The following is a 97,974-nucleotide window of genomic DNA, read 5'->3' on the forward strand; positions in this document are numbered from 1 at the left end:
GAATCTCGAATCTCGAATCTACTTATAGATGCACAGCATGTTTAGGTAGCTATCGGTTAAGCTTGAAAGCTCTTCAGGCGTTTCCACACGTTTCGCTTGAATGAACAGCGAGTAGCAGATGCCGTGGAATAGGTTCGCAAGATGTTTAGGGTCGTGATCGTCGCAAACTTCGCCGCGTTCAATCGCTTTGCTAAACATGTTTTGTACTAACATTTGGTTAGTGCGGTTAGTTGTTACGAATAGCGGCCATACTTCATCACGAGTCGAAGCGCTCCATTCGAACCACACGTTTAACCAATGGCTATCTTGAGCCACTAACGTCACCATTTCAGTCGCAATATTATGTAGGTTTTGTTTTGCGTGAATATCCAGATCGATATTGTCTGAAAGGAAGTTAGAGAATTGGCGTACAACGTGATTTAGTACTTCATCAACCAGATCTTCACGGGTTGGGAAGTAGTTAAATACCGTTGCGACAGACACCTGAGCGATGTCTGCAATATCAGCGTGTCCACCACGACCGATGCCGCGGCGAGAGAATACCTCAAGAGCGATTTCCATCAATTGAAGTTTTCTTTTTAAAGGTGAAAGCCTAGTTCTAGGTCTCTTAGATATTGAGTCCATTTTATTTTCCTTGCCAACGAAATTTTTATATTAATGATTTTATTATTATTTAAGCCAAGATGAGTGTAATGGTGCATATGCGAATGGTCAATCCTTTCAGCTTGTTTTATAGACAGTTACATCAAACTTGATACATAAAGCGTGATCAGCATTGATGTGAAAGGAGACGAGTATTGGATAAGGCACCAGCGCACATTTCGTGGAGAATCTGACAGTAAATTCGAACCATAAGGTGGTGTGGGTATTTGAGCAGTGCTAGACTTACGCACAAAATTGAGCGACACAACTGACGAAACTGTCAACATTCGTCGCAATCACCAAATAGAATGAGAGCAGTATGAAGCATACAGTTGAAGTCATGATCTCTGAGCAAGAAGTTCAGGATCGAGTGAACGAACTAGGCAAACAGATCACGGAACACTACAACGGTAGTGAAGATCTAGTTTTAGTTGGCTTATTGCGTGGATCTTTTGTCTTTATGGCAGATCTTGCTCGTGCTATCGATTTAACTCACCAAGTTGATTTCATGACCGCGTCTAGCTACGGCAACGGCATGGAAAGCTCACGTGATGTTCGTATTTTGAAAGATCTTGATGATGATATCCAAGGTAAAGACGTTCTACTTGTAGAGGATATTATCGATACAGGTAACACGCTGACTAAAGTAAAAGAGATTCTGAGCCTACGTGGTCCTAAGTCTATCGAAATTTGTACGCTATTAGACAAGCCTTCTCGCCGTGAAGTGACTGTCGATACAAAATGGATTGGTTTTGAGATCCCAGACGAGTTTGTTGTTGGTGTTGGTATCGACTACGCACAAAAATATCGTCACCTACCGTACATCGGTAAGGTAGTACCTCAAGAGTAATCATTACGCTTGTGGTTTAGAAGTCATTAAAAAGCCCGCTTGATGCGGGCTTTTTGTATATATGACGGAATGGGTTAGCTTTGTTGACTAAGAAGAGGCGTCGTTAAGATCTTGTTTAATGCATCTAAGTGACTGTTCTCTAAAGTATCGTTACTTGAGCAACGTACGCCAAGGTCCTGTAGCTTGCCATCGCCAATACCATAAACCACACCATGGATTTCAACGTCTTGGCCACGCTCCCACGCATTTTGCATAATGGTTGAGTTACCTAGGTTATAAACCTGTTCTGCGACGTTAATTTCGCATAACTTGTCACCCCATTGCTCACGAGGAAGCCCCTCGATTTGCTTGCGGTATTTTAGGTAATTGTCACGGATGTGCAGTAACCAGTTGTTGATAAGACCAAGTTTAGGGTTATCAATCGCCGCGTTAACACCGCCACAACCGTAGTGACCACAGACAATAATGTGTTTCACTTTAAGCACATCTACTGCGTACTGAACAACAGATAGACAGTTTAGGTCTGTATGAACCACTTGGTTGGCCACGTTTCGGTGAACAAACAGTTCTCCAGAATATAAGCCAGTCAGGCGCTCGGCTGGAACTCGGCTATCTGAACAACCTATCCATAGAAAACCAGGGCTTTGACCCTCTTCAAGCGTTGTAAAATACTCAGGTCTTTCAGAGCGAATTTCTTCAGACCATTTGGAATTGTTCTCAAAAAGCTGTTTTATTTCTGGCATTTTGCGTCTTACATCCCTTAATTAAGAATCTCAACTATACACAATGTTACAAATTCAATCTCGTAAAAACTGCGTCAAAATGTACTCATCTGACGTGTTCTAGTACGGAAAATCATAAACTTAGCCCACTATCAATAATCCGGTTATCAGACATGAATAATGTGATTGAATTAACACTTTCTGAACACTTGATACATTTGCTAAAGTGATAAGGTTTGTCATTTCATCATCAGGAAGGTGTGTTTTGTTTGGAAGTCGTTTTACGGATATCAATCTCAAAGGGGATATGTTTGGCGGTGTAACTACAGCCATCATCTCGTTACCTTTAGCATTGGCATTTGGTGTTGCTTCTGGCGCGGGAGCTGAAGCTGGCTTGTGGGGCGCCATTATGGTTGGCCTATTTGCAGCATTGTTTGGCGGTTCGAGTAGTTTGATTTCTGAACCTACCGGCCCGATGACGGTGATCATGACTGCCGTAATGACGAGTATGGTTGCTAAATATCCTGAAACGGGTATGGCAATGACCTTTACTGTCGTGATGATGGCCGGTGCATTCCAGATATTACTTGGTACGTTAAAGCTAGGAAAATACGTCACTTTGATGCCATATAGCGTGATCTCCGGATTCATGTCGGGCATTGGCGTTATTCTGATTATCTTGCAGCTGTCTCCATTGTTAGGGCATGCCGCTCCATCCGGTGGTGTAATGGGCACGCTCTCTGCTTTACCTGATACGCTAGCAAACTTAAAAGTGAGTGAGCTATTTCTAGGTGCTCTGACACTCGGTATTCTTTTTGGCTTCCCCGCTAAGTATCGTAAGTATGTGCCTGCTCAACTGGTCGCGTTAGTGGCTGTAACGCTCTTGTCCGTCATTATTTTTGATACCGACTCTATTCGCCGTATTGGTGAAATCCCAGCTGGTTTACCTTCCCTCGTTATCCCTACGATCAGCGCTGAACAGTTTACTACTATGGTTATCGATGCCTTGGTGCTTGGTACATTAGGTTGTATTGATACGCTTTTGACCGCGGTTATCGGAGATTCATTGACTCGTAAAGAGCATGACTCAGACAAAGAGCTTCGTGGCCAAGGCATTGCCAATATGATCTCTGGCCTGTTTGGTGCACTACCTGGCGCGGGTGCTACTATGGGGACTGTAACCAATATTCAGGTGGGAGCGCGTTCTCCGCTTTCAGGTGTTATTCGAGCTTTAGTACTTGCGCTCGTGGTATTGGTTGCAGGTGGTTTAACAGAACCGATTCCTATGGCAGTGCTGGCTGGTATCGCGATGTATGTTGGTTTCAATATCCTAGATTGGAGCTTTATCCAGCGCGCACACAAGGTTAGCTATGCCGGCATGGGCGTGATGTACGGCGTGATGCTATTGACTGTGTTTGTTGACTTGATTATTGCCGTTGGACTGGGTGTGTTTATCTCGAATATTCTGATTATTGAAAGATTAAGCCGAGAGCAAGCCAGACAAGTTAAGGCGATCAGTGATGGTGATGATGAAGACGATATCCCATTGACTGATAGCGAACGTCAGTTACTCGATAGTGCCAATGGTAAGGTGCTATTCTTCTACCTATCAGGGCCGATGATATTCAGCGTTTCAAAGGCGATTTCACGTCAGCACTCAAGTATCTCTGACTATGAAGCGATGATTCTAGACCTGACAGATGTACCTATGATTGATGTCACTGTTGGCCTAGCGCTAGAGAATGCGATTAAAGATGCATTGGATGCGCAGTGTGAGGTGTATCTGCTGTGTCCTAATGAGAATACTCGTCAACAACTAGAGAAGTTCCACGTGATTGACCTAGTACCTGAATCCAACACTTATCGATTCAGATATGAAGCCCTGACGGCAGCAACAAGCTATGTCGACAGAGATGAGCATCAATTTGAGTCAGTTTAATTTTTCAGTAATAAGCTGATATTAATGACCTGATATGAATAATCTAATATGAATAAGCTATAGACGCTCACTTCAAGACTGATCATTAATGCCGTTAAGTGAATCACTTAGCGGCATTTTTATATTTATTGAACGTTGATTTAGTCTTCACCTAGCCAAGACGCTTATTTGTTTTCGAAAGAAACTCTCACACGATATTTGTATTAATCGTCAATCAACGATAAACTTGTTTGCAAAATGGCCGAGTTAACAAGTTTGGGTTAGTTTTCTGCTAGCTCGTTTTAAGCATTACTCTCTTCCTCAAGCTCGGTCGTCTACATCTTATCTATAGCAAATGGCAGTCTATCTCTATGTATGCATTAGAAATTGAGCAATTAAGAAAAACTTATGCTGGGGGCTTCGAGGCTCTTAAGGGCGTTAGTTTACAAGTAGAAAAAGGCGACTTTTACGCACTACTTGGTCCCAATGGTGCGGGTAAATCAACCACCATTGGTGTTATCTCTTCACTGGTAAATAAAACGTCAGGCAAGGTTAAAGTGTTCGGCTACGACATTGATACCGATCTGGAATTGGCGAAGCAGAACTTAGGCCTTGTGCCTCAAGAGTTTAACTTTAACCCGTTTGAAACCGTTGAACAGATCGTGCTGCAACAAGCGGGTTATTACGGCGTGCCAAAAGCATTAGCGAAAGAGCGAGCGAAAAAGTACCTATCTCAACTCGATCTGTGGGAAAAGCGTGGCGAACGCGCGCGTAACTTGTCTGGTGGTATGAAGCGTCGTTTGATGATCGCGCGTGCATTGATGCATGAACCTCATTTGTTGATCCTTGATGAACCGACAGCAGGCGTTGATATTGAACTACGTCGTTCAATGTGGGAATTCCTAAAAGAGATCAATGAGAAGCAGGGCATTACCATTATCTTGACCACGCACTACCTAGAAGAAGCAGAAATGCTGTGTCGCAACATTGGTATCATCAATCGCGGTGAGCTGATTGAGAACACAACAATGAAAGCGCTGTTGGGCAAATTGAGTGCTGAGACCTTTATTCTGGATCTGGAAGAGGGCACGACTGAACCTAAGCTTGAAGGCGTGAATAGCCAAGTGATGGTCAATGGCTCGCTAGAAATCGAAATCGACAAGAACCTAGGTTTGAATACCATCTTTGCTCAATTGAGCGAGCAACAGGTTAAAGTCCTCTCTATGCGTAACAAAGCAAACCGTCTAGAAGAGCTATTTGTGAGTATCGTCCGTGAGGGGAGTAAATAATATGTACAGCCTATATTGGACCGCTTTCTGCAGTTTGTTGACCAAAGAGATCAATCGCTTTACTCGTATCTGGGTGCAGACTCTGGTGCCGCCAGCGATTACCATGACGCTTTACTTCATCATCTTCGGTAACCTGATTGGTGCGCGTATTGGTGAAATGAACGGCTTTAGCTACATGGAATACATTGTTCCCGGTCTGATCATGATGTCGGTGATCACCAACTCATATTCCAACGTTGCTTCATCGTTCTTTAGTGCCAAGTTCCAGAAGAACATTGAAGAGCTGCTTGTAGCGCCTGTTCCTAACTACGTGATTATCGCCGGCTTCGTAATGGGTGGTGTGGTTCGTGGCTTGTTAGTGGGTACCATAGTAACCTTCGTGTCGTTGTTCTTTGTCGACTTACAAGTTGACCATTGGGGCGTGATCATTGCGACGGTATTTTTAACGTCGGTAGTATTCGCTTTGGGTGGCTTGATTAACGCGGTATTCGCACGCACGTTTGATGATATCTCTATTATCCCAACCTTTATCTTAACGCCGCTGACGTACCTTGGTGGTGTGTTCTACTCGATCAGTCTATTGCCTGAATTCTGGCAAGGTGTATCGAAGTTGAACCCTATCGTGTACATGGTTAACGCGTTCAGATATGGCTTCTTGGGTGTGTCTGATGTGGGGATCGTGACGTCGTTTGGCGTACTAGGTGTGTTTATCGTGCTGTTGTATGGCATTGCACACTACCTAGTGACAAAGGGTATTGGCTTACGTAGCTAACCTTTGGTTCATCTAAGTAACAGGTAAAGAAAAAGGTCGATATAACATCGACCTTTTTTTGTTTTGCGTTAAGAGCAGAAGCCGACTATTCAGTCGTTTCTTCTTTCACTTCTTCTTTGGTTTCCGTTACCAAATCGAGAACTTGGTTATCGATAAGACGCGTCTTACCTAGGAAAGCCGACATTAGAATCACTGCTTGAGTTGATTCTGAAGTGATCGCTTGCAGAGTTTTAGCATCACAAATGAAGATTTCGTCAGGTTGAAGATCTGCAGCGCGTAGCTGGTCAGTAGCATCTTCAATCACTGATGCGTAATCATCGCGACCACCACGAATAGCGCTGCTGATCCAGCGCATAGTACGCGCTAAAACGGGCGCTCGTTGGCGCTCGTCAATCGTTAGGTTGCTATTGCGAGAGCTCATTGCCAAACCATCCATTTCACGAACGGTCGCAACGCCGACAACTTCAATGTCTAATGCTAAATCAGTGGTCATCTGGCGAATAACAGCAAGTTGCTGAAAGTCTTTCTCGCCGAAGCATGCAAAGTCTGGCTGAACGATATTAAACAGTTTAGTGACAATGGTTGATACACCACGGAAGTGACCTGGACGAGAGGCACCTTCAAGCATGTGAGATATGCCAGGGACCTCAACAAACGTCTGCTTGTCTAATCCATCTGGGTACATCACCTCTGGCGTTGGTGTAAATACTAGCTCAACCCCTTCACCTGTTAGTTTGCTTAAATCTGCTTCTAACGTTCGAGGGTAGTTGTTTAGGTCGTCTGCACGGTCAAACTGCATTGGGTTTACAAAGATGCTTACCACAACGATGTCGGCCAGTTCACGAGCTTTCTTTACCAGAGTCAGGTGGCCTTCATGCAGGTTTCCCATTGTCGGTACAAAAGCAACCGTACGTCCATCACGCTTAAACTGTTTAATCTGCTCACGAAGAGCCGCTATTTCAGCAAAAGTTTGCATACTTACTCCTAAGCGATTGTATGAGCTTCATCAGGGAAGCGCGCGCTCTCTACTTCTTCTTTGTATAGAGCTACTGCCTTACGCATATCACCTGTTTCTGCTAGGAAGTTCTTAGAGAACTTCGGCATGTAGTTCGCAGAAATACCGAACATGTCATGCATAACCAAGATCTGACCATCGGTAACATTACCTGCGCCGATACCGATAACCGGTACGTCACAAGCTTCTGTAATTCGTTTTGCCAATGAAGCTGGCACACATTCAAGTAGAACGATTTGAGCGCCTGCGTTTTGCAGTGCTAACGCGTCAGCAACCATTTTGTCGGCTTGCTCGTCGTCACGACCTTGAATCTTGTAACCACCAAAGATGTTCACAGATTGAGGCGTTAAGCCTAAGTGCGCACATACTGGTACTGCGCGTTCTGTTAGCATTTTCACAGTATCAACCAACCAGCTTCCGCCTTCGATTTTTACCATGTTCGCGCCAGCACGCATCAAGGTAGCTGCGCTCTCACAAGCTTGTTCTGGCGTTGCGTAGCTCATGAAAGGCATGTCAGCCATAAGAAGACAGTTCGGGCTACCAGCACGCACTGAGCGAGTATGGTAAGCAATGTCTTCAACAGTTACTGGTAATGTATCGTTATGGCCTTGTAAAACCATACCCAGTGAATCACCGACAAGCAGAACTGGCATTTCTTGGCTTTCGAATAATTGAGCAAAGCTCGCATCATAAGCTGTCGAAGTCGCGAATTTACGGCCTTCACGTTTGCATTTGATCAGGTCGTTAATGGTTACTTTTTTCATTGGTTTTCCTTAATGCGCTTGGCTATTGTTGCCAAACATTGAGCCCGTTCTTATCTACTATTTTCAGTAGTTCTGTCAGCTCAGTCCCATCAGGGAGTTGTAAACTTGGTGCGATTTCAGCAAGCGGGTAGAGTACAAACTCTCGTTCTTTCATTCCATAATGAGGAACGATTAAGCGCTCTGAATCGATCACCTCATTGCCGTATAGCACAATGTCGAGATCCAAGGTTCTTGGTCCCCAACGTTCGTCTTTACGGACACGCCCTTGCTCTAGTTCGATCTTTTGAGTGCAATCAAGCAGTTCAATTGGCGTTAATTCGGTTTGGATAGCGACTACCGCGTTGATGTAGTCTGGTTGATTTTGCGGTCCCATTGGAGTGCTACTATATAGCTGAGAGGTCGCAATAAACGTTGTTCGCGGTAGGCTTTTTAGCGTTTCGATAGCCAAATTTGCTTGGCTAACTGGGTCGGCAAGGTTGCTGCCGACCGCAATGTAAGCAGTTATCATTCTGATTGCTTACTCTTTTTGTTTCGGTAAGTCTTACGGCGACGATGGCCTGACTTTGATGGTGCTGCAACGTCGTTAGCCATTGCTTGACGCATGTTACGACCTGCAGTCTGATAACGCTCCCACCATTTTGCTAACTCTTTGGTTTCGCCACCTTCAATCTCACCACGCATTTCTAGGAAATCGTAGCCTGCACGGAATTTGTTTAATTCCATTAGACGAACAGCGCGTTTACCGTTGCGACGAGGCAGTCGAAGTTGCAGTTGCCAAACTTCGCGAATGGTTGCTGTGTGACGACGAGGAATCGCAATAGACTTTACTTGCTGATCTAGAATGATGTTACTCGCTTCCATGATCGCATCGTAGTGTGCCATACCCTGTTCAGCGACAAGTTTGTCTGCCAGCTTGTTCATTGGGTACCAAAGCATAGCTGCGAACATGAATGCTGGGTTTACTCGCTTACCATCTTCGATGCGAAGGTCGGTTGAATCGAGAACCAAATCAAGCATCTGCTCTGTGTGTGAGTCGTAATCTTCGGTGAAGTGCTCCGCTACCGCTGGGAACATCTGTTGGAATAGATTGTACTCGCGCATCAAGTGGTAGGTTTCTAAACCGTGACCTGATTGCAGTAATTTCAGAGACTCTTCGTAAAGGCGCGCTGCTGGGATATCTCTTAGAAGGTGAGCTAACTCTTCAATCGGGTCAGCCGTGTCTTCTTCGATGTCGAAATCCAGTTTAGCGGCGAAGCGCATTGCACGTAGCATACGTACTGGGTCTTCGCGGTAACGCGTTTCTGGATCGCCAATCAGGCGGATCAGTTTATCTTCTAAATCTTCTACACCACCCGCGTAATCGTGGATGCTGTAGTCTGCAATGTTGTAGTACATCGCGTTGATTGTGAAATCACGACGCTCTGCATCTTCATCAACACTGCCGTACACGTTATCGCGAAGTAGCATGCCTTCTTTCGATTGTGCAGAAACGTTCTTCGATGGTTCTTGGTGGTGACCACGGAAAGTTGCCACTTCAATGATGTCGCGACCAAACATGATATGTGCCAAGCGGAAACGGCGACCGATAAGACGACAGTTTCTGAAGAGGTGTTTGATTTGCTCTGGCGTTGCGTTGGTCGCAATATCAAAATCTTTTGGCTGAGAGCCTAATAAGATATCGCGCACACCACCACCGACTAGAAATGCGTCAAAACCCGCACCATTCAGGCGATATAGCACTTTTAGTGCGTTGTCGCTGATCTGCTTGCGTGAAATATTGTGCTCTTGACGAGTATAAATATTCAGAGCTAATTCGTGGAATCCGCGTTGTTCGCTTGGGGTATTGTCGTTTGTATTCATTAGTTTAGAACAAAGTAGGTATCGCCAACTTTGTTTTTCTCTTAGTCCAAAGTGGTAGTGCAGAGTTTAATTGCGGCTAATAATAGCTTAGCGCGAGCCATTTGAGAACATCGTCTGCTTAACCACAGTGGTTGGTTATGGCATTTTTATGTGTCGTTTTTGCTATTTGCAGTGAGTTTCGAGCTAATTACAGTGCTCTTTTTGTAAACTATCAGGTAACTGACTGACGTTCCATTGTTGGCAGCCCCACAATAAAATCTCATCCATTGAAGCCTCATAAAGGGCCGTCGGGATATCAAAACCTAAGAATCGCATCGCGTTGAGTAACGTTGGTTTTGGGTTGTCTAGATCTATCGCGGTGGCATGGTTCTGTTTTGACAGTTTATTCCCCAAGCCATCGGTTGCCAATGGTAAGTGCAAGTAGCTCACTGTTTTTTGCTTGAGCGTCTTATACAAACTGATTTGTCGACCGGTGGGTTCTATCAGATCTGCGCCTCTTACGACTTCTGTTACTCCTTGTTCGATGTCATCAAGGACAACGGCCAAGTTATAGGCAAACAATCCATCTCTGCGTTTAATAATAAAATCTTCTACAGCTAGTGCTTTAGGGATTTGAATGGTGCCGTGGCGAACATCATCAAAGGACTCTACTGGAAAGTCCATGCACAAGCGCACCGCCTGTTCACCTAAATCGATTAGGCCTACATCTCGACAGTGACCATTGTAAAAGCCGCCCAAAGCCTTTATCTGCTTGCGGGTGCATTGGCAGTAGTAGGCTTGATTGTCAGCAACCCATTGATCGATTTGAGCTTGATACAAGTCATGACGTTGGCTTTGATAGACGACTTCACCATCCCAAAATAGATGGTAAGCCTCAAGCGTCTTAAGAATGAGGTCTGCAGCGCCGGCCATTTCTCTTGGTGGGTCGAGGTCTTCCATACGAACTAACCATTTTCCTTGGTTAGATTTCGCTTGAAAGTAGCTACCAAGAGCAGCAACAAGTGAGCCAAAATGAAGAGGACCTGACGGTGATGGTGCAAAGCGCCCGATATAATTCATGAGTGAACAACCTAATCTAAATGGTACCGCAGTAGCCGATTCTTAAGACGTTTGACAAGAGCTTTAATGCCTAGAACTAAGCTTCAATCTATAGAACAAGGTTTGATGTATAGAACTAAGGCTTAAAGCTGCTATTTACTATCAAGCGTGTGAAATACTTCGCTTGGATAACAAACAAAAAAGGGAGCCAAGGCTCCCTTTCTTTACATCTGCAAGAATTAACCTTGCATCTGTTTTTCTTTGATCTCTGCAAGTGTTTTACAGTCAATACAAAGATCAGCAGTTGGACGAGCTTCAAGGCGACGAATGCCAATCTCGATACCGCAAGAATCACAGAAGCCGAAATCGTCTTCTTCGATCTTGTCTAATGTCTTCTCAATTTTTTTGATAAGACGACGTTCACGGTCACGGTTACGTAACTCTAAGCTGAATTCTTCTTCTTGAGAAGCACGGTCAACTGGGTCTGGGAAATTCGCTGCTTCGTCCTGCATGTGGTGCACAGTACGATCAACTTCTTCCCTGAGCTGGTTGCGCCAAGCTGCTAAAATTTTTGTAAAATGTTCCGTTTGCTCAAGTGACATGTACTCTTCACCTGGCTTCTCTTGGTACGGTTCAACACCTGCGATGGCTAGGATGCCTAGCGCTTTTTTCTTAGATTCTGGCATACAGCATCTCCTATTTACACCTAGTCAACTGCAAAGCAGCTAATTTTAAGGCGGGTATCTATAGCAGAAAGAACGAATGGTGGCAAATACTCTTATTCAAACTTGCAATCAATGTGATTAGTTCAGCATCTTTGCTTCGCTATTGATAAATTCAACAGCTTGTTTTAGTTGTATTTGAGTACTGCTGAGCTCTGCTTTATAGCAAAGCACTTCAACTCCAGCGTCTTGTGCTTGTTTTAGTAATAACGAATATTTGGCGTCTATATGGTGTGCCGCAGACACTTTTTCAATACCTGAATGTAAAACAGTGAATAAAAGTACGGCTCTATTTCCAGATTCGACCATTTCTGTGAGTTCACGCAGATGTTTTTGGCCTCTGGTTGTGACCGCATCAGGGAAAAAACCTTGCCCTTTAGTTGACGTTTCTTGCTCGTCGAGCAAAGTGACGCTTTTCACTTCGATATAGCAAGGCGGCTTTTCGTTATCTTCAAGCAGAATATCAATGCGACTATTCTCACTGCCATATTTCACTTCGGTTCGTAACGCGTTATAACCTAAGAGTTCAACTATAGTCCCATTTTCAATTGCTTCCACTGCTAGCTGGTTTGCCCGCGCAGTATTTACACAAATACGATGACCTTTGTCTGTTTCTGAGATCTCCCAGCTGTTTGGGTACTTTCTCTTTGCATTATCGGAGGTTGAGTACCACACCGTATTGCCAGGAGTCGCACATCCTGTCATCGCTCCAGTGTTAGCGCAGTGGATAGTGCGCTCGCTACCGTCTGGAAGTTGGATGTCAGTGAGAAAGCGTTTATAGCGTTTAATAAGAGTCGCTGGCTCTAATGGAGGATTGAAGTGCATATTACTTATTTAGACAGGTAGGTTTTTATGTACAATGTTGCCAACATTACACCACAAGGTTCTCCCATTGCCACAACTGCCCATAGAAGCTGTGATGCCAGATCTGCTCGCTGGCGTAGAAACACACACTCAACTTATTCTAAAGGCCGATCCCGGTGCGGGTAAGTCAACATTCTTCCCTTTACAGTTAGTTAAGACCAACGCCGTTCAAGGCAAAATCATCATGCTTGAACCGAGGCGTTTGGCTGCAAGGAATATTGCTACTTACTTAGCGAGCCAATTGGGAGAAAAGGTGGGAGAGAGCATTGGCTTTAGAGTTCGTGGTGAATCTAAAAGCAGCAGTGCGACTCGCTTAGAGATTGTTACTGAAGGGATCATGACAAGAATGATCCAAACCGACCCTGAATTAACTGGGGTTGATATGGTGATCTTTGATGAATTTCACGAGCGCAGTATTCACGCCGATACCGCATTGGCGTTTAGCTTAGAGATCCAAGAGGCGTTGCGTGACGATCTGAAAGTGGTAGTGATGTCGGCAACTTTAGATCAACAAGCTCTGCAAACTTTGCTGCCGAATGCCAAATACGTTGAATCACAAGGTCGCACCTTTCCGGTCGATTTCCGTTATCAGCCTCTTAGTGCAAATGAATATCTAGCCCCTAAAATGGCTAACGTGATTCTCTCTCTGATGGAGAAAGAGTCAGGCTCACTTCTGGCCTTTTTGCCGGGCGTTTCTGCGATTAAGCAGGTGGAATCTCAACTAGAACAATTCGCCAATGATATCGATGTGTGTCCTCTGTATGGGCAACTCAGCTTTTCTCAACAGCAGAAAGCGATCGCGCCATCAGAGAAAGGGCGTCGAAAGGTGGTGTTAGCGACCAATATTGCTGAGACTTCTTTGACGATTGAAGGTATTCGATTGGTGGTTGATTCCGGGCTTGAACGTGTGGCGAAGTTCGATCTGAAAACCGGTATTACTAAGCTTGAGCAAGTGAAAATCTCGCAATCTTCAGCTGAACAACGAGCGGGCCGTGCGGGACGAATTGAAGAGGGCTTGTGCGTTCGTTTGTACAGCGAAACGCAGCTGATGCAGCAACCAGCTATACCAGAACCTGAAATTCTTCATTCTGATTTGTCTTCGCTGGTGTCTGAATTGACGCAATGGGGCGCTGCGAGTGCTGATGAACTGCAATGGTTAGACGTTCCACCCAAAGCTTCTATCGGGCAAGCCAAGCAACTCTTACAGACTCTTGAATTGTTAGACGATAATGGTCAATTTACGGCATTAGGAAAACAGGTCCAACGTTTAGGTCTAGAGCCTCGTATTGCCAGCATGTTGGTTAAAGCGCAGCAAGGTAGTCCTGCTCTGTTGAATGTCGCGATTGTTGCTGCTGCTTTGCTGGAAGAGCCGGAGCGCAATGTGACGGATATTCAACACTCTTTGCATCGACTTAAGCAAAGAAAACATTCCAAAAATAGCGTTGTGATGCAGCGAGCGAAAAGTCTCGCGAGCAAACTCAATCATCACTTAGATTTGTCACAAGCTGACGAATCATTGCTACCATTAGTGCTTTGTTTTGCCTTCCCAGACCGGATTGCACAAGTGAGAAGCGCGACCAGCAGTGCTTTCCTTTTGGCGAATGGCCACGGTGCTGAGGTTCGTGATGATGATCCACTGGCGAACAATAACTATATCGTAGTGATTGATTTGATGCGCAGCACAGGGCGAGCCAGTCAGATTTTCTTAGCCACCGCGGTTGATATCGCACAGTTAGAAGCTGAATTTCCAAAACTGTTTGTGCGTTCCGATTACGCCGATTGGGATGAGAAACGTGGCCGTTTAGTTGCTGAGCAGCGTGTATCTCTGGGCAAGTTGATTATCAGCACCAAAGCTTTACCTGATCCCGATGCGAATCAGGCGAGCCAAGCGCTGCTCAATTATGTCGCTCGATGCGGGCTGGATCGCTTAAATTGGACAGCTTCGGCTAAGCAGTTGGTTGAGCGTGTGCGCTGTGCAGCACTTTGGATGCCTGAGCATGATTGGCCAGCGATGGACGATGCGAGTTTGATTGAACACCTTGATGAGTGGCTATCTCCCTATCTGAATGGCATTAAGTCGGCAAAAGGGCTGGCTAGTGTTTCGATTGAGCAAGCATTGTCGGCTTATCTTGGCTGGCCTTTGAATCAAGAAATCGACCAATGGCTGCCAACACACTATCTGATGCCAACAGGCAGCAAGAAGGCCATTCGTTATCAATATCAATCTGAACCAGTGATCTCAGTGCGAATGCAGGAAGTCTTTGGCGAACAAGACTCGCCATTGATCGCGCAAGGGCGTAAAAAAGTAGTGCTTGAGCTACTTTCTCCAGCACAGCGACCACTGCAAATTACTCAAGATTTAGCCGGCTTTTGGGCTGGTGCGTACAAAGAAGTACAAAAAGAGATGAAGGGCCGTTACCCAAAACATCCTTGGCCGGATGACCCTGCTAACCATGTAGCAACCACTAAAACCAAACGACAGTTGAATCGATGATGACCAAAATGTTAACGCCAAAAAAGGCACCACCTAAAAAAGCGCCAGCAAAGAAGTCACCAGCGACCAAAGCCAAGCCAAGAAAACCAAGAGCGGCTGCGAAAAAGACCAAACCTAAGGCTAAGAAATCTGGCAAAAGAGGTTGGTTGAAGATCCTATGGGGCATTTCTTGGAAAGCGGGCTTAGCGCTTGCGGCATTGCTGTTGTTCGTCGGTATTTATCTTGATTCTGTGGTCAAACAGCGCTTTGAAGGTCAGCTGTTTGATTTGCCAACCGTGGTTTATGCGCGAGTGCTAGACCTGTCTCCGGGAACTCCGGTGAGTTTGGTTCAGGTTAAGAATGAGCTCGATGTACTTAATTACCGTAAGGTGAACGCGCCTCGTCACCCAGGCGAATACTCTTCTTCTTCGACCAAGATTGAAATGATTCGTCGTCCGTTCGAGTTTGTTGATGGACCGGAAGCGGATCGTCATGTGATGCTGCACTTCAATGGTAACGAATTAACTCGCATTCAGTCGCTGGAGAAGAAAGGCGACATGGGCTACCTGCGTGTTGAACCGAAAATGCTTGGCATGCTTGAGAAAAGTAACGATGAGCAGCGCCTGTTCTTAAAACGCAATCAGTTCCCAGAAGTGATGGTTGATGCCTTACTGGCAACCGAAGACCGAAACTTCTATCAACACGATGGTGTGTCGCCACTGGCCATCGCTCGTGCAATGGTCGTTAACGTCAAAGCTGGGCGAACGGTACAAGGTGGTAGTACGCTGACACAACAGTTGGCAAAAAACCTGTTCCTGTCCAGTGAACGTACATTGTGGCGTAAGGTTCGTGAAGCCTACATTGCACTTATCTTAGACCATCGTTACAGCAAAGACCGTATCCTAGAGGCTTACTTAAATGAGGTTTATCTTGGACAGAATGGTGGGCAAGCGATTCATGGCTTCGGTTTAGCGTCTCGTTTGTATTTTGGTCAACCTATTCAAGAGCTGCGCATCGATCAGCTAGCACTGCTGGTGGGTATGGTGAAAGGACCGTCGTATTACAATCCGGTTCGCTATCCTGAGCGTGCTAAGACTCGACGCGATCTGGTTCTTCGCTTATTGATGCAACAAGACATCTTAACTCCGCGACAATACGAAGAGGCGGCGAGTCGTGATTTGGATATTCAAGACAACCCACGCATTGCTAGCCGTCAGCCCGCTTATTTCCAACAAGTAAACATTGAGCTTAAGAAGTATGTCGGCGATCGATTTGAGACGAAAAAAGGGATTCGAGTCTTTACCTCTCTGGATCCGGTATCTCAAGACAAGTTAGAGAAGTCGATTGCTCGTAAGGTGCCTGATTTATCGAAAACCGCAGGTAATAAGCTGGAAGCAGCAGCTATTGCCGTGGATAGAAATACCGGTGAAATCCGGGCGATGGTCGGTGGTAAGCGTACTGGCTACGATGGCTTTAACCGTGCCTTGAACGCGAGTCGCCCAATTGGTTCTTTGGTCAAGCCTGCAATTTACTTAACCGCACTAGAGCAGCCTCAGAAGTACACGTTGGCGACAACATTGAAAGACACGCCACTGAGCTTGAAAGGCAGTAAAGGTAGCGTGTGGAGCCCGAGAAACTTCGATCGTAAGTTCCGTGGCGATGTGCCTTTGTATGTGGCGCTTTCTAAGTCTTACAACGTACCTACTGTTCGTTTAGGCATGCAATTAGGCATTGATAGTGTCTCGGATACGATTGGAAAACTGGGGGTCGATAAAAATGAGATTCGCCCAGTGCCGTCGATGTTTTTGGGTTCGTTCTCACTGACTCCGTTCCAAGTTGCGCAGATGTATCAAACCATTACCAATTCTGGGCGTATAGCACCTTTGTCTGCGCTTCGCTCAGTTGTTGATAACGATGGCGAGGTTCTGTATCAGTCGATCCCTCGTGTATCACAAAGCGTTGACCAGCAAGCCGCTTGGCTTACAACCTATGCAATGAAACGTGGCGTGTCGGAAGGCACGGGCCGTTTCCTACAAGGTCAGTTTGCATGGGCAGGGTTAGCTGGTAAAACTGGCACTAGTAATGACAGCCGAGACAGTTGGTTCGTGGGCGTAGATGGCCGTGAAGTGACGACCATCTGGCTAGGACGTGATGATAATAAGCCGACTAAGCTTACTGGTTCGAGTGGTGCGTTACGTGTTTATGCCGATTATCTCAAACAGAGAACACCCGAGCAGTTATTACTGCCTTGGCCGACAGGAATTGTCACCGCTAACTTTACTCGAACTTCTGAAGGGGCTTTAGAGTTTGATTGTGATGGTGCAGTTAAACTGCCACTTTGGGATGAGGGTGGAAACATTAAAAAGGGCTGTGAAAGTCAACCAAAACAGTGGCTAAAGAAGCTTTTTCAGTGGTAAAGTCGTAACAAGAAAGAATGACAAGGACAGTTAACATAATGATTTATCGTTGGTTAGTGAGTGGCTTAGGTGTTGTCGGTACTGTGATCAGTTTTCAGCTGTTTGCATCCACCGCGACACAGATTGATCAATCTCAGCAGGCTGAACAAGCTCATAAAAGGCCAACCGTTGCTGTCGTTCTTGCTGGTGGTGGGGCAAAAGGTGCAGCTCACATTGGTGTGCTTAAAGCTCTAGAAGAGATGCAAATCCCGGTTGATTACATTACCGGTACCAGTATGGGCTCATACGTTGGTGGTCTTTATGCGACAGGGATGAGCGCAGACGAGATCGAGAGCTTTATTTATACGGTTGATTGGAATCGCGGTTATCGTGATCGCGTTAACCGTAGTGATCGCCGCGTACGTGACAAAGAATATGAAGACCGCTACCAACTGAACACCGATCTCGGCTTAGGTTGGGGCGAAATCAAAGCAAGGAAAGGGGTGGTGCAAGGCCAGAATATGTTGCGTATTCTGCGTGAGACCACGGGTAATCTATCCTCATTCGATTCTTTCGACCATCTTGCTATCCCATACCGTTCAGTCGCAACTGACATTATCGAACTTGAAGAGGTGGTCATCGATCATGGCCACCTTGTTGATGCCATGATGGCGAGTATGTCAGTTCCCGGCGCGCTTCCCCCTTATGACCTCGATGGTCGAATGCTGGTTGATGGTGGTGTCACCAATAACATGCCCGTCGACGTAGCCAGAGCGATGGGTGCAGACATCGTCATTGCGGTGGATATCAGTACCAACTACAAAGGCAAAGATGATTTCACGAATTTTCTAGCCGCAGCTGACCAACTCTCTAATTATCTTGTTCAACGCAGCACCCAAGAGCAAGCTGAAACTTTAACAGACGATGATGTCTTCCTGCGCCCAGATGTTGGGGAAATGGAGACGACAGAATTTGATAAAATGCCATCGGCTTTCCTCGCGGGCTATGAAGCTGCTAAGCAGCATACTGATGAACTTTCTAAGCTATCGCTCTCAAATGCCGATTATCAGCATTATATCGAGGACAAACAAAAAGCGCGCAGACAGCTAAAACACGGCGATAAGACCGTCGTTGACCGAGTTGTTATCAATAACAATACCCACTATTCCGATAAGCTGATCGAAAACCGTTTAAACCTTGATTCAGGTGAGATTCTGAAGACCAGTGAAATTGAATCTAAAGTACAAGACCTCTATGCGCTAGATAGATTCGAGTTGGTGACTTATGAATTTGACACGGTAGATGGCGAGGAGCAACTGCTGGTCGATGTGAACGAAAAATCTTGGGGGCCAAACTACCTCAACTTTCGATTCTTTCTTGAAGATGATTTCTCTACTACAAGCCAATACTCGCTCGGTGTCTCAGCCAACTTTACTGATATTAATAAGCATGGTGCAGAGCTAAGAACCAATATCGAGATGGGAACGGACAAGCGAATTGAAGCGGAACTTTACTCGCCATTCTTTTCGAGTCAAAAGCTGTTTACTTCGGCATCGGTTGTTTACAGCAAAGAGAACAGAAACCTACCCGCAGATATTGATGATATTGAAGAACCGACACTGGACGTAACGAAAGATTATCTCCCTATGACGTATAGTGAATATGTCGGTGAATTGGCATTAGGCTATCAACCAACCTTGTGGCAGGAGCTGACATTTGGTGTTCGTTATACAGATGGGGATGTTGAGGTTTCTTCGTTACCTTCATTGGGCAGTGGTGGCTACAAGCGTATTGGTGGCTTCATGGGTTACCGACTGGATACTTTGGATAATTTCAGCTTACCGACCAAGGGTTACTTTGTCGATTTAGAGTACCTCGTTTCTCATGATGATTTTGATAATGACAGCTCTCTTGGTGAATCGGATTTAACGTCTGAGAGTGATACGGTTTATGAGTTTTCGGCCAATTTCATGGCAGCAAAGAGTATTGAGAAGCATACTTTAGTCGCAAAGCTGGATTACGGTATTGTAGAGAGCAAAAATTCGATTTTCCCTATTGATCCCAAAGAGCTTGGTGGCTTCTTAAACCTGTCAGGTATTCCAAGGAATAGTATGATTGGTCAGAACTTGGCTTACACCAGCCTTATTTATCGTTATAAGTGGTTTGAAAATGACTTCGGCCTTTTTAAATCACCATTCTACGTGGGCGCATCCATTGAGCATGGTGGTGTTTGGTCGAACAATGATTTGAGTATTGATGAAGCGCCAATGTACACCGCGGGTTCTGTTTTCGCGGGTGTTGATTCTCCAATCGGGCCGATCATTTTAGCTTATGGCCGAACTGAAGATAATTTCGATTCGGTGTATCTGATTGTAGGTACGTCCTACAAATAATCATGCGCAGAGTCGCCATTTAAGTGCGTAATTAGGCAAAAATAGTGGGACTTTCGTCTTAACTTGCTATGTTGGTCAAAATGATAAGATTTTAATTTAACGTTAAATTTGCTATTCTACCGCCCACAGTTTGGCCTCTATGACGCCGCTCATCAATACAAATTGAATGACAAAAATGGCAATGGAGAGCCAAGTTTCCAAGGATGTTCACTTCTTTATTTTACTAACAATTATGAAGGGAAGAAGTGAACCGCAATGAGAGGAAAAAAGTCGTGCTTGAAGCCTACCGTAAACACGTCGAAGAACGTGCTGCCGAAGGAGTTGTTCCAAAACCACTAGATGCTGAGCAGGTAGCTGGCCTAGTTGAACTTCTGAAGAATCCACCTCAAGGTGAAGAAGAAATCATTCTTGACCTACTAGAAAATCGCATTCCACCGGGTGTAGATGAAGCTGCTTACGTAAAAGCTGGCTTCCTTACGGCTATCACTAAAGGTGAAGTAGCTTCGCCACTAGTAAGCAAAGCAAAAGCTGCAGAACTGCTTGGTACCATGCAAGGCGGTTACAACATCGAATCTCTAGTATCTCTACTAGACGATGCTGAGCTTGCTCCAATCGCTGTTAAAGCGCTATCTCATACTCTACTGATGTTCGATGCGTTCTATGACGTAGAAGAGAAAGCGAAAGCTGGCAATGCTGCTGCACAACAAGTACTTCAATCTTGGGCTGATGCTGAATGGTTTACAGCGAAAGATAAAGTAGCAGAAAAAATCACAGTAAAAGTATTTAAAGTCACTGGTGAAACGAACACCGATGACCTATCTCCAGCGCCTGATGCATGGTCACGTCCTGACATCCCAGTACACGCGAAAGCGATGCTGAAGATGGAACGTGATGGCATTACTCCTGATGAACAGGGTAGCGTTGGTCCAATCAAACAAATTGAAGAAATGCAAAAAGATGGCATTCCACTGGCTTACGTTGGTGATGTTGTTGGTACAGGTTCTTCACGTAAATCGGCAACAAACTCAGTACTTTGGTTCATGGGTGAAGATATCCCATTCGTACCAAACAAGCGTACTGGCGGTGTTTGTCTTGGTGGTAAAATTGCACCAATCTTCTACAACACAATGGAAGATTCAGGCGCACTACCCATTGAACTGAACGTACAAGACATGAACATGGGCGATATCATTGATATCTACCCGTACGAAGGTGTTGTTCACAAGAACGGTTCTGTGATTTCAAACTTTGAGCTAAGCAAAGTACTTCTTGATGAAGTGCGTGCTGGTGGCCGTATTCCACTGATCATCGGTCGTGGTCTAACGGGTCGTGCTCGTGACGCTCTAGGTCTAGCTGAAACGGATCTGTTTGCTAAACCAATCGATCCATCTGCATCTGATAAAGGCTACACGCTAGCTCAGAAGATGGTTGGTAAAGCATGTGGCGTTGAAGGTGTTCGTGCTGGTCAGTACTGTGAACCTAAAATGACGACAGTCGGTTCTCAAGATACGACCGGTCCTATGACTCGTGATGAGCTTAAAGATCTGGCGTGTCTTGGTTTCTCTGCAGACCTTGTAATGCAGTCTTTCTGTCACACATCGGCATACCCTAAACCAGTCGATGTAAACACTCACCATACGCTACCTGATTTCATCATGAATCGTGCGGGTGTTTCACTTCGTCCGGGTGATGGCGTTATCCACTCATGGCTAAACCGTATGCTTCTTCCTGATACTGTAGGTACAGGTGGTGACTCGCATACTCGTTTCCCTCTAGGTATTTCATTCCCTGCGGGTTCTGGCTTGGTAGCATTTGCTGCAGCAACAGGCGTTATGCCTCTTGATATGCCTGAATCTATCTTGGTTCGCTTTAAAGGTGAAATGCAACCGGGTATCACGCTACGTGACCTAGTACATGCCATTCCTCTTTACGGCATCAAGCAAGGCCTACTAACGGTAGAGAAAGCCGGTAAGATCAACGAATTCTCTGGTCGTGTACTAGAAATTGAAGGTGTTGAGCACTTATCTGTTGAGCAAGCATTTGAGCTTTCTGATGCATCTGCTGAGCGTTCTGCTGCAGGTTGTACCGTTAAGCTTTCTGAAGAGTCTATCTCTGAGTACTTGAACTCGAACATCGTGATGCTGAAGTGGATGATCGCTGAAGGTTACGGTGATGTTCGTACGATTGAGCGTCGTATTACAGCAATGGAAGAGTGGCTAGAGAACCCTGAGTTGCTATCTGCTGATTCAGATGCGGAATACGCGCACGTTATCGAGATTGACCTTGCTGACATCGATCAACCAATCCTATGTGCACCAAACGATCCAGATGATGCTCGTCTTCTTTCGGACGTTCAAGGTACTGAGATTCAAGAAGTGTTCATCGGTTCTTGTATGACGAACATCGGTCACTTCCGTGCTGCAGGTAAGATGCTAGAAGAGTTTAACGGCTCGCTAAATACTCGCCTATGGGTGGCTCCGCCAACGAAGATGGATAAAGACCAACTGACAGAAGAAGGCTACTACGGCATCTTCGGTCGTGCTGGGGTACGTATCGAAACTCCTGGCTGTTCACTATGTATGGGTAACCAAGCTCGTGTTGCTGATGCTTCGACGGTTATGTCGACGTCAACGCGTAATTTCCCGAACCGCTTAGGTAATGGCGCGAACGTTTATCTGGCTTCTGCTGAGCTTTCTGCTGTTGGCGCGATTCTAGGTCGCATCCCAACGAAAGAAGAGTACTTAGAGTACGCTGAGAAGATTAATGCAACCGCTGCTGATACATACCGTTACCTGAACTTCCATAAAATGGGTCAGTACACGGAAAAAGCAGACACGGTTATCTTCCAAGAGCCTGCGTAACGTCTGATTTTGTTGTAAATATAATTAAGGCCGCTGTGAATAGCGGCCTTAATTGCTTTTAGCATACAGCGAAAATTGCTTTTAGCTTACAGAGAGCTCGATTAGTGCTTAATCGTATACATTGCTGCAACATTGCGAGCAGTAAGTTCAATATTTTCAGCCGCTTCAGCCAAAGCTGTCGGCAAGTCTACTGAACGGTTCACTACCGCAAATACCGCGTCGATACCATGCTCATGAACCACACCACAATCACTGGCTAGACAGCCGGCAATACCGATGACAGGCAGTTTATGTTTTTTGGCTGTGCGAGCGACACCAATCGGTGTTTTGCCATGAATGGTTTGGCTATCAATGCGCCCCTCTCCTGTAATCACAAGATCAGCATCTGAGACTATTTCATCTAAATTGACGGCGTCCATTACGATGTTAATACCAGGGCGAAGCTCCGCATTTAACAGGCCAACAAGTGCCGCGCCTAGACCGCCTGCCGCGCCAGCACCAGGGAGATCAATGACATCGACGCCTAACTGGTTTTTCATGATACTGGCATAATGAGCAAGGTTAGCATCTAACAGCTCAACCATTTCTGGTGTTGCGCCTTTTTGCGGACCGAATACCTGTGATGCCCCTTTTGGTCCGCATAATGGATTATCGACATCACAAGCGACCTCTAAGCGTACGTTTTGTAGGCGTGGGTCGAGGTTGGTGAGATCAATGGTTGTCAGTTTTGACAGTTCACCACCACCAAACACCAGCTCGTGACCCTCTGCATCTAGCATACGAATGCCTAGCGCTTGAGCCATTCCTAAGCCACCATCATTGGTCGCACTACCACCAATGCCAATAATAATATGCTCAACACCTTTATCTAATACGGCTTTGATCAACTCACCCGTACCATAGGTAGTGGTTTTTAGTGGATTACGTTGTTCTGGAGAGACTAAATCTAGGCCGGAAGCGGCCGCCATTTCAATAATGGCAGTTTTACCGTCACCGAACATACCGTAGAAGCCTTCGACAATTTCACCTAATGGACCAATCACTGGATGTTGGATGATAGAGCCATTGGTCGCATCCACCAGAGATTGTACTGTGCCTTCACCACCATCAGCCATTGGTAATTTTACGTATTCGGCGTTTGGTATTAGCTGTTTAAAGCCATCTTCAATCGCTTGAGCAACGCCCATTGCTGATAGGCTTTCTTTATATGAGTCAGGAGCAATTACAATTTTCATTTTGATACCTTTAAACTTAAACAAACAGACCAAATACACCGAAGATCATTACTGAGACGAAGGCGATAACAAGACCGACCGCTGACTCATAAGGGATGAGTTTTAGACGTTCATGAATACTCATATGTACCGCACCACCCGTGGCATGGAAGAAGCTACCATGTGGCATATGGTCAAGTACTGTCGCACCAGAGTGGATCATTGCTGCGCCTGCGAGAGCTGGAACACCTAGCTCAAGAATGGTGCTGGCAAATACATTCGATGCCACTACTGTTCCGGCAGTTGTCGATGCGGTTGATAGTGCCATCAGTGCGCCAGAAAACGGAGCAAGTAAGTAAGAAGGCAGCCCAGACATCGTCAGCACTTCAATCAGATCAGCTTTTAGTCCTGAGTTAGCAATGATGCCTGCAATGGTTCCTGTGCCCAGTAGCATTACAGCAACCGGTGCCATACGTGACAAGCCTGAAACCGCAAAGCTATTGGCTTGTTTGAAGCGACCCATAGCCAGTGCACCCAGCAATCCACCCAAGGGTAATGCAATTAGAGGATCAACATTGATATCAGCGAGTGGTCGCAGCGCGAGTAGGGCAATAGCCACTAACGGTGCAACGATTGAAGAAGAAAAGCTTGGCAGTGAACTTTGATCCGCTTTGACCACTTCACTTTCCGCTACTTTTGAACCTTTATTGACGAGGCGCTTTGCCAAGAAGTAGGCGAAAAGCAGCCCAAATAGACCCGGAATCACGCCTGCAGCCATCACAGAGGTTAACGGAACATTGAACGCATCAGCCGCCGCAATGGCATTTGGGTTAGGCGACATGACATTACCTGCTTTACCGCCGCCCACCATCGCCAAAAGGATCGCGGTTTTAGAAAGGTCTGCGCGGCGAGCAATAGCCAGTGCAATAGGAGAAACCGTGATAACGGCCACATCAACGAAAACGCCAACAGCGGTTAAAATCATGGTCGCAATGGCAAGAGCAAGTAAGGCGCGAGTTTCGCCTACTTTTTTGATGATGGATTCTGCAATCGAGGTAGCCGCCCCTGATTCAATTAGTACGCCGGCCAACACACCAGCGGCGAGAATTCGCATCACTGAAGTGACGATCCCTTGGGCACCACCTATCATTAACTCAACGGTTTCGGTGAGAGAAACGCCGCCAACCACGCCGCCAACCAAAGCACCGATGATCATGCCGTAGGTGGGTGGCACTTTTTTAAGAATGAGCGCGATAGCAACAATCAATGCTGAAAGTGCGCCAAGAGTTGAAACTTCAATCATGTTCTATTTCCCAGATAACGATGTGTCATTTTCGGCAAATATAAAGATATAGGGTTGGTAAGTCTTTGTCATTCTCTACAAATAAGTGCTCAAATCGGTCCTTTTAAATTGTGCAGTTGCACATTTTTTAGCTCGACCAGTGGAATAGATTTATTGCAATGTAGAGTTGAAATAGATCGTCTATATTGTTGATATTTAATGATGTTATTTGGTTTATCTTGTCTGTTCGATAGCGTAGCGTATTGCGATGGATATGTAGTTCGTTACAGGTGAGAGCTGAATCACAGTTCTGTTTTAAATATGTCTTCAAAGTTTTGATCAGTATCCCTTTACTGTCCTGTTGTTGAAGATGTAGGTAAGACTGCTCCAGTTGCTCACGAATCCATGGATCTTGTAACAGGCTACTCATAATGGCCGGCAGTCGATAGTCTTGATAGAAAAACATGTCTCCGGGGCGGTTACCGACACTGCGCATAGTGAGCTCAGCGGTATCATATGAGCGTGCTAAACCAGAAAGTCCGGTAAAGTAATCCCCAAGCGCAATCTTGATTTGAAACTTAGCTTCTTTCTTTATTCTTTTGAGTAGCAATTTCACGCGCTTGGCTTCTGCATCCTTGGACCAGCTGTTCCCTATCAGGGTTATAGGCTTGAGTACCACCACTTCGTTTTGTGAAACAGACAAGATACCGACTAAATTATCGCGCTCGGGATATTCAAGTAAATGTACTAATTGCTGTAAGTTTTCCAATGAAGGCGCAGTGTCTCCTATCGGTAACACCTTGACGATGGCGGCAATCCGCGGTTGTGCAAGGTCGAGATCCAGACGCTGTGCGATGGATTGCAGTTGCATGTCATTAAGCGTGCTACCTCGGATTAATTGCAATACCAATTCTTCACGATGCCTCTTATTCCATTCTACTTGAGACATAAGTACAGCTTGTTCAACAATAAGCTCAGCGGTCATCTTCACCAGCTCACCAAAATGATGAACTTGCTGCAGTGTCCCAGAAACCCCAATCGCCCCAATGACATTATCCTGAAATAGAATCGGTAAATTAACTCCAGGCTTAACCCCTTTTAGGTGTTCGGCAGTGGCTTCGTCAATATTAACGACTCGTGATTCGGTGATGGCAAGTACCGCTCCTTCATGTTTTTGGTATAAGCGAGTAGGATCACTGGATCCAATAATGCGACCTTTATTATCCATCACATTAATCGAGTGTGGGATGATCTTCATGGTTCGTTCGACAATTTGTTTGGCAATCATTTCGTTCAACTGCATAGAGCCCTCCTCTTCATTGACTGTGTAGGTTGGATCGTAACGATAAATTCGTCAATACGCTCGTTTCTGACAAGACAATGGTATACTCAGAAATAGTATCGCTTGAGTATTAATGCAGTATAGGTTGAGTTATGGAGTTTGAATTTACTAGAAACACTCTAATGGGTGAATACTATGTGAAATGCAGCATGGGCCATGAGATTGTTGGCCGTTGGCTTCAAGAAGAGATCGGTAAAGATAAGCAAAAATTAGATCATGTGATGGCGTTGATTGAGCAATCTCGACAGGACTTGAGCAATGAAGTGACGTTGCTTGGCAAAGAGATTAGCCTTGCGATTAATGAAGACGAAGTAACGATTCAAGAAAACGTGTTAGCGCATGAGCAAGAGATGGAAGAGGGCAGTGAGTTCGACTTCTATAACTGTGAAAGCCAAGCAAGCTGTGGAATCGACGATTTCGAACTGCTCATCGAACGCTGGATGGATTTTTTAGGTTACTAGTTCTAAGACCTATTTGTTAGTCATTCAGAGCTTTGAAGGCTCCGTTGCCCAAAACTGGAGCAATAAGAGCATCGCGCATTAAGATAGTGAAAAGGCTGCACCATGTTGGTGCGGCCTTTTTCGTTATTACGACCTTATTATCTTCATCTTATTTAAAATCAAGCACTTAACTTTTTGGCACGCTACTTGGATTGTAATAAGAGAATTAACGGATTAAGTAAGAATTTAAGGAACGAATATGAAATTAATAAATGCCATTGTTAAGCCATTCAAATTAGACGATGTACGCGAAGCGCTCTCTGATGTGGGTATTGAAGGTATGACTGTTTCTGAAGTGAAAGGCTTTGGTCGTCAGAAGGGACATACTGAATTGTATCGTGGTGCAGAGTACCAAGTGGATTTCCTACCAAAGGTGAAGCTAGAGATTGCTACCCAAGCTGAGAATGTTGACCGAGTTGTTGAAGCGATTAGCCAAGCGGCACACACCGGAAAAATCGGCGACGGCAAAATTTTTGTGTATGACCTAAGCCAAGCCGTACGAATTCGTACTGGTGAAATGGATGCTGAAGCACTTTAAAGAATTACAAGGACTGGAGACTTTAATATGGAACTTACAACAACAGTAACGGAACTACGTTACGCACTAGACACTTTTTTCTTCCTCATTTCAGGTGCGTTGGTAATGTGGATGGCAGCAGGCTTCGCGATGTTAGAAGCTGGCCTAGTTCGTTCAAAGAACACCACAGAAATTTTAACTAAGAACATCTGTTTGTACGCAATTGCTTGTACTGCTTTCTTAGTGGTTGGTTACAACATCATGTATGTCGACAACGGTGAAGGCGGTTGGTTGCCATCATTTGGTACTCTAATTGGTACACAAGGTGAAGGCGCAGACCACTCTCTAGAATCAGACTTCTTCTTCCAGGTAGTATTCGTTGCAACAGCAATGTCTGTAGTATCTGGTGCGGTTGCTGAGCGTATGAAGCTTTGGTCATTCCTAATCTTCTCTGTAGTACTAACAGCGTTCATTTACCCTGTTGAAGGTTATTGGACTTGGGGCGGTGGTTTCCTATCAGAAGCGGGTTTCAGTGACTTCGCAGGTTCAGGTATCGTACACATGGCTGGTGCAGCAGCAGCGTTAGCTGGTGTTCTACTACTCGGTGCTCGTAAAGGTAAATACGGTAAGAACGGTGAAATCTACCCGATTCCTGGTTCAAACATGCCACTTGCAACGCTAGGTACATTTATCCTTTGGTTCGGTTGGTTCGGTTTCAACGGCGGTTCTCAACTGATGGTTTCGGATTTTGAGAACGCAACAGCAGTAGGTCAAATCTTCCTTAACACCAACGCAGCAGCAGCAGCAGGCGCAATTGCAGCACTACTAGTATGTAAAACAACTTGGGGTAAAGCAGACCTAACAATGATTCTTAACGGCGCGTTAGCTGGCCTAGTAGCAATCACTGCAGACCCTCTATCACCATCACCTCTATTTGCTGTAGCGATTGGTTCGGTATCTGGTGCATTGGTTGTATTCAGCATCATCGCTCTAGACAAAGCTAAGATTGATGATCCAGTAGGTGCTATCTCTGTACACGGTGTATGTGGTTTCTTCGGTCTAATGGCTGTGCCACTAAGCAACGCTGATGCAACGTTTGGTGCTCAGCTAATGGGTGCAGCAGTCATCTTTGCATGGGTATTCGGTGCTAGCCTAGCAGTATGGGCGGTGCTTAAAGCAACAATCGGTATCCGAGTAACGGAAGATGAAGAACTTGAAGGTATGGACATGCACGATTGTGGTGTCGGCGCTTACCCTGAGTTTGTATCAGTAAAATAATCAACAGTCGTCGCCTAATCTGAATGGGTTAGGTTGGACAAAGAAAGCCCCGCAACTCTTGTTGCGGGGCTTTGTTGTATTTACGGTTGCACAATATATAAACACGAACGTTGAAGTTAGGCTCATTGTTTAAGAGGAACGACAAGACACAAAGTTGAAATGGTTTGTTACAAAAGTGAGAGTTTGAATGGTCTGAGTAGACGGATTTTTTGTTGGTCGTCATTGTAATTATGTTAATGATGAATATAATAACGCAACTGATAGACATTATCATTTCGATATAAAGGATTTTACAATGAAGAAACTGCTAACACTTTCAGCTCTAGCGTGTGGTGTAATTGCCCCGACAGCAATGGCTGCGGAAGAAGTAAACGTATACTCTTACCGTCAACCTTTCCTAGTTGAACCAATGTTCAAGGAATTCACAAAAGAGACTGGCATTAAAGTAAACGTTAAGTTTGCTAAAAAAGGTTTAGCAGAAAAGTTAGCTCAAGAAGGCGAATACAGCCCTGCAGACGTAGTGTTAACTGTAGACATCAGTCGTCTATCTGAGCTAACTAAACAAGGTTTAGTTCAGTCTGTTGAAAGCGAAGTTCTTGAAAAGAATATTCCTGCTCAATACCAAGATACAAACAATGAGTGGTTCGCTCTAACAACACGTACACGTAGCGTTTACTCTTCTCGTGACCGTGTTGGTCGTCTAGGTGAGGAGTTTACTTACGAAGATCTAACTAAGCCTGAATTTAAAGGTAAGATCTGTACGCGTAGCGGTAAGCACCCATACAATGTTTCTCTAGTATCTTCGATGATCGCTCACAAAGGTGAAGCTGAAACGAAAGAGTGGCTAGAAGGCGTAAAAGCTAACCTAGCACGCAAGCCTCAAGGTAACGATCGTGCACAAGTTAAAGCGATTAAAGAAGGCCTATGTGATGTTGCTCTTGGTAACAGCTACTACCTAGGCAAGATGGTTAACGATAAAGAGCAAAAAGCTTGGGCTGACGCTGTTTACATTAACTTCCCTAACCAAGAGACAACGGGTACTCACGTGAATATCTCTGGTATGGCAATGGCTAAATACTCTCCAAACGAAGAGAATGCCGTTAAGCTAATGGAATTCCTATCGGGTAACACAGCACAAAGCATGTATGCAGAAGTGAACTACGAATACCCAGTGAAAGCTGATGTTAAACCTTCTGAGCTTGTTGCTTCATGGGGTGAATTCAAAGCAGATACAATTTCTCTAGACCAAATTGCTGACCACCACGCAGCAGCAATTAAACTATTAGACGAAGTTAAGTTCGATCTTTAATTTATTACTGTAGGCTTCGGCCCAAGTAAAATGACAACCTCAAGTCGCCATTTTCGGTCACTTGGGGTTGTTTGTTTTGGAAAATCACTTTTTGATACAAAGCTCGCCGTCGATCCCTTGAGTTATTAGCATCTCACCTTGAAGTCATTACAGTATATGGGTATAAATAACCCCACCATTAAAAGGACATGAGATGTATTTGCAAATGCATTTGTGTTTCATTAAGCCTCTTTGTAGTTAGGCGATGAAAGAAAAGAATTATTTATGGAACACCAGTAGCGGCATTATTGCTGTATTACTGGTTTTACCGATCTTAGCGATTTTTACGACGGCTGTTGGAGAAACAGATGAGCTATTTTCTCATCTGATGTCCACAGTAATGCCCACCTATGCTTACAATACGGTGGTTTTAGTCATGGGAACCTTATTCCTGTCTTTGGTTTTTGGTATTCCGTCTGCTTGGATTATGGCAATGTGCCGTGTTCCGGGAGAGCGGGTTTTGCAATGGGCGCTAGTACTGCCATTAGCAATGCCAGGCTATATTGTTGGGTATATATTCACCGATTGGTTCGACTTTGCTGGGCCTGTTCAAGTTCTACTGCGAGATCTTACTGAGTGGGGACCCGGTGAGTATTGGTTCCCGGATATTAGAACCTTATCTGGTGCTATTATTGTTCTGTCTCTCGTTCTCTATCCTTATGTTTACTTGCTGTGCCGCGCCGCATTTATGGAGCAAAACGTCTCCTTACTGCAATCCGCTCGGTTGCTAAAATGCTCACCTTGGGAAAGCTTTCGTCGTATCTCGTTGCCACTTGTTCGCCCATCAATGGCGGTAGGTCTATCGCTTGTTGCGATGGAAACTATCGGTGATTTTGGTACCGTGAGTTACTTTGCAGTCAACACTTTAACGACAGCGGTTTACGATACCTGGTTAGGTTATTCAAGTTTAACGGCTGCTGCGAAAATATCGGCAATTATGCTAGTTATCGTGATCTTGCTGTTGAGTTCAGAGCGCTACAGTCGTCGTAAACAGAAACTGTTCCAGAATCAATTCAGCAGTCGTGAAGACTTTCGTTACGACCTATCCGGTTGGAAGAAGTGGTTGGCACTGTTTTGGTGCTGGGGATTAGTGTGCGTTGCATTCTTATTCCCTCTGGGTCAGTTGATGATCTATGCCTACAAATACTTTGCACAAAGTTGGACGCCTGAATTCAGAGAGTATGCTGTTAACAGTCTTTATGTGTCAGTAATCGCGGCGATTATTGGCGTTATCATTGCGATGATTGTGAACTTTAATCAACGTGTCAGCCCGAGTAAGAAAAATCAGGCTTACATGCGTATTGCTTCGATGGGCTATGCTGTTCCAGGCACTGTGTTGGCGATTGGTGTGATGGTGCCTGTGTTGTTCATGGATCACTTAGTCAATGATATTGCCAAAGTGATGGAGTGGGGACGTCCGGGGCTGATTTTCTCTGGTTCCATGTTTGCGCTTATCTTTGCAATGGTGGTGCGTTTTTCTGCAGTGGCGATTGGCAGTATTGAAAGTAGCTTGAGTAAAGTATCTCCTTCATTGGATATGGCTTCTAAAACCATGGGCTGCAATACCAACCAGATGTTGCGTCGTGTTCATTTACCTTTGATTAAACGTGGCGCATTGATCGCTGGCTTACTGGTGTTTATCGAATCAATGAAAGAGTTGAATGCGGCATTGCTGCTGCGTCCTTTCAACTTCGAGACATTGGCGACTTATGTTTATAACTATGCCTCAGATGAGCACCTAGAATTGGCGGCGATGCCTGCTGTATTATTGGTGTTGGTGGGTTTAATTCCTCTGATCATCGTAAACCGTTCCTTGGAGCAGAAAAACTAATGAGTTGTGCATTATCAATTAAAGATCTGACTTGTAAGTATGAGTCGCAAACCATTTTGGAAGCGCTCTCGTTAGAAGTTGAGCATGGTGAAATTGTTTGTCTTCTTGGTGCGAGTGGCTGCGGTAAAACGACCTTACTGAAGGCGATTGCAGGCTTACTTCCATTAAGTAGCGGTGTGATGAGTTTGAACTGTCAAACCATTGATGATGGCGAGAATTGGTTGCCACCAGAGCAGCGTAACATTGGTATGATTTTCCAAGATTACGCCCTGTTTCCGCATCTGACGGTAAACCAGAATGTCGGCTTTGGCTTGAAAGACCTTTCTGAGCAGCAAAAGAAAGACAAAGTTCAAGAGATGCTGGAGCTGGTTCACTTAGGTGAGTTCGGTGACCGCTACCCACATCAACTTTCAGGTGGTCAACAGCAGCGTGTCGCTATTGCTCGTTCTTTGGCGTACAAGCCAGACTTGCTACTGTTAGATGAACCATTCTCAAACATCGATACTCAGGTTCGTCATGAGCTGATTTCTCAGATTCGCAAGATTTTTAAGAAGCAGGGTGTTACAGCTATCTTCGTAACTCACAGCCGTGAAGAAGCGTTCGCATTTGCAGATAAAATGGCAGTAATGAACCATGGTGTGATTGAGCAGTATGGTTCGGCATCTGAGTTGTATTTCCATCCTTCAAGTAAGTTTGTTGCAGACTTTTTGGGTGGCGGTAGCTACCTCAATGCACAGCGTATTTCGGAGCATGAATTTGAAACCAGTTTGGGTATGGTTGAAGCCAAACCGCAAACGGAGATTGAGTTCGGCAATACATGTGAGCTTCTGCTAAGGCCCCAGCATATCCAAGCAAGTTACGAGCAAGATAGTGCTATTTCGGTGCTAGAACAGCAATTTATGGGTGATCACTGTCGTTATGTAATCGAAGCGCATGGTCAGAAGTTATTAGCAACCTCGTCAGAAGCACTTGAAGTGGGTATGCCGGTCAACGTAAAAGTCGATACCAAAGGCGTATTGGCTTTTTAAAGAGATATAACGCGATACTAATCGTTACAAGAATCGCGATAAAAAAGCCCAGCACTTTAATCAAAGTACTGGGCAAGAGTTCTTCACTTATAGGCTTTAACAAGGCAGTGATTTGTTAAGTCCCATACAAAACTGCTGCACTCTATAAGCCTATAGAGAGAGGAAGTCTTTCACTTTTTGAAGAACACGTTCTGCAGTGTCTTTATCTTCCATTTCTGCGAAGATTCGTAGTAACGGCTCTGTTCCTGAGAAGCGAGCAATGACCCAGCCGCCATTCTTGAAGTACACCTTGGCACCATCTTCATAGCTGACTCTTTCAATTTCGTATTCAAATTCAGGCAGTTGCTTCTCGACGTAGATCTTAGTGTAGAGCGCTTCTTTCTCTGAAGGTTTAAACTTATAATCGCCTTCTGCGGTGTAGGCATAGCCATATTTAGAGTAAATCTCATCAAGTAATTCAGACAGCTTCTTGCCTGTCACACTGATCATCTCAACCAGTAAGCTTGAAGCAAATACGCCATCCTTACCTTTGATGTGACCACGAATGGTTAAACCACCTGAACTTTCGCCACCAATCAGAGAGTCATCGGCCTCCATTTGTGAGCTGATATGCTTAAAGCCTACAGGAACCTCAAAGCTCTTCTCACCATGATCTGCCGCCACTTTATCCAGTAGGTGTGTGGTTGCGATGTTACGAACGACAGAGCCCTTCCAGCCTTTGTATTCCAGCAAGTAGTAGTAAAGTAGGAGTAGCACTTCGTTAGGGTGAATGAAGTGACCTTTCTCATCGATGATTCCCAAACGGTCAGCATCGCCATCAGTACCAATACCAATGTCATAGCCTTCTGCTGCAACTAAGTGCTTCAAGCGATACAGCGTTGCGGCATTTGGCGATGGCATCAAGCCACCAAAATCTGGGTTTTTACCATCGTTGATTACGTCGACATCACAGCGACCGTTGATCAGAACCGTTTGTAGAGCATTTTTTGCTACACCAAACATAGGATCAATCAGTACGCGTAGGTTGGCTTTCTTGATCGAATCGATATCAATAAAGTTGATGATCGAATCCACAAAGTCGTTCATCGGATTGATGATCTCGATCTCTTTGTCATTTAACGCTTGTTCGAAATCGACACGGATAACGTCTTCGTTAGTTAGGGTTGCGATTTGCTGTTCGATCTTCTCGGTGATGATCTCGTCAGCATCACGACCACCTTCAATGAACACCTTGATACCGTTGTAGTCTGCTGGGTTGTGAGAAGCGGTAATACACGCTGAGTAGGTACACCCCATCTCTTTTGCTTGGAACATCACGATAGGTGTTGGAACGAATTTATCAATGAAGCTTACTTTGATGTTATTCGCTGCAAGTACTTCTGCAAACCAGCATGCCGCTTTATCTGAAAGGAAACGACGGTCATAACCGATCACAAAACCATTCTTGGCTGCATCTTCGTTGTTAATGATGTTAGCGAGCGCTTGCGCTACTAAGCGAACGTTCTCTCTGGTGAACTCTTCACCAATGAAAGCGCGCCAGCCACCTGTACCAAATTTAATCATTAGAAAATCCTTTTAGTCTCATTGTCTCAAGCCTGTAAAGACTTGAGACAAGAGCTGTTCGTTAAATTGAGTGACTAGCCTAGAACAACGACAACGTCGTTCACGCTGCCTTCTGCTTGTACTGGGATTGCACCTTCAACTGACTCACCATTGATAGTGATAGAAGCAACGCCTTTGCTTACTGCATTCGGGTTTTGCACCGTGATGTTGTAAGTTGCGCCACGCCATTGGCGAGTAACCTCGAACTCTGGCCAATCAGTCGGGATACATGGATCAACCGTTAGGCCTTCAAAGCCGGTACGAACACCAAGAATGAAGTTAGTTACCGCGAAGTAAGCCCAACCAGAAGTACCCGTTAACCAAGGGTGGTTTGCACGCCCATGGTCTTGGTGATCTTTACCCATGATGAACTGCACGTACGAGTATGGTTCTGCGTAGCGCGTTTCAATCATGTCGTTTTGGTTGTACGGGTTTAGTGCGTCGTAGAATTTCATCGCACGGTCACCACGGCCTAGCTTCGCTTCTGCTACCCAAGCCCATGGGTTAGGGTGAGAGAAGATTGCGCCGTTCTCTTTTACGCCTTGGTAAACGCGAGTTACGAAGCCGATGTCATCGTTTGGTGTTGCGAATGATGGAGAGTTTAGGTGTAGGCCGTATTCAGAGAATAGGTTCTCATCCACTGCATCCATCGCTTTTTCACCACGCTCTTGAGAAACCGCACCAGACAGAACTGCGAGTGTGTTTGACTCAAGGTGTACACGACCTTCAGCTTGTTGAGCAGTACCGATCTTGTCACCATTTTTGGTTAGACCACGGATGTACCAACCGCCTTCGTCATCCCAAAGGTGTGTTTCACACGCTTCACGTACGTTCGCTGCCATTTCTGTGTATTTAGCAACATCAGCATCGTTATTGCGGAACTTAGCAAGGTCTAAGAATTCTTGTAGCGCCCAGAAGTGAAGGAACGAAACCATTGATGACTCACCACCACCAAGGTTCAAGCAGTCATTCCAGTCTGCGCGAAGACCCTTACAGATCCCCGTTTGACCAACGTATTCTGCAGAGAAGTTCAGTGCCGCTTTCATGTGTTCGTAAACCGTTGCTTCACCACCGTCTGCGTAAGGAATCACTTCGTCAAAGAAGTCGTGCTCGCCAGTTTCCATTACGTATTTGATGATGGTTGGTACGATCCATAGGTGATCATCAGAACAGGTGTCTTCAATGCCGTGGATCTTGTCGTCATCTGACGGTGTTGGAACAACCGTTGGTGATTTTGATGGCTCAACGTCGGCTTTCTCTGGATCGAACCAGTCAGGATCGAACAAGTGAAGACCGTAGCCCGCTTTCACTTGGCCGCGAAGCAGGTCGATAATACGCTTCTTGGTCATTTGTGGGTTGGCATGAGGTACTGAGATAGCATCTTGCGCAGTATCACGGTAACCAAGGCCTGTACGGCCACCAACTTCGATGAATGATGCAAAGCGCGACCAAACCACACAGGTTTCGGCTTGGTATAGCGTCCACGTGTTGATCATGGTGTCTAAGCCTTCGTTCGGAGACTTAACTTGGAATTTGTTGCAACGCTCGTCCCAGTGATCTTTGATGCCTTGGAAAGCGGCGTCTACGTTTGCTGTGTCTTGGTACTTCTCACGTAGGCGCTCGCCGTTCCCTTTACCGATACCTAGTACGTACGCAAAGCGAACTTCTTCACCTGGTTGAATCGTGAATTGTTTATGCAGAGAACCACAGTGGTTGTAACAGGTTTGAGCGCTGTTAGAACATTTACCGTTTTCAACTGCAATTGGGTTCGCTTCATCACGATACATGCCAAGGAAGTTGTCACGCTGGCCATCGTAGCTGTCTGGCGAGAAAGTTGAAGCTAGGTAGTAGAAGCCTTCAAAGTCGTTAGTGTTGTAGTACAGATCGTATTCCAGAACACCTTCTTGGTAAGACGTGCCCGCAGAGTACAAAGACATCTGATGGTTTTGGTTATCCGATTGAATATGACTGAAAGAGAACTCAACAAACGAGAAAGTGCTGATAGTACGTGGCTTATCAGTGTTGTTCTTTAGTACAATGTCCCAAACTTCTGCATCTTCACCTTTAGGTACGAATAGCGTCTTCGTTGCGGTAATACCGCTGTACTCACATTTGAACTTTGAGTATGACAGGCCGTGACGAACTTCGTAGTTCGCTTCATCGAGGCTCTTTGCCACTGGCTGCCAAGAGATAGACCAGTAATCACCTGTCTCATCATCACGTAGGTAAACATAGTGTCCTGGACGGTCAAATGTGCCGTTTGGACGGAACTTAGTAACACGGTTGTATTCCGGAGAATTGTAGAACGAGTAACCGCCTGCATTGTGTGAAATCACGGTACAAAACTTTTCAGTACCTAGGTAGTTGGTCCAAGGTGCTGGTACATCAGGGCGAGTGATGACGTATTCGCGATTGTCGTTATCGAAATAGCCGTATTTCATTGTCATTTCCTTTTTAACAAACTGCATCTATGCAGCTAATTTTTAAATAGTGATGCTGAGTCGTATCTGACTGAGCACCTTAATTTGAGTTAGCAAGCGCTCGATGTGAGTGTTGCTTTGGTTTTGTTTTATTGAGCTTTCCAAGGGTTGCGATAGTCAACATTGAGTCTGTCGAGTAGCGGCAAGTGACCCTTTAGGCGAGACAGGTAATCTAGCCAGTTTCGGTTGTTTTTATGTGTCCAACATCCTTCAGCTAAAGCGCTAATTCTTGGAAATACCATGTAATCCATACGCTTTTGGTTGGTGACGATCTCACACCATAGAGCACACTGAATTCCGCGGATCCGCTTACGAATTGGGTCGGTGTCGGATATCTCAGCAAGCGCTTCGTAGGTATAAGCTTGTTCTAATGGGATGACGGCAGCCCAATCTACGCCCGGTTCTTGCGGTGCATAATCTTGGGTCATGTCGAGATAGGTAAACTGTGCAGGTTGCAACACCACATCAAAGCCTTGGCGAGCGCAATTGACAGCCGCTTCTTCACTGAGCCATGAGTAGATGATGGTCTCTTTACTCACTTTGTCGCCGTGCTGTGCTTCTTCCCAGCCGACCATGCGTTTGCCGAGTTGCTTAAGCTTATTCTCGGCATAGCGGAATAGGTGACCTTGCAAATCTTTGCTGTCTTGGTATTGATGTTCTTTCATCAGCGCTTGAGCTGCAGGGCTGTTAGTCCATACGCCCGGTGGTACTTCGTCTGCGCCCATGTGAATCAATTCGCTAGGGAATAGCTCTGCGACTTCTTCAATAACCGCATCTAAGAACTGGTAAGTGCCCGGTAAACCTGGATTTAACACATTGTCGTTGTAGTGCTGAATGCTCTTGTATTGAGTAGTGTCTGCTTGCTCTACCAACATATCAGGCAGTGATTTGATTGCTGCACGGCAGTGTCCCGGGATATCGATCTCAGGGATAACCGTGATGCTGCGTTGTTCTGCGTATTCAATCACTTCGCGAATCTGTTGCTGGGTGTAGAAGCCGCCGTAGTTTTCAGCAATATGGGTATATTGTGGCTCTAATGCATGGTCAGGACCTCGCCAAGCACCGATTTCAGTGAGTTGAGGTAGGCTCTTTATCTCGATCCTCCAACCTTCATCATCGGTTAGGTGCCAATGAAAAACGTTGAATTTGTAGTGCGCCAACTGGTTGATTAAACGTTTCACTTGCTCCACCGAGTGGAAGTGACGTGCACAGTCCAACATCATGCCGCGGTATTTGAAACGAGGTTGGTCGGCGATTTTGCAACATGGCACAGAGAAGCGTTCAGCATTTTGTTGTTGAACTAATTGTATTAAGCTAGCTACTGCATGAGTGAAGCCTGATTGACTGCCTGATTCTACGACCACTTGTTGAGTTGTGATGGTCAGTTTGTATTCGGCTTCATCTAAAGTTGGGTTGCTACGAAGTAGAATGTCTCCGCTCGCTTCTGGTGAGAGTTCTGTTGAAATCGCTAGCTCGAACGTAATCAGTAACTCTTGTTGTAACCAAGCGCTGGCCTTCTCTGCAAGGTGAGATTGAACCTCAATTTTGCATTTACTATTTAACGCGAAGCTACCTTGCTTAAGTTCGAACTGATTCGGCTGAGGAATTAATGCCACCTCAGCAGCGTTCACTTCAGGTATCTGATTGCGTTCACGGTATGGTGACGCCAGAACAATAGGTGATATCGCGACTGGCAGCACCGAGGTTTCGCCTTGGTGATGCGTTTGGATAAAGGCATCGTTTAGACCGTCAGAATAAAAACGGAATGGGGCGCTTTGAATGCTGAATTCAAGGTAGTAATGGTTGTTCGCCTTTAACACTGACGAACTTGGTTTGAACGAACAAAAGCTTCCAACTTGAGTCAGTTCACCTTGCGATAAACTTTCTGGAAGGATGAATCGATCAAATGCAAAGTGCAGAGACCAATCTTTTACGTCGAGGTCACTTAAGTTATGTACCGTAAGGCCAAATCGGCAGTTATTTTTTTGTTCAGAAAGAACAGCTAAGTCGATGCGATAATTCATATAACTTCCCTGCTAAGCCTGTTGATACAAGTTGTGTTGTGGTTTTCCGGCAAACATCAATGCGCCTTCAATAGCGTCGAATTGAGGTTTAACGATCCATTGTTGTACTGGTGGTGATAGCCAGTTGAGAATACGCTCAGCGATACTTCCCATTAAGCACACCTTGTCAGCGCCATTTCGATGCAGTGCTAAGACAAACATTTCGATATCAGCCGCGGTTTGCTTGAGCATATCGATAGCCAGTTCGTCACCTTCGTTAGCGAGTTGAAAAATAACTGGTGAGAATTGACCGTAATCCTTTGGAATAGCACCTTTTGACCATTCGACAATGGCATCCACATCATTATTAAAGTGATTCATCACATGTAGAGTCAGCGGGGTTTTGTTGCGAATACCGTCTTCTGCAAGCAAGACTTGTTGAATCAAACGTAAGCCCATGACTGCGCCGCCGCCTTGATCTGAAATCGGAAATTCACGACCGCCAACCACATATTGCTCACCGTCTTTTAGGAAGATACCGCAAGAACCCGTACCACCGATCATGATTGCGCCGTCTTGGCCATTGTGAGCACCAATGCAAGCGCCATAAGCGTCGGTATTTAGTGTCATGCTTGCGAAAGGGTGTGGTTGAGCCATGAAGTCGAACCATGCTGATTTTTGCTCAGCGCCAGCCAGCGCTAGGCCAACATGCATATTTGAAAAATGGTCTGAGTTGAGTTGCCCTTGTTGTGCCGCTTTTGTGATGGCATCAATAATTGAGCTCATCGCAACATCAACACCCAAAAGGATGTTGCCACTGCCACTTTTCGCTTCACCAATCAGTTTGCCTTGAGCGTCACGAATACGAGCACGACAAGAAGTACCACCACCATCAATACCGACGTAGTAAAGAGTCATTATTATTGCTCCTTACGCTGAGCTAAGAAGTTGAACTGTGCAGCGGTTGCTAATAAGAACCACGCACCATGAGGGATCCATTGCTCACCCCAGCGCCAGTTTTGAAGCATGTCATCTTTTTGTGCTGGTGGATTGAACGCAATGTCTTGTTCATCTTCAAAACCAGCTGTGATGCCATTACAGATACCGCCTTTCGCATTGAAGAACCCAAGCTGAGGTAGGTAGTCTGGGTTGTTATGGCCATGACCATCGAGCATGCACATGTGGTATGGGTTGAGGCCCAAGATCCAATCAAGGCTATTTTGTGAAAGCTGGATTAAGCGCTCTTGAAGTTCGCTATCTTTAATGTGCGGTTGAACTAGGTAAGCCATGGTTGCGAGTGAGCCAAGGCGTGCGTTCTCGCCTTGCCACCAGTAACCGGTTTCGTTCTGTTGAGCGACGAAGAAGGCATCACGTTTATCACCATCGACAGATTTAACGTATTGTCTTGGATAGCCAAATGGGTTGGTGACTTTGTCGGTGATGTTGATTTCGAACTGACAAGCTTGTTCAACAACTGTGCGCGCCTGTTCTTTTAATTCAGCATCGGTTTCATTGTCGATGTATTCACATAGTGCAATCACAGGAAGACCGGCTTCAGCTGCGTGAAAGTATGGACGAGAGCCATCAGAGTTTGCCGACCAGAAGTGCTCAAATGAATCATCGGATTGCTGACGAGAGATTAAACGAGTCGCCCAAGTTCTTGCTTCTGATTGGTATTGCTGGTCTTGTGTTACGCGATACAGCTCATTGGCTGCGAGTAGGGCGCAATACTCATCGATGATGTTCTCTTCACCATCGTTTAGATACTGGAGGTTGTACTCTTTTAGATGCCAGTAACCCTTAACAGCCGTTTCAAGGTATGTGTGGCTCGAGTAGCTGCCAGAGATTTCAAGCTCAGAAGCTGCGGCTAATGCTGCGATAGCAACACCTGCACCTTGTCGGTAGCCCGCTTGTAAGTCCGTTGATTTATGACCTTCTTGAGTCGCATAAGCGCAGATATCGCGTTGGTTGATATCTTTGCTCCATTTGTCGAATACCGTCATATAGAAGTATCCGTCAGCGTCTTGCATACGCACTAAGAAGTCGGCACCGAACAGAGCCTCTTCCGTTAGACGAGTCATGGAGAATTTCGGGAAGTCTGGGTTATGGCCAGTCAAGCGTACGCTTTTTAGCATGTTCCAAACGACCATCGGAATTTGTTGTGGGTTTAGGTAGTTACCATAAGACAGGTGGCTAAAATACTTACTGACATCACCTGATGCGTCATACCATCCACCGTGGACATCGACGTATCGGTCGGTACCTAGAATTTGTGCTTGTCGATCTTTTTTGTCGAAAATCCCGCCACAGCGTTGTGACTTAAAGTAATGAAGCACATCAGAAAACGTGTGGTTCATTAATAGGTTGCTACCAATCTCAAATACTTCTGAACGCAGGTTGTCAAAACGTAGGTAGTAGCGACCAGATTCAGTGACTGAACTGAAATCAATAGTGAAGAATTGCCCTTGATGCCAATTTGCTACGCGGCCTTGTTTAACCACATCAAAATTTCCGACAGTCATATGGTTGTCAGCACAGACGAGTAGAGCCGTAGTGCTTGATAGGCGAGCTTTCTTAGTTTGTAGGATAGCTTGCTTCGGGCCTGTGGGCTCATAGCCAATATGGTTGGTCAATAACAGCATCAATATTCTCCGACAGTCCTAGTTTCTATTGGCTAGGTACTTGAATGTTTTGGATATAAATAGTTAGGGTCCGAAGACCCTAACTTGGGTTTTATTGCTTAGCTTTCGTGTAGGTAACAGCGCACAAAGTGGTTATCAGCGAGCTGCGTAACCCCTGGTAGCTGCTCTTTGCACTTATCCATTGCGTGAGTACATCGGCCTGCAAATGGGCAGCCTGCTGATACTGGTGTCCACAGAGGAATCTCACCTTTGTTGCCTGCAAGTTGCTCGTGGATCGACTTCTTAGGATCTGGAACGGCCGAAACAAGCAATTGGGTGTATGGGTGCTGAGGGTTAGCAATCACGTCATCGGTATCGCCCCATTCCACCATGTGTCCCACGTACATCACCGAAAGGTCTTCAGCGATGTAACGAGCGGTTGCGATATCGTGAGTGATGTAAAGCAGAGACATTTGCTTCTCGAACTTCATCTCTTCCATCAGGTTCAAAACACCGGCACGAATCGATACATCAAGCATTGAAGTTGGCTCATCAGCTAGTACAACTTCGGCACCTACCGCGATGTTGCGGGCTAGGTTGACACGTTGACGCTGACCACCAGACAGTTGGTGAGGGTATTTCTTCGCCGTCTCTTTTGGCGGAATGAGACCTACTTGCTCTAAAAGATCGTAAACGCGTTCTTCTAGCTCTTTCTTGTTGCCCGGAGATACTTTCTTGTGGATCAACAGTGGTCGAGCAATGTGGTGGAAGATATTGTGCGTTGGGTTCAATGAACCAAACGGGTCTTGCCATACCATCTGCACGCCTTCACGGTAGTGCATAAGATCTTTTCTGCTTGAGATCTCTTGGATATCACGACCTTTGTATTCGATCGTGCCGCCTGAAGGTGCGTACATTTTTGCGATCATTTTTGCGGTTGTTGATTTGCCTGAACCAGACTCACCAACCACTGCTAGGCCACGGCTTTTGTACATCTTGAATGACACGTCGTTAATCGCACGCATCATTGGGGTTTGAATGGTGGTACTGCTTATTGGGAAGTCTTTTACGACATTCTTGCCTTCTACCAATAATTGACCGAAATCTTTGCTCATAATTGTCTCCAGAATCCTTATTCGCTTTGCTTGTTTTTAGGCGGTCGAGCCGCCTTGTTCGTTATTCACGCTGAGTCAGCGTGCAAGCTATAGCTTCCTTTGTACTATTGGGTTACCGTACAGGTGGCAGTTAGACAAATGTCCCGGGTCGATAGAACGCAGCTTGGTTGGCACCTTGGTACACTTTTCATGTACACGGTCACAACGAGCTTGGAAACGACACCCTTCAGGGATCTCTAACAGGTTCAGAGGGTTACCCGGAATACCTGCTAACTTTGTCTTTGGCCCTGTCAGTGGAGGGAAAGAATTTCCCAGCCCTTTGGTGTAAGGGTGGTAAGGGTTTTCTAGAATATCTTGAGAGTTAGCCACTTCGATTAGCTCACCTGAGTACATGATGCCGATGCGGTCAGAGAACTCGACCATCAATGACAAGTCATGGGTGATGAACAGAATTGAGAAGCCAAATTCTTCTTTTAGTGCATAGATCTTTTGTAGGATTTCGCGTTGCACAACCACATCAAGTGCGGTTGTCGGCTCATCCATAATGATCAGCTTTGGATTCAGTGCTAACGCGATAGCAATAACCAAGCGCTGACGCATGCCGCCAGAGAATTGGTGAGGATAGTCACTCAATCGGCTCGGGTGAATATCGACGATTTCAAGTAGACCTTCAGCACGCTGCTTAGCTTGCTCGCGAGTCATGTTGGTGTGACGCATGATTACGTCACAGAACTGCTCTTCCATCGGTAGTACTGGGTTGAGTGCGTTCATCGCGCTCTGGAATACCATCGACATCTCACTCCAACGGAACGACTGCATACGGTCATCACTGTATTCAAGGATGTTCTCACCGTTGAAGATAACCTCACCACCACTGATGTAAGCGGGCGGCTTATGAAGACGCATAAGAGAGAAAGCGACCGTTGATTTACCACAGCCAGATTCACCAGCTAGGCCGAAGACTTCACCTGGAGCGATGTCGAAACTTACGTTGTTACACGCACGAACATCGCCAGACTCTGTGATGTAATCCACGCATAAGTTGCGGATAGAAATTAGTGGTTCAGACATGATTATTTATCTCCGCTCCAAAGTGCATTTTGTGGTGGTAGTTCCGGTTCACGTTCTTCTTTGTCTTGAGCTGCTAGTTTCTTCCAACGCTTCATGCCTTTGTGAGAACGCAGTTGCGGGTTAGCAATTTCATCGACCGCGAAGTTAAGTAGAGCAAGACCAGTTACAAGTAGTGTCAATGCGATACAAGGAGCCAACAGTTCCCACCAAGCGCCAATCAGCATTGATGAAGAGGTTTGAACGTTGTAAAGCATGATGCCCCAGCTGATTGTGTTCGGGTCACCAAGACCTAGGAACGAGATGGTTGCTTCCATCATGATTGCGTACATCACCGAACCGATGAAGCTTGCGCCAACGATAGAGATAAGGTTTGGCAGAATCTCTACGAAGATGATGCGGAATGAAGACTCACCCAAAACTTCAGCGGCTTTTACAAACTCTTTTTCACGCAGTGCTAAGGTTTGGGAGCGAACAACACGGGCACCCCAAGCCCAAGACATAAAGCCGATAACCAAGGTTATGGTGAGTGGCCCTGCCTCACCGATAAAGGCTGCTACTACGAACAGTAATGGGTATTGAGGGATTACCAGCATGATGTTCATTGCGGCTGTTAGAACGTCATCGACACGGCCACCGAAGTAACCTGCAGAAACACCAATAACAGTTGCGAGTAAACATACGGTTAGACCCGCACCAAAACCTACAGCAAGAGATACGCGTGCGCCGTATACCACTTGAGACCAAACGTCACGACCCATACGAGTTGTACCTAGTACGTGGTCTGCCTTTTTAGACATGATCAATGTACGACGGTCGTCTGCTAGATTTTGAGCAACCCAGCCATCAGGGTTAGTTTGTGCAGACTTCACCACGAAACCAGGATATTCGTGTGGGTTACCTGTACGCTTGTCTGGTACATGTTTGGTGATTAATGGAGCTGCAATCGCGCCAAGAATAAAAATACTTAGGATGATGACGCCTGTTAGGGCCATCGGGTTACGCCAAATGAGTTTTAGAAAGTCTTTCATGATTATTTACCACCCTTACGAAGACGAGGGTCAAGAACAACGTAAAGCATGTCTGCAACTAGGTTAAAGAACAGCATGAATAGCGTCATGATAAGCAGCTGACCTTGCAGTACTTGGTAGTCACGAGCGTTAATTGCGTTGAAAAGTACGCTGCCAAGACCCGGGTAGTTAAAGATGATTTCGATAATTAACTGACCGCCGATTGCCATACCTAGCGACATTGACAGGGCTGTCACACTAGGTAGCATCGCGTTACGAGCTGCGTAGTTGAATACCACTCGGTTTTCGCTCAGGCCTTTGCCTTTCGCCATGGTGATGTAGTCTTCGGCTAATAGGTTGATCATGTTGTTACGCATGTTTACTAGGAAGCCACCAATTTGAACAACAGAAGCACAGAACAGTGGTAAGAAGGCGTGGTAAGCGACATCTTTAATGAATGCCCAGCTTGTCCAATCAGGTATAGTACCAGCGGTGTAGGCATACCCTGTTGGGAACCACTTCAAGCCAATTGCAAAGGTAAATAGTGCAATCATCGCGATAACAACTTGAGGAACGGCTTGTAGAATCAGCATCCCTGGCGTTACGAAGGCATCGTACTTACTGCCGCGTTTCCACGCTGCGAAAATACCTAGGATTGAACCAATCGAGAAAGAAAGAATAACTGCGGTGCCGGCTAAGAAAAGCGACCAACCGAATGCTCCACCCAACAGTGTGTTTACAGAAAGTGGGTAGAATTGAATTGATGTACCAAGTTCCCAGCTAAGAATGTTCTTCATGTACGCCACGTATTGAACTAAGTAGCCACCATCAACGAAGCCTAATAGTTCTTTCATTGCAGCAATACGCTCTGGAGTAACTTGTACAGAAGCGTTCGCAAACATCATGGTAACTGGGTCACCAGGCATTGCTCTTGGAATAATAAAGTTTAACGTCGCAGCAACTAATAGCGCGACAAAATAAAATGACAAACGTCTTAAAAAATAACCCATAACTCACACCTTACTCACCCAGATTGTTTCCCTGTTTCTGGATTCAGGTCGCTCCTAGCGAAATTTGGAACGAAAAACCCCCTGACGACTAGCGCCATACTTTCAATTGAGAGTGTGGGGATTTTTATAAGCGGCGTAAGAGGTTACGCCGCAAGGATTGAACGATTACTTATTTAACTGGTTTTAGGTCCAGTACATGAAGTAGACGCTCTGGAATACCAGCCCAAATGTTTGGACGGCCTTTTGGATTTTCTTCGTTCCACCAACCAGTGAAGCGAGTTGTGTTGTATTGGTACATGTAAGCACCAGACATCACAGGGATTGTCACTTGGTCTGCAGCGATGATTTGCTGGATACCGTGTGCAATGTCTAGCTGCTCGTTCTTATCAGCTGTTTTGTAGAAGCTGTTTAGAAGACCATCTAGCTTGTCGTTTTTGTAGAAGTGCATTGCGAAACGAGGCATACCATCACCAGATTGTAGTGATGAGTTGTAAGCACTGTTCCAGTACGTGTATGGATCCGCACCGTGGAAGTAGTTTGTGTATGCTACGTCGTATGTACCTTCAAGCATTGCTTGGTTGTAAACAGAGAAGTCAGGTGTACGAGCTTTTGCTTTAATACCGATTTCGTTTAGCTGTTCTACCGCTAGTTGAACTGTGTTGTTGAAGTCAGTCCAGCCGTTTGGCGATTGAATCATTAGTTCGAAAGACTTGCCTGATGGAGTGTCAACAAAACCATCTTTGTTTACATCTTTGAAGCCAGCGTCAGCAAGAAGCTTCTTCGCGCCTTCAGCGTTGTAAGTGTTGAAGCCTTTGTACTTGTCATGAGTTTTTTCATCAGACCAAGCTTCAAACGCGTAGCCAAGACCCGATGCGAAATCGTTTACAGTACCGCCACCGTAGAATGCGATGTCGATGATAGTTTGACGGTCAAGAGCCATAGAGAAAGCACGACGGAAGTCAACGTTGCTCAATGCTTCATGCTTCGCAGCATCAGGGTGCTTGAAGTTAACGATGAATGCCTGTGTACCTGCTGGCGGGTACCAGTAGTGGTGTTTAGGGCTAGCTGCTGCGTATGTACGATCGATATCTGGAACGAAAGAAGACGTCCAGTCCATTTCACTGTTTACAACTTTACCTAGGAATTGGTCGTTGTTCGCAATTTGTGGAACACGTAGACAGTCAACATCTAGGTTGTCTGCATCCCAGTAGTTCGGGTTTGCACACTGGATGTATAGCTGCGCTGTAAACGTATCGATTTCTGTAAATGGACCAGAACCTACCGGGTTCTCATTGGTAAACGTTGATGGATCTTTAACGTCTTTCCAGATGTGCTTAGGTACTACAGGTACTTTAGCAATCTCGTAAGGTACGTTTGAGTTTGCTTCTGTTAGTGTGAACTTAACTTGGTTGTCGTTCAGTTTTTCTACAGAAGTTACCCAAGAGTTGATACCAGATTGGTCAAGCTCTGGCTTCTCTTTTACAAGGTTGAAAGAAAAAACAACATCATCAGCAGAGAAAGTTTCTCCGTCTGACCATTTAACACCCTTGCGAATGTCGAAAACAACGCTCATCAGATCATCTGACATCTTGAAGTTTTCAGCTAGACGGAACACTGGAGTGTTACCGTGCATTTCGTTAAATACTACTAGCGGCTCATACATGAAGTCAGTTGTAGTATGTAGGTTAGTAGCACCAAGGTACGGGTTAAAGTTACGTACGAATGTAGTGTACTCTTTCGGGTGAACGGTCAGTTCACTGCGTTCTGCAGCGGTTGCTACTGATGCAAAACCTGTTGTAGCAGTTGCAATAATTGCTGTTGCTATTGCTGTTTTTTTTATATTGGCAAGCATAGCTGTTCCTTACTATTTGCTTTCATTTCACTAATGGATTGAATGTTATCTGTCGCTAAATTGTTTAGTAGATACACACTCTGGTTAAAGGCCTACCTCTTCTTCGTTGCTCCAGATTCATCGTTGATTCTGAGAAGTGGTAAGAGTGGCCTGTAGGCCTTTGGCAGTAGTAAGAAAACACCTTATCGATGAATTAATCAAACTCGTTTCCCGTCAAAAACGTTAAAAACACACAACCCCACGTCATTAACGTCAAAATAGGTTGCTTTGGTGGTTTTTCGTACGCAATTGTTAAAGTGATGTGACTCGCATTTGGTTTTGAGGTTCTTGCAGGTTGTAAGTGGCCACTAACTTTAAAGGCTTTTTATTATAATGCCTTACCCTACGTTGGTATAATTGTAGATCTCGGTCACTTGCCAGTTTTACGTTAAATTTCCCTAGAAAATTAAATCTGCCGTTCTGTTGTGACTCGCTTCTCAAACTGCAACAAAGAGTCAGATATGATTGAGAATAGAACGAAAAGTACTGACGGTTACGAGCTCACACTGTACGTAATTGGCGTGAATTCCTCCTTGTTTAAGGGCGTAAAAAAAGTGCGTTGCAAGCGATGGGATTCTACTTTTTGTGATTATTAGGCGTACAAAAAAGCCCACGCTAGGTGGGCTCCATTATTCAAAGTATCGTGATGTTGGTTCAGGGATTAACTGGTCAGTAGTTTCTGAAGTTTATCTCTTAGCATCTCAATATGGGTTCTTTCTGGCGTCTGTTCTTTACAGTGTTCCAGTATGAATTCGATTGAGCTCAGTACCGTTCGCCAGCGAGGGGTTTTCGGTAGGGTTTCTACGCGTAGGTATTTGTCTAGCGTTCGAGTTTGCAGCGTACTGCGGTCTAAGTAGACGCGCCACAAGCCACTCTTCTCGGCGAAAGCAAACTTGGTTTCACCAGTCACCGATTCCCAGTAGATGATGGCATTCGTCATCGCATCGACCAGTACCTCACGCATTAACTCTTGCTTGTTTTTACCTTCACCGGTTGCCTTGTCAGCAAGACGAGTAAATTCTCCGCCAAGCTCTTTCAGCTGCTGTAACTTATCTTTGTCGCCTTCAAAGGCATAACTAGAGAGAGCCTCAACCGCCGTTTCAAGGTTATTGATTCGGTTTGAGTTAACACCACCACCTACATTAAAGATATACATGGTGTCGAGCCCTGAGCCTTCAGGCAGCTTAAGGATGTCACTTGGTATGCGCTGACGTGTGTCATCTATATAGATATCAATGTCACCGCAGTAGTGGGCTTGTTCTACCTTAAGGTATTTAGGTGCAATGATCTCGTCAGCCATTGAGCGTTTGAGTTGCTCCTGTCCGCGTCTGAATAGCTTAGCTGCGGCTTCGTTAGCAAAGCGAATGCGTTGGTCATCACGAATACAGATGATGGCTTCAGGTGCCGATTCTAGTTGCTCTAGTAAGCGGCCTTGAGTTTCTAGCAAGTTAGCTTCAACCATCGCTCTATGTTTGAGCTCGAGTTGCAGTTGGTCGTTTTCAAGGCGTCTCTGTTCAGCTTTACTTGCTGATAGATGCGCTGTTATTCGAGCCGCTAATTCTTGTTTGTTGAACGGTTTAGACAAGTAGTCATTGGCACCCGCTTCGAAACCTCGAACACGGTCTTCTGCTTGGTTGAGGGCTGTTAGCATGATGATTGGCAACTGAGCATGGTCATACTGTTTACGCAGTGCTTCACAAACCTGATAGCCGCTCATTCCTGGCATCATGATGTCGAGTAGAAGCAGCTCTGGCTTCTCTTTCTCAATCAGTTCAATGGTTTCAGGGCCATCACATGCAGTACGTACTCGATAACCTTCTAACTTCAAGAAGCTGTCTAATACTCGCAGGTTAACCGGCTCATCATCGGCGATAACCAATAACGGGCCATCTGGGTTTTCACTGATAACACTATTTTCTTGTTGGCTGTTATCAATTAAATCAGGCGCTTGGAAGTGCGAGTAGTGACCTGATTCGTTGTAACTGTCTAACTCATCTTGAGTAGCTAGGGGCAGGGTAAAGCTAAACGTAGTGCCGAGCATTGGTTGGCTACTAACGTACAGTGAACCGCCCATTAGCTCGATCAACTGACGACTGATCGATAATCCAAGCCCTGCACCTTGGCGGTAGTTACTCGCATCTTGGCCTGCTTGAATCAATGGCTCAAAGATGTGCTCAAGGTACTCGGCCGGTATACCTTGGCCAGTATCGACAACTTGTACACGAATGTTGTCATCGATAACGCTGGCAGAGATAACAATTTTACCTTCTGAGGTGTACTTGATGGCATTGCCGACCAAGTTATACATCACTTGCTCAAGTCGTTGAGGATCCGATGAAACCAGACCTAAATCACTTGGGACTTGGTTAATAATACGGATTGGCTTATTGCCCAATAGGTGATGAGACAACTCTAGGACCAAGCTGGTGGCTGCCGACAAATCAACGGCTGATTTCTTAATATCTAAGCTGCCATAGCGCATCTTGTGATAATCAAGCAGATCATCAACCAAGGTCGCCAATCTCTGACCGCTATTGATGATGATATCCAACTGATATTTCTGATTAGCAGGAATAGGGCCGTTAGCTCCAGATATCAACGCTTCAGCGATACCCACCATGCCATGCAGTGGTGTTCTCAATTCATGTGAAGTAGTCGCTAAGAACTCATCTTTGAGTTTATTTGCCAGTTGTAACTCTTCGTTTTGCTTTTGAATGGTCTTAAGGTTGTCCTCAAGCTCATCGTTTTGGCTTTTGATGAGCTGCATTTTTTCACGAATAGATCGCTGCATTCTTTCGAAGCTCACCGCGAGTCGGCCTATCTCATCTTTGCGCTCGGTATTGATCATGGTTTCATCGAGATCACCCGCCGATACTTTTTCGGCAGCCCACGTCAGTTTAAGCAGTGGGGATGTGATGAAGTTAGACAGATAGTGCGATGCAACGACTACCAGAATGATCGCCGTTAGCATCACGATCAGGAAGATCTTTTCTAACTGATGAATACGGGCAAACGCCTCTTTCTCTGGCAGCTCTACGACAAGAGCCCATGTTGCGTATTTCAGCTCAATTGGCGTATATGCCGCGATGATCGCTTGATCTAGGGTGTTGTCGAAGGTGCCAACCGCTGTTTCGCCAGCCAATGCTTTATCGACAACATCTAGGCTCAAGTTGATAGATTCTTGTGAATGAGCAAGGCTACGCGGCAGGTGATCATCACCTACAAGCAGCGTTTGAATATTCGAACTCTTGTTGAGATCCGCAATCAACTTAGTAATGCCGTTGATTGGTAGCCTAAACATCGCGTAACTGTGTAGGTAGCCTTGTTGAACGATAGGTGCGCCTAGCCATGCGGTCTGTTTGCCATTCTCGTCTTTAAAGTCAGAAACGATAACCGGCGTGTAATCTTCGTTAGATTTGCGTCGGTCGGTTACGTCTTTGGCTAGCCGTTGAAAGGTAATACCTAGGTTGGAGTCCTTGTATTTTCCTGTCAGCAGATTGGTGCCGTAATCGTCATTTTTAAAGACGGAATAAGCGACGTTACCGTTGATATCAACTAAGAGAATATCGTCAAAATCAGAGCGTTTAAGCAGTTCTAGGTAAGCATTATGGTAGCGCTTGTGGAGCAGGCGATAACGCTCGCTGCCAATAAAGCTGCTGGATTCAGGGAGGATCGACGTTTTGATTTGATCGCCAGAGCCTTGAATATAGCGCTGCTGTGCATTACTGCGTGCCTCGTCAATATCTAACCCCAATCGTTGAAATGCATTGATCAAACCATAAAATCGCCCGCCACTGGCATTGGCCAATTCTGAGCGAACAAAGCCCATCACTTGGGATTCTTGAGCTTGTAGGTAATCGACAATTTGCTGCTGCTTAGTATCACGAACCGAAACAAGGTGTGAGGTGCTTTGTTCCTGGAGATCCTGACTGTGCGATTGGAGGAAAAATATCGCGATAAGTGTCACAGGGGTAATACTGAGGACAAGAAATGCCAGCATTAGGGTATTTTGAAGGCGCTTAAACTTCTGCTTACGATAGAATCTAAACATAAATTGGGTACTACTTTCCTTTGATGTACTGCTAAAAGGGGCGAAAACAAGTACAGAGAATAGAATTAACGGGTTCCAATTTAACGAAATTAACGAGTTTTTTTACTTTGACAAGTAAGTGGTATTTAAAGCGTGTGCAAAAGCTCATTTTTATAGAGTTTTGACAAAAATATGAACAGACAGCGCAGATAATGACCCTGCGCTGTGCTAGAGAGGTTATTTGTTTGCGTGATAGATCGCGAATTTAGTGGTCTTATTTAGAGTCGAGCATTTTCCAAACGCTTGTTCAATAATTGGAATGTATTTTAAGAAACTATTCGCAACAATAATCATCTCACCAGAACGCTTCAAATGCTTAGGAGCCTGAGAAAGTAAGGTCTCAGTCGCGTTGTAACTAGTGTCTAAACCTGAATGGAATGGTGGGTTACTGATGATGAACTGGTAGTCTTGTGCGGTATCAGAATAGACATCTGAAGCGAATACTTTACCCGTTAAACCATTCGCTTCTAGCGTTGCTTGGCTTGATGCCACGGCAAATGCACTGATGTCGCACATTTCTAGCTCGATATCAGGATTACGAGATGCCATGACCGCGCCTAAGACGCCTGCACCACAACCAAAATCCAGTACCTTGCCTTTTAGTTTTGGCAGAGTATCCAACAGAAGTTGGCTACCGACATCGAATTGACCGTGACTGAAGACGCCAGGAAGGCTTTTTACCGTCAGAGGTTGTTCATCAATGTTAACCGTGTAGGTCTTAAACCAGTCTTGCAGGTTGAACGCTTGTGGTTGATCGAAGCATTGACCCCAGTAGAAAGAGCAACGACGCGCTGAATCGTATTTAACAACTTTGCCGTAAGGAGCAAACATCTTCTCGATGCTTTTCACGCCTGAACGGTTTTCACCAACCACGACGATCTCGGTATCTTTACCTAGCTTGGCAAATAGCATCGCCAACAGAAATTCCGCTTCTGCTTTGGCTTTTGGCCAGTACAGCATCACTAAGTCGGCTTTGGTCTCTTCGGTAAACTCAGCCCCGTAAAAACGTTGGATGGTGTTGCAACCCTCCAGTTGACGGTAGTAGCTGTAATTAGAAGTAAACACAGAGACAGATTCACAATGCTTCGCTAACTCAACAGGGAACAAGTCTTCTGCCTCACCGGCAACTAAAACATGTTTGCCTTCAAAGTAGGCGAGTTGGCGTTGAGCAATCTGGCTTGGGGCAATATAAGCTGACATAGGACACTCTGTTGAATCGTTAGCAAAAAATGAGGGCGGATTTTCGCATAATCCGCCCAAAGCTTGAAGTGTTTAATACTCGTTCGCCAATCAAGTTGACGTCAAGTTCGTTAACTCTTGTCTTGCTGGTTTAAAAAGTCCTTAAACTCTTCATCGTAGATGTTGAATAGGACAATGGTAATCGCAAAAATCAATGGTCCGTAGATAAGACCAATTAGGCCAAACAGTTGAATACCACCCAATAGTGAGAAGAAGATCATCAGGGTATTCATGCCTGCACTGCCTTGCATCAGCAGCGGACGTAGCAGGTTATCAATTGAACCAACAATCGCTACACAGTAAACCGTTAGGAAAATCGCCCACGTGGTATCACCAGTTAGGAACAAGTAGGTTGCTGCTGGGATCCAGATTAATGCAGTACCCACTACTGGGATGAAAGAGGCAAAGCCCATCATTGTGCCCCAGAATAGACCTGGGAAACCAGCAATCCACATACCTAAACCGCCGGCAAAACCTTGTGCGATTGCGGTTAAGAATGAGCCCATTACTGCTGATTTAGATACTTGCTCTATCTCTGTTAGAAGTTTGTCTTCTTGGCTACGAGACAGCGGCAGAATATGACGAACCACACTGATGATTTTGTCGTGATCTCTTAATAAGAAGAACAAAACGAACAACATCAAGAAGAAATCCATCAAGAAATTGGTCGCGTCACCTAAGATTTTCGCACTGATACCAACTAGCTTAGAACCAAAGCTGGTCGCAAACTCACCGACTTTTTGTGCGATGGCTTGGGGCTCAATGTTGTCGAAAGGCAGGTAGTTATTCACAAATGACAGCGCTTTGACCACTAACGGGTGAGCAAACAGAGTCTGAATGCCACCGTGGGTCACCCATTGGTAAGTATTCTGAGAGAACAGAGAACCTTGCTGAACAATTGCTGCGAATACTGCCAATAAAGGGATAACAATAATGAAAGTCAGAATCACACAAGACAGCAGAGAGACGATGTTTTCTTTATTCGGGAGCTTTTTTTCAAGCCACTCATGGATTGGGAACATCAATAGTGAAATGATAAAGGCCATCACGATAGAGTTAACGTATGGCTCGATAAGCAAGTAACAAGCATAAGCCGCCGCGAGTAGGGCAATGATGATCACCCAGTGGCTGGAATTGATTTTGAGTTTTTCTGACACGGTAATGGTCTCTATATTTGCGTTCTGAGTTTATAATGGCTGCAAAACAGAGAGTTAGCAATGAGGAGTTTTGATAATGGGATGCTGTAATAAAGATAAGAAATGCCAAGACGAAGAACAGCAAACAAAAAAAGAGATCCCTTGGTTCAGAATGTTCCTTGGTACCTTGATGTTGTTGGTTTTCCTTTTCTGGGAACGTTAATGCTTTTGGTTCAGCTTTAGCCTTAGTCGACGGCTAAATAAGCTGTCATATTTGTGGCTGGTGAGCGCGATATATAAAAAAGGGCTGCATTTAATGCAGCCCTAAATTCAATCGGTTAGCGACTTATAAAGTGCTTTCGATTATTTGCTTTCAGCAGCAATGATCGCAAGAGAGCGGTCAGCAGCTTCTAGTGTTGCATCAAGTTCTTTTGAACCATGAGCAAGAGAAGTAAAGCTTGCTTCGAATGCTGAAGGTGCAAGGTAAACACCGTGATCTAACATTAGGTGGAAGAAGCGCTTGAAGCGTTCTACATCACACTTAGTTACATCTTCGTAGCACGTCACAGTTTCTTGGTCAGTGAAGAAGAAACCAAACATACCGCCAACTTGATGAACTAGCATCGGGATGCCGTGCTTGTCAGCAAGTTGCTTGAAGCCTTTTGCCAACTGCTTAGTTTTTGAAGCTAGACGCTTTTCGTTGCCTTCTTCTCGTAGAAGGTTCAAACATGCGTAGCCAGCAGCCATTGCAACAGGGTTACCTGAAAGCGTACCCGCTTGGTAAACAGGGCCAGTTGGTGCGATGTATTGCATCACGTCTTTACGACCACCGAAAGCACCGACAGGCATGCCGCCGCCAATCACTTTACCAAGACACGTTAGGTCTGGCTTGATGTTGTAGTAAGCCTGAGCACAACCTTCAGCAACGCGGAAACCTGTCATTACTTCATCAAAGATTAGCAATGCACCTTCTTGATCACAGATTTCACGTAGACCTTCGTGGAAGCCTTCTACAGGAGGGATACAGTTCATGTTACCCGCTACTGGCTCAACGATGATACAAGCGATCTCGCCTTTGTTTGCTGCGAAGATTTCACGTACTGAATCTAGATTGTTGAAGGTTGCCGTTAATGTCAGCTTAGCAAAGTCAGCCGGTACACCAGGAGAGCTTGGTTGACCTAAAGTCAGTGCGCCGGAACCAGCTTTTACCAGTAGACTGTCTGCGTGGCCGTGGTAGCAGCCTTCAAACTTAAGAATTTTGTCACGACCAGTGAAGCCACGAGCTAGACGAATCGCGCTCATTGTTGCTTCTGTACCTGAGCTCACCATACGTAGCTGTTCCATTGATGGAACCATCTCAGATACCAGTTCAGCCATTTTGATTTCAGTTTCGGTTGGAGCACCGAAGCTAAGGCCGCGTTGAGCTGCTGCAATAACTGCGTCACGAATAACCGCGTGGTTGTGACCAAGGATCATTGGACCCCAAGAGCCAACGTAATCGATATACGCTTTACCATCAGCATCAAAAATAAGTGGGCCATCAGCGCGTTCAACGAAGATTGGAGAACCACCTACGCCATTGAATGCACGAACTGGAGAGTTTACGCCACCAGGAATGGTTTGCTGTGCTTTTTCGTACAGCTCTGCTGATTTGGTCATTGATATATCCTCTTTTGACTGTCGGACCAATTGGCACGCATTGTACCTATCCCTAATCCAACTAGGAATGCTTTCGCCCAGATAATCACCCGAATCTGGTTGTTTTGTGTGGTTACACGTTTTAATTGTTAGATATTGGCGAGTTTACAGCAGTAAAAGGACCGATCCTGTGGTGAATACTTGAACGTTTCAGTCAGGTATTAGATAATCACCGGAATATAAGAAAATACTCAACAACTATGGTCTCGAATTAGATTTGTATCATGTTGTTTTTGACACAGGTAAGAGAGGTTGTCGTGAGCGAAGTAAATATCCCATTGTCTTTTTCTGATGCAGCAGCTACCCGCGTACAAACGCTAATTGCTGAAGAAGAAAACCCAGAACTAAAACTGCGTGTATACATTACAGGTGGTGGTTGTAGCGGTTTCCAATACGGCTTCACATTTGATGAAAAAGTAAATGATGGCGACACTACAATTGTAAACAGCGGTGTAACGCTGGTTGTTGATCCAATGAGCCTACAGTACCTAATGGGCGGCATGGTTGATTACACTGAAGGCCTAGAAGGCGCACGCTTCTTTGTGAACAACCCGAACGCTACAACAACATGTGGTTGTGGCGCATCATTCAGCGTATAGCATGAGTTGAAAATAGCTTGAGATCAAAGCTGTATTAGATACATTTCAAACGCCGAACTTATGTTCGGCGTTTTTGTTTTTACTTAGTAACTTATTACTTTTCAAAGCATTCCTCTCATTTTTAGTACACGGCATATTTTTTAAACTGTCGATAGCGTCCAACTTCGTTGAGGATTGGTCTGTTAAGGTTACCTTTGTGCATAAGGAAGTTGCACATCACGCTATTAAGCCAACTAGCGCGCCTGAATGACATCGGACAAAAGGATTTGTTATGCCCACTCTATTTTCTAACTCACCACTTTTTCAGAAATTGAAGCAGCCGTGGCTGGTTTCTCTGACTCTAGTCGTGTTGTTGTCGATCTGGCTTGGTTTAGGCGTAGGGCAAGCAGAAGAGTCGCCTGAGAAAAAAGCAACAGAAATTCCGTTGGCTAAGGTTTCCTTTCAAACCTTCACCTCATCACCGACCTTTAAAACGATTGATCTCTATGGAAGAACTGCGCCCGATAGGCATGCTCGTCTAGGTGCAGAAGTCGCGGGCAAGATTGTCAGATTGAACGTTGTTAAGGGGGATATGGTTAAAGCAGGACAAGCCATTGCCCAGATAGATAAGGGTGATTTAGAGATTCAACTAGAGCGAGCCTCGGCTTTATATCGCTTGAAGCAGAAAGAGTTCAAAGCGGCGCAGTCACTGAAGAAAAGAGGACTGCAAGGCGAAATCGCCTACACCACCGCAGAGGCTTCACTAACGGAAGCAAAGGCCATGAAGCGCAATGCGGAATTGGCTTTAAAGAACACTGTGATTACTTCGCCTTTTTCGGGTGTGGTTCAAGACTTGATGGTTGAGCTTGGTGACTTTGTTGGGGTTGGCGATCCGGTCGCGGGAGTGATTGACCTCGATCCTCTGGTCATCGAAGCCGATGTCAGTGAACGTCATATCCAGCATTTGTTAGTTAATCAGTCTGCCTTGGTTCGCTTGTTGGGAAGAGAAGAAGCGGAAGGCCGCTTACGTTATGTTTCTCGAATCTCTTCTGCTTCTACTAATACTTTTCCAATCGAGATTGAAATCGATAACTCCAAAGGCCTATTACCTGCAGGTGTCAGTGCCGAAGTAAAACTCAACCTAGAAACAAGAGACGCAATCAAGATAACACCGGCGATGCTGGCATTGGATGAGGCGGGTAACCTCGGGGTCAAAACCTTGGTTTCAGTCGATGACTCACCAACGGTGAAGTTTGTAGGCATTCAGCTAGTAAAGGCCGAACAAGATGGAGTGTGGCTCACGGGGCTAGGTCAACGCGTCGATATCATCACAGTAGGCCAAGGGTTTGTGCGTGATGGTGATTCGGTGATTGCTGTTGAGCAAGTCGCTGAACTCTCTAACGTAACCGCAGAGTAGGAGATAACCGATGTATTCAATTATTGATGCAGCCTTGTCTCGTGCTCGAACAATGCTCTCCCTTTTAGCGTTAATCCTTGTAGCCGGTGTCGTCACCTATATCACTATACCTAAGGAATCGAGCCCAGACATTACCATCCCAATTATCTATGTTTCGGTCGGGCACCAAGGGATCTCGCCAACGGATGCAGAACGTTTATTGGTTCGACCTATTGAGCAAGAGCTGAGGTCGATTGAAGGCGTAAAAGAGATGACAGCAACCGCAGCAGAAGGGCATGCCTCTGTTGTGTTGGAGTTTAATGTTGGCGTCGATCTCACCAAAGCAATGGCCGATGTGCGTGACGCGGTTGATCTGGCTAAACCAAAACTACCAGAAGACAGTGACGAACCGACCGTAAATGAGGTGACGCTGGCTTCTGAGCAACCTGTTTTGTCTGTTGTGCTATTCGGTACCGTTCCTGAGCGCACCATAGTGCAAATTGCCCGAGAGCTTGGAGACAAATTAGAAAGCTATCGCCAAATCCTTGAAGTCGATATTGCGGGCGATCGCGCTGACATCGTCGAGATCATTGTCGATCCGTTATTGATGGAGAGCTACAGCTTAGATCAAGCGGATATCTATAATCTGATCGCTCTGAACAATCGAGTGGTGGCCGCAGGTTTTGTTGATACTGGCTACGGACGTTTTTCTGTCAAAGTCCCTTCGGTATTTAACTCCTTAAAAGACGTGCTTGAGTTGCCTATTAAAGTGGATGGCAAGCAGGTGGTCACTTTTGGCGATGTCGCTACGGTTCGTCGAGCGTTTCGAGATCCTGAAAGTTTTGCTCGTTTAGATGGCAAATCTGCGGTGGTGTTGGATATCAAGAAGCGTGCAGGTGAGAACATCATCGAAACCGTTGAGCTAGTCAAAGCGGTAATGGCTGGTGCTCAGCAGCAAGCGGAATGGCCAAATAACCTGTTGGTCAAATACACCTGGGATGAATCTAAAGATGTGAAGATCATGCTTAATGATCTGCAAAACAATATCTTATCCGCCATTATTCTGGTGGTGATCGTTATCATCGCCATTCTTGGTGTGCGTACCGCTTTGTTAGTGGGTATTTCCATTCCAGGCTCATTCCTAACCGGGTTATTGGTTCTTTCGGTGTTTGGCTTAACCGTCAACATCGTAGTGCTGTTCTCTCTGATTATGGCGGTGGGGATGCTAGTAGACGGTGCGATTGTGGTGACCGAATTTGCAGACAGGCGAATGCAAGAGGGTGAAGGGCGCAAAGCCGCTTACCGAGATGCAGCGAAACGGATGGCGTGGCCGATAACCGCATCGACTGCCACAACCTTAGCCGCATTTGCCCCGTTACTGTTTTGGCCTGATGTGACGGGCGAATTTATGAAGTTCTTACCACTAACTCTGATCGCGACTTTAACTGCATCATTGATCATGGCGTTGTTGTTTGTGCCCGTGCTGGGCGGTTTGATTGGCAAACCTCAATACGTATCGTCTAAAAGCCAAGCTCGAATGGTCGCACTGCATAATGGTGACTTTTCACAGGCTACTGGTTTAACCAAGGCTTACTACCACACGCTTTCTTTAGCGATTAAACACCCCTTTAAGATTTTGTTCAGTGCGGCACTGCTCGCGGTTGCAGTTGGTTTTACTTATTCAAAAGCGGGTCTAGGTGCAGAGTTCTTCCCAGAAGTTGATCCGCCATTCTTTAATGTCAAAGTTCGCTCGCATGGGGATCTGTCTATCCAAGAAAAGGATGACATCATGCGTGATATTGAACTGATGATGCTCAATCATGATGAGTTCGATACCGTTTACACGCGTACTGGTGGTGACGACCAGATTGGTTTGATCTCAATTACGCCTGTTGACTGGCAATATCGACGCAGCGTTAAGGCGATTATTGATGAGTTGAAGGTACAAACCGATCAATACGCTGGTGTTGAGATTGAATATAAGTTCCCTGATGCTGGGCCTCCGGTTGAAAATGACTTAGTGATTGAGCTGTCGGCAAGAACTCCAGAGCAGCTCAATCAGGCTGCAAAAATTGTGAGAGGTTGGGCTGATGGAAATAAAGCACTGACCAATATCAGCGATACTGCGAGTAAAGATGGCATCGATTGGAAGGTGGATATTCGCCGCGACGATGCTGCGCGTTTTGCAGCTGATGCGACCTTAGTGGGTAATACCGTTCAATTCGTGACTAATGGTCTCAAGATTGGTGATTATCTGCCCGATGACTCTTCAGAAGAGGTCGATATCTTGGTGCGCTACCCTAATGATAAGCGTGATATCGGGCGCTTCGACCAGCTTAGGGTGAAAACGCCAGCAGGTTTAGTACCTATTACTAATTTCGCTCAGATCGTTCCCGACCATAAGCAAGACACCATTAAACGCCTTGATGGCAAGCGTGTGGTGAACATCATGGCGGATATGGAAGAAGGGTATAACCTTGCTCTCGAACTACCAAAGATCGAACAAGCATTGAGTGAGCTAGGGCTGCCGAGTAGCGTGGAATTTCGCATCCGTGGTCAAAACGAAGAACAAGAAAACTCGTCAGCCTTTTTACAAAGTGCTTTCTTGGTTGCTTTGGCGATAATGGCTTTGATTCTGATTACTCAGTTCAATAGCTTCTATCAAGCGTTTTTGATTCTGAGTGCTGTATTGTTTTCGACCGTTGGCGTGTTCGTTGGCTTACTGATCTTCCAACGTCCGTTTGGCATTGTGATGTCGGGAATTGGGGTAATAGCGCTCGCCGGCATAGTCGTGAACAACAACATCGTGTTGATTGATACTTATAATCGGCTCATCAAAAGAGGCTTGGACAAGCGAGATGCGATTCTAAGAACCGGAGTTCAGCGTTTAAGGCCAGTAATGCTCACGACGGTTACGACTATCTTAGGTTTAATGCCGATGGTGTTAGAGATGAACATCGACCTGATTAATCAAAAGATAGAGTTTGGCGCGCCAAGTACACAATGGTGGTCACAGCTTGCGACCGCTATTGCTGGTGGTTTGGCGTTTGCCACGGTGCTGACTTTAGTATTAACCCCTTGTTTGTTAATGCTTGGACGGAACAACAAACCTGAAAAACAGTAGCTAGTTGTGGTATGTGAGCATAAAAAAGAGCGCCTTGGTGGGCGCTCTTTTCGTTGGTTTATATGGCTATTAATCTAATTGGTCGCTAGTAGCCTAATTAGTCGCTAGCAACTGGCCGTATCGCTCTAGGTTACTCAGTCGAATCTCTGAGTTCGCAATAAATGTTGCTTTTGCTTTACCGGTTAACGACTTAGATTGAGGCAATTTCACGGTACGCGCATTTTTATGTACGCCATTAACCAAGAATTCATAGTGTAAGTGCGGGCCAGTCACACGGCCTGTACCGCCCAAAGTACCAATGGTTTGGCCTTGTTTTACGCGCTGACCAGTTTTCACCATACGTCGTTTCATGTGCAGGTATTTGGTGATGTAGGTGTTGCTGTGGCGGATGAACACGTAGTTACCATTGAATTGGTTGTAACCGGATTTCTGAACGATACCGTCACCAGCCGCCCAGATAGGCGTGCCAACAGGGGCTGCGTAGTCAGTGCCGCGGTGAGCTCGAACCTTACCGGTTACTGGGTGTCTCCTGGTAGGATTAAAGTTTGATGTTACGCGACGAAAATCAATTGGTGAGCGCAAGAACGCTTTCTTCATTGCTCGACCATTTTCATCGAAGTAGTTGCCGCTCTTATCATCCAATACCGCGGTAAATGAATCGCCTTGGTTTTTGAATACGGCTGCCATGATCTTACCGCGACCAACCACTTCACCTTCAACCACTTTCTCTTGGTATAAGATTTTGAAGCTGTCGTTCTTACGAATATCTAACGCAAAGTCGATATCCCAACCGAAGATGCCCGCCAGTTCCATAATTTGGTTTGCGGTTAAACCTGCGCTTACGCCAGCGTTCCAGAAGTTAGAGGTGATGTTGGCTTCGGCATAATTGTATTGATAGGCCACTTCTTTTTTGTCGAAACTTGATGAGAAAGAATCGCCAGACTTAGTGATCTTGAAGCTTTCAAATGCACTAAGTTGTCGTTTTAACTGAATAAGGTCGTTGTTTTCATCGAAGCCGAACTGCAAGACATCGCCAGGTCTTAGATTAGACAGCTGCTTCTTAATATCATCATTGGTATTGAGTAGCGTGATCAGCAGGCGGTATGAGAGGCCAATACGTTCAAATAAAACAGAGGTGCTTTCGCCAGAGCGAACGGTGTATTTCTCCCAATTGAGCACTGCCGTCGGTGGAGCGTCACTTGAGCTAATAAGCGCAGAGGCATTGATAGTCAGTGGGTAATGTTTTCCCACAACTAAAGCGCCCGAATCGTCACGCAAACTGTTGACGTCGGGGAGTAAGAAAATCGCGACGAAAATTATGGCACTAAAAAATGCGATAAAAGCCCGGTGCAAAATAGGAAGGCGTGCAAAAATAGACAACATGTTCCGGTTCGTTCTGTAAATATTATGAAAATCGACGACGGAATAGTGTAACTGGTTTCAAAATACATCGCTATTCAAGTAAGATGTCTAATTAATGTATTTTTGCCAAATCTGTGGGAGTGAACAAGAATGGCGAGTATTGAAGCTGCACTAGCCGAGATCAAACGTGGCGTAGAAGAACTGATTCCAGAAGACGAACTGATTGCAAAACTAAAAGAAGGTCGTCCTTTACGCATTAAGCTGGGTGCCGATCCAACAGCTCCAGATATCCACCTAGGCCATACGGTTATCTTTAACAAGCTTCGTGCTTTCCAAGAGCTTGGTCATGAAGTGACATTCCTTATCGGTGATTTCACTGCAATGGTTGGTGACCCATCAGGTAAAAACTCAACACGTCCACCGCTAAGCCGCGAAGACGTATTGAAGAATGCTGAAACTTACAAAGAGCAAGTATTCAAGATTCTAGATCCTGCGAAGACGCAAATTCGTTTCAACTCTGAATGGCTATCTGAGCTTGGCGCTGAAGGCATGATTCGTCTTGCTTCTAACCAAACTGTTGCTCGTATGCTTGAGCGTGATGACTTCAAAAAGCGTTATGCTGGTGGTCAACCGATCGCAATCCACGAATTCATGTACCCACTTCTACAAGGTCACGACTCTGTTGCACTAGAGAGCGACGTTGAGCTTGGCGGTACTGACCAGAAGTTTAACCTTCTAATGGGTCGTGAACTGCAAAAAGCGGCAGGTCAGAAACCACAAGCGGTACTGATGATGCCACTACTTGTTGGTCTAGACGGCGTTAAGAAGATGTCTAAGTCTGCGCATAACTACATCGGTATTAGCGAAGCACCAAGCGAGATGTTTGGTAAGATCATGTCTATCTCTGACGATCTAATGTGGAGCTACTACGAGCTGCTGTCTTTCCGTCCTCTTGAAGAAGTTGCGGAACTGAAAGCTGGCGTTGATGCAGGTAAGAACCCGCGTGACGTTAAAGTGCTTCTTGCTAAAGAGATCATCGCTCGTTTCCACAGTGAAGCAGATGCTGAAGCCGCTGAGCAAGAGTTCGTTAACCGTTTTGCTAAGAACCAAGTTCCTGATGAAATGCCGGAGTTTGAATTCGAAGCAGGCCTGCCAATTGCGAACGTTCTAAAAGAAGCGGGTCTTGTAAACTCGACTTCTGATGCGATGCGTATGATCAAGCAAGGCGCTGCTAAGCTTGAAGGCGAGAAGATTGAAGACAGCAAATTCGTGCCTGAAGCAGGTACTGCCGTTTACCAAGTAGGTAAGCGTAAGTTTGCTCGTATTACTATTAAGTAATAATGCACATCAATAATTGAACCAAAGGCATCCACGGATGCCTTTTTTATTGACTTAAAATTGACGAAACTTTGAAACGCCTATTGCTACACTATGCGCGCTGTCAAATTGACAGTAATTCTGGAGATTTTTATGAACAATACCGACCATCCTCCTAGTTTGAATGGAGAAGAATAACCTGTCTCGGTATTGATCTATTGTCCTGCCGTTCAGGTAGGGTATCTTTGTTTTCCCCCGCATTCTTTTCCACACACTAGATTCTAACAAGTAGACACACCAGTGCTTTAAGCTCTTGGTGCGCTCAGTTATATGCTTTATGTATCGAGTTCTACGCTCTTGGTGTACACCGCTTTATGTTTGTGAAGTACTTACTGTAGGCTACTTGTTTTGATGGTCGTTACCTTTGCCAATCGGGAGATTCGCCATGACGGTAATGAACAACACTTTTTTATCTATTGAAGCTCTGTACTCAGAGCAAGACATCCAAGCTGTATCGAATGCATTTCAACAGTACGGACGTGAACAACAAATTAATCTTTTGAATCGAATGCCGCTCGAAGATGCGGTGCTAGTGCTGGGGCAATGCTCTTTGAGTACGATTCAGACTTTACTTAGTGAGTTAGAAGAGCAGGGCTTTGAGAAGCGCTCTCGACATCTAGCTCACCAACTAGGGCTGATCTACTCAGAGGTAGAACCTCAGCAAGGCTATCTTTCTACAGGTGTCATGAGCCACGTTAGGCAGCGTATCGGTTGGATTATTGCGTTAGCACTATTGGGAATCGTCTCAGGGCTTATCATTGCTCAGTATGAAGACATTCTCAGTCAGTTGGTACTTTTGGCAATCTACATGCCGGTAATTGCTGCTGCTGGTGGTAACACCGGAACACAAGCCGCGACTTTGGTGATTAGAGCCTTAGCCACAGGTGAGTTGAAAAAACGCCAATGGGCTAACGTTCTGTGGAAAGAGTTTAGAGTTGCAATTTGTCTAGCTCTAGCGATTGCCGTAGTGATGATTGGGCGTATTTTACTATTCAGTGAAAACCAATCGACAGGTGGCTATGACATCAACATGATTGCGTTAGCGATTGCGGTAGCGCTATTCATTCAGGTGACCATATCAACTGTGCTCGGCGGCGGATTACCGATAGTTGCTAGGTTATTTAAGCTTGATCCAGCGGTGTTAGTAAGTCCAGTACTTGCATCGATAGTGGATATCTCAGGAATGTGGATCTACTTCACTGTGGTGAACTCATTTTTAGGAATTGCTTAGCTCTTATAAAAATGGGCACCTATAAAAATAGTTAAATACATCTGAGAAATAAAAATGGCGCTGAAGATTTAAGGTCTTCAGCGCCATTTTTATTGTTTGAGTAGAAGTTTACACAGAGCTAAGCATTACTTAGATTTGCTTTGTGTTTGACTGAACTCGACCACATCTTTGTAGAAAGCACGCTCAAACTGGGTGATAGGGGCTTCCACTGGTTTGTCTGGATCTTGTTCTTCAGGGAAGTAATCACGGACAAATTGTACAAACAGAGAGTTTGGTTTTCCCGCTTTATCTAATCCGTATCCCGCCATGTTGTAACTGCCGTATAGAGAACCACTTTTTGCGATAATGTTGCCTTGAATCGGCGCTTTTCTCATGCTTTGTCGGTATTTGAGCGTTCCATCAGTGCCAGATGTAGGCATAGCCTCAATCAGGTTGAGCTGTTGATCGTTTTCCCAGATATAACGAAGCACCTGTGCCATGGTTTGCGACCTCATTCGGTTATTTCTGGATAGCCCTGAACCATCGACGAGCTGCGCCTTGCTGAGGTCAATATTAGCCTTGGTCAGCAGTATCTGTTTTATTGCTTCAGTGCCGTTATTGAAGCTGCCCGGTTGAACATAAAATGTTGCTCCTAGCGTTTTAGTTAGATTATCTGCGATAAGGTTATCTGACTTCTTGAGCATGATATCGAGCAGTTCAGGAAGCTTTTCTGAGTTGTGACTAGCGACTAACGTGGTTTTGTCTGCTTGCGCTTTTTTACCAATAATCACATCACCTTTTACTTCTATTTTCAGTTCTTTGAGAAGCGATGTAACGACTTGATAGGTGTAAAGTTCTGGATTTTGAATCGCGAACTTGAGTGGCAGTGGCTTTTTACGCTCAACCAAGCAACCAGAGAGCTTGTAAGCGTTATCTGGTGTCGTGATGAGCTCCAAGTCGCATTGTGTTGCCTTCTGCCCAGAGCGAGTTACCGTGGCAGCGGTGGTCGTCACGTCTATCGGATAGTGAGCGGGAATATAAACGCGTGTCGCACCATTATCTTTTGTATAAATAGAGGCTTGTGCGCAGTTGCTGTCTAAGGTCATTGTACTAGAAGGCGCGCTGTAACAAACGCCTAGAATGTCCCAAGGCCACCCCACCGCTCGCTGATAGCCCGTAAAAGTCGAGTTATCGAGGTATAAGTTGCCTTTGATGGTTCTTGATTGAGACTTAGCGTATTGAGCCAAAAGGCTTTTAAGCTGTTCTCGTTGCAGCGTTGGGTCGCCACTAAATGAAATGATAGAGTCATTACCAGAACGAACAATGCTGGTCGTGTAGTGAAAGTCATCCCCTAACTCCAACTTAGCCGCCAAAGCTGTCACCAGCTTCAAAGTACTGGCGGGTGGATAGAAGCCATCACTATTGGAATTCAGTTTGTTTGAATCGCCTTTCAGGGATTCCAAAATTACACTGGTGCTACTGCCATCAGGCAGTTTATCTAGAGGGGGGTAAGCGAAAGCGTTAACTGAGAAAGCGCTAATGGAAAAACTACATACCAGTAGTGTGGATAGAAGGCGCATAGAAGATTTCTTGGATGGCTGATGTTTTCAGTATACAGATATAAAAAACGCCCGCTAGATAGCGGGCGTTTTGATTCTCAATTAACTAATTAATCAATTAGATAATCAGAATTAGAAGTCGTAACGTAGACCTAGAGCTAGCTCGTCTTCAGCGTCTGCTTTAGATGCAGTACCGTTACCCAAACCTACAGTGCCAATTGTGTCATTTTCACTGATTAGGTTGAAGTTGTACGAGATGTACGTACGGAAGTTCGGCTTGAAGTAGTAAGTCGCATCGATTGCAACGTTGTCAGCTGAAGTTTCACCGTCAGTTTCTGCGTTGTTGTACGTTAGTGTGAATGCAGTTTTTTCTAGTGTGTATGCTGCTGCGAATTCGTAACCAGTGTAATCACCGTTATCTTTCGCTAGCTCACCGTCTGTGAACGTACCAGCAAAGTATAGAGCTTCAGTGCGGTAAGAAGCCGCTAGCATGTATTCGTTTTGCTCGTCTTGATCAGCGTAACCAGCACCTAGCTTAAAGCCAGAGTCGCCGATTGAGTAGATACCAGATAGAGAGTAGCCATCTTCGTTGTTGTCAGTGAAGTCGCCTGCTGCAGTTTCAGAACGGTCAGCGAAACGGTAGCTTGCTTTAACTGCTAGGTCTTGGAATTCACCTTTGTAAGAAAGCATGTTGTCTGTACGGTCAGCCGCTGCAATTTTGTATGCCGCTGAGTTACCGTGGTAAGACATGATATCGGTAAAGTCTGTGATAACGCCTAGCGCACCGTCGTTTTTACCGTAAGTTACTTCACCGAATGTACCGCCGATACCAGCGTATGTGTAACGGTGATCGATAGAATCAGCATCGCCTTCGTAGTCGTTTGCGTTGTATTCTGCTTCGTAGAAACCAACGCCGTATAGGCCGTCTTGGATTTCAACTTTACCTAGGAAGTTAAGACGTACACGAGTGTTGTCTTGTGCTTTGCCATCTTTTAGAGATAGGCGAGCTTCCGCACGACCACCGATTTCTAGAGAAGTGCCGTTTGAGCTGTATACAGAAGTACCGGCAATATCACCAGCTTGTTTACCGTCGGCTGCCACTGCGTTAGTAGCAAGAGCTGCAGCAGATACAGCAAGCGCGATCATAGTCTTGTTCATGTTATTATTTCCTAATTACTGTCCATAGAAGTTTTATTAAGGATTTGAACCCTTTTGTGTATTGCCTGTATTAATCAGGCTTCATAATCATGATTAGAACAGAAGTCTGAAAATGCCAGTGCAATCCATGGGTTACTTTTTACCTCTAAAGTTCCATGGTCAGTTAGTAAAATGATATAAAACTAAAAAATGAACACTGTTTTATTATATCTTTTTTGTTTAAGTGGTTGTTTTTGAGTGTATTTTATAAGAGTGTGATCTGTGTTTATTTTGTTTGTTTTTTGTTTTTTTAGGTATTTAGCTCTCCACTTATTGATGGGGAGGTTATTATTCATTTTTGTGATGTCTGTAATTTAGACCTAGATAAAGCTTTTATAACGCAAAGTGGAATAAAGGTGATTTAGCCATAAAGTTTGTTTACACTAAGCCAAATCGTTTTGTTTCTATCACCCAATAAATACGTTGGGTGTATTTATGTTGGCCAAAGAAAGCTTTGGCATAGAGGTAAAAAATGGAAAAGGTTCCAATGACAGTACGTGGCGCTCAGCAGCTACGTGACGAATTAGATCGCCTACTTAAGCTACGCCCTGTTATCTCAGCAGCTATTGGTGAAGCACGTGAACTAGGTGACCTGAAAGAGAATGCTGAATACCACGCCGCTCGTGAAGAGCAGGGTATTTGTGAAGCTCAGATCCGTGATATTGAATATAAGCTATCACTGGCTCAGATCATCGATGTAACGCAAATGGATAATACGGGCAAGATTATCTTTGGTACGACAGTGACACTGATTGATGTGGATACCGATGATGAGTTCCGCTACCAAATCGTTTCAGAAGACGAAGCAGACATCAAAACGGGTCGCATTTCTGTGAAATCGCCAATTGCTCGCGGTCTTATCGGTAAAATGGAAGGCGACGAAGTCATGATCTCTACCCCTGGTGGTGACAAAGACTTCGAAATCGACAAAGTAGAATATATCTAATTGAATTTTCTTTGTTTCTGATAAGTAAAAAGGTCGCTAAATGCGACCTTTTTCGTTTCTCACGCTATACTAAAAGATAAGCGCTGTGGCTTCCTATTAGTGAAGTTAGCTTATATCAAACTCGCTTATTTACGTGGAATCTCGATTTTACGTGCTTCTGACTGGCGGAACAGTACTAGAACTTTACCGATAGTCTGTACTTTCTCAGCTTTAGTTTCACGTACAATTGCATCGATAATCAGTTGCTTAGTCTCACGGTCTTCTGATGCAACTTTAATCTTGATCAGTTCGTGGTGGTCTAGAGCTAATTCGATTTCCGCTAGAACAGCTTCAGTAAGTCCATTTGCGCCCATTAGCACAACAGGTTTTAAACTGTGAGCTAGGCCCTTTAGATGCTGCTTTTGTTTGGTACTTAGGTTCATTACGCGGCCAATTTTCTTTACTATTAGGGTTGAAAAAACCTATTTTAACGCCATCTAAAGCTGAAGACTATAATTTATTCAGCAATTAGTACTTTCCTCCAATTTAGGTATCCAATGAGCAAACAGAAACACTCGGCCAGTTCAGGCCGTTGGTTGAAGGAACACTTCGACGACAAGTACGCAAATGAAGCAAGAAAGAAAGGCTATCGTTCACGTGCTTATTTCAAAATGGAAGAGATTCAAACGAAAGATAAATTGCTGTCTCCTGGGATGACCATTGTGGATTTGGGTGCAGCACCTGGCGGTTGGTCTCAATATGCTGCTAAGATTGTTGGAGACAACGGACAAATCATTGCGTGTGACTTGTTACCAATGGATCCGATTGCTGGTGTTAGCTTTTTACAAGGCGATTTCCGCGAAGAAGCTGTGCTAGATGCCTTGTTGGAACGTATACAACCAAACATGGTTGATGTCGTGATGTCAGATATGGCACCTAATATAGCAGGCAACAATTCTGTGGATCAGCCAAGAGCTATGTATTTAGTTGAATTAGCTTTGGATATGTGTCGACAAGTTCTAGCTACCAATGGTAGTTTTGTTGTAAAAGTATTCCAAGGCGAAGGGTTTGACCAATACGTTAAGGACGTCCGCGAGATGTTTAAAACAGTAAAAGTTAGAAAACCCGACTCTTCTCGAGCTCGATCTCGTGAAGTGTTTATCGTAGCCACTGGTTACAAAGGTTAACGATTCTCTTCCAAGAGTGAGAGTTAACAACATGGCTACAGGTTACAAACTGTAGTACCCTACCTTTAATTACAATTAGTTATCGAGAGGCTTACACCTTGAGTGACATGGCAAAAAATTTAATTCTGTGGCTTGTTATCGCGGTAGTGTTGATGTCGGTATTCCAGAGCTTCGGCCCTGGGGAAAGTAACGGCAGAGCAGTAGATTACACCACGTTTGTACAGGAAGTTGGCCAAGGCCAGATTCAAGACGCACAGTTCAATAACAGCGAAATCACTTTCACACGTCGTGGTGGTGGTTCTAAGTATGTAACTTACATGCCTGTTTATGATCAAAAGCTACTTGATGACTTAATTAATCAAAACGTAAAAGTTCAGGGTACACCACCTGAAGAGCAGAGCCTGCTTGGCACTATCTTCATCTCATGGTTCCCAATGATCTTACTGATTGGTGTATGGATTTTCTTCATGCGTCAAATGCAAGGCGGCGGCGGCGGTAAAGGCGCGATGTCTTTCGGTAAGAGTAAAGCTCGAATGATGAGCGAAGAACAAATCAAAACCATGTTTGCTGATGTTGCTGGTTGTGACGAAGCAAAAGAAGACGTGAAAGAGCTTGTGGACTACCTTCGTGACCCAAGCCGCTTCCAAAAGCTAGGTGGTAAGATCCCGACAGGTATCCTGTTGGTTGGTCCTCCTGGTACGGGTAAAACATTGCTTGCAAAAGCGATTGCCGGTGAAGCGAAAGTACCGTTCTTTACTATCTCTGGTTCTGACTTCGTTGAAATGTTTGTTGGTGTTGGTGCATCTCGTGTGCGTGACATGTTCGAACAAGCGAAGAAAGCGGCACCTTGTATCATCTTTATCGATGAAATTGATGCTGTAGGTCGTCAACGTGGCGCTGGTGTTGGTGGTGGTCACGATGAACGTGAACAAACACTGAACCAAATGTTGGTTGAGATGGATGGTTTCGAAGGTAACGAAGGTATTATCGTTATCGCTGCGACTAACCGTCCAGACGTACTAGACCCTGCATTACTTCGTCCTGGTCGTTTTGACCGTCAAGTTGTGGTTGGTCTACCGGATGTACGTGGTCGTGAACAGATTCTTAAAGTACACATGCGTAAAGTGCCACTATCAGGTGATGTTGAACCGTCGCTGATCGCTCGTGGTACTCCAGGCTTCTCTGGTGCAGATCTTGCGAACCTTGTGAACGAAGCGGCGCTATTTGCTGCTCGTGGTAACAAGCGCAATGTATCTATGGTTGAGTTTGAACTTGCGAAAGACAAAATTATGATGGGTGCAGAGCGCCGTTCAATGGTTATGTCTGAAGAAGTGAAAGAGTCAACGGCTTACCACGAAGCGGGTCACGCAATTGTTGGTCGTTTGGTACCTGAACACGATCCAGTGTACAAGGTGTCAATCATTCCACGTGGTCGTGCGCTTGGTGTAACCATGTACTTGCCAGAGCAAGATCGTGTGAGCATGTCTCGCCAACATCTAGAGTCTATGATTTCTAGCCTGTACGGTGGTCGTCTTGCTGAAGAACTTATTTACGGTAAAGACAAAGTGTCAACTGGTGCGTCTAACGATATCGAACGTGCAACTGATATTGCTCGTAAGATGGTTACGCAGTGGGGCTTCTCTGAGAAATTGGGTCCTCTTCTTTACGCAGAAGAAGAAGGTGAAGTTTTCCTAGGTCGCGGCATGAGCCAAGCTAAGCACGTTTCTGATGACACGACTAAGCTTATCGATGAAGAGATTCGTATCCTTATCGACCGTAACTACGATAGAGCTAAGAAGATTCTTGAAGATAACATGGATATCATGCATTCGATGAAAGACGCTCTAATGAAGTTCGAAACGATCGATGCAGGTCAAATTGATGACTTGATGGAGCGTAAGCAAGAGATTCGTGATCCAGCTGGTTGGGGTGATCAGGTAAAAGCTGAACCTACAAAGGAAGAAGCAAAACCTGAAGCTAAGGCAGAAGAAGCTAAAGCGGAACCAAAAGCTGAAGAGTCGAAAGTTGAAGAAGTTAAATCTGAAACAGATGATGCTCAAAACAAAGATTCTTAATCGCTAAGTTATAAATTAAAACCCTGAGTACGCTCAGGGTTTTTCTGTTTCTAGCCCTAGATGTTTTTACCTTTAAGACCCACCTTCCATGATATTAAAAGCACATAATAAAACGCTCGTTTTAGACCGCCCACATGTGATGGGTATCCTCAATGTTACGCCTGACTCTTTCTCTGATGGCGGAAAATTCAATTCATTAGATAATGCTTTACTGCAAGCAGAGCGAATGATTCAAGCTGGTGTTAGCATTATTGACATTGGTGGTGAATCAACTCGCCCGGGAGCGCCTGACGTTCCTTTAGAAGAAGAGCTCGCTCGCGTTATTCCTGCCATTAAAGCAATTCGCGCTAAGTTTGATGTGTGGATCTCCATTGATACCAGTAAAGCTGAAGTGATGCGCCAAGCCGTTGAAGCGGGGGCTGATTTGATCAATGATGTGCGCGCACTGCAAGAGCCCGGAGCTTTAGAAGCGGCCGCCGATGCTAATGTGCCCGTTTGCCTGATGCACATGAAAGGTCAGCCAAGAACCATGCAAGCTAACCCTAATTACGATGATGTCCTAATGGATGTTGAAGCGTTCTTAAAAGAAAGGGTGGAGGCTTGTGAGGCTGTTGGTATATCAAAAGATCAGCTGATTCTGGATCCTGGTTTTGGTTTTGGTAAAACCATTGAGCATAATTACCACCTATTAGCGCACCTTGAAAAGTTTCATTCGTTAGGCTTACCTGTTTTAGCGGGGATGTCGAGAAAATCGATGATCTTTAAATTGCTAGACAAGGTTCCGGCCGACTGCATGGTCGCAAGCGTCACTTGCGCGACGATTGCCGCGATGAAAGGCGCACAAATTATTCGCGTTCATGATGTCGAGGAGACACTGGAAGCGATGAAAATAATCGAAGTGATGAACAACAATCACTAAATATAATTAAGGAAAATCACTATGTCTGATAAAAGACGTTATTTCGGCACAGATGGTGTGCGTGGCAAAGTAGGCCAGTACCCGATTACACCTGATTTTGTTCTGAAGCTTGGCTGGGCTGCGGGTCGTGTTCTTGCGAAGCAAGGCACAAAGAAAGTCATCATTGGTAAAGATACTCGTATCTCTGGTTACATGCTTGAGTCAGCGCTAGAAGCTGGCCTTGCTGCTGCTGGTCTTCAGGCTACGTTTACTGGCCCAATGCCAACACCTGCTGTGGCTTACCTAACTCAAACCTTCCGCGCTGAAGCCGGTATTGTTATCTCTGCATCACACAACCCATACTACGATAACGGTATCAAGTTCTTCTCTTCTGAGGGAACAAAACTGCCGGACGATATCGAGTTGGCAATTGAAGCAGAGTTGGATAAAGACATCGAATGTGTTGATTCTTCAGAGCTAGGTAAAGCAGTACGTTTGAACGATGCGGCTGGCCGTTACATCGAGTTCTGTAAAAGTACGTTCCCACATAAAATGACATTAGCTGGCATGAAGATCGTTATCGATTGTGCACATGGTGCGACTTACCACATTGCGCCTGCTGTATTTAAAGAACTGGGTGCTGAGGTCGTTGCGATTGGTGTTGAGCCAAACGGTACTAACATCAACCACGAAGTCGGTGCGACGGATGTACGTGCTCTGCAAGCAAAAGTGCTTGAAGAAAAAGCGGCATTAGGTCTTGGCTTTGATGGTGATGGTGACCGTATCATCATGGTTGACGAGCTAGGCAACAAAGTTGATGGCGACCAAATCGCTTACATTATTGCTCGTGATGCACTGCGTCGCGGTGAGTTGAAAGGCGGCGTTGTTGGTACACTAATGACCAACCTGGGTATGGAAAACGGCCTTAAGCAGTTAGGTATTCCGTTTGTACGTGCTGCTGTTGGTGACCGTTACGTAATGGAACAGCTTCTTGCTAAAGGCTGGAAGATCGGCGCTGAAAACTCGGGGCACGTTATCCTACTAGATAAAGTGACGACGGGTGATGCTATCGTTGCTGCTCTGCAAGTTTTGGCTTCAGTTGTTGATAGCGAAATGACACTGAATGAGTTGTCTCAGGGCATGACGTTGTACCCTCAAGTTCTAGAAAACGTTCGTTTCAGCGGAGATTCAAACCCACTAGAAGCCGAAGCGGTAAAAGCAGCGGTTGTTGAAGTAGAAGCAGAGCTTGGCGAGAAAGGCCGTGTACTATTACGCAAGTCTGGTACCGAGCCACTACTGCGTGTCATGGTTGAAGGCGAAGATGCAGAGCTTGTTCAAGCATCAGCGCTTAAGATTGCAGATGCAGTAAAAGCAAACTGCTAATTTAACCTTTTACTTAGCTGGCGCAGCGAATAGCGCCTGTGATTAGAAGTGGTTGACTTATATCACGGTCAAAAGAGACGTAAATGAGTTTTGTGTCGCTTTTGACCTTTTTTTGACCATTCACTTGGTGAAGGCTTATTTTTTAGCAAATTCTCCTTGTCAGCCATCGTCGCATTCGCTAGTATTGCTCGGCCTTCAGTTAGGAGGTCGCTAGCCTTGTTCTTAAAAATAGTTTTTTGAACGGCGCTGGCTCAACAATTAGGAACATAGGTGGAAAAATGTTTACAGTTCTACTTGTGATTTACCTGTTGGCAGCGCTTGGTGTAATTGGCCTAGTGTTGATTCAACAAGGTAAAGGCGCAGATATGGGAGCCTCTTTCGGTGCTGGCGCTTCAAACACTGTGTTTGGTGCTGGTGGCTCAGGAAATTTCCTTACCCGAATGACTGCAATTTTTGCAACTACATTTTTTATCCTTAGCTTAGTGCTTGGTAATATGTCTACACATAAAACTGAGTCACAATGGATTGACCCGACCCAAGGTCAGGTGATTCAACAAGCTGATGATGCAGTGAGTGAAGTTCCGGCGCAAGGCGACGAAATTCCACAATAATCTGTAAAGATTTGATGCCGAGATGGTGAAATTGGTAGACACGCTAGCATGAGGTGCTAGTGCCTTAGGGTGTGAGGGTTCGAGTCCCTCTCTCGGCACCATGTTTACAAACTTGTAAAACATCTTGTTGGGCGTATAATGCTCGCAAGTCGGACGCGGGATGGAGCAGTTTGGTAGCTCGTCGGGCTCATAACCCGAAGGTCGTCGGTTCAAATCCGGCTCCCGCAACCAATTTCAATGCTATTATATAGCTTGTATTGGTAGCAAGTTTGCACAGTGTGAACCTCACTGTGAGTTAGGTGCGATATCGAATGTGATGGCACTTAACATATAAGGGTCCAGCAACAAAAACCCCGGCTTATACGGGGTTTTTTGTTATCTAAGCATTTGTAAATGTATTTAGATAATGTTTGCTTGGAATTTAAATTGGGCTTTGAGCCCTTTTTTTGTTTCTGGAGTGGTTAAATGACTGGTTTAGAAAGACAACTTACTGAAATGCTTGACGCTCCAGTAGCAGCATCAGGTTATGAGTTAGTTGGATTAGAATTTATTCGTGCTGGTGAGCACTCAACGCTACGTATTTACATCGATTCACCAAACGGTATCAATGTAGATGATTGCGCTGAAGTTAGCCACCAAGTAAGTGCCGTAATGGACGTTGAAGATCCAATTTCAGTGGCTTATAACCTTGAAGTGTCTTCACCAGGTTTAGAGAGACCACTGTTCAAAGCAGAGCATTACCAACAATTTATTGGTCACGAGGTAAGCATCGTTTTGAAAATGGCTGTCGGCAACCGTCGTAAATGGAAAGGTGATATCCAATCTATCGAAGGCGAGACAGTGAAAGTATTGGTTGAAGGACAAGAAGAAGAATTCGTCCTGAGCAATATTGCGAAAGCTAACCTGATCCCTAAATTTTAGTTCTCCTAGAGAGAAGAGCTTAAGAGGCTAGATTAATGAACAAAGAAATTTTGGCGGTAGTAGAAGCTGTTTCAAATGAGAAAGCAGTTCCTCGTGAGCGTATTTTTGAAGCGCTTGAAATCGCGCTTGCAACGGCAACAAAAAAGAAAAGCGAACTAGAAATTGAAGTTCGTGTTGAAATTGACCGTAAAACGGGTGATTTCGAAACTTTCCGTCGTTGGGAAGCTGTTGAGGAAGTTGAATTCCCAACAAAAGAAATCTCTATTGAAGCTGCAAAGTACGATGACCCAGAGATCGAACTTGGCGGTTTCATTGAAGATGATATCGAATCAGTAACGTTTGACCGTATTACGACTCAAACGGCTAAGCAAGTTATCGTACAGAAAGTACGTGAAGCTGAACGCGCTCAAATCGTTGAGCAGTTCATCGATAACGAAGGCGAGCTAGTAACTGGCGCAGTTAAGAAAGTTAACCGTGACACTATTATCCTAGACCTAGGTAACAACGCTGAAGCGGTAATCCTTCGTGATGACCAACTTCCTCGTGAAAACTTCCGTCCAGGTGACCGTGTTCGTGGTCTTCTTTACGCAGTTAAACCAGAAGCTCGTGGTTTCCAGCTTTTCGTTACTCGTTCGAAGCCAGAAATGCTAGCTGAACTATTCCGTGTTGAAGTGCCTGAGATTGGTGAAGAGCTAATTGAACTTAAAGGTGCTGCACGTGATGCCGGTTCTCGTGCTAAAATCGCTGTGAAAACAAACGACAAACGTATTGACCCAGTTGGTGCGTGTGTTGGTATGCGTGGCGCACGTGTACAAGCTGTTTCTAACGATCTTGGTGGTGAGCGTATTGATATCGTTCTTTGGGATGATAACCCGGCTCAATTCGTAATCAACGCAATGGCTCCTGCTGATGTTGCTTCAATCATCGTTGATGAAGACGCACACTCTATGGATATCGCTGTTGAAGCGGATAACCTAGCACAAGCGATTGGCCGTAGCGGTCAAAACGTACGTCTAGCGTCTCAACTTACTGGTTGGGAACTGAACGTAATGACTGTTGCTGATCTTGAGAAGAAGCACCAAGAAGAAGCAGTTGCTTCTATTGAAAACTTCATGAAGCACCTAGACATTGAAGAAGACTTTGCTCAAATGCTTGTTGAAGAAGGCTTCTCTACGCTTGAAGAAGTAGCATACGTTCCTGTGAACGAGCTTCTTGAAGTAGACGGTCTAGACGAAGGTATCGTTGAAGAACTACGTAACCGCGCAAAAGACGCACTGACTACTCTAGCGCTAGCGAAAGAAGAAACTTTCGACGGTGTTGAGCCTGCTGAAGACTTACTTGCACTTGAAGGTCTTGAGCGTGAAATGGCTTACAAGCTAGCAGCAAAAGGCGTTGCGACACTGGAAGACCTAGCTGACCAAGGCGTTGATGAACTAGAAGGCATCGAAGACCTAACTGCAGAGCGTGCAGGCGAGCTAATTATGGCTGCGCGTAACATCTGTTGGTTCGGCGACGAAGAATAATTCAGCAAGGAGAGAAAGCGGTATGACACAATTAACAGTTAAAGCACTGAGTGAAGAGATTGGTACGCCAGTTGACCGCTTAATTGAACAACTTGCTGATGCAGGCATGAAGAAAGCAGGGTCGGATCAAGTGACTGATTCAGAGAAGCAAACATTGCTAACGCACCTTAAAAAGGAGCACGGCGATACTTCAGGCGAAACAGAACCGACTCGTTTAACTCTTCAACGCAAGACCCGCAGCACGCTAAGTGTTGCCGCTGGAGGCGGTAAGAGTAAGGATGTTCAAGTAGAGGTACGTAAAAAGCGTACTTACGTGAAGCGCAGCACTATTGAAGATGAAGCGAAACGTGAAGCTGAGGAAGTAGCTAATCGTGAAGCGGAAGAGAAAGCACAACGCGATGCTGAAGAGCAAGCGAAACGTGATGCTGCAGAGAAAGCACAGCGCGAAGCTGAAGAAAAAGTAACACGTGAAGCGGATGCAAAACGTGAAGCTGAAGAGAAGGCTCAACGCGCACAAGCTGAAAAGGCTAAAAAAGACATGAATTCAAAAAATGCAGACGCTAACGCACAAGCGAAAAAAGAAGCGGATGAACTTAAAGCTCGTCAAGAGCTAGAAGCAACTCGTAAAGCAGAAGCTGAAGCAGCTAAGCTTGTTGAAGAAGCTCGTAAGTTAGCAGAAGAGAACCAAGAACGTTGGTCTGAAGAAGAGAAGAAGAAGAAAGAGCAAGAGAAATCTGCGGATTACCATGTGACTACTTCTACTTACGCTCGTGAAGCTGAAGATGCGGCAGATAAGAAAGATGAGAAAGCACCTCGTCGTCGCAAGAAGAAAGCAGCTCCTGCTAACCAACCTGCAAACAACCGTGGTGGTCGTAACCAACGTGGTCGTGGCGGTAAAGGTAAGCTTGCTAAACCAACTTCAATGCAGCAAGGCTTCGATAAGTCAGCAACTGTTGCTAAATCTGACGTTGCTATCGGCGAAACTATCGTTGTTTCTGAACTGGCTAGCAAAATGTCAGTTAAAGCAACTGAAGTTATCAAAGTAATGATGAAGATGGGCGCTATGGCGACTATCAACCAAGTGATCGACCAAGAAACAGCACAACTTGTTGCTGAAGAAATGGGTCACAAGGTAATCCTACGTAAAGAAAACGAACTTGAAGAAGCAGTACTAGCTGACCGTGATAGCGATGCTATCGCTGAAGGTCGTGCTCCTGTTGTTACTATCATGGGTCACGTTGACCACGGTAAAACTTCAACACTTGATTACATTCGTAAAGCACACGTTGCTTCTGGCGAAGCTGGCGGTATCACGCAGCACATTGGTGCTTACCACGTAGATACTGACAACGGTATGATCACTTTCCTTGATACTCCTGGACACGCGGCGTTTACAGCTATGCGTGCTCGTGGTGCTCAAGCGACAGATATCGTTGTACTTGTAGTTGCAGCAGACGATGGCGTAATGCCACAAACAATCGAAGCAATCCAGCACGCGAAAGCGGCAGGCGTTCCTCTGATTGTTGCTGTGAACAAGATCGATAAAGAGGGTGCAAACCCAGACAACGTTAAGAATGAGCTAGCTCAATACGACGTTATCCCTGAAGAGTGGGGTGGTGAGAACATCTTCGTTCACATCTCTGCTAAACAGGGTACAAACATCGATGGTCTTCTAGAAGCTATCCTTCTTCAGTCTGAAGTTCTTGAACTTACAGCGGTTAAAGAAGGCATGGCGTCTGGTGTTGTTGTTGAATCTCGTCTTGATAAAGGTCGTGGTCCAGTTGCAACAGTACTAGTACAGTCTGGTACTCTAAACAAAGGCGATATCGTTCTTTGTGGTCAAGAGTACGGCCGTGTTCGTGCAATGCGTGATGAAAACGGTAAAGACATCGAAACTGCAGGTCCATCTATTCCTGTAGAAATTCTAGGTCTTTCTGGTGTTCCTTCGTCAGGCGATGAAGCGACTGTTGTACGTGATGAGCGTAAAGCACGTGAAGTTGCGAACTACCGTCAAGGTAAATTCCGTGATGTTAAACTAGCTCGCCAACAAAAAGCGAAACTAGAGAACATGTTCGCGAACATGACGGCTGGCGAAGTTGCTGAGCTTAACGTGGTACTTAAAGCTGACGTTCAAGGTTCTGTAGAAGCGATTGCTGACTCTCTACTGAAACTGTCAACTGACGAAGTGAAAGTGAACATCGTAGGTTCTGGTGTTGGTGGTATTACTGAAACTGATGCAACGCTTGCTGCAGCTTCTAACGCTATCATCCTTGGTTTCAACGTTCGTGCTGACGCAACTGCGCGTAACACGGTTCAGAACGAAAACCTAGATCTACGTTACTACTCAATCATTTACCAACTAATTGACGAAGTTAAACAGGCGATGGGCGGTATGCTTGCTCCTGAATTCCGTCAAGAGATCATTGGTCTTGCACAAGTTCGTGACGTATTTAAGTCGCCTAAACTTGGTGCAATCGCTGGTTGTATCGTGACTGAAGGTACGATTAAGCGTAGCAACCCAATCCGCGTACTTCGTGAAAACGTTGTTATCTACGAAGGTGAACTAGAGTCACTTCGTCGCTTTAAAGATGACGTACAAGAAGTTAAGAACGGTTACGAGTGTGGTGTCGGCGTTAAGAACTACAACGACGTTCGCGTTGGTGACCAGATCGAAGTATTCGAAATCGTTGAGGTTAAACGTACTCTAGACTAATCAGTCTGTACGACTCGACATATTGACTAAGGTTACTAACATTACTAGTAAAGGTAATAAGTAATCGGTTGTTGAATACACCATGGGGGGCTGGTAATTACCAAGCCCCCCATCTTTCTAAGTGAGAAAAGAAAATGTCAAAAGAATTTAGCCGCACACAACGTGTGTCTCAGCAGCTTCAAAAAGAGCTTGCTCTTATCCTACAACGTGAAGTTCGTGACTCACGTATTGGTATGGTAACTATCTCAGACGTAGAAGTGTCTCGTGACCTTGCTTACGCAAAAGTGTTCGTGACTTTCCTGTGTGTTGGTGAGCAAACTCCTGAATCATGCCTTAAAGCTCTTAAAGAGCATGAAGTGCCAGTTCGTATGGCTCTTGGTAAGCGTATTCGCCACCGTCTAACGCCTGAAGTTCGTTTTACTTACGACAACACACTAGTAGAAGGCATGCGTATGTCTAACCTAGTAAGTGAAGTTCTGAACGATGATAAGCGTAAGCAAGAAGAAGCTGGCCGCACTGACGAAGCTCAGTCTAAGGGCGAAGAGTAATGGCTCGCCGTCGTAAAGGTCGCCCTATCAACGGGGTAATTCTATTAGATAAGCCGACTGGCATTTCGTCTAATGATGCACTGCAAAAAGTAAAGCGTATTTACTTTGCAGAGAAGGCAGGGCACACCGGTGCTCTGGATCCTCTTGCGACTGGCATGCTGCCAATTTGTCTTGGTGAAGCAACGAAGTTCTCTCAGTTTCTTCTAGATTCTGATAAGCGCTACGTTGTTATCGCTAAGCTTGGTGAGCGTACCAATACCTCTGACTCTGATGGTGAAGTGGTAGAGACACGTGATGTTAACGTGACTCAAGAACAGCTTGAACGTTGCATTGCGAGCTTCAAGGGTGAAACCGATCAGATACCATCAATGTTTTCGGCATTGAAGTATCAAGGTAAGCCTTTGTACGAATACGCACGTGCAGGTATCGAGGTTCCTCGTGAGTCTCGTAAGATCACTGTGTACTCTATTGAACTGCTTCGCTTTGAAGGTGATGAAGTTGAAATGGAAGTGCATTGTTCGAAAGGCACATACATCCGCACAATTACCGACGACCTTGGTGAAATGCTAGGTTGTGGTGCTCACGTGACCATGCTTCGCCGTACAGGTGTCGCAAAGTACCCATACGAGCGTATGGTGACTTTGGAGCAGTTAAACGAGATCCTAGAGCAAGCACAGGCGCAAGAAATTGCACCGAAAGAGCTGCTTGATCCACTGCTGATGCCAATGGACACTGCCGTTGAAGACTTACCAGAAGTAAACCTGAACGCGGAACTGACTGACCTAGTTCAGCACGGTATGCCAGTTCAGGTTGCTGGTGCGCCAACTGAAGGCACGGTTCGTATGACAAGTGGCGAAGAGAAGCTGTTTGTCGGCGTAGCTCAGATTGCTGAAGATGGCCGAGTTGCACCGAAGCGTTTGGTTGTTTTCAGAGATGAAGAGCCACAAGCGTAGCGCTTACATCGGATCTTAGCGCTGAGTCGTGAAAAGCGAGCAAATAAGATAGAAAGCGAACGCCTAATTTAGGTGGTTCGCTTTTTTCGTTTTTAATGGGTTCGATTGTTATTGCACCAACTGACAAACTTCCCTATAATCCTCGGCTCGCGTAGCGGCTGAATCAGAGATTGGCTGCTACAAATATAAACTTACTCTTATCAGGAGAGAATTATGTCTCTGAATGCAGAAACTAAAGCAGCAATCGTTGCAGAATACGCACAATCTGAAGGCGACACAGGTTCACCAGAAGTACAAGTAGCACTACTTACTGCTTCTATCAACCACCTACAAGGTCACTTCAAAGCGCACAAACACGATCACCACAGCCGTCGTGGTCTACTACGTATGGTTTCTAGCCGTCGTAAGCTTCTTGATTACTTGAAAGGCAAAAACCTTGCTCGTTACCAAGACCTAATCAAGCGTCTAGGCCTACGTCGCTAATAGCGATGTCTGCAAAGACAGTTTGAAGAAAAGGAGCATTTATGCTCCTTTTTTTGTGCCTGTAAGAAAATGCTAGGCTGGATGCTCAGAATATCATCTGGCTTTTTCTGATAGGAAATATATCTCCTAATAAAAATAGTTTATACTACGCCCGCCTATAGCGTTTTCAGCGTTTGGCAATCAACCTCTCAAGAGATTACAGTCACAGATGTCGGCCAATAGGTCGCGACTATTCAAAGGCGGATTTGGTCTTAATTCGGCGTATGAACACATACAAAGAGTCACCATCCTAAGTCCCTTTTCACTAGTCGCGATTGGTAATGTCTTGAGTCATTATTCACTTAATCTAAAGTCTGGCTTTAGAGCTAAGGATATACAATGTTTGAAAAACCAGTTGTAAAATCGTTCCAGTACGGTAACCACACCGTTACTCTAGAAACGGGCGTAATTGCACGTCAAGCTACTGCTGCTGTAATGGCGACTATGGACGATACTTCAGTATTCGTTTCTGTTGTTGCTAAGAAAGAAGCAGTTGCAGGTCAAGACTTCTTCCCACTAACAGTAAACTACCAAGAGCGTACATACGCTGCGGGTAAAATCCCTGGTGGTTTCTTCAAGCGTGAAGGTCGTCCATCTGAAGGCGAAACACTAACAGCTCGTCTGATTGACCGTCCAATTCGTCCACTTTTCCCAAGTGCGTTTAAAAACGAAGTTCAAGTTATCGCTACGGTTGTTTCTATCAACCCTGACGTAAACCCAGACATGATCACTATGATCGCAACATCTGCTGCGCTTGCTATCTCTGGTGTTCCATTCAATGGTCCTATCGGTGCTGCACGTGTTGGTCACATCGACGGCGAACTTGTTCTTAACCCATCAAATACTGAGCTTGAAAACTCTAAACTAGACCTAGTTGTGTCTGGTACAGAAGGCGCAGTACTTATGGTTGAATCTGAAGCAGATAACCTATCTGAAGAAGAAATGCTTTCAGCTGTTGTTTACGGTCACGACCAACAACAAGTTGTAATCAAAGCAATCAACGAGTTTGCTGCTGAAGTTGCAACTCCATCTTGGAACTGGGAAGCACCAGCAGTTAACACTGAGCTTAAAGCTCAAGTTGCTGAACTTGCTGAAACTCGTCTATCTGACGCGTACCAGATCACTGAGAAAATGGCTCGTTACGAGCAAGTTGGCGTAATCAAGAACGACGTTGTTGAAGCTCTAATTGCACAAGACGAAAACCTAGATGAGCGCGAAATCCGCGGCATGCTTGGTTCTCTAGAGAAAAACGTAGTACGTAGCCGCATCATCGCTGGCAACCCACGTATCGATGGCCGTGAAAAAGACATGGTTCGTGCGCTAGACGTACGTACTGGTGTTCTTCCACGTACACACGGTTCTTCTCTATTCACTCGTGGTGAAACTCAAGCACTTGTTACTGCAACGCTTGGCACACAACGTGATGCTCAAATCATCGACAGCCTGATGGGTGAGAAGAAAGACAACTTCCTTCTACACTACAACTTCCCTCCATACTGTGTAGGTGAAACTGGTTTCGTTGGTTCTCCTAAGCGTCGTGAAATTGGTCACGGTAAGCTTGCTAAACGTGGTATCCAAGCAGTAATGCCTTCTGTTGAAGAATTCCCATACACAGTTCGTGTTGTATCGGAAATCACAGAATCTAACGGTTCTTCTTCAATGGCTTCTGTATGTGGTACATCTCTAGCTCTTATGGATGCTGGTGTTCCAATCAAAGCTTCTGTTGCGGGTATCGCAATGGGTCTTGTTAAAGAAGGCGACGATTTCGTTGTTCTTTCTGACATCCTTGGCGACGAAGATCACCTAGGTGACATGGACTTTAAAGTAGCAGGTACTAACGCTGGTATCACTGCACTTCAAATGGACATCAAGATCGAAGGTATCACTAAAGAGATCATGCAAATTGCACTTAACCAAGCGCAAGGTGCACGTAAGCACATCCTTTCTGTAATGGATGAAGCTATCTCTGGTGCTCGTGAAGATATCTCTGAATTCGCTCCACGTATCCACACAATGAAAATCAGCTCTGATAAGATCAAAGATGTTATCGGTAAAGGCGGCGCAGTTATCCGTGCTCTTTGTGAAGAAACTGGTACTACAATCGAAATCGAAGACGATGGCACAATCAAGATTGCTGCTACTGAAGGCGCAGCTGCTAAAGAAGCTATCCGTCGTATCGAAGAGATCACAGCTGAAGTTGAAGTTGGCCGCATTTACCAAGGTAAAGTTGCTCGTCTAGCTGACTTCGGTGCATTCGTTACTATCCTTCCAGGTAAAGATGGTCTAGTACACATCTCTCAAATCGCTGACAAGCGCGTTGAGAAAGTGTCTGACTACCTAACTGAAGGTCAAGAAGTTCCTGTTAAGGTTCTTGAAATTGACCGTCAAGGCCGTGTACGTCTAAGCATGAAAGAAGCAGTTGAAACGCCAGCTGAAGGCGAAGCACCTGCTGCTGAGTAATTCTCAGTGTGTCGATGGTGATATCGCTTTTTAGTGATTTCTAACCTATCGTCAACAAAGCATGTTATAAAGGGGAGCATATCGCTCCCCTTTTTTATTGCGGTCATAACAGGAGTAATTATTTGTGAAATGGTTTCAAACCGCGAGTATGTGTTTACTGCTTGTACTAACAGGTTGTGCGACAACATCAGATAACACCTCAAGTTGGGTTTATCCACCGATGGCTGTGCCACTGCAACCAAGCGTTCAGCAAGAAGTTCAAATTGCACGTCTTAGTCAGTTATTACAGCGCCCAGATTTGAACGATGAAGTTCGAGCTAAGATGCTGTTTGAACGTGGTAACTACTACGACAGTGTTGGCCTGCGTGATCTCGCGCGTCTCGACTTCAACCAATCTCTTTCATTGAACCCTGCTCAACCTGATATCTTCAATCTTTTGGGTGTTTACTTTACGCAGGTAGGGGAGTTTGATGCGGCTTATGAATCTTTTGATTCTACGTTAGAGCTTGATCCTGCAAACTCTTACGCAGAAAGGAACCGCTCTATCGCGCTTTACTATGGCGAGCGTTACGACTTAGCCAATGAAGAGATGATGAAGCACTATGCCGACGATCCTAGCGATCCGTTTCGCGCTCTGTGGTTGTACATCATTCAGCATGAGCTGACGCCAGAGCAGGCTAAGCTTGATTTGCAAAAACGTTACGAGAGCCGTGATGAGCAGTGGGGTTGGGTATTAGTCGCGATTATGCTTGATGACATTACTGAAGAGCAGGCTTTCAAGGCGATCTTAACTGGTACTCGTGACAACACGTTACTTGCGCAGCGTCTAACAGAGACGTACTTCTACCTTGCTAAGCGTTACCATATGAATGGTGATTACGCGAATGCTATCTCTTTGTACAAGTTAGCGGTTTCTTTTAACGTGTATGAATACGTAGAACATCGTTACTCTTTCTTAGAGTTAAGCCGTATCTTCACCACGCTTAAAGCTGAGCACTTAGCACAAGTTAAGTTAGCTGAGGCCGAAGAAGAAGCTAACGCTAAGTAAGCAACACATTTTGATTCCGAAAAGCCGCTGCCTGTCAGCGGTTTTTTTATGCTCCTTTTTTATGATCTTCATCTCGTTTTGATTGCTTTTTATTTAAACAACACTAAAATAGTTAGTCTTGCTAACTAAATGCCATTCTTTGATTAGGTGAGTATGCTGAACCAGAATTTAGAAAAGATTGAGCGCTTCGCCTCTAAGATATGGCGCACTCAGGTAAATGAAGATCCTATTTGCCAATTGAGCTTCAATGAATATGACTATTTGAAGGTCATTCAAGCCTCTCCTGAACCGATCCGATTGACAGATCTGGCGATTGAAATGCAAGTAACCAAGCCTTCAGCAACTACTATGGTTCAAAGGTTAGAGAGAAAAGGTCTCGTTGAGCGTAAAGCTTCGCTCGAAGATGCGAGGTCTAAGTTGGTCGTACTGACCAGCAAAGCGGAAGTCGGCTTGGAAGAAGAAAGTAAGATCTATCAGGTCATGGCACAGATACTGGAAAGCCGTTTGTCTGAGCAAGAATCTCAGCAGTTAAACCTATTATTAAATAAAGCTTTAAAGTAAATAATTTAGATATTTAGTTAGCCTTGTTAACTAATTTTTCGAGTCATATCTTGTTGATATGCGACTCACAAATGAAAGTAGAGTAAGAAATGAGTAACTCAATTAGTCGTCAATTTTGGCGATACACAATCCCTACCGTGGCGGCCATGTTGGTTAATGGCCTGTACCAAGTGGTGGATGGCATCTTCATTGGCCGCTATGTGGGGGCTGATGGACTTGCAGGTATCAATGTTGCGTGGCCTGTGATTGGTTCGATTCTTGGTATTGGTATGTTGGTGGGTGTGGGCACAGGTGCGCTTGTCTCGATTCGCCAAGGTGAAAAAGATACTCAAGGCGCTAAGCAGATCTTAGCAACGGGCTTAACCTTGTTGTTAGCGATAACGCCTATTGTCTCTGCATTGCTGTTCTTGTTTGCTGATAACTTCTTGCTTTGGCAGGGCGCTGAAGGGCGAGTGTATGAACTTGGTCTGCAGTACTTACACATTCTGATTGGTGCTAGTGTCTTCACGCTAGGTTCGATCGCGATGCCGTTTCTACTGCGTAACGATGACAGTCCGAACTTAGCGACGATACTGATGATCGTTGGTGCGGTGATTAATATCGTGCTCGATTACCTGTTTATCGCTCTCTATGGCTGGGAGTTGATGGGTGCAGCATTAGCAACAGCGATTGCCCAGTTTGTAGTAACGGCTCTCGGCTTGGCTTACTTCTTCTCGCGTCGAGCAAACCTACGTTTACGTTGGAATGAGTTGAGATTGAAGCTGGATGTGATTCCACAAATCTTCGCCATTGGTACATCAAGCTTCTTTATGTACGCTTATGGTTCGATGATGGTGGCGCTTCACAATGCGTTGTTCTCTCAATATGGCGACCAGTTGATGATTGGTGCGTACGCGATTTTGGGCTATATCGTGACGGTTTATTATCTCACGGCTGAAGGTATCGCCAACGGCATGCAACCTTTGGTGAGCTACAACCATGGTGCGCGTAACCAAGCGAACATCCGTAAGTTACTTAAGATAGCGATGATGAGTTCAGTATTGATTGGTGTGGCGTTCGTGCTGCTTCTCAATGCGTTCCCACGTGAGTTTGTATCAGTATTTAACTCAGACGAACCTCAGTTGGTTGAGTACACCGTGTTGGGTATTCGCCTTCACATGTTTGCACTGGCGCTGGATGGCTTCTTGGTAGTCGCAGCTGCTTACTATCAAGCGGTGAACAAGGGCAGCAAGGCGATGTTTGTGACTATAGGTAATATGCTTATCCAACTACCGTTCTTGTACATTATGCCTAAGTTGTATGGTGTGCCGGGGATCTGGATTGCGTACCCACTGTCTAACATCGCACTAAGTGTGGTGGTGATGGTAATGCTCTACAAAGACTTAAAGAAGCTCGATGCCTCACCGATGGAAACAGCGACGGCATAGGCCGTGTTTCTTAAGTCGCATTAAAAAGGTCTAGCGAACGCTAGACCTTTTTTGTATCTGTTGCTGGTTAGTCCAATGCGAGGAACTAGATGTTCTTAACGTCTAAACCTGCAAGCTGATGCCAGTAACCATTACATTGGCGGCTTTCAATCTTCATCGGTTTTTGACCTTGCTCGTTCGCTCTGAAGTTGTTGATTTCAGAGAAGGTATCGATGCCGAGAGGGCTTAAACGAACCACATCAACCAGGTCGTGCATGTTCGGTAAATCATTGACTAGGTTGTAGCAGTAGCCTGATTGCGTCTGAATACCGTTAAGGTTGAAGACTGATTGGCCTTCTTGGCTTTCTACTTGTAGCCCTGTTGGGTACTTGATACAGCAGGTTTCGCAATCGTCTTTAGCTTTGTTTTCAGCGCGAGCGGTAAAGCAGCGTGCTGAGTAAGCAAGCGGTAGGTAGCCGTGGCTAAACACTTCAACTTCGAACTTGTTACGAATATTTAGCTCTTCGCACTGGGTCATTACGTTGCTTAGCCATTCGCGAGAAAGCTCAACCGGCATACACCAACGCGTCATACCTTGTTTCAAGAACAGGTTCAGGGTGCGTGCGTTGTAGGTGTTTACTGCCGGGCCAACCACGAAAGGTACTTTGCTTTCGCTGGCCAGTTGAATAGCAGACACATCATTGGCTTCGATCGCAAAGTCACCGTTATCGATGTACTTCTTCATGATGTTGACTTCGCTTGGTGCTTCTAGCAATGCCATGGTGGAAAGTACGACTTGCTTACCTGAAGCCGACAGCTCTTTAGCAATGTCCATCCAGTGTTTCGCTTTCATCTCACGACGCTTTGAACACACCGCTTCACCTAGGTAGATGATATCGGCTGAGCTTGATTTCGCTTGCTCATAGAAGCTTTCAACGTCTTGTTTTGGCCAAAAATAAAGTAGAGGGCCTAATGCGTATTTCATTGAGTTCTCCATTTGGCTCTATTGCCATTTACGGTGATAAGCGCCAAGCGTGGTTTGTGTACCTTCAGATACATTCGCCAGTGTCGCATTCCAAGCTTGTTCCACTTGGTATTGTTCTGGGTTCGCTAAGTAGCGGTCGATAGCTGCGCGCCAAGTACGAGTCACTTGCTCGACATAAGCAGGGCTACGTTGGCGACCTTCAATTTTCACTGAGGCAACGTTGGCAGCAAATAGCTCAGGCAACATAGACAGCGTGTTGAGGCTGGTTGGCTCTTCAAGTGCGTGATAGCGTTTACGCTCACCATCGATTTCTGCTTCAAAGCGGCCTTTACACAGCGTTGGGTAGCCCGCGTTTTCGCCAGCTACGTACTTGTCGATAAGAATCTCATTCAAGCGTGACTCTAGGCCTGTTTCTGTTTCTTGCCAGCGAACGTATTTTGCTGGAGAACAAGCACCAACGGTATTGGGTGATTCGCCGGTCATATATGAAGAGAGGTAGCAACGGCCTTCTGCCATGATGCACAAACTACCAAAAGCGAATACTTCAAGATCAACGTCAGAGGTGATGTTACGAGAAAGCTGTTTGACCTGATGAATTGACAATACGCGAGGCAATACCACACGCTTTACATTGAAGTTCTTGTGGTAGAAGTCGATTGCAGCCGCATTGGTTGCAGAAGCTTGAACCGATAGATGCAATTCTAGTTCTGGATATTTGTTTGCTGCGTACTCAAGCACTGCGATATCAGCAATGATCAGCGCATCAACACCTAGTGCTGCGGCGTTGTCTACGGCATTTGTCCAGCGTTCGAAGCCATTTGGGTGAGCAAAAGTATTTAAGGCAACGTGAATTTTCTTGTTGTGGTCATGCACATACTGCACAGCACGATCGAGCTTTTTACCCGCAAAGTTTAGGCCTGCAAAGTGTCGGGCATTGGTATCGTCTTTGAATCCGATATAGACAGCATCCGCACCACAATCAATAGCGGTTTTCAAAGCAGGTAAGTTACCCGCTGGGCATAAGAGTTCCATTTGCTCACTACCAGTAGAATTAAGTTGAAGCGAGCATTTTATGAAGAATTGTGAATGACGGAATTGATGTAAGGCAGGTTTAGATGGATAAATCTGCTTTTACTCCGTTTGAGGTACTGACGAGTGGTAGTTTTGTGTGTTGCTTTGGTTTTGAATGAGGTGCGTATTGGAATCGTCTAATCAGTTCTTATGACGGCGGTTTTGAGCAAACAACTCTTCGACATCTTGTTTTGGTTGCGGACGATAGAAGTGGAAGCCTTGAATCGAACTACAGTTGAGGTTAGACAGCAGAGTCGCTTGCTCACTGGTTTCGACACCTTCTGCAACCACGGTCAAATCGAGAGATTTACCTAGGTTGATGATGTTTTCAATTACGGTAATTTGCTTTGGTAGGGTATCGATATCAGAGATGAAAGCACGGTCTATTTTAAGCTCATCAATTGGGAAGCGAGCAAGGTAAGACAGTGAAGAGTAACCTGTACCGAAATCATCAATTGAGAGAGCAAAGCCAAGTTTCTTGATGGCGTTAAGCATTTGAAGTGTGTGTTCACTATCACTCATTACCGCGCTTTCCGTTAGCTCAAACGTAATCGCACTTGGATCAAGCTCGGTCGAACGCAGCAATTTTTCCATATAATCAATCAGCTTTGGGTTACCAAACTGTTCTGGAGATAGGTTGATCGCGACACGACCTGGAAGGATACCTTGCATCTTCCAGCGCTTAACCGTAGCAAACACTTCACGCATTACCACTCGGCCAAGTTGTTCAATAAGCCCTGCTCGTTCCGCCACAGGAATGAACGCGGCCGGACTGATATAACCTTCGACAGGATGCTTCCAACGTACCAGAGCTTCAGCGCCGTTGATGGTGAAATCACGGGCATTCACTTTCGGTTGATACCAAACCTCAAGTCCATTTTGTTGCAGTGCTTTTTGGAGCTCTATCTCAAGCCACAGTCGCATGCGCGCTTCTTTGTTCATCTGTTCGTTGAACTTGATCAGGCGGTTGCGACCACGATCTTTGGCTTCATACATTGCTGTGTCTGCATTTTGCAGCAAGATACGAGCATCAGTCCCATCTTGAGGAAAGCTCACGCTACCAATTGAGCAGGCTAAGCGTTTGCTAAAGTGGTGAAGATCGAAGGGTTGATTGATCAGAGATATGATCTTTTCAGCGAGCATTTCAGGTGTTCGCTGATGTTCAGGTTCTGGCAGGATAATACCAAACTCATCCCCGCCTAAATGTCCAATCACGGCCTTACGAGGCAGTAAGCGTTTAAGACGCGAAGCGACCTCTTTAATCACCTTGTCACCGATGTGATGACCAAGTGAGTCATTGATATTCTTAAAGTTATCAATGTCTAAGTAGAGCATCACCACCGGCGTATCATTGTGAATGAACTGCTCAAGACGCTTAGTAAACCCAACTCGGTTGTAGAGCTTGGTCAGTGCATCTATGTAGGCATCTTCACTGTTTGCTGGTGTGTATTGTTTTGCGGTTTCTTGTGCGTCTTGAATAAGCACCAGCTGAGTGTTGCTTCCAAGAACGGTGGTGGAGTCGATGTTGAGCTGAACTTTACGTTCAAAGCCGCATCGCGCACCCGTTAAGCAAACCAAACCAGACTCAGAAATAATAGAGCTGAGGTTATTATTGAAGACTGTTTTGGTTTGTTCATCGATAAATAGGCGTCCCAGCTGTTCGCCAATTAACTCTGTGGTTGAGTTAAAGCCAAGCAGGCGCGCTGCCGCTGGGTTGGATGACAAGATATAGTCACTTTCAACGAGCAGTAATCCGTCAGGGAGTAGTTGAGATAGTTTGTGGAATTTGGCTTCGGATTCTTCTAAAGAACGGACAAGTACTTGGTTTTCTGATGTGTCGAAGGCGTGAAAGACGATGTAGTCGGTTTTGTTGCCATTGGTAAGCGGAGATAGGCTGAAATGAAGGCTGGTATCGAGGTCTGTTTCGTTGAGGGTGACTTCGGCCTCAATCGTTTCGCCACTGAATGCACGCTCATAGTAAGGCTTGAGATGTTGGTAGAACTGTTCGCCCAATGTTTGGCGATCATTCATGCCTGCAAGCTCTGGTTGACTCAAACCAGCAATATCGCAGTAACGCTCATTCACCATAAAATAGTTATGTTGAGCATCAAGTACTGCAAAAAAGAACGGACTATTTGCAGTTAGCTGGGTAAACCAATGTTGTAGTTGTTGGGGAGGCATCAAAGTACTACCAATTCTCCAAGAGCTTGAATATTCACTATCGATAAATATTTATTACTTTTTGTGTGGCTATCGATATTTACCTGTGAGTGCAGCGATCCGCTGTAATTCTCATTACCTGAGTTACTATAACTGTGATTTTCAGGATATTAAAGGTCGAGTATCAAACAGAAGTTAATTTGATACATAACAGTAACTGAGATCTCAACATCATCTATGATGCATTCCATATTATTGACAAAGTTACGGATAAGTCACGTGATAAACAAGATTCGCACTCAACTAGTTCAAAATGCCGCATCAATTTTGCGATCTCCAGTCCAGTTATTGCCTAAAACAGTACAAAAAAGAGCCTTATTGGAGGCGCTTAAGAATGTATTCAAGGAAGCTTTAGAGGACGGTGACTTTGAGTTTTTAGAAGACAAATGGCTGAAAGTCTCAATAAAAGACATGGGGTTAAGTTGGTGTATTAGCTACAAAAATGAGCAACTGGTTGTAGCTGATAAAGAGGTGGTTGAAGATGTAAGCTTTAGCGGCAATCTTAACGATCTTGTGTTGATTGCGGGGCGTAAAGAAGACCCAGATACGCTTTTCTTCCAACGTAGACTGTCTATTGAAGGCGATACCGAGCTCGGTTTAGAAGTTAAAAACTTGATGGATAGCGTAGATTTGGACTTATTGCCGACTCCTATGAAAACTTTGTTAAATCAATTAGCTGATTTTGTGCAGAAGGGAGTACAATCCCCAGATACACAAAGTGAGGTAATGAATGCTTATTCGAACTGAAGCACCGGCAGATATACTTGTCATTGATCGTTTATTGAAATCTGTTTTTGAAACAGATGCAGAAGCTAACTTGGTTATGAGCTTGCGTGAGAATAGCCATTTAACGCTATCGCTGGTGGCTTGTTCTGATGAAGGCGAGGTGGTTGGTCACCTGATGTTTAGCCCTATCACTCTTGATGGCGACGATCATAACTGGCAAGGGCTTGCGCCTCTCGCTGTGAAAGAAGAGTTCCGCAACCAAGGCATTGCCAAATCTCTAGTTGAAGATGCGTTTTCCACTTTGGTTGATTTTGGTTACCCAGCTTGCGTTGTGTTGGGTGACCCTGCTTATTACAGCCGCTTTGGTTTCAAGGCTGCGAGCGAGTTTGGCCTGAGTTGTGTTTGGGATGTGCCTGAAGGTGCTTTCCAAGCGATTGAATTGGTAAACGGTGCGTTTGCTGGACATGCTGGTGAGATTGCTTACAGCCCCGAGTTCAACGACTTATAAGCTGATTTATCACGCAACAAGATACAAACTGATTTAGTCTAAATAAAGGAGCTTGATGCTCCTTTATTTTTTGTTAGTATCAGCCCTGCTCTAATAAGCGCTCTTTCAATAGAGGCAGCTTTCACAAAACTAGTTCTAACAAACTTCTGGTTTCAATAAACTTTGGCTCCAATAAACTTAAGGTTACTACCGCTAGATATGTCACAAACACACGCGCAATACCTACATGAGATGGGCATTAGCCAATGGGAACTAAGTCACCCAGAGCGTTTAGCAGGTTATGAATCTGAATTGACTCCGCTCTCGAGCGATTGCAAGTTACTGTTGGTTTCGCCTGAAAAACCTCAGGAAGATCTCGCCGTGATGTTTGAGCGAGTACTCAAAAGTATCAAGCTCGACTTATCTCAGGCTTTACACCTTCAACCGCAACACTTGTCTACTGTGGATTTAGGTTCGGTTGAGTGGATATGGTTTGCTGGTTGTGAGTCGGCTCAAGATCTGAAGGCTAAAACACTTCAATCGCCATTACTGTCTGACATTAACGGTAACAACCAACACCGCCGCGACTTATGGCAACAAATTTGTGCTTATGACTAATCAATTTTTACCGACTTCACAACAACACCTAGACGCCATTTGGAAGATAGAGCAGGCCGCGCATTCTCACCCTTGGTCTGAAAATATGATCCGAGATCTTGATAGCCGAGGCGCTTGTCATCATGTCCTTGAAGTTGATGGACAAGTGGTGGGCTATTTCTTCGCTCAAAATATTGTTGGTGAAGTGACGCTGCTTAATATTGCGGTAGACCCAAGCAAGCAAGGCAAAGGTTATGGTAAGGCACTAACTGAACATTTCCTTGATATATGTGAACAAGCTGATGCTGAAAGCGCTTGGCTGGAAGTTCGCGAAAGTAATGTGAACGCGTTTAATCTTTACGAAAAGGCAGGCTTCAACGAAGTTGATCGCCGTCGTAATTACTATCCAACTAAACAAGGCAACGAAGATGCCATCATTATGAGCTATCTTTTTATGTCTTTTAGCTAGTCATGTTACGTCTTTTCGCTAACTAGATAGCTAATCACAAAATTAGCCAAAAAATAGGGTGTAAACTGACCCTTTAGAAAGTGATACGCTTTCTGTATAATCCGCACACAGAATTCAAGGGCAAGTATTATCTACTTGCCCTTTTTACGCTTTAGATCAGCAAAGGGCGACTATGTCTTTCCAACAAGAAGTGAGCAAACGTAGAACGTTTGCGATTATCTCTCACCCGGATGCGGGTAAAACCACGATTACTGAAAAAGTTCTTTTATTCGGAAACGCGATTCAAAAAGCGGGTACCGTAAAAGGCCGTGGCTCTAACCAGCACGCTAAATCTGACTGGATGGAGATGGAAAAAGAACGTGGTATCTCGGTAACTACGTCGGTAATGCAATTCCCATACAATGATTGCCTAGTAAACCTACTAGATACTCCAGGACACGAAGATTTCTCGGAAGATACGTACCGTACGCTAACAGCGGTTGATTCATGTTTGATGGTTATCGATGCTGCGAAAGGTGTCGAGGATCGTACTCGTAAACTAATGGAAGTAACACGTCTGCGTGATACGCCAATCGTAACGTTTATGAACAAACTTGACCGTGACGTTCGTGACCCAATGGAAGTGCTTGATGAAGTAGAGAGCGAGCTAGGTATGGCTTGTGCTCCAATCTCATGGCCAATTGGTTGCGGTAAAGAGTTTAAAGGTGTTTACCACATTCACCGTGATGAAACGATCTTGTATGAATCTGGCCACGGCCACGAGATCCAAGAAGTTCGTATCATCAAAGGTCTAGATAACCCTGAGCTAGATGAAGCAGTAGGTGCTGATCTTGCGGAAAGCGTACGTGAAGAGCTAGAGCTTGTTATCGGTGCTTGTCCTGAGTTTGACCATGAATTATTCCTAGCGGGTGAACTAACGCCGGTTTACTTCGGTACTGCATTGGGTAACTTTGGTGTTGACCACATGCTTGATGGTCTAACGAAATGGGCTCCAGCACCTCAAACGCGTCAAGCGAACGAGCGTGATGTTGAAGCGACAGAAGAGAAGTTCTCTGGTTTCGTATTTAAGATTCAAGCAAACATGGACCCTAAACACCGTGACCGTATCGCATTCATGCGTATCGTTTCGGGTACTTACAACCAAGGTATGAAGATGAACCATGTTCGTACAGGCAAGAGTGTAAGTATCTCTGATGCGGTAACCTTTATGGCGGGTGACCGTGCACGTGCTGAAAAAGCATACGCGGGTGATATTATCGGTCTACATAACCACGGTACTATCCAGATTGGTGATACCTTTACTCAAGGTGAGAGCCTTAAGTTCGCTGGTATTCCTAACTTCGCACCTGAGCTATTCCGTCGTATCCGTCTACGCGATCCACTGAAGCAGAAGCAACTTCTAAAAGGATTAGTTCAGCTTTCAGAAGAGGGCGCAGTACAAGTATTCCGTCCTATGCAGAACAACGACCTGATCGTTGGTGCGGTTGGTGTCCTTCAGTTCGACGTGGTTGTAGCGCGCTTGAAAGCGGAATACAACGTAGAAGCTATCTACGAAGGTGTTAACGTTGCAACAGCTCGCTGGGTTGAGTGTGACGACGCTAAGAAACTGGAAGAGTTCAAACGTAAGAACCAATCTAACCTAGCGCTAGATGGCGGTGACAACCTGTCTTACATCGCACCAACTATGGTGAACTTGAACCTAGCTTCTGAACGTTTCCCTGAAGTTCAATTCCGAGCGACGCGCGAGCACTAATAGCGACAGTTCTACATAACATTGTTGGATAATATTAAAGCCGAATTGCTTCTAGCATTCGGCTTTTTTGTTACACTAAGAGTACACCGTTTTGATGGAGTAAAGCGTGTTTGATCTCAATTTAGTAAAGCCATTCCTCTCTGTATATCAACAAAGATCGATAACCAAAGCTGCTGAATCGTTAGAGCTAACTCAACCTGCGGTTAGTGCTGCAATCAAGAGGTTTGAAGCGGTGGTAGGCTATGCGTTGTTCGTAAGAGTAGGGCGTTCAATAGAACCAACGTCAATGTCTCACAAACTGGCTGGTCAATTATCTGATGCTTTAGAGTTGATGGAAGGTGCAGTATCAAGAAAGCGTGATTTTACGGTTTATATGCCTGCGAATCTGCTCCACAAAATGCCCATGCTCAATGGTGTTCAGTTAGTTGAATCCCCAATTTCTGTAGAGAATGTTGTCGAGGATATCCGACTCAATCGAGTAGATTTAGTGGTCGATACTGGTTTACCTAAACAGTCAAGTTTAGCGTCTGAATTTGCAACTACTGATAGATTGCTTCTTATGAGTGATCCTGAAAACAGTCAATTTGGTGAGAAGATTTCGATGGATGAGTTTCTTGAAGCACGGCATGTAACCTTGAAGTTACTTCGCCAAGATACTCAAATAGTCGACTTTCTTTCCGAAAAGAGCTTTACTCGTGATGTTGCTATCGAAGTAAGAAACATCACTAACTTGATATTGGCGGTAAAAGGGACTGACTATATTGCAGCTGTTCCGGTTAGCATGATCCATTTAGCAAAAATCATTGGCTTACAAATTCATGAGCCTCCATTCTCAATGCGTCCCGTGGAGTTTGAGTTTTTCTATCACAAGAAGTATCAAACTAATGGGCAACATCAAGAGTTACGAGATGAGCTTAAACAGTTATTAAATGGCTAGAAATCGAAGGCTAAACCGAATTCCACATAGTTTTTGGTTTCAGGGTATATGGTATAGGTAACGGACGGTTTTACGTACTTCAAGTTAAAGAATACAGCTACTTCGTGATAATGAATGTTGGTCCTAGTTTCATTTCTGATATGTCTAGATCTCGTAGTAGTCTCATCTTTAATATAAAAGTCTTGGGTATCTTTTTTGAATCCGATTTCTTGGTTGAATTTGTAAAGAAAGTCAGCATATTGAATCGGGCTCCACAGAGCGCCTGCACTATAATCGAATGTGTCAGAGGTTTTATATTCCATGCATAAGTTTGGAAGACAAGCATCGAAATCTCTGTCCATATAGTTGTAGTTGATATCGCCAAGCAGTGTCCAATTTTCATGAATCAACTTAGCAACAAAAATGCCTGTTGTGATCTCATGTTCGCTGACTTTTACGGTGTTTTCAGTGTAGTACGTGTCCCCTTGCCAGAATGAATATCCCAACCCTGCTTGCCAATAGTCTTGAGTATCAACCTCTCCAAAAACACGCAATTTATCATTGATTTGATAGTTTATATCAAGTGTGGCGACTGTCTTATCATTGTCTGGGCTTTGAGATAAGCTGACGGAAAAGATATCTGTAAAACGCTCAATAGATTCAATAAGGGTGTCATTTGCAGACGAGTAAAAAGGGAAAGTCAAAGCAAGTATTAATAGAAGGCGTTTCATATTCAAATTCCGAATCGCTTTCCTTAGCTAGTGAGTAAAAACACCCGATAATAGCGTTCACTATTATCGGGTGAGAGGATTTAACTTGGTTTTAGATTAACCGCGCAAACGCTGTTGAATTGCTGATTTAGCTTTTTGTAGCTTGGTTGGGTCGATAGATTGCACTCTGTCTTTTACGTTGTTTTTAACCGCTGGAGGAAGTGTTACATCACCTCGGTCATTTACAACAATACCGTTCCCAAAAGTGACTGTTCCATTTACTTCATCTATGTAGCCTTCACCCACAATATTTCCATGACGATCTTTGATGTGAACCACACCACGATCATCAGCCTCTGCTGTGTAGTCAGTCGTTTGGGATCTGCCATTTACCGTGATTTCAACATAGCCATCGTTAATATCAACTGACACAGTGTGATGACCGTGACCTGGAGGTGTTGGTTCTAAAGGGAGTTCATCTGTTGGTGGTGTAATTGGACGGTCACCAGAAACTAGATAAAAAGATTTGCCATCAAAGCCATACATTTTACCGTCGTAATATACGATGTTATCGGTAATCGAGATTTCATGTTGTGGAACACGCACGGTCTCCCCGTCTAC

General features: G+C 45.1%; 76 protein-coding genes and 2 tRNA genes. 43 read left to right on the plus strand and 35 right to left on the minus strand.

Features of this window, described 5'->3' with window-relative positions:
* Positions 1-18: 18 nt before the first annotated feature.
* Positions 19-624, minus strand: a complete 606-nt coding sequence (locus AB4274_RS10260) for a LuxR/HapR/OpaR family quorum-sensing transcriptional regulator (protein ID WP_019824386.1) — start codon at positions 622-624, stop codon at positions 19-21.
* 337 nt (positions 625-961) lie between these two features.
* On the opposite strand from AB4274_RS10260, the gene hpt reads away from it, so the two are divergent.
* The gene (gene hpt / locus AB4274_RS10265; RefSeq protein ID WP_017059438.1) at positions 962-1,492 is read left to right on the plus strand and encodes a hypoxanthine phosphoribosyltransferase; all 531 of its coding nucleotides are present in this window, start codon (positions 962-964) and stop codon (positions 1,490-1,492) included.
* Between the two features lie 74 nt (positions 1,493-1,566).
* On the opposite strand, the gene can is transcribed toward hpt, so the two are convergent.
* On the minus strand, positions 1,567-2,235 hold the full coding sequence (gene can, locus AB4274_RS10270; protein ID WP_017063246.1) for a carbonate dehydratase: 669 nt from the start codon (positions 2,233-2,235) through the stop codon (positions 1,567-1,569).
* A 286-nt stretch (positions 2,236-2,521) separates the two neighbouring features.
* On the opposite strand from can, the gene AB4274_RS10275 reads away from it, so the two are divergent.
* The 3 genes from AB4274_RS10275 (at position 2,522) to AB4274_RS10285 (ending at position 6,193) form a co-directional block, all read left to right on the plus strand.
* Positions 2,522-4,153: a SulP family inorganic anion transporter gene (locus tag AB4274_RS10275; protein ID WP_017063247.1), complete on the plus strand. Its 1,632-nt coding sequence runs from the start codon at positions 2,522-2,524 to the stop codon at positions 4,151-4,153.
* 350 nt (positions 4,154-4,503) lie between these two features.
* Positions 4,504-5,421 carry an ABC transporter ATP-binding protein gene (locus AB4274_RS10280; protein WP_017059435.1) on the plus strand — a complete coding sequence of 306 codons (918 nt, stop codon included), beginning with the start codon at positions 4,504-4,506 and terminating at the stop codon, positions 5,419-5,421.
* 1 nt (position 5,422) lies between these two features.
* The gene (locus AB4274_RS10285) at positions 5,423-6,193 is read left to right on the plus strand and encodes an ABC transporter permease (RefSeq protein WP_010435987.1); all 771 of its coding nucleotides are present in this window, start codon (positions 5,423-5,425) and stop codon (positions 6,191-6,193) included.
* Positions 6,194-6,278: 85 nt separating this feature from the next.
* Here AB4274_RS10285 and panC read toward each other — a convergent pair whose 3' ends face one another.
* The 7 genes from panC to sfsA all read right to left on the minus strand — a co-directional run bounded on the left by panC (position 6,279) and on the right by sfsA (position 12,417).
* Entirely contained in the window at positions 6,279-7,169 is an 891-nt protein-coding gene (gene panC / locus AB4274_RS10290) for a pantoate--beta-alanine ligase (RefSeq protein ID WP_017059434.1), read from the minus strand.
* Positions 7,170-7,177: 8 nt separating this feature from the next.
* On the minus strand, positions 7,178-7,972 hold the full coding sequence (gene panB / locus AB4274_RS10295; protein WP_017059433.1) for a 3-methyl-2-oxobutanoate hydroxymethyltransferase: 795 nt from the start codon (positions 7,970-7,972) through the stop codon (positions 7,178-7,180).
* Positions 7,973-7,994: 22 nt separating this feature from the next.
* Positions 7,995-8,480 (minus strand): 2-amino-4-hydroxy-6-hydroxymethyldihydropteridine diphosphokinase, encoded by a 486-nt coding sequence (gene folK, locus AB4274_RS10300; RefSeq protein WP_108214326.1) that lies wholly within the window; start codon positions 8,478-8,480, stop codon positions 7,995-7,997.
* Positions 8,477-9,832, minus strand: a complete 1,356-nt coding sequence (gene pcnB / locus AB4274_RS10305; RefSeq protein WP_017059432.1) for a polynucleotide adenylyltransferase PcnB — start codon at positions 9,830-9,832, stop codon at positions 8,477-8,479. The genes folK and pcnB overlap by 4 nt, the downstream gene beginning before the upstream one ends.
* A 183-nt stretch (positions 9,833-10,015) precedes the next feature.
* Complete coding sequence (gene gluQRS, locus AB4274_RS10310) at positions 10,016-10,891, minus strand: tRNA glutamyl-Q(34) synthetase GluQRS (RefSeq protein WP_372072864.1); 876 nt, start codon at positions 10,889-10,891, stop codon at positions 10,016-10,018.
* A 218-nt stretch (positions 10,892-11,109) separates the two neighbouring features.
* Positions 11,110-11,556 (minus strand): RNA polymerase-binding protein DksA, encoded by a 447-nt coding sequence (dksA, locus tag AB4274_RS10315; RefSeq protein ID WP_017059430.1) that lies wholly within the window; start codon positions 11,554-11,556, stop codon positions 11,110-11,112.
* A 117-nt stretch (positions 11,557-11,673) separates the two neighbouring features.
* Entirely contained in the window at positions 11,674-12,417 is a 744-nt protein-coding gene (sfsA, locus tag AB4274_RS10320; RefSeq protein ID WP_372072866.1) for a DNA/RNA nuclease SfsA, read from the minus strand.
* A gap of 34 nt (positions 12,418-12,451) precedes the next feature.
* On the opposite strand from sfsA, the gene hrpB reads away from it, so the two are divergent.
* From hrpB to acnB, 4 genes are all read left to right on the plus strand, one after another.
* Positions 12,452-14,950, plus strand: coding sequence for an ATP-dependent helicase HrpB (gene hrpB, locus AB4274_RS10325; RefSeq protein WP_372111953.1), 2,499 nt, complete (start codon positions 12,452-12,454; stop codon positions 14,948-14,950).
* Positions 14,947-17,346, plus strand: a complete 2,400-nt coding sequence (mrcB, locus tag AB4274_RS10330) for a penicillin-binding protein 1B (protein WP_372111955.1) — start codon at positions 14,947-14,949, stop codon at positions 17,344-17,346. Before hrpB ends, mrcB begins: the two co-directional genes overlap by 4 nt.
* 38 nt (positions 17,347-17,384) lie before the next feature.
* Entirely contained in the window at positions 17,385-19,718 is a 2,334-nt protein-coding gene (locus AB4274_RS10335) for a patatin-like phospholipase family protein (protein ID WP_372111956.1), read from the plus strand.
* A gap of 272 nt (positions 19,719-19,990) precedes the next feature.
* The gene (gene acnB, locus AB4274_RS10340) at positions 19,991-22,579 is read left to right on the plus strand and encodes a bifunctional aconitate hydratase 2/2-methylisocitrate dehydratase (RefSeq protein WP_017072021.1); all 2,589 of its coding nucleotides are present in this window, start codon (positions 19,991-19,993) and stop codon (positions 22,577-22,579) included.
* 101 nt (positions 22,580-22,680) lie between these two features.
* Here acnB and AB4274_RS10345 read toward each other — a convergent pair whose 3' ends face one another.
* The 3 genes from AB4274_RS10345 to AB4274_RS10355 form a co-directional block, all read right to left on the minus strand.
* Positions 22,681-23,814, minus strand: a complete 1,134-nt coding sequence (locus AB4274_RS10345) for a glycerate kinase (RefSeq protein ID WP_017059424.1) — start codon at positions 23,812-23,814, stop codon at positions 22,681-22,683.
* Positions 23,815-23,830: 16 nt separating this feature from the next.
* A complete protein-coding gene (locus tag AB4274_RS10350; protein WP_017059423.1) occupies positions 23,831-25,096 on the minus strand; it encodes a GntP family permease in 1,266 nt (421 codons plus the stop codon).
* Positions 25,097-25,223: 127 nt separating this feature from the next.
* The gene (locus tag AB4274_RS10355) at positions 25,224-26,378 is read right to left on the minus strand and encodes a sugar diacid recognition domain-containing protein (RefSeq protein WP_017066809.1); all 1,155 of its coding nucleotides are present in this window, start codon (positions 26,376-26,378) and stop codon (positions 25,224-25,226) included.
* A gap of 131 nt (positions 26,379-26,509) precedes the next feature.
* Between AB4274_RS10355 and AB4274_RS10360 the strand changes: the two genes are divergently transcribed.
* The 6 genes from AB4274_RS10360 to AB4274_RS10385 all read left to right on the plus strand — a co-directional run bounded on the left by AB4274_RS10360 (position 26,510) and on the right by AB4274_RS10385 (position 32,919).
* Positions 26,510-26,878, plus strand: coding sequence for a YacL family protein (locus AB4274_RS10360; RefSeq protein ID WP_019824378.1), 369 nt, complete (start codon positions 26,510-26,512; stop codon positions 26,876-26,878).
* Between the two features lie 238 nt (positions 26,879-27,116).
* Positions 27,117-27,455, plus strand: a complete 339-nt coding sequence (gene glnK, locus AB4274_RS10365) for a P-II family nitrogen regulator (protein WP_004738200.1) — start codon at positions 27,117-27,119, stop codon at positions 27,453-27,455.
* Between the two features lie 27 nt (positions 27,456-27,482).
* Positions 27,483-28,712: an ammonium transporter gene (locus AB4274_RS10370; RefSeq protein ID WP_017059420.1), complete on the plus strand. Its 1,230-nt coding sequence runs from the start codon at positions 27,483-27,485 to the stop codon at positions 28,710-28,712.
* A gap of 295 nt (positions 28,713-29,007) precedes the next feature.
* Entirely contained in the window at positions 29,008-30,021 is a 1,014-nt protein-coding gene (locus tag AB4274_RS10375; RefSeq protein ID WP_017068889.1) for a Fe(3+) ABC transporter substrate-binding protein, read from the plus strand.
* A gap of 244 nt (positions 30,022-30,265) precedes the next feature.
* The gene (locus AB4274_RS10380; RefSeq protein ID WP_372111958.1) at positions 30,266-31,891 is read left to right on the plus strand and encodes an ABC transporter permease; all 1,626 of its coding nucleotides are present in this window, start codon (positions 30,266-30,268) and stop codon (positions 31,889-31,891) included.
* Complete coding sequence (locus AB4274_RS10385; protein ID WP_065584918.1) at positions 31,891-32,919, plus strand: ABC transporter ATP-binding protein; 1,029 nt, start codon at positions 31,891-31,893, stop codon at positions 32,917-32,919. Before AB4274_RS10380 ends, AB4274_RS10385 begins: the two co-directional genes overlap by 1 nt.
* A gap of 150 nt (positions 32,920-33,069) precedes the next feature.
* On the opposite strand, the gene AB4274_RS10390 is transcribed toward AB4274_RS10385, so the two are convergent.
* The 14 genes from AB4274_RS10390 to hemL form a co-directional block, all read right to left on the minus strand.
* Positions 33,070-34,482: a phosphoglucomutase/phosphomannomutase family protein gene (locus AB4274_RS10390; RefSeq protein ID WP_372111960.1), complete on the minus strand. Its 1,413-nt coding sequence runs from the start codon at positions 34,480-34,482 to the stop codon at positions 33,070-33,072.
* A gap of 74 nt (positions 34,483-34,556) precedes the next feature.
* On the minus strand, positions 34,557-36,962 hold the full coding sequence (locus AB4274_RS10395) for a GH36-type glycosyl hydrolase domain-containing protein (protein ID WP_102428497.1): 2,406 nt from the start codon (positions 36,960-36,962) through the stop codon (positions 34,557-34,559).
* 128 nt (positions 36,963-37,090) lie between these two features.
* On the minus strand, positions 37,091-39,025 hold the full coding sequence (locus AB4274_RS10400; RefSeq protein WP_372111962.1) for a beta-N-acetylhexosaminidase: 1,935 nt from the start codon (positions 39,023-39,025) through the stop codon (positions 37,091-37,093).
* 12 nt (positions 39,026-39,037) lie between these two features.
* The gene (locus AB4274_RS10405) at positions 39,038-39,922 is read right to left on the minus strand and encodes a BadF/BadG/BcrA/BcrD ATPase family protein (RefSeq protein ID WP_372111964.1); all 885 of its coding nucleotides are present in this window, start codon (positions 39,920-39,922) and stop codon (positions 39,038-39,040) included.
* Between the two features lie 2 nt (positions 39,923-39,924).
* A complete protein-coding gene (locus AB4274_RS10410) occupies positions 39,925-41,646 on the minus strand; it encodes a glycoside hydrolase family 9 protein (RefSeq protein ID WP_372111966.1) in 1,722 nt (573 codons plus the stop codon).
* 98 nt (positions 41,647-41,744) lie between these two features.
* Positions 41,745-42,740 (minus strand): ABC transporter ATP-binding protein, encoded by a 996-nt coding sequence (locus tag AB4274_RS10415; protein WP_017059411.1) that lies wholly within the window; start codon positions 42,738-42,740, stop codon positions 41,745-41,747.
* An 87-nt stretch (positions 42,741-42,827) separates the two neighbouring features.
* A complete protein-coding gene (locus tag AB4274_RS10420) occupies positions 42,828-43,811 on the minus strand; it encodes an ABC transporter ATP-binding protein (RefSeq protein WP_372111968.1) in 984 nt (327 codons plus the stop codon).
* 2 nt (positions 43,812-43,813) lie between these two features.
* Complete coding sequence (locus AB4274_RS10425) at positions 43,814-44,839, minus strand: ABC transporter permease (RefSeq protein ID WP_017056648.1); 1,026 nt, start codon at positions 44,837-44,839, stop codon at positions 43,814-43,816.
* 2 nt (positions 44,840-44,841) lie between these two features.
* On the minus strand, positions 44,842-45,828 hold the full coding sequence (locus AB4274_RS10430) for an ABC transporter permease (protein WP_017059409.1): 987 nt from the start codon (positions 45,826-45,828) through the stop codon (positions 44,842-44,844).
* A gap of 169 nt (positions 45,829-45,997) precedes the next feature.
* Positions 45,998-47,680: an ABC transporter substrate-binding protein gene (locus AB4274_RS10435; protein ID WP_017056650.1), complete on the minus strand. Its 1,683-nt coding sequence runs from the start codon at positions 47,678-47,680 to the stop codon at positions 45,998-46,000.
* 700 nt (positions 47,681-48,380) lie between these two features.
* A complete protein-coding gene (locus AB4274_RS10440) occupies positions 48,381-51,770 on the minus strand; it encodes a response regulator (RefSeq protein ID WP_372111970.1) in 3,390 nt (1,129 codons plus the stop codon).
* A 216-nt stretch (positions 51,771-51,986) separates the two neighbouring features.
* Positions 51,987-53,009 (minus strand): 16S rRNA (guanine(1207)-N(2))-methyltransferase RsmC, encoded by a 1,023-nt coding sequence (gene rsmC / locus AB4274_RS10445; RefSeq protein WP_372111972.1) that lies wholly within the window; start codon positions 53,007-53,009, stop codon positions 51,987-51,989.
* A gap of 110 nt (positions 53,010-53,119) precedes the next feature.
* Positions 53,120-54,205 carry an AI-2E family transporter gene (locus tag AB4274_RS10450; protein ID WP_136981638.1) on the minus strand — a complete coding sequence of 362 codons (1,086 nt, stop codon included), beginning with the start codon at positions 54,203-54,205 and terminating at the stop codon, positions 53,120-53,122.
* A gap of 342 nt (positions 54,206-54,547) precedes the next feature.
* Positions 54,548-55,843, minus strand: coding sequence for a glutamate-1-semialdehyde 2,1-aminomutase (hemL, locus tag AB4274_RS10455; protein ID WP_010436060.1), 1,296 nt, complete (start codon positions 55,841-55,843; stop codon positions 54,548-54,550).
* Between the two features lie 296 nt (positions 55,844-56,139).
* On the opposite strand from hemL, the gene erpA reads away from it, so the two are divergent.
* The 3 genes from erpA to AB4274_RS10470 all read left to right on the plus strand — a co-directional run bounded on the left by erpA (position 56,140) and on the right by AB4274_RS10470 (position 60,980).
* Positions 56,140-56,481 carry an iron-sulfur cluster insertion protein ErpA gene (gene erpA, locus AB4274_RS10460; RefSeq protein WP_004734539.1) on the plus strand — a complete coding sequence of 114 codons (342 nt, stop codon included), beginning with the start codon at positions 56,140-56,142 and terminating at the stop codon, positions 56,479-56,481.
* A 271-nt stretch (positions 56,482-56,752) separates the two neighbouring features.
* Positions 56,753-57,877, plus strand: coding sequence for an efflux RND transporter periplasmic adaptor subunit (locus tag AB4274_RS10465; protein ID WP_372111974.1), 1,125 nt, complete (start codon positions 56,753-56,755; stop codon positions 57,875-57,877).
* A gap of 10 nt (positions 57,878-57,887) precedes the next feature.
* On the plus strand, positions 57,888-60,980 hold the full coding sequence (locus tag AB4274_RS10470; RefSeq protein WP_136977820.1) for an efflux RND transporter permease subunit: 3,093 nt from the start codon (positions 57,888-57,890) through the stop codon (positions 60,978-60,980).
* 93 nt (positions 60,981-61,073) lie between these two features.
* On the opposite strand, the gene AB4274_RS10475 is transcribed toward AB4274_RS10470, so the two are convergent.
* Positions 61,074-62,363: a peptidoglycan DD-metalloendopeptidase family protein gene (locus AB4274_RS10475; protein WP_102557008.1), complete on the minus strand. Its 1,290-nt coding sequence runs from the start codon at positions 62,361-62,363 to the stop codon at positions 61,074-61,076.
* Positions 62,364-62,492: 129 nt separating this feature from the next.
* On the opposite strand from AB4274_RS10475, the gene tyrS reads away from it, so the two are divergent.
* Positions 62,493-63,680, plus strand: coding sequence for a tyrosine--tRNA ligase (gene tyrS, locus AB4274_RS10480; protein ID WP_017059402.1), 1,188 nt, complete (start codon positions 62,493-62,495; stop codon positions 63,678-63,680).
* Positions 63,681-64,104: 424 nt separating this feature from the next.
* Positions 64,105-64,950: a magnesium transporter gene (locus tag AB4274_RS10485; protein WP_017068902.1), complete on the plus strand. Its 846-nt coding sequence runs from the start codon at positions 64,105-64,107 to the stop codon at positions 64,948-64,950.
* 125 nt (positions 64,951-65,075) lie between these two features.
* On the opposite strand, the gene dacB is transcribed toward AB4274_RS10485, so the two are convergent.
* Both dacB and AB4274_RS10495 read right to left on the minus strand, forming a co-directional pair.
* Positions 65,076-66,509, minus strand: a complete 1,434-nt coding sequence (gene dacB, locus AB4274_RS10490) for a serine-type D-Ala-D-Ala carboxypeptidase (RefSeq protein ID WP_372111977.1) — start codon at positions 66,507-66,509, stop codon at positions 65,076-65,078.
* 111 nt (positions 66,510-66,620) lie between these two features.
* Positions 66,621-67,646, minus strand: a complete 1,026-nt coding sequence (locus AB4274_RS10495) for a porin (RefSeq protein WP_372074589.1) — start codon at positions 67,644-67,646, stop codon at positions 66,621-66,623.
* A 511-nt stretch (positions 67,647-68,157) separates the two neighbouring features.
* Here AB4274_RS10495 and greA point away from each other — a divergent pair.
* Positions 68,158-68,631, plus strand: coding sequence for a transcription elongation factor GreA (gene greA / locus AB4274_RS10500; protein ID WP_017059397.1), 474 nt, complete (start codon positions 68,158-68,160; stop codon positions 68,629-68,631).
* Positions 68,632-68,756: 125 nt separating this feature from the next.
* Here the strand turns inward: greA and yhbY are convergent, their stop codons facing one another.
* Positions 68,757-69,053: a ribosome assembly RNA-binding protein YhbY gene (gene yhbY, locus AB4274_RS10505; RefSeq protein WP_004738252.1), complete on the minus strand. Its 297-nt coding sequence runs from the start codon at positions 69,051-69,053 to the stop codon at positions 68,757-68,759.
* Positions 69,054-69,167: 114 nt separating this feature from the next.
* Here yhbY and rlmE point away from each other — a divergent pair, with 114 nt between their 5' ends.
* The 17 genes from rlmE to AB4274_RS10590 all read left to right on the plus strand — a co-directional run bounded on the left by rlmE (position 69,168) and on the right by AB4274_RS10590 (position 87,440).
* On the plus strand, positions 69,168-69,797 hold the full coding sequence (gene rlmE, locus AB4274_RS10510) for a 23S rRNA (uridine(2552)-2'-O)-methyltransferase RlmE (protein WP_017059396.1): 630 nt from the start codon (positions 69,168-69,170) through the stop codon (positions 69,795-69,797).
* Positions 69,798-69,904: 107 nt separating this feature from the next.
* Entirely contained in the window at positions 69,905-71,872 is a 1,968-nt protein-coding gene (gene ftsH / locus AB4274_RS10515; protein WP_017068905.1) for an ATP-dependent zinc metalloprotease FtsH, read from the plus strand.
* A gap of 88 nt (positions 71,873-71,960) precedes the next feature.
* Entirely contained in the window at positions 71,961-72,791 is an 831-nt protein-coding gene (gene folP, locus AB4274_RS10520) for a dihydropteroate synthase (RefSeq protein WP_102393175.1), read from the plus strand.
* A 21-nt stretch (positions 72,792-72,812) separates the two neighbouring features.
* Positions 72,813-74,153 carry a phosphoglucosamine mutase gene (gene glmM, locus AB4274_RS10525; RefSeq protein ID WP_017059393.1) on the plus strand — a complete coding sequence of 447 codons (1,341 nt, stop codon included), beginning with the start codon at positions 72,813-72,815 and terminating at the stop codon, positions 74,151-74,153.
* 278 nt (positions 74,154-74,431) lie between these two features.
* Positions 74,432-74,764 carry a preprotein translocase subunit SecG gene (secG, locus tag AB4274_RS10530; protein ID WP_017059392.1) on the plus strand — a complete coding sequence of 111 codons (333 nt, stop codon included), beginning with the start codon at positions 74,432-74,434 and terminating at the stop codon, positions 74,762-74,764.
* 16 nt (positions 74,765-74,780) lie between these two features.
* A tRNA-Leu gene (locus AB4274_RS10535) sits at positions 74,781-74,865 on the plus strand.
* A 53-nt stretch (positions 74,866-74,918) separates the two neighbouring features.
* Positions 74,919-74,995 (plus strand) — tRNA-Met (locus AB4274_RS10540).
* Positions 74,996-75,229: 234 nt separating this feature from the next.
* The gene (gene rimP, locus AB4274_RS10545) at positions 75,230-75,685 is read left to right on the plus strand and encodes a ribosome maturation factor RimP (RefSeq protein WP_004738265.1); all 456 of its coding nucleotides are present in this window, start codon (positions 75,230-75,232) and stop codon (positions 75,683-75,685) included.
* 35 nt (positions 75,686-75,720) lie between these two features.
* On the plus strand, positions 75,721-77,208 hold the full coding sequence (gene nusA / locus AB4274_RS10550) for a transcription termination factor NusA (protein WP_017059230.1): 1,488 nt from the start codon (positions 75,721-75,723) through the stop codon (positions 77,206-77,208).
* A gap of 22 nt (positions 77,209-77,230) precedes the next feature.
* A complete protein-coding gene (infB, locus tag AB4274_RS10555) occupies positions 77,231-79,921 on the plus strand; it encodes a translation initiation factor IF-2 (protein WP_017059231.1) in 2,691 nt (896 codons plus the stop codon).
* A gap of 134 nt (positions 79,922-80,055) precedes the next feature.
* A complete protein-coding gene (rbfA, locus tag AB4274_RS10560) occupies positions 80,056-80,469 on the plus strand; it encodes a 30S ribosome-binding factor RbfA (protein WP_017059232.1) in 414 nt (137 codons plus the stop codon).
* Entirely contained in the window at positions 80,469-81,422 is a 954-nt protein-coding gene (gene truB, locus AB4274_RS10565; protein ID WP_017059233.1) for a tRNA pseudouridine(55) synthase TruB, read from the plus strand. Before rbfA ends, truB begins: the two co-directional genes overlap by 1 nt.
* Before the next feature lie 213 nt (positions 81,423-81,635).
* Positions 81,636-81,905, plus strand: coding sequence for a 30S ribosomal protein S15 (gene rpsO / locus AB4274_RS10570; protein ID WP_010436144.1), 270 nt, complete (start codon positions 81,636-81,638; stop codon positions 81,903-81,905).
* Positions 81,906-82,283: 378 nt separating this feature from the next.
* Positions 82,284-84,404, plus strand: a complete 2,121-nt coding sequence (gene pnp / locus AB4274_RS10575; protein WP_017068231.1) for a polyribonucleotide nucleotidyltransferase — start codon at positions 82,284-82,286, stop codon at positions 84,402-84,404.
* Between the two features lie 124 nt (positions 84,405-84,528).
* Positions 84,529-85,452: a lipoprotein NlpI gene (gene nlpI, locus AB4274_RS10580; protein WP_017059235.1), complete on the plus strand. Its 924-nt coding sequence runs from the start codon at positions 84,529-84,531 to the stop codon at positions 85,450-85,452.
* Positions 85,453-85,605: 153 nt separating this feature from the next.
* Positions 85,606-86,013, plus strand: coding sequence for a MarR family winged helix-turn-helix transcriptional regulator (locus AB4274_RS10585; RefSeq protein WP_017056675.1), 408 nt, complete (start codon positions 85,606-85,608; stop codon positions 86,011-86,013).
* A gap of 89 nt (positions 86,014-86,102) precedes the next feature.
* Positions 86,103-87,440, plus strand: a complete 1,338-nt coding sequence (locus AB4274_RS10590; protein ID WP_017065966.1) for an MATE family efflux transporter — start codon at positions 86,103-86,105, stop codon at positions 87,438-87,440.
* Between the two features lie 85 nt (positions 87,441-87,525).
* On the opposite strand, the gene AB4274_RS10595 is transcribed toward AB4274_RS10590, so the two are convergent.
* From AB4274_RS10595 to AB4274_RS10605, 3 genes are all read right to left on the minus strand, one after another.
* Complete coding sequence (locus AB4274_RS10595; protein ID WP_017059237.1) at positions 87,526-88,404, minus strand: U32 family peptidase; 879 nt, start codon at positions 88,402-88,404, stop codon at positions 87,526-87,528.
* Between the two features lie 18 nt (positions 88,405-88,422).
* Entirely contained in the window at positions 88,423-89,436 is a 1,014-nt protein-coding gene (locus AB4274_RS10600) for a peptidase U32 family protein (RefSeq protein WP_372083277.1), read from the minus strand.
* Between the two features lie 180 nt (positions 89,437-89,616).
* Positions 89,617-91,656, minus strand: coding sequence for a bifunctional diguanylate cyclase/phosphodiesterase (locus AB4274_RS10605; RefSeq protein WP_017072096.1), 2,040 nt, complete (start codon positions 91,654-91,656; stop codon positions 89,617-89,619).
* 258 nt (positions 91,657-91,914) lie between these two features.
* Here AB4274_RS10605 and AB4274_RS10610 point away from each other — a divergent pair, with 258 nt between their 5' ends.
* The 6 genes from AB4274_RS10610 (at position 91,915) to AB4274_RS10635 (ending at position 96,664) form a co-directional block, all read left to right on the plus strand.
* Entirely contained in the window at positions 91,915-92,442 is a 528-nt protein-coding gene (locus AB4274_RS10610; RefSeq protein WP_029235120.1) for an SCP2 domain-containing protein, read from the plus strand.
* The gene (locus AB4274_RS10615; protein WP_017063279.1) at positions 92,426-92,929 is read left to right on the plus strand and encodes a GNAT family N-acetyltransferase; all 504 of its coding nucleotides are present in this window, start codon (positions 92,426-92,428) and stop codon (positions 92,927-92,929) included. Before AB4274_RS10610 ends, AB4274_RS10615 begins: the two co-directional genes overlap by 17 nt.
* 198 nt (positions 92,930-93,127) lie before the next feature.
* Positions 93,128-93,526 (plus strand): DNA polymerase III subunit psi, encoded by a 399-nt coding sequence (locus AB4274_RS10620; protein ID WP_372111980.1) that lies wholly within the window; start codon positions 93,128-93,130, stop codon positions 93,524-93,526.
* Positions 93,519-93,974, plus strand: coding sequence for a ribosomal protein S18-alanine N-acetyltransferase (gene rimI, locus AB4274_RS10625; RefSeq protein WP_017059243.1), 456 nt, complete (start codon positions 93,519-93,521; stop codon positions 93,972-93,974). The genes AB4274_RS10620 and rimI overlap by 8 nt, the downstream gene beginning before the upstream one ends.
* A gap of 172 nt (positions 93,975-94,146) precedes the next feature.
* Positions 94,147-95,727, plus strand: coding sequence for a peptide chain release factor 3 (gene prfC / locus AB4274_RS10630; RefSeq protein WP_017059244.1), 1,581 nt, complete (start codon positions 94,147-94,149; stop codon positions 95,725-95,727).
* 106 nt (positions 95,728-95,833) lie between these two features.
* Positions 95,834-96,664, plus strand: coding sequence for a LysR family transcriptional regulator (locus tag AB4274_RS10635; protein WP_372111982.1), 831 nt, complete (start codon positions 95,834-95,836; stop codon positions 96,662-96,664).
* Here the strand turns inward: AB4274_RS10635 and AB4274_RS10640 are convergent.
* Together AB4274_RS10640 and AB4274_RS10645 are read right to left on the minus strand one after the other, a co-directional pair.
* Complete coding sequence (locus AB4274_RS10640) at positions 96,661-97,374, minus strand: hypothetical protein (protein WP_372111984.1); 714 nt, start codon at positions 97,372-97,374, stop codon at positions 96,661-96,663. The two genes, AB4274_RS10635 and AB4274_RS10640, sit on opposite strands and share 4 nt — an antisense overlap.
* 96 nt (positions 97,375-97,470) lie before the next feature.
* On the minus strand, positions 97,471-97,974 hold a 504-nt coding region (locus AB4274_RS10645; protein WP_372111985.1), incomplete at its 5' end, for a hypothetical protein.

Origin of the sequence: Vibrio sp. 10N.261.55.A10 (genome assembly GCF_041470825.1) — a bacterium.
GTDB lineage: Bacteria > Pseudomonadota > Gammaproteobacteria > Enterobacterales > Vibrionaceae > Vibrio > Vibrio crassostreae_C.

Bases quoted from the DNA above. Each gene is read 5' to 3' on its own strand.
- AB4274_RS10275 (WP_017063247.1), top strand. From the start codon at position 2,522: ATGTTTGGCGGTGTAACTACAGCCATCATCTCGTTACCTTTAGCATTG.
- rlmE (WP_017059396.1), top strand. From the start codon at position 69,168: ATGAGCAAACAGAAACACTCGGCCAGTTCAGGCCGTTGGTTGAAGGAA.
- AB4274_RS10585 (WP_017056675.1), top strand. From the start codon at position 85,606: ATGCTGAACCAGAATTTAGAAAAGATTGAGCGCTTCGCCTCTAAGATA.
- AB4274_RS10640 (WP_372111984.1), bottom strand. From the start codon at position 97,374: ATGAAACGCCTTCTATTAATACTTGCTTTGACTTTCCCTTTTTACTCG.
- hpt (WP_017059438.1), top strand. From the start codon at position 962: ATGAAGCATACAGTTGAAGTCATGATCTCTGAGCAAGAAGTTCAGGAT.
- prfC (WP_017059244.1), top strand. From the start codon at position 94,147: ATGTCTTTCCAACAAGAAGTGAGCAAACGTAGAACGTTTGCGATTATC.
- AB4274_RS10400 (WP_372111962.1), bottom strand. From the start codon at position 39,025: ATGAATTATCGCATCGACTTAGCTGTTCTTTCTGAACAAAAAAATAAC.
- rimP (WP_004738265.1), top strand. From the start codon at position 75,230: ATGACTGGTTTAGAAAGACAACTTACTGAAATGCTTGACGCTCCAGTA.
- AB4274_RS10600 (WP_372083277.1), bottom strand. From the start codon at position 89,436: ATGGAACTCTTATGCCCAGCGGGTAACTTACCTGCTTTGAAAACCGCT.
- AB4274_RS10360 (WP_019824378.1), top strand. From the start codon at position 26,510: ATGGAGTTTGAATTTACTAGAAACACTCTAATGGGTGAATACTATGTG.
- pcnB (WP_017059432.1), bottom strand. From the start codon at position 9,832: ATGAATACAAACGACAATACCCCAAGCGAACAACGCGGATTCCACGAA.
- secG (WP_017059392.1), top strand. From the start codon at position 74,432: ATGTTTACAGTTCTACTTGTGATTTACCTGTTGGCAGCGCTTGGTGTA.
- AB4274_RS10410 (WP_372111966.1), bottom strand. From the start codon at position 41,646: ATGCTGTTATTGACCAACCATATTGGCTATGAGCCCACAGGCCCGAAG.
- rbfA (WP_017059232.1), top strand. From the start codon at position 80,056: ATGTCAAAAGAATTTAGCCGCACACAACGTGTGTCTCAGCAGCTTCAA.
- can (WP_017063246.1), bottom strand. From the start codon at position 2,235: ATGCCAGAAATAAAACAGCTTTTTGAGAACAATTCCAAATGGTCTGAA.
- AB4274_RS10260 (WP_019824386.1), bottom strand. From the start codon at position 624: ATGGACTCAATATCTAAGAGACCTAGAACTAGGCTTTCACCTTTAAAA.
- hrpB (WP_372111953.1), top strand. From the start codon at position 12,452: ATGTTGCCAACATTACACCACAAGGTTCTCCCATTGCCACAACTGCCC.
- nusA (WP_017059230.1), top strand. From the start codon at position 75,721: ATGAACAAAGAAATTTTGGCGGTAGTAGAAGCTGTTTCAAATGAGAAA.
- tyrS (WP_017059402.1), top strand. From the start codon at position 62,493: ATGGCGAGTATTGAAGCTGCACTAGCCGAGATCAAACGTGGCGTAGAA.
- AB4274_RS10380 (WP_372111958.1), top strand. From the start codon at position 30,266: ATGAAAGAAAAGAATTATTTATGGAACACCAGTAGCGGCATTATTGCT.
- AB4274_RS10415 (WP_017059411.1), bottom strand. From the start codon at position 42,740: ATGAGCAAAGATTTCGGTCAATTATTGGTAGAAGGCAAGAATGTCGTA.
- pnp (WP_017068231.1), top strand. From the start codon at position 82,284: ATGTTTGAAAAACCAGTTGTAAAATCGTTCCAGTACGGTAACCACACC.
- AB4274_RS10375 (WP_017068889.1), top strand. From the start codon at position 29,008: ATGAAGAAACTGCTAACACTTTCAGCTCTAGCGTGTGGTGTAATTGCC.
- panB (WP_017059433.1), bottom strand. From the start codon at position 7,972: ATGAAAAAAGTAACCATTAACGACCTGATCAAATGCAAACGTGAAGGC.
- infB (WP_017059231.1), top strand. From the start codon at position 77,231: ATGACACAATTAACAGTTAAAGCACTGAGTGAAGAGATTGGTACGCCA.
- AB4274_RS10390 (WP_372111960.1), bottom strand. From the start codon at position 34,482: ATGATTAAATTTGGTACAGGTGGCTGGCGCGCTTTCATTGGTGAAGAG.
- AB4274_RS10335 (WP_372111956.1), top strand. From the start codon at position 17,385: ATGATTTATCGTTGGTTAGTGAGTGGCTTAGGTGTTGTCGGTACTGTG.
- ftsH (WP_017068905.1), top strand. From the start codon at position 69,905: ATGGCAAAAAATTTAATTCTGTGGCTTGTTATCGCGGTAGTGTTGATG.
- folP (WP_102393175.1), top strand. From the start codon at position 71,961: ATGATATTAAAAGCACATAATAAAACGCTCGTTTTAGACCGCCCACAT.
- AB4274_RS10435 (WP_017056650.1), bottom strand. From the start codon at position 47,680: ATGCTTGCCAATATAAAAAAAACAGCAATAGCAACAGCAATTATTGCA.
- AB4274_RS10475 (WP_102557008.1), bottom strand. From the start codon at position 62,363: ATGTTGTCTATTTTTGCACGCCTTCCTATTTTGCACCGGGCTTTTATC.
- rimI (WP_017059243.1), top strand. From the start codon at position 93,519: ATGACTAATCAATTTTTACCGACTTCACAACAACACCTAGACGCCATT.
- AB4274_RS10395 (WP_102428497.1), bottom strand. From the start codon at position 36,962: ATGAAATACGGCTATTTCGATAACGACAATCGCGAATACGTCATCACT.
- glnK (WP_004738200.1), top strand. From the start codon at position 27,117: ATGAAATTAATAAATGCCATTGTTAAGCCATTCAAATTAGACGATGTA.
- truB (WP_017059233.1), top strand. From the start codon at position 80,469: ATGGCTCGCCGTCGTAAAGGTCGCCCTATCAACGGGGTAATTCTATTA.
- AB4274_RS10385 (WP_065584918.1), top strand. From the start codon at position 31,891: ATGAGTTGTGCATTATCAATTAAAGATCTGACTTGTAAGTATGAGTCG.
- AB4274_RS10440 (WP_372111970.1), bottom strand. From the start codon at position 51,770: ATGTTTAGATTCTATCGTAAGCAGAAGTTTAAGCGCCTTCAAAATACC.
- glmM (WP_017059393.1), top strand. From the start codon at position 72,813: ATGTCTGATAAAAGACGTTATTTCGGCACAGATGGTGTGCGTGGCAAA.
- rpsO (WP_010436144.1), top strand. From the start codon at position 81,636: ATGTCTCTGAATGCAGAAACTAAAGCAGCAATCGTTGCAGAATACGCA.
- AB4274_RS10590 (WP_017065966.1), top strand. From the start codon at position 86,103: ATGAGTAACTCAATTAGTCGTCAATTTTGGCGATACACAATCCCTACC.
- AB4274_RS10355 (WP_017066809.1), bottom strand. From the start codon at position 26,378: ATGCAGTTGAACGAAATGATTGCCAAACAAATTGTCGAACGAACCATG.
- AB4274_RS10280 (WP_017059435.1), top strand. From the start codon at position 4,504: ATGTATGCATTAGAAATTGAGCAATTAAGAAAAACTTATGCTGGGGGC.
- sfsA (WP_372072866.1), bottom strand. From the start codon at position 12,417: ATGCACTTCAATCCTCCATTAGAGCCAGCGACTCTTATTAAACGCTAT.
- rsmC (WP_372111972.1), bottom strand. From the start codon at position 53,009: ATGTCAGCTTATATTGCCCCAAGCCAGATTGCTCAACGCCAACTCGCC.
- AB4274_RS10345 (WP_017059424.1), bottom strand. From the start codon at position 23,814: ATGAAAATTGTAATTGCTCCTGACTCATATAAAGAAAGCCTATCAGCA.
- AB4274_RS10595 (WP_017059237.1), bottom strand. From the start codon at position 88,404: ATGAAATACGCATTAGGCCCTCTACTTTATTTTTGGCCAAAACAAGAC.
- AB4274_RS10425 (WP_017056648.1), bottom strand. From the start codon at position 44,839: ATGAAAGACTTTCTAAAACTCATTTGGCGTAACCCGATGGCCCTAACA.
- AB4274_RS10620 (WP_372111980.1), top strand. From the start codon at position 93,128: ATGTCACAAACACACGCGCAATACCTACATGAGATGGGCATTAGCCAA.
- dksA (WP_017059430.1), bottom strand. From the start codon at position 11,556: ATGCCAGAATCTAAGAAAAAAGCGCTAGGCATCCTAGCCATCGCAGGT.
- AB4274_RS10285 (WP_010435987.1), top strand. From the start codon at position 5,423: ATGTACAGCCTATATTGGACCGCTTTCTGCAGTTTGTTGACCAAAGAG.
- AB4274_RS10430 (WP_017059409.1), bottom strand. From the start codon at position 45,828: ATGGGTTATTTTTTAAGACGTTTGTCATTTTATTTTGTCGCGCTATTA.
- greA (WP_017059397.1), top strand. From the start codon at position 68,158: ATGGAAAAGGTTCCAATGACAGTACGTGGCGCTCAGCAGCTACGTGAC.
- AB4274_RS10615 (WP_017063279.1), top strand. From the start codon at position 92,426: ATGCTTATTCGAACTGAAGCACCGGCAGATATACTTGTCATTGATCGT.
- AB4274_RS10465 (WP_372111974.1), top strand. From the start codon at position 56,753: ATGCCCACTCTATTTTCTAACTCACCACTTTTTCAGAAATTGAAGCAG.
- yhbY (WP_004738252.1), bottom strand. From the start codon at position 69,053: ATGAACCTAAGTACCAAACAAAAGCAGCATCTAAAGGGCCTAGCTCAC.
- AB4274_RS10350 (WP_017059423.1), bottom strand. From the start codon at position 25,096: ATGATTGAAGTTTCAACTCTTGGCGCACTTTCAGCATTGATTGTTGCT.
- AB4274_RS10405 (WP_372111964.1), bottom strand. From the start codon at position 39,922: ATGACTCTTTACTACGTCGGTATTGATGGTGGTGGTACTTCTTGTCGT.
- mrcB (WP_372111955.1), top strand. From the start codon at position 14,947: ATGATGACCAAAATGTTAACGCCAAAAAAGGCACCACCTAAAAAAGCG.
- folK (WP_108214326.1), bottom strand. From the start codon at position 8,480: ATGATAACTGCTTACATTGCGGTCGGCAGCAACCTTGCCGACCCAGTT.
- AB4274_RS10420 (WP_372111968.1), bottom strand. From the start codon at position 43,811: ATGTCTGAACCACTAATTTCTATCCGCAACTTATGCGTGGATTACATC.
- dacB (WP_372111977.1), bottom strand. From the start codon at position 66,509: ATGCGCCTTCTATCCACACTACTGGTATGTAGTTTTTCCATTAGCGCT.
- hemL (WP_010436060.1), bottom strand. From the start codon at position 55,843: ATGACCAAATCAGCAGAGCTGTACGAAAAAGCACAGCAAACCATTCCT.
- panC (WP_017059434.1), bottom strand. From the start codon at position 7,169: ATGCAAACTTTTGCTGAAATAGCGGCTCTTCGTGAGCAGATTAAACAG.
- AB4274_RS10470 (WP_136977820.1), top strand. From the start codon at position 57,888: ATGTATTCAATTATTGATGCAGCCTTGTCTCGTGCTCGAACAATGCTC.
- AB4274_RS10370 (WP_017059420.1), top strand. From the start codon at position 27,483: ATGGAACTTACAACAACAGTAACGGAACTACGTTACGCACTAGACACT.
- AB4274_RS10605 (WP_017072096.1), bottom strand. From the start codon at position 91,656: ATGCCTCCCCAACAACTACAACATTGGTTTACCCAGCTAACTGCAAAT.
- AB4274_RS10485 (WP_017068902.1), top strand. From the start codon at position 64,105: ATGACGGTAATGAACAACACTTTTTTATCTATTGAAGCTCTGTACTCA.
- AB4274_RS10495 (WP_372074589.1), bottom strand. From the start codon at position 67,646: ATGAACAAGACTATGATCGCGCTTGCTGTATCTGCTGCAGCTCTTGCT.
- gluQRS (WP_372072864.1), bottom strand. From the start codon at position 10,891: ATGAATTATATCGGGCGCTTTGCACCATCACCGTCAGGTCCTCTTCAT.